The organism is Butyrivibrio sp. FCS006 (genome assembly GCF_000424525.1).
Classification (GTDB): Bacteria; Bacillota; Clostridia; order Lachnospirales; family Lachnospiraceae; genus Butyrivibrio.
The window spans coordinates 288,357-403,699 of sequence record NZ_AUKB01000008.1 but is presented as its reverse complement, the minus strand read 5'-3'; the positions used below and the strand labels follow the sequence as shown (position 1 = coordinate 403,699).

Annotated in this window: 75 protein-coding genes and 1 tRNA gene (2 of these 76 cut by a window edge); 2 read left to right on the top strand and 74 right to left on the bottom strand. The window is 43.6% G+C overall.

The features are described from left to right. The 51 genes from fliY to G633_RS18975 form a co-directional block, all read right to left on the bottom strand. On the bottom strand, nt 1–667 hold the 5' portion of the coding sequence (fliY, locus tag G633_RS0101730) for a flagellar motor switch phosphatase FliY (RefSeq protein ID WP_026518891.1). Its footprint begins 563 nt before the window's first position; only the first 667 of its 1,230 coding nucleotides appear in the window; its start codon is at nt 665–667; its stop codon lies beyond the left edge, outside the window. Nucleotides 668–671: 4 nt separating this feature from the next. Next, nucleotides 672–1,655: a flagellar motor switch protein FliM gene (fliM, locus tag G633_RS0101725; RefSeq protein WP_022767241.1), complete on the bottom strand. Its 984-nt coding sequence runs from the start codon at nt 1,653–1,655 to the stop codon at nt 672–674. Nucleotides 1,656–1,700: 45 nt separating this feature from the next. Beyond that, nucleotides 1,701–2,243 carry a flagellar basal body-associated FliL family protein gene (locus G633_RS0101720; RefSeq protein ID WP_022767242.1) on the bottom strand — a complete coding sequence of 181 codons (543 nt, stop codon included), beginning with the start codon at nt 2,241–2,243 and terminating at the stop codon, nt 1,701–1,703. Between the two features lie 16 nt (nt 2,244–2,259). Next, nucleotides 2,260–3,093: an OmpA/MotB family protein gene (locus G633_RS0101715; RefSeq protein ID WP_026518890.1), complete on the bottom strand. Its 834-nt coding sequence runs from the start codon at nt 3,091–3,093 to the stop codon at nt 2,260–2,262. Then, the gene (locus G633_RS0101710) at nt 3,093–3,896 is read right to left on the bottom strand and encodes a motility protein A (protein ID WP_022767244.1); all 804 of its coding nucleotides are present in this window, start codon (nt 3,894–3,896) and stop codon (nt 3,093–3,095) included. The genes G633_RS0101715 and G633_RS0101710 overlap by 1 nt, the downstream gene beginning before the upstream one ends. Nucleotides 3,897–3,929: 33 nt before the next feature. Further along, nucleotides 3,930–4,100, bottom strand: a complete 171-nt coding sequence (locus tag G633_RS17050) for a flagellar FlbD family protein (protein ID WP_242838809.1) — start codon at nt 4,098–4,100, stop codon at nt 3,930–3,932. A gap of 383 nt (nt 4,101–4,483) precedes the next feature. After that, complete coding sequence (locus G633_RS19000) at nt 4,484–7,552, bottom strand: flagellar hook-basal body complex protein (RefSeq protein WP_051199849.1); 3,069 nt, start codon at nt 7,550–7,552, stop codon at nt 4,484–4,486. Between the two features lie 141 nt (nt 7,553–7,693). Beyond that, the gene (locus G633_RS0101690) at nt 7,694–8,119 is read right to left on the bottom strand and encodes a TIGR02530 family flagellar biosynthesis protein (RefSeq protein WP_022767248.1); all 426 of its coding nucleotides are present in this window, start codon (nt 8,117–8,119) and stop codon (nt 7,694–7,696) included. Nucleotides 8,120–8,146: 27 nt separating this feature from the next. Continuing rightward, nucleotides 8,147–8,824 (bottom strand): flagellar hook capping FlgD N-terminal domain-containing protein, encoded by a 678-nt coding sequence (locus tag G633_RS20045; RefSeq protein ID WP_022767249.1) that lies wholly within the window; start codon nt 8,822–8,824, stop codon nt 8,147–8,149. 26 nt (nt 8,825–8,850) lie between these two features. Beyond that, nucleotides 8,851–10,335, bottom strand: coding sequence for a flagellar hook-length control protein FliK (locus G633_RS0101680; RefSeq protein WP_026518889.1), 1,485 nt, complete (start codon nt 10,333–10,335; stop codon nt 8,851–8,853). Between the two features lie 155 nt (nt 10,336–10,490). Continuing rightward, nucleotides 10,491–11,450, bottom strand: coding sequence for a methyl-accepting chemotaxis protein (locus tag G633_RS0101675; RefSeq protein ID WP_022767251.1), 960 nt, complete (start codon nt 11,448–11,450; stop codon nt 10,491–10,493). Nucleotides 11,451–11,467: 17 nt separating this feature from the next. After that, the gene (locus G633_RS0101670) at nt 11,468–12,526 is read right to left on the bottom strand and encodes an FIST signal transduction protein (RefSeq protein WP_022767252.1); all 1,059 of its coding nucleotides are present in this window, start codon (nt 12,524–12,526) and stop codon (nt 11,468–11,470) included. A gap of 166 nt (nt 12,527–12,692) precedes the next feature. Beyond that, nucleotides 12,693–13,646, bottom strand: a complete 954-nt coding sequence (locus tag G633_RS17030) for a hypothetical protein (protein WP_051199848.1) — start codon at nt 13,644–13,646, stop codon at nt 12,693–12,695. Beyond that, nucleotides 13,647–14,105, bottom strand: coding sequence for a flagellar export protein FliJ (locus G633_RS0101660; RefSeq protein ID WP_026512313.1), 459 nt, complete (start codon nt 14,103–14,105; stop codon nt 13,647–13,649). 11 nt (nt 14,106–14,116) lie between these two features. After that, entirely contained in the window at nt 14,117–15,436 is a 1,320-nt protein-coding gene (fliI, locus tag G633_RS0101655; RefSeq protein WP_330363316.1) for a flagellar protein export ATPase FliI, read from the bottom strand. 51 nt (nt 15,437–15,487) lie between these two features. After that, nucleotides 15,488–16,363 (bottom strand): FliH/SctL family protein, encoded by an 876-nt coding sequence (locus G633_RS0101650; protein WP_022767254.1) that lies wholly within the window; start codon nt 16,361–16,363, stop codon nt 15,488–15,490. Continuing rightward, on the bottom strand, nt 16,356–17,387 hold the full coding sequence (gene fliG, locus G633_RS0101645) for a flagellar motor switch protein FliG (protein WP_022767255.1): 1,032 nt from the start codon (nt 17,385–17,387) through the stop codon (nt 16,356–16,358). The genes G633_RS0101650 and fliG overlap by 8 nt, the downstream gene beginning before the upstream one ends. Before the next feature lie 27 nt (nt 17,388–17,414). After that, nucleotides 17,415–19,034 carry a flagellar basal-body MS-ring/collar protein FliF gene (fliF, locus tag G633_RS0101640; RefSeq protein ID WP_026518888.1) on the bottom strand — a complete coding sequence of 540 codons (1,620 nt, stop codon included), beginning with the start codon at nt 19,032–19,034 and terminating at the stop codon, nt 17,415–17,417. A 33-nt stretch (nt 19,035–19,067) separates the two neighbouring features. Continuing rightward, nucleotides 19,068–19,412, bottom strand: a complete 345-nt coding sequence (gene fliE / locus G633_RS0101635; RefSeq protein ID WP_022767257.1) for a flagellar hook-basal body complex protein FliE — start codon at nt 19,410–19,412, stop codon at nt 19,068–19,070. 14 nt (nt 19,413–19,426) lie between these two features. Then, complete coding sequence (gene flgC, locus G633_RS0101630; RefSeq protein ID WP_026518887.1) at nt 19,427–19,873, bottom strand: flagellar basal body rod protein FlgC; 447 nt, start codon at nt 19,871–19,873, stop codon at nt 19,427–19,429. 15 nt (nt 19,874–19,888) lie between these two features. Beyond that, nucleotides 19,889–20,284, bottom strand: a complete 396-nt coding sequence (gene flgB / locus G633_RS0101625; RefSeq protein WP_022767259.1) for a flagellar basal body rod protein FlgB — start codon at nt 20,282–20,284, stop codon at nt 19,889–19,891. 206 nt (nt 20,285–20,490) lie between these two features. Then, a complete protein-coding gene (gene codY / locus G633_RS0101620; RefSeq protein ID WP_022767260.1) occupies nt 20,491–21,270 on the bottom strand; it encodes a GTP-sensing pleiotropic transcriptional regulator CodY in 780 nt (259 codons plus the stop codon). Between the two features lie 183 nt (nt 21,271–21,453). Beyond that, nucleotides 21,454–23,151, bottom strand: a complete 1,698-nt coding sequence (locus G633_RS18990) for an HAD family hydrolase (protein ID WP_051199847.1) — start codon at nt 23,149–23,151, stop codon at nt 21,454–21,456. Between the two features lie 97 nt (nt 23,152–23,248). Beyond that, the gene (gene topA, locus G633_RS0101610) at nt 23,249–25,360 is read right to left on the bottom strand and encodes a type I DNA topoisomerase (protein ID WP_051199846.1); all 2,112 of its coding nucleotides are present in this window, start codon (nt 25,358–25,360) and stop codon (nt 23,249–23,251) included. A 127-nt stretch (nt 25,361–25,487) separates the two neighbouring features. Beyond that, on the bottom strand, nt 25,488–28,247 hold the full coding sequence (locus tag G633_RS0101605) for an FAD-dependent oxidoreductase (RefSeq protein WP_051199870.1): 2,760 nt from the start codon (nt 28,245–28,247) through the stop codon (nt 25,488–25,490). Between the two features lie 142 nt (nt 28,248–28,389). Then, nucleotides 28,390–28,734 (bottom strand): hydrogenase maturation nickel metallochaperone HypA, encoded by a 345-nt coding sequence (locus tag G633_RS0101600; RefSeq protein WP_026518884.1) that lies wholly within the window; start codon nt 28,732–28,734, stop codon nt 28,390–28,392. 112 nt (nt 28,735–28,846) lie between these two features. After that, the gene (hypB, locus tag G633_RS0101595; protein ID WP_026518883.1) at nt 28,847–29,515 is read right to left on the bottom strand and encodes a hydrogenase nickel incorporation protein HypB; all 669 of its coding nucleotides are present in this window, start codon (nt 29,513–29,515) and stop codon (nt 28,847–28,849) included. Next, complete coding sequence (locus G633_RS0101590) at nt 29,515–30,636, bottom strand: DUF5692 family protein (RefSeq protein ID WP_026518882.1); 1,122 nt, start codon at nt 30,634–30,636, stop codon at nt 29,515–29,517. Before G633_RS0101590 ends, hypB begins: the two co-directional genes overlap by 1 nt. Before the next feature lie 458 nt (nt 30,637–31,094). Further along, nucleotides 31,095–32,105, bottom strand: coding sequence for a hypothetical protein (locus G633_RS0101585; protein WP_026518881.1), 1,011 nt, complete (start codon nt 32,103–32,105; stop codon nt 31,095–31,097). After that, entirely contained in the window at nt 32,092–33,486 is a 1,395-nt protein-coding gene (hemZ, locus tag G633_RS0101580) for a coproporphyrinogen dehydrogenase HemZ (RefSeq protein WP_026518880.1), read from the bottom strand. Before hemZ ends, G633_RS0101585 begins: the two co-directional genes overlap by 14 nt. 9 nt (nt 33,487–33,495) lie before the next feature. Next, the gene (locus G633_RS0101575) at nt 33,496–34,152 is read right to left on the bottom strand and encodes an MBL fold metallo-hydrolase (protein ID WP_022767269.1); all 657 of its coding nucleotides are present in this window, start codon (nt 34,150–34,152) and stop codon (nt 33,496–33,498) included. Then, nucleotides 34,152–36,434 carry a RelA/SpoT family protein gene (locus G633_RS0101570; protein ID WP_026518879.1) on the bottom strand — a complete coding sequence of 761 codons (2,283 nt, stop codon included), beginning with the start codon at nt 36,432–36,434 and terminating at the stop codon, nt 34,152–34,154. The genes G633_RS0101575 and G633_RS0101570 overlap by 1 nt, the downstream gene beginning before the upstream one ends. A gap of 5 nt (nt 36,435–36,439) precedes the next feature. After that, the gene (locus tag G633_RS0101565) at nt 36,440–36,964 is read right to left on the bottom strand and encodes an adenine phosphoribosyltransferase (RefSeq protein WP_022767271.1); all 525 of its coding nucleotides are present in this window, start codon (nt 36,962–36,964) and stop codon (nt 36,440–36,442) included. A 133-nt stretch (nt 36,965–37,097) separates the two neighbouring features. Next, nucleotides 37,098–37,170 (bottom strand) — tRNA-Thr (locus tag G633_RS0101560). A gap of 58 nt (nt 37,171–37,228) precedes the next feature. Beyond that, nucleotides 37,229–39,700 carry a 1,4-alpha-glucan branching protein GlgB gene (glgB, locus tag G633_RS0101555; RefSeq protein ID WP_022767272.1) on the bottom strand — a complete coding sequence of 824 codons (2,472 nt, stop codon included), beginning with the start codon at nt 39,698–39,700 and terminating at the stop codon, nt 37,229–37,231. 27 nt (nt 39,701–39,727) lie between these two features. After that, nucleotides 39,728–40,978 carry a DUF1015 domain-containing protein gene (locus G633_RS0101550; protein ID WP_022767273.1) on the bottom strand — a complete coding sequence of 417 codons (1,251 nt, stop codon included), beginning with the start codon at nt 40,976–40,978 and terminating at the stop codon, nt 39,728–39,730. An 80-nt stretch (nt 40,979–41,058) separates the two neighbouring features. Further along, nucleotides 41,059–42,228 carry a phosphoglycerate dehydrogenase gene (locus tag G633_RS0101545; protein ID WP_022767274.1) on the bottom strand — a complete coding sequence of 390 codons (1,170 nt, stop codon included), beginning with the start codon at nt 42,226–42,228 and terminating at the stop codon, nt 41,059–41,061. 10 nt (nt 42,229–42,238) lie between these two features. Beyond that, nucleotides 42,239–43,321: a 3-phosphoserine/phosphohydroxythreonine transaminase gene (gene serC, locus G633_RS0101540; protein ID WP_022763793.1), complete on the bottom strand. Its 1,083-nt coding sequence runs from the start codon at nt 43,319–43,321 to the stop codon at nt 42,239–42,241. 117 nt (nt 43,322–43,438) lie between these two features. Further along, nucleotides 43,439–44,851: an HD domain-containing phosphohydrolase gene (locus G633_RS17020; RefSeq protein WP_035770379.1), complete on the bottom strand. Its 1,413-nt coding sequence runs from the start codon at nt 44,849–44,851 to the stop codon at nt 43,439–43,441. Between the two features lie 12 nt (nt 44,852–44,863). Beyond that, nucleotides 44,864–45,223 carry a response regulator gene (locus G633_RS0101530; protein ID WP_022767276.1) on the bottom strand — a complete coding sequence of 120 codons (360 nt, stop codon included), beginning with the start codon at nt 45,221–45,223 and terminating at the stop codon, nt 44,864–44,866. A 27-nt stretch (nt 45,224–45,250) separates the two neighbouring features. Then, nucleotides 45,251–48,949 (bottom strand): response regulator, encoded by a 3,699-nt coding sequence (locus G633_RS18985; protein ID WP_051199845.1) that lies wholly within the window; start codon nt 48,947–48,949, stop codon nt 45,251–45,253. Nucleotides 48,950–48,965: 16 nt separating this feature from the next. Next, nucleotides 48,966–52,103: an ATP-binding protein gene (locus G633_RS18980; protein WP_196804210.1), complete on the bottom strand. Its 3,138-nt coding sequence runs from the start codon at nt 52,101–52,103 to the stop codon at nt 48,966–48,968. Between the two features lie 162 nt (nt 52,104–52,265). Beyond that, nucleotides 52,266–52,709, bottom strand: a complete 444-nt coding sequence (locus tag G633_RS0101515; RefSeq protein WP_026518877.1) for an SMI1/KNR4 family protein — start codon at nt 52,707–52,709, stop codon at nt 52,266–52,268. 84 nt (nt 52,710–52,793) lie between these two features. Then, nucleotides 52,794–54,314 (bottom strand): L,D-transpeptidase, encoded by a 1,521-nt coding sequence (locus tag G633_RS0101510; RefSeq protein WP_022767279.1) that lies wholly within the window; start codon nt 54,312–54,314, stop codon nt 52,794–52,796. A 17-nt stretch (nt 54,315–54,331) separates the two neighbouring features. Beyond that, nucleotides 54,332–56,011: a biosynthetic-type acetolactate synthase large subunit gene (ilvB, locus tag G633_RS0101505; protein WP_022767280.1), complete on the bottom strand. Its 1,680-nt coding sequence runs from the start codon at nt 56,009–56,011 to the stop codon at nt 54,332–54,334. 42 nt (nt 56,012–56,053) lie between these two features. Next, nucleotides 56,054–57,724, bottom strand: a complete 1,671-nt coding sequence (gene ilvD, locus G633_RS0101500; protein WP_026512316.1) for a dihydroxy-acid dehydratase — start codon at nt 57,722–57,724, stop codon at nt 56,054–56,056. Between the two features lie 20 nt (nt 57,725–57,744). Then, entirely contained in the window at nt 57,745–59,445 is a 1,701-nt protein-coding gene (locus G633_RS0101495; RefSeq protein ID WP_081647035.1) for a glycosyltransferase family 39 protein, read from the bottom strand. Then, nucleotides 59,423–60,526: a 3-isopropylmalate dehydrogenase gene (gene leuB, locus G633_RS0101490; RefSeq protein ID WP_022767283.1), complete on the bottom strand. Its 1,104-nt coding sequence runs from the start codon at nt 60,524–60,526 to the stop codon at nt 59,423–59,425. Before leuB ends, G633_RS0101495 begins: the two co-directional genes overlap by 23 nt. A 73-nt stretch (nt 60,527–60,599) precedes the next feature. Then, nucleotides 60,600–60,953, bottom strand: coding sequence for a preprotein translocase subunit YajC (gene yajC, locus G633_RS0101485; protein WP_022767284.1), 354 nt, complete (start codon nt 60,951–60,953; stop codon nt 60,600–60,602). 74 nt (nt 60,954–61,027) lie between these two features. Beyond that, nucleotides 61,028–62,209: a tRNA guanosine(34) transglycosylase Tgt gene (tgt, locus tag G633_RS0101480; RefSeq protein ID WP_022767285.1), complete on the bottom strand. Its 1,182-nt coding sequence runs from the start codon at nt 62,207–62,209 to the stop codon at nt 61,028–61,030. A 13-nt stretch (nt 62,210–62,222) separates the two neighbouring features. Beyond that, complete coding sequence (locus tag G633_RS18975; RefSeq protein ID WP_207638097.1) at nt 62,223–63,299, bottom strand: M15 family metallopeptidase; 1,077 nt, start codon at nt 63,297–63,299, stop codon at nt 62,223–62,225. Nucleotides 63,300–63,472: 173 nt separating this feature from the next. Here G633_RS18975 and aroC point away from each other — a divergent pair, with 173 nt between their 5' ends. Beyond that, nucleotides 63,473–64,576, top strand: coding sequence for a chorismate synthase (gene aroC / locus G633_RS0101470; RefSeq protein WP_022767287.1), 1,104 nt, complete (start codon nt 63,473–63,475; stop codon nt 64,574–64,576). Between the two features lie 52 nt (nt 64,577–64,628). Here the strand turns inward: aroC and G633_RS0101465 are convergent, their stop codons facing one another. The 7 genes from G633_RS0101465 to G633_RS0101435 all read right to left on the bottom strand — a co-directional run bounded on the left by G633_RS0101465 (nt 64,629) and on the right by G633_RS0101435 (nt 95,087). Beyond that, nucleotides 64,629–65,696: a lactonase family protein gene (locus tag G633_RS0101465; protein WP_022767288.1), complete on the bottom strand. Its 1,068-nt coding sequence runs from the start codon at nt 65,694–65,696 to the stop codon at nt 64,629–64,631. 114 nt (nt 65,697–65,810) lie between these two features. Next, nucleotides 65,811–66,497, bottom strand: coding sequence for a hypothetical protein (locus G633_RS0101460; protein WP_022767289.1), 687 nt, complete (start codon nt 66,495–66,497; stop codon nt 65,811–65,813). A 113-nt stretch (nt 66,498–66,610) separates the two neighbouring features. After that, nucleotides 66,611–67,678: a S66 family peptidase gene (locus G633_RS0101455; RefSeq protein ID WP_022767290.1), complete on the bottom strand. Its 1,068-nt coding sequence runs from the start codon at nt 67,676–67,678 to the stop codon at nt 66,611–66,613. A gap of 12 nt (nt 67,679–67,690) precedes the next feature. Continuing rightward, on the bottom strand, nt 67,691–68,773 hold the full coding sequence (locus G633_RS18970; protein ID WP_022767291.1) for a class II aldolase/adducin family protein: 1,083 nt from the start codon (nt 68,771–68,773) through the stop codon (nt 67,691–67,693). A 2-nt stretch (nt 68,774–68,775) separates the two neighbouring features. Further along, complete coding sequence (locus G633_RS0101445) at nt 68,776–70,020, bottom strand: glutamate-5-semialdehyde dehydrogenase (RefSeq protein WP_022767292.1); 1,245 nt, start codon at nt 70,018–70,020, stop codon at nt 68,776–68,778. A 538-nt stretch (nt 70,021–70,558) separates the two neighbouring features. Then, nucleotides 70,559–73,255 carry a type I pullulanase gene (gene pulA / locus G633_RS0101440; protein ID WP_242838808.1) on the bottom strand — a complete coding sequence of 899 codons (2,697 nt, stop codon included), beginning with the start codon at nt 73,253–73,255 and terminating at the stop codon, nt 70,559–70,561. 190 nt (nt 73,256–73,445) lie between these two features. Next, nucleotides 73,446–95,087 (bottom strand): MBG domain-containing protein, encoded by a 21,642-nt coding sequence (locus G633_RS0101435; RefSeq protein WP_026518875.1) that lies wholly within the window; start codon nt 95,085–95,087, stop codon nt 73,446–73,448. A 387-nt stretch (nt 95,088–95,474) separates the two neighbouring features. Between G633_RS0101435 and G633_RS0101430 the strand changes: the two genes are divergently transcribed. Next, nucleotides 95,475–96,461, top strand: a complete 987-nt coding sequence (locus G633_RS0101430) for a sigma factor-like helix-turn-helix DNA-binding protein (RefSeq protein WP_026518874.1) — start codon at nt 95,475–95,477, stop codon at nt 96,459–96,461. Nucleotides 96,462–96,504: 43 nt separating this feature from the next. Here G633_RS0101430 and G633_RS0101425 read toward each other — a convergent pair whose 3' ends face one another. The 16 genes from G633_RS0101425 to folD form a co-directional block, all read right to left on the bottom strand. Continuing rightward, complete coding sequence (locus G633_RS0101425) at nt 96,505–97,302, bottom strand: response regulator (RefSeq protein ID WP_026518873.1); 798 nt, start codon at nt 97,300–97,302, stop codon at nt 96,505–96,507. A gap of 2 nt (nt 97,303–97,304) precedes the next feature. Next, nucleotides 97,305–98,597, bottom strand: a complete 1,293-nt coding sequence (locus G633_RS18965) for a sensor histidine kinase (protein WP_051199844.1) — start codon at nt 98,595–98,597, stop codon at nt 97,305–97,307. Between the two features lie 2 nt (nt 98,598–98,599). Next, nucleotides 98,600–101,674, bottom strand: a complete 3,075-nt coding sequence (locus tag G633_RS0101415; protein WP_026518872.1) for a glycoside hydrolase family 2 TIM barrel-domain containing protein — start codon at nt 101,672–101,674, stop codon at nt 98,600–98,602. 8 nt (nt 101,675–101,682) lie between these two features. Beyond that, nucleotides 101,683–102,258, bottom strand: coding sequence for a 5-formyltetrahydrofolate cyclo-ligase (locus tag G633_RS16990; protein WP_026512319.1), 576 nt, complete (start codon nt 102,256–102,258; stop codon nt 101,683–101,685). A gap of 13 nt (nt 102,259–102,271) precedes the next feature. After that, the gene (locus tag G633_RS0101405; protein ID WP_026518871.1) at nt 102,272–103,954 is read right to left on the bottom strand and encodes an FAD-dependent protein; all 1,683 of its coding nucleotides are present in this window, start codon (nt 103,952–103,954) and stop codon (nt 102,272–102,274) included. A 261-nt stretch (nt 103,955–104,215) separates the two neighbouring features. Next, entirely contained in the window at nt 104,216–105,439 is a 1,224-nt protein-coding gene (locus G633_RS0101400) for an aminoacetone oxidase family FAD-binding enzyme (RefSeq protein ID WP_026518870.1), read from the bottom strand. A gap of 2 nt (nt 105,440–105,441) precedes the next feature. After that, nucleotides 105,442–107,082 carry a polysaccharide biosynthesis C-terminal domain-containing protein gene (locus G633_RS0101395; protein WP_026518869.1) on the bottom strand — a complete coding sequence of 547 codons (1,641 nt, stop codon included), beginning with the start codon at nt 107,080–107,082 and terminating at the stop codon, nt 105,442–105,444. Between the two features lie 22 nt (nt 107,083–107,104). Next, nucleotides 107,105–107,608, bottom strand: coding sequence for an rRNA maturation RNase YbeY (ybeY, locus tag G633_RS0101390; protein ID WP_022767300.1), 504 nt, complete (start codon nt 107,606–107,608; stop codon nt 107,105–107,107). After that, on the bottom strand, nt 107,592–108,803 hold the full coding sequence (locus G633_RS0101385; RefSeq protein WP_026518868.1) for a hypothetical protein: 1,212 nt from the start codon (nt 108,801–108,803) through the stop codon (nt 107,592–107,594). Before G633_RS0101385 ends, ybeY begins: the two co-directional genes overlap by 17 nt. After that, the gene (locus tag G633_RS0101380; RefSeq protein ID WP_022767302.1) at nt 108,793–109,839 is read right to left on the bottom strand and encodes a PhoH family protein; all 1,047 of its coding nucleotides are present in this window, start codon (nt 109,837–109,839) and stop codon (nt 108,793–108,795) included. Before G633_RS0101380 ends, G633_RS0101385 begins: the two co-directional genes overlap by 11 nt. A 17-nt stretch (nt 109,840–109,856) precedes the next feature. Continuing rightward, nucleotides 109,857–110,336 carry a 23S rRNA (pseudouridine(1915)-N(3))-methyltransferase RlmH gene (rlmH, locus tag G633_RS0101375; protein ID WP_026518867.1) on the bottom strand — a complete coding sequence of 160 codons (480 nt, stop codon included), beginning with the start codon at nt 110,334–110,336 and terminating at the stop codon, nt 109,857–109,859. A 12-nt stretch (nt 110,337–110,348) separates the two neighbouring features. Continuing rightward, entirely contained in the window at nt 110,349–111,392 is a 1,044-nt protein-coding gene (locus G633_RS0101370; protein ID WP_026518866.1) for a hypothetical protein, read from the bottom strand. A gap of 156 nt (nt 111,393–111,548) precedes the next feature. Then, the gene (gene gltA, locus G633_RS0101365; RefSeq protein WP_026518865.1) at nt 111,549–112,931 is read right to left on the bottom strand and encodes an NADPH-dependent glutamate synthase; all 1,383 of its coding nucleotides are present in this window, start codon (nt 112,929–112,931) and stop codon (nt 111,549–111,551) included. 22 nt (nt 112,932–112,953) lie between these two features. Beyond that, a complete protein-coding gene (locus G633_RS0101360) occupies nt 112,954–113,829 on the bottom strand; it encodes a sulfide/dihydroorotate dehydrogenase-like FAD/NAD-binding protein (protein ID WP_026518864.1) in 876 nt (291 codons plus the stop codon). A 13-nt stretch (nt 113,830–113,842) separates the two neighbouring features. Continuing rightward, nucleotides 113,843–115,288, bottom strand: a complete 1,446-nt coding sequence (locus tag G633_RS0101355) for a chitobiase/beta-hexosaminidase C-terminal domain-containing protein (protein WP_026518863.1) — start codon at nt 115,286–115,288, stop codon at nt 113,843–113,845. Nucleotides 115,289–115,299: 11 nt separating this feature from the next. Then, nucleotides 115,300–115,343, bottom strand: the 3' end of a protein-coding gene (gene folD, locus G633_RS0101350; RefSeq protein ID WP_035770374.1) for a bifunctional methylenetetrahydrofolate dehydrogenase/methenyltetrahydrofolate cyclohydrolase FolD. Its footprint extends 817 nt past the window's final position; the window shows 44 of its 861 coding nt (coding positions 818–861); its start codon lies off the right edge, out of view; it ends in the stop codon at nt 115,300–115,302.

Below are 115,343 nucleotides of genomic sequence, written 5' to 3'. Positions count from 1 at the left end.
CTCCGACCTGCATCTTGAAGGAAATCTTAACGAAAGTTCCTGTCAGGAATTCAGCGATATCTGAAGGATCGTCATTGATCATCTCCAAAAGCGTTGCCTGTGGCGGGCTGATATCAACCTTCTGATTGATCATTGTAGAAAGAGATGTGGCAGCAGCACCCATCATCTGGTTCATAGCCTCTGAAATAGCTGAAAGCTGCAGTTCACCGATCTCTCCCTCTGTATTGGTACCATCACCACCCATCATGAGGTCGGTGATTACCATAACGTCATGTTCTTTCAGAATAAGGATATTGGTGCCATCAAGACCTACTGTGTATCTGATCTGAATGAATACACAAGGCCTCTCATAATTACTGATAACATTTTCCCAATTGGCAAGTTCAACCTGAGGCGTTGTGATATTAACCTTCTGGTTTACAAGGGAATACAGCGTTGTAGCTGAAGATCCCATGCTGATATTGGCCACCTCACCAATGGCATCCTTCTCAGCATCATTCAGAAGTGATTCATCAATTCCACCTCCTGAAGGCGCTGCAGCTATATCTGCCGCTGCCTCCATCCCCGAATCAACAGGAGCATCTGCAGGTGCAGCATCGCCCCCGCCGGATGTATCCATACCGGCCAGCAAAGCATTAATTTCGTCCTGAGATAACATTCCATCCATGCTCCTACTCTTCCTCCTCTCTTACAACCGACGTAATACGTACGGCATATTTGTCTTTTGCAGTTCCGGGCAACGCCGTGAATTTATAGATGTTACCCACATATACCTGCATATCTGTATTAACTCTGTTATCAAGCCTTATAATGTCCCCGGCCTGTAAGTGTACAAAATCGTTTACCGATACATTGCACTTTCCAAGAACCGCTTTTACAGGTACATCCACATGTCTGACCATTGTCTCAAGATGATCCTGATAATCCTCTTCCGCATTCTTTTGCATAGTAGAGAACCAGAACTTGGTATTTAGCTTGTCCATGACGCTCTCTAATGTGAAATATGGAAGACAGACATTCATCAGACCCTCTGTATCACCGATCTTGATATTCAGTGTTACAATGGCGATCATATCTGTTGGTGATATTACCTGTGCAAACTGAGGATTGGTCTCAATTCTCTCCATTACCGGATTAATAGCCACAACGTTCTGCCAGGGTTCAACCATGAGCTGCATGCAGATGGTTACCAGCTTCTCTATAAGTGGCATCTCAATGTCAGTAAATGGCCTCGGTTTATCAAGGCCGTTTCCTTCACCCCCAAGCATTCTGTCTATGAAGGAAAAGCCTATATTGGCCTGAAGCTCCAGAATAATGGTTCCCTGTAATGGCAAGAAGCTGATCACTCCCAGAATAACCGGGTTACTAAGAGCGTTCGAAAACTCCGAATATGTAACCGTCTCTGAGTTGGCAACCGATACTGTAACGTTCTTGCGAAGATACAGGGGCAAGGTAGTGGATAACAGACGCCCATAGTGCTCGTAGATCATCTCCAGAGTACGAAGATGTTCCTTCGAGAACTTGGCCGGACGTTTGAAGTCATAATCTTTGACTTTCTTTTCGTCCGAGGCCTGCATCTGGTCCACATCAAGCTCACCGGTACTGAGTGCTGACAACAGGCTATCTATTTCGCTTTGTGACAGTACTTCACTCAATGTTTAGTCTCCTTAACAAAATCTCTTTTCATAAATACGTTTGGATCAAGAATAAAGAACGCTTGAGAAGCTTATATCATAGATGAAATTTGAATTAAACATAGCCTGTACGTTCTCAAGAATGCTCTCTCTTGCAACTGCATCCATTCCGCCCTGAAGTTCTTCCATTGTGTAACTTGCAAGTGTATTGGTTATCTCTGACTTAACAACTTCCTTTACATTTGCAAGATTCTCTTCTGTACCAAGGGTTGCATAATCAGCACTGGCCTTGTTCATTGAGAATACAACCTCAACTACCATATAATGTGCCTTGCCGTCTTCGCCGGGCTTTAAGGCAATTGTAAGTTTCTCATCTCCGGTAAATCCCCAGGTTGCCATATCCGTTACAGCAACAACTCCGGAAGCAGATCCGGAAAATCCGCCGCTGTTACCGCCGTTTGCCTCAAGCTCAAGGGCAGCAGCTATGTCAGATATGAGCTTGGCAGTCTGCGAATTGGTGGTCATGACACTTAGCATCATAAAGCCTGTCATACCGAGATTAACTACTAGAAGTGCAAGGATAATGATTGATAACAAATTCTTTTTCATGAGTGTCTCTCCTTGTTTAATATGAGCCGCTTAAAGGATTGTATATCTTTATCTCAACTCTTCTGTTTCGAGCTCTTCCTTCGTCGGTTGTATTATCAGCTATCGGGTCATACTGACCTCTTCCTGTGTGTACGATCTTGGACGGGTCAAGTGTGGTGTGCTCTGTAAGGTAATAGAAAACCGACAGCGCTCTTCCGGAACTTAATTCATCATTGTTGGCGTATTTACCACCGCCGGACATGGGAACATTATCCGTATGGCCTTCAATATCGATGGTTCCGCCCGCGTAGGACTCAAGTATCTGTCCCACCTTATCGATTACCGGAATCGCATCCTCTTTTATCTCAGTCTTACCTGAGTCAAACAAAATGGAACCCTGAATGGTCAGCTCTACATACTGACTGGTGTAGTTCAGCGATACCATATTGTCTATCTCGCCTTCTTCAAGTGCCTTTTCAATCTTCTCTGCAAGTTCGGCTGACGCTTCGAGCTGCTCTTCTTCCGCAGCTTCCATCAGTTCGTCCTGATCCATATCACCGACAGCCTTCTCATTTTCATCCGAGTCCTCACCCGACTGGGCAAGACCCATGGAAGTAACATAGGCTGAGAGCTGTGAGAGCTGTGATACACCATCTCCTATAAGAGCTCCCTCTCCTATGGCCATTTCACCACCCGAAAATACACTGAATGCCTGGCTGAAGGATGCTGCAACTTCCTCGAACTTCGCCGCGTCCATATTAGCCATGGAGAAAAGCAAAACGAAGAAGCAAAGCAGAAGGTTCATCAGGTCTCCGAAGGTACCCTGCCACGCCGGCAAGCCGGGTTTTATTTCTTCTTGTTTTTTTGCCATTATTCTCCGCCTCCATCGCCGGAACCGTTCTCGGCTTCATAAGCAGATCTGTCAGCAGGTGACAGGAAGGATTTAAGCTTCTCTTCTGTAACACGCGGGTTTTCACCGGCCTGAATAGAGAGAAGTCCTTCAATAACAATACTCTTAACCATATATTCGGCATTACTTCTCGCCTTAAGCTTGTTCTCTGCAGGATAGCAGAACCAGTTGGCAAGAACCGATCCGTAGAATGTTGTAATGAGGGCAACCGCCATGGATGGTCCGATAGATGAAGGATCAGACATGTTCTGAAGCATAAGAACCAGTCCAAGGAGGGTTCCGATCATACCCCAGGAAGGGCCCATACCTGCAACATCACCGAAGAAGGAATAGTTCTCTTTGTGACGCTCAGCCATGGCATCGATCTCAGCCTCTAAGATGCTCTTTACAAGTTCAGGCTCAGTACCGTCTACGATAAGCATTACGCCTTTTTTCATAAAGGCATCCTCAAGATTTCCGGCTGCTTCCTCAAGAGCAAGAAGGCCTTCTTTTCTCGCAGTGTTAGACAGGTCGATAATGCTCTTTATAACAGACTTGGTATCATCTTTGGGCATTTTGAAAATAAGCGTGTATGATTTAAGTCCGCTGATAAAGCTGGGCAGACTTCTCGAACCAAGAACCGCCATGAACGCACCACCGAAGGTGATCATAGCTGAAGGAGCATCCAGGAAGTACTGAACACCCGAGATTCCGGCCGAGAACACGATACTCAGGATCATGAACAGGAAACATAGTCCTACACCAAGCAACGAAGCAATATCCACAACATTTCCTCCTTTGAGAATTTATTGTACGTATTAAGAATTGATTAGCTTGTATATTTCGTCTATATCTTCTTTAACCAGAACTTTCCTTCCGGACTGCAAAACAAGGACTGTGTCGGGGTTTCCCTCAACAGTCTCTATCATGTTTGGATTTATTAAGATTTTTCTTGTGTCCAGTTTGGTAAGTTCTATAATCCTAGTCATAATTTCACGTTTTAGAATAATTTCACTCAAAAATGAAATTAATTTTCCATCTGCATTAATTTTACCACTCCACGAGCGCAAAATCAGCTGTTTTTGTTCACAATTTGGACATATTTGATACTAAATTTCAATGTTGGGACTGAATAATGAAATATTATTCTAAGACATCCTTATCCCCCACCAACTCATCCTTGACATACCACAACATATATTAAGGCATAGTACTACATATTGTGGTATCAAAATCATTGTACCACTTTTCCATGTATAATACAGTATTAATTAAATAAAATTTTTCTTTACTAAATAAAAACAATCCCCTTGGAATGGACGTTTCCAAGGGGATCAGGATTTGATGGATTTAATGGACCGGCCTGTTAGTATTATCTCTTAAGGTTTGTAAGCTCCTCAAGAAGTGTATCGGATACTGTGATGATACGGCTGTTTGCCTGGAATCCACGCTGTGTTGTGATCATCTCTGTGAACTCTCTTGAAAGGTCTACGTTTGACATTTCCAGAACACCGGTATTCATGTAGCCACCGTCAGTTGTGATATCCTGGATTGTTGCCTCACCCGAGTTAAGTGTTGATGAGTAGAGGTTATCACCTTCCTTGGCAAGACCTGATGCATTAGCAAACTCTGCTGATGCGATCTGTCCAAGAAGCTTTGTCTGACCGTTTGAATATGTTGCAAAGATCTGACCGTCTGTACTTACGTTTACACCGTTCATCTCACCAACCATACGACCTGTGTTAAGAGAAGACTTATCTCCCTTTACAGCCTTGATTGTTGATGATCCGCTGGTGTTGTAGTTTGTAACTGTTGAGAAGTCAATTGTAAGTCTTCCTCTCTCAGACTCTTCATCAGCTGTTGTAGGCTGGAATCCGAAAGGCTCAAGACCTTCAACGTTCTGGTCAAATACAAGGTTTACAAGACCGTTTGAATTGCCGTTAGCTGTTGTGAGCGATCCGTTTGCAGGGTTGAACTTCAGCTGGATTGACTGAGTTCCTGTTGTAAGTGTGATGCTGCCGTCATTGTTGAGGCTGTATGTAGCATCTGATCCAAATGCCTCTGCAACTTCATCTGTAATTCCATATACTGAGTTAAGAAGTCCTCTGTATGGTCCAGAAGATGACTGAAGAAGATCCTTAACCGATACACTGTCTGTGCTGCTGTTTGGAAGGTTATCCCATGCTACTGTATCGTTTGTTGTAACATACTTAAGTGTTCCGTCAGCGTCAAGGCTTGCTGCGTAATCTGAGTTGGCAGGTGGAGTAAATGTTGTTGTCTGATAAATACTTGCTGTACCGTTTCCTGCAATGTTTACAAGAAGGTTTGTAGCATACTCTGATCTGTCAAGCCCGAATACATCCTGGAAGAGCTCATCGCTGAAGTCATTAACAGTTGCCTCATCACCTTTAAGTACATATGCTGAGAAATCTGTTGTATTAGTGTAAACACCACCAAGCTCCTGAGCTGTGTATGAAGGGAATGTATTCTCATCAGCATAGAAGGTCTTTGAGAATGGGCTGCCGTCGTATAATTTGTTTGCTGTATCAGGAATATATGTAGGATTTGTCTTGTAGAAAAGAACTCCTGCTGTTCCTGAGAGTGACTCAATCTTGAAGTTTGTGTACTTGTTAGCATCAGCGTTCATGTAATCAGCAAGCTCTGATATCTTTGCTGACTGAAGTGCTGCATCGTATGCTGCCTTCTCAGTATCGTTCAGACTTCCATCGCTATTAGTATCGTAGTCAGTTGTAGAACCGTCAATTGTTATTGTAGTAGCTGTAGTCGCGATCTTAGTCTCAATCCTTCCTGTGCCTGTGCCAACCAGCATATCATGAAGAGCTACCTTCTGAGCATTATCGAGCATTGTGTATGTATATACTTCATCTTCATTGAAAGCTGTAACATCTGCGATCTGAGTAGATGTAGTAACCTGAGTAGTTCCTGTATCATCTGTCTTTGAGCCGTAAACCTTGAGGTTGCCATCTGTATATGTGTAGAAAAGAGTATCTGCATAGCTGTCTACTGCTGCTTCAAGTCCTTCGAAGTCCTCGTAGAACTTTGAAAGATATCCAACAGATGTTGCAGTCTCTGTTGCCTTTGTAACTGCAGGATCTCTGTAAATCTGGAATGAGTCATTGTTGGCTCCGTCTGCAGTGAATTTATACTGGAACTTAGATGTAAGGTAGCTGTCAAGCTCAGTAGGATTTACTCCAAAAACATTTGTAAGTGTTGTCTTGATAGCTGTTCCGATCTTGTCCATAGTACCTTCATTAGCATTAGGTACTACATAAGCCTTACCTGAATTGTCTTTATTTACGTAGTATGAGCTTGCATTTGTTGATGAATATGTGTATCCGTCAGGCTTACCTGATGCAAGTTCCTCATCGTATGTAATTGTAAGTACACCGTTCTCTGTGATTGTGTACTCGGATGTCTTTGAATATCCTTGTGTTCCACCTGCGATTGTTGCATCATCTATTCCGTAAACAGTCTTAAGAATTCCTGCGTATGATGCCTTGCTGCTCTCCATAAGGTCAGAAAGTGTACCTGTTGTAGGAACGCCTTCGTAAGCAGTTGCGCCTGCAAGAAGCTTAACTGTTGATGTTGTTGCGCCAACCTCAACTTCGTAAGCTTCATTTACGCCGTAGTCAAAGTTCTCTGTCTTGCCGAATGAAACACCCTTAAGAAGATCTGATCCGATGCTGTTTCCGTCAGAATCGATGATATCTGTGAGCTGAAGTGAGAAGATATTGTTGTTCTCAGCATCCTCAAGGTCTGTATCCTTAAGTGTGAACTTTCCTGTGTAGAGATATCCTCTGTTATCATAGAACTCAAGTGTGATGGTCTTTCCATCATCAGATGTTACGTTAGTATCTCTGTTATCGATATTTCCGGAGTAAAGACCTGCTGTTGTTGATGCAGGTGAATATGTGGTGTTGTCAGCGCTCATGATCTGAAGGCTTGAAAGTCCACCGTTTCTGTTGATTGTAATCGCTCCGGTCTCTTTATCTTCCTGAGCCACCCATCCCTGTACCAGGTATCCGTTTGACTGCATAGCAAGGTTTCCTGCGCCGTCAACGTAGAAAGAACCGTCTCTTGTGTAGAGGTTCTCTTTTCCGTTGTTAACAACGAAGAAGCTCTTACCTGTGATCATGATATCAAAAGGATTGTTTGTTGTCTGAGTTGCACCCTGAGACTCGATTGCGGTTGCAATAGCACCACTCTTGGCACCAAGACCGATCTGACGAGCATTAACACCACCCTTGGTTGCTGTTGCACCGGATGCTGTCTGGGTTGTCTGATACATAAGATCCGAGAATGTGATTGACTGTGACTTGAAAGAAGTTGTATTTACGTTAGCAATGTTGTTACCAAGAACGTCCATCTTGGTCTGATGTGTGCGAAGTCCTGCTACACCAGAATAAAGTGATCTCATCATAAGGCATTGTCCTCCATCAAATTAAAATAGCGATTTCGGACGAAGCTTTAGTTTTGCGGATAAACCCGGCAGTCTGTCCGGATTTAAAAGATTTCCTGGCAGGTCGGGTACGTCCACCCCTTATGACCTGCTTCGGTCCAATCATGCAATAACTGCTCCGTCGATGTTAGTGAATACGTTGTTCTTGTTTTCTGTCTGATCCATTGCTGTCACTACGGTGCTGCTGGGTACATTTACGATAAATGCCAGCTGATCAACCAGGATAAGTGAATCCTTGATGCCCTTCTCCATGGCTTCTTCTCTTCCATGCGAAAGTCTCTGCATCTGGTCCTGTGTAAGCTCGATGTTTCTCATGTTTAGTCTGTTCATGGCATGCTTCGAAAACTTAACAGCTCCTTCACTGTTAATATTATCGGCACCTTCTTTAATTTTATTTAGAACAGATGCAAAAGAATTTTCTCCTGTAGGCAAAGAATTATTTTCTTTGCCTACTTTAGGAGTTTTAGGATTCAAAAACTGATCCTGGACCTGTCCTATGGACATATACTGACGATCATCCATTATCATTTTTCTTTCCTCCAATAGTTTTTAGTATCAAGCCTTTTCGGTAAAGGTTCTGTGTGTATCTCCTCTGATGTCATCGATACGGTTTACATACTGAAGAAGTGCTGTAACGTAGTTCTTGTCCATCATGTTCTTAGCCCTCTCGTCCATGTTCTCAGTGTAGTACTGATACATAGTGTCGATCGTAAGACCGTGATCTTCTTCTGTAACCATTTCAAGGCTTGAAGGAAGCTTATCGATAGCCTTCTGGAAATCTTTAACAGCTTCCACAGCTGATGTGTAGTTGGGATCAAGAACCTGTGATACATCATCGATACTGTAGTTTGTTCCGTTGATGTTAAGGTATGCTTTATTTCCGCTGTAAGTAACAAAATCCACAGTACCTTCAACTTCGGTTGTCTTTCCGGTATCAGGATTGGTCTGGCTGACAACAACCGTCTTACCAACCATCTCGGATGCTCTTGAAAGCGACATAGCATTTGCCATGTTAGAGAGCTGCTCAACCTGTGTGAAGGTTGCGTACTGATTGATGTACTCGGTGTTTGAAGTAGGCTCTAAGGGATCCTGATACTTCATCTGAGCAACCAGGATCTGCATGAAAGCATCCTTGTCATAACCGGTAGGTGTTGTCTTGTTTGTGGTTTCGTTCTTTGCGTTAACCACTTCACCGTTCTTTATAATTGCATCTACTGAACTTATATCTGCCATAATGACCTCTTTTTCTTTGCCTTTAGTTATGCACTAAAGTCAACCATATTGCCATTTGCCGCCATCATCTGAAGCGCTATCTTTTCAGCATCGCTCTGAGCTTCAACTTCTTCGTCAGCTTCAAGTTCTGAGAGATTTATTCTTCTTAAGGATTTAACCTTTTTCTCAGCCTCTGCTTCACCGGAATGTCTATCATTTCCCTGCTCGAGGTTTTGTTCGAATCCATGGCTTGCAATTGTTACTTCGATTGATGTAATCTTTATGCCCTGCTCATCGAATTTCTGCTGAAGCTGAACCATCTGTGCTTCAACAGCCTCTTTTACAATCTGGTTCTGAGCTGTAAACTTAGCAACGATTCCGTCTTTACCACTGGTTAAAAGAATATTTACATTGCCAAGGCTTGCCGGATGGAGCGAAAGTTCCATGGAAGTCTCTTCATTTTTTGCTGAAATAGTTATCTTTTCAGTGATCTGTCTGATAATGTTCTCCATCTGCTCTCTGTCTGCGTAAGAAACCATATTTGAACCTTCTACGCCTGCAGCAGCATCTGCGATATTATTCATTACCTGATTGAAAAGATTTGATGACTCTGCGCCGTTTTGAAGAGAATTCTTATTTCCACCTTCTTTGGAACTGTTTGTGGTGATCTCTACCTTTTTCTCTTCAGCTATCGGCTGGTCTGTGAACGCCTCCGACTGTGGTGCATCAGTCTTTGTGTCCTTAACTGCGTTTGCGTTTGGATCAAAAGCAGGTACTGCCTGATCTACTTCGCTTTCGGTTACTTCAAGTCCCTCCTCAAGCATTTGCCTGAAGTTATCTTTTGCATTTGAAATGCCGGCCTGAAGTTCTTCCTCTGACAGATCGAACTCATTCATAAGTCCGTCCTTCATACTTTCTGCACCCTCCATGAGGTCCTGCAATGAAGTATATATGTCAGTGTCTGTTATTAGATCTATTGTCTCCTCCTGTCCGCTAAGCTGTGTGATCATCTGAGCTATGTTTGCGGGATTCAAAAGATCTACTGCCATGAGGCCAAGTACCTGCATCGCATTGACTACATCATCTTCTGTGATGCCAAGCTCATCTGCGAGCTGAGTCATAAGTTCTTTTCCTGCCTCATTTAAGGATTCCTGCAGCTTTGTGTCAGCTTCCGTGCCCTGTGTTTCGTTTGTCACTACTGTATCCTGGCTTTCTACCGTGCTCTTAACTTCCTGTGTCTGAGTGTTATCTGTCTGTACCTTGTCGGTTGAAACAGAAGAGGTATCAGCTGTTGTTGTCAGATCAGCACTTTTTGTCTGCTTTGAGTTATCAAGTGACTGATTAACCTGCTTGGAGACATCTGCGGTCTTGTTCTGGATCAGGCTTCCTGATACTTTGTTAAGTACCATGTCGAAACTAGCGCCTGCCGCTGTTTTTGTGTCTTTACCGGTGACATTTGAAACGTTTGTGGCTGCAGTGCCCTGTACAAAGTAAGCTGCCATAGCGCCTACTGCGTTATTTGCACTGCTCATCTAAACCCTCCTTCCATATTTTTTCTTTCGGGCATACATACTCTGCCCATAATCTTTCGTTAAATATATCGGAACATGTGTAAATAACTTTAGTATTATTGAAAAATTTCTTTTAATAAAAAAGGGCGCCTATTAAAGCGCCCTCCATGGTCTGTTTATTTATCTTTAACTATCGGTGGTATCTGTGAGACAAGATTTTCAATGTGCTCAAATACGCTGCTCTTTGTCGTTCCCAGTGCATTTACTCTGTCAAGCTGTTCAACCAGGGCATCATACTTGTTATTGATCTCAGTGAAGCTGTTTCCGATTCTTCCAAGCTCATCGGAGGCTGTATCTGCAGTATCTGCAATCTCCTTCTGAACAGCATTTGCTCCATTCGCACTTTCAATAATGTCCTTGAAGGTATCCTTAGTCTCGTCAACTTCCTTAAGACTTCTGTCCATGGCATTTATTGAATTCTCCATGCTGACTGAAAGCTTTTCACTCTCCTGTCCGGCAGCATCAATTGAGGCATTAACCTGGCTGATCATAACCTTGATCTCATCCGCAAGTTCCCTTACCTCTGTTGCAACAACCGCAAAGCCTTTTCCGGCAGCTCCTGCTCTTGCAGCTTCAATCGAAGCATTAAGAGCAAGAAGATTTGTCTGTGTTGCGATACCAATGATCTTCTTCATATAATCAGAAATCTGATCAACCGCGCTCTTAAAGTTCTCGAATCCCTGAGCCATCTCATCAAAGCTTTCTCTTACTTCATTTGAACTGCTCTTTAATTCTTCAACCTTGTTCTGAGCGGTCTCAACACTGTTTAAGATATTGACCTTAACATCTTCAAATTTGGATGCGCTGTTATTAACAGCATCGAACATCTCATTGAAGGCATCCATCTGTTCGCGCAGCTGGGCGTTACTCTCAATGACAGACTCTACTGCCTCACCCATATCATGGATCTCCGTCAGGGAATTAAGCTCGTTTTGAACAAGCTCCTTCTGGAAGCTCTCAATGGAGTTTGCAATGTAGATCAGGGATTTTAATCTGTCACTGTCATCTCTTGCTGTCTCTTTGGCCTGGCTTGCTGCCACATCTTCGTTCTTTTTCTTGAAAATATCTGTAAGCATACTATCGTCTCTCCTTATTATTCAAATACAACACATGTCATTGTCTGATTAACAAATTGCGAATTGTAATGCTCACCAAATCCAATGAGCCCACAGGAAGTACCAAGAGTAGCAATCTTACCAAGATATTGGTTAAGCTCTCCTCTTTCCTTCAAAACCAGATATCTGAAGATACAGTTGACTGAGTATATTCCCGAAATCCTGTTAAAGTCATTTTTGATCTTGCTTATAGTTGTCTCGGCAACCTCCATCGGATCTCTCATCTCAAGAAGTGTTAAGATATCCGAGTCATTTATCTGTCTGTAACAGATAAGTCCGGATCCTGCTACATCCTTGATGGATACGATGCATACATCATTACCTATCATCTTTCCAAGAGGATTTTTGAAGGTCTGATTAATAATTTCCTTATCCGTTGAAGTATGCGTAAGCTCCATATAAACCTGTTTAGCGGAGCGTCCGTTAAGTTCACCGAGATAGTATTTTGCTCTATCCGTCTTAGAAGCAATAAGCTGAGTCTTATCCTTTGGTACGTAGATGTTCTCTTTATAAGTCTTAACCTTACCGCCTTCATTTCTGACAACAGCGTAAGTCATTCCATCAGTATAGATCTTTCCGTTACAGGAAACCTTACCTGCATCGCCGGTTGCTCCCATAACGTGAAGTCCGTATCTGTCGATAAGTCCTCTTATTGTAGTAAGAACCGCCGCATCATTTCCTGTACAGAAATCAATGATTGCAGTGTTATCACTTCCGGGTCTGACCTTCTTTATATCAGCCTCAAGTCTTGCAATATCTCTTGCCGGCATAGTGGAGACTTTTTCCAATATACCTGTAGAAACAGTGACTCCTTCCGAAAATGCCATGACAGAAACACCGTTTTCAAGGATAGTCGAATCATATCCCATACCGACACAGCCAATACTTGGAACACCTGGGAAAAGAGCTTCCACATCAGCTACAGCTTTCTCAAACCCATCAGCGCTGCTGGTGAAAACAATAAGCTGTGGCGAACGAAGTCCGTTCACAGCTTCCTTAACATTACCTGATGCATTCTTACCGTAAAACATTTTCATTAGGCTTATCTCCTTTTTATAAAATTTGACCCTAATTACAGTATAACGACTAAAAACCAATATTTTGTAAACGTAATTCTGAAATTTTTCTAAACCATATTCCGTGTATAATTATGCAAAAAAGAGTCCGCTGTTTTCCTACAGCAGACTCTAAAACGTCTTATAATTATCCAGTAACTTTTGTTGATTTTTGCTCAAGTGCATTGGGTTCAAGAAGCTGTGTGAGCTTGGCTGCATTTGCCTCTTCCATGGCAGCAAGTATATCGCCTCTGTTCTCAACAGACATCTGAGCCAGTATCTTTGCGACAAGCTGGATCTGATTCTCCGTTACCATCTCGTCAAAGATCTTCGCAGCGCTCTTTGCCTTCATGCCGGAATAGGTTGTGGCAAAAGCCTTTATTGCCGCGTCATCAACGCCGCCCTGAACAACCTTCTTGTATATCTCGGCAGCAGACTCAGGATCTATCTCCTCATAATACTGCTTATAGGTTTCGGCATCCGGAGCATTCTCTCCATAAACTACTTCATTGTAGAACTTCTCTCGCTCTTCATAGAACTCTTTTTGCTGAAGTTCAAATGGTTCAAGTCTTGTTACTTCAGCCTTGAGTTTCTCGTTCTCGGCTGAGAGCGCACTGTTTTGCTCCATCTCGGACTGAAGCGCCTGCTCAAGTCTCTTTATATAAGCCTGGGCATCCTCAATAGTTGTAATCGACCCGGTCTGGGCAGCATCACCTGTAACTTCAACGGCTGTCTGTGTATCTGCAGTGCTAGAAGTACTCTTCTCATAGGAGCCTTCCGGAAGAATCCAGTTTACATACGGAACATCCTTGAGTATTGGGGCAAGCACATCTGATCCAAAGCCTCCGACATCAAGCTTGACCAAAAGAACCATGATTGCAAGCCAGATAAGGATAATCAGAAAAGTAATGACCAAAGTAGCCAGTCCTCCGGCATTGTCGCCGTTTATTTCGGCAGCTCTGTCGGCAAATTCTCTCTCCTGTTCCCTCTGGGCTTTTGCCTGTTCCTTCAGCTTCTTCTTATATTCTTTTTTATCAGCTTTTAGCTTGGCCTTGGCCGCTTTAGGGTCTTCCGGCGCGCGCAATAAATTATTATCAGCCATTTATTCCTCTTCCTTTTGTCGTTGTCCGTAAGTAAAGCTGGTTCGCTGATCGTTTTCTTTTGCTTCTTCCTGCTTCTGCTCCTCAAGATACTCTGCAAATGCCCGATCTCTTAAGGTTTCCTGCATCTTTCTCTCCTGGATGTTTCTTGTGAGTTTGACTCTCACCTTTTCAACCCTGTCCTCGTACTGCTTGATGACTCCTGCCTGGTGTTTTATCATTACATCCATTTGAGCAGTTGCATACTGGTTGTCCAAAATTTCCTGAAGCTTTAAGCTGTCTGCATTCCTTAGCTCTTCAGCTTCTTTTATGTAATTCTCTTTTCTCGTAACATATTCCTCAAGTATATCAATCTGCTTATTTAGTTCAGCCTGAGCCATGGCAAATTCCATCTTGGTCTGGTTTTCAGTCTGCTGCTTGATATTGAGGACGCTCTGCATTTTGTAGACAAATCTTGCCATAGCGTAGCCTTTTAATCTCTGAATATACTAAGTAACTGCTCTCTGATATCTTCAAAAGAGAATTTCTCATCCGTTTCCTGAGTGAGGAATGCATTTACCTGTTCTATCTTAGATACTGCGTAGTCAATGTTCTTGTTGGCTCCGCTTCTGTATGCACCGATATTGATAAGGTCTTCAGCATCGTTGTAGGTGGCAAGAACAGTTTTAAGCTTACCTGCAGCCTTTTTGTGCTCCGGATCAGCTATGGCTGACATACATCTTGAGATGCTCGCCAAAACATCGATTGCCGGGTAATGATTCTTTTGCGCCAGCTTTCTGTTTAGCACGATATGTCCATCCAGAATACCACGGGCTGTGTCGGTAATAGGCTCATTCATGTCATCACCGTCTACAAGAACGGTATAAAGACCTGTTATAGAACCCTTTCTTGACCTTCCTGCCCTTTCAAGGAGCTTGGGCATCTCAGCATATACTGACGGCGGGTATCCTCTTGAAACAGGAGGCTCTCCGCTGGCAAGACCGATTTCTCTCTGAGCCATGGAAAAACGGGTAAGTGAATCCATCATAAGAAGCACGTCTTTACCTTTGTCTCTGAAATACTCTGCAATTGACGTTGCAGTCTTAGCGGCCTTTAATCTCTCAAGAGCCGGCTTGTCAGAGGTTGCGCAGACAACAATGGACCTCTTCATACCTTCTTCGCCCATGTCTCTTTCTATGAACTCGCGAACCTCTCTTCCACGCTCTCCGATAAGAGCTATGACGTTGATATCCGCCTGAGTATTTCTTGCAAACATGCCAAGAAGTGTGGATTTACCAACACCGGAACCTGCGAATATACCGATACGCTGTCCCTTACCTACGGTAAGAAGTCCGTCAACAGCCTTAACGCCCAGTGGAAGGACTTCTGATATCGGGTCTCTGGTCATTGGATCCGGTGGCTGGTTTTCAACAGAATAGGCAACTCCGCCCTCAAGCTGTACGCCCTGGCCATAGTTGGTTCCATCGATCCTGCCAAGACCGTCAAGAGTTTGTCCAAGAAGTCCCTCACCAACGTTAACTCTAAGAGGCGAATCCGTATTTTCTACAATACTGCCATTTCCGATTCCGCTGGTATTCTCATAGGGCATCAGCTGGACATGTCCGTCCTTAAAGCCGACAACCTCAGCCATTGATGGCTTGACCACATGATCTGTCATTGCATCATCATTCTTTTTCTTGGGATAGATAAGACATATATCTCCAAGCTTGGCATCAGGTCCCGCCGATTCTATGGTAAGTCCAATGACATTGACCACTTTCCCTCTTGTTCGGTAAAATGGTGCATTTTGCATTTTTTTGTATTTTGACAAATCAACCGAACTTACAAGCATAATCTTCCGCCTTTATCTTCGCTTTCTGTCAAAAGAAAGGAGCTTGAGCTTTCTTGTTATCTCTGATAGCTCAACACCGAGACTGCAGTCGAATACTCCGCTGTCTGATTCGATCATGCACTCATTCTCCTTAAGTAGCGGATCCTCAATTATCTCCATAGATGTATTGGGAGATGTTATGCAGGCATCCAGCTCCTCTTTCTGTTCCATGATATCGTCATAATCATCAGACGAAATATGGACGATCAGGTCGTTTCCGGGCTCAATCCTCGAAAGTGTAGTTTTTAAAAGATGAAGGATGATTCCCTTATCTTCTCTAAGTTCAATGTTAAATACATGCTCATAAATCTGGGTAAGAATATCAACCATTTCAGGCTCGAGCTCATCAACTATCTGCTGATATTGCTTCTCCAAATCTTCTTTTTGCTGCTCATAGTCAGCCTGAAGAGCCTGTGCTGCTGCTACGCCTTCCTGATAGCCTGCGTCATATCCTTCCTGATGCCCCTGCTGCTGGGCCGTCTGCATGATCTCCTGAGCCTGGGCATGGGCATTATTAACTATCATATCTGCCTGTTCCTGGGCCTGTTGGAGTTTAAGGTCAATCTCAGCCTGCATCGCTTCCATATCAAATTGAGGATCAGGAACTGATTCTAACATGCTCTGATCCTCTGTAAGTTGCGATAGCTGTTCCATATCTATGCCGGGGATAAAATCATCTCCCTCAGCAGTATCATAGGAGGGCTCTTCCTGAAGCATCTGAGCCCTTTGCCTCTTCATTTCCTGTTCCTGAAAAGCTTCTATTTTACGATTTGCAAGCTCGTTACTGTCGATGATCCTCGCTTCAGATTGATCATAGCTGACGTAGCCTGCTTTAAAAAGATTAGACAACTAACTCATCACCTCCACCTCTGGAGATTACGATCTCGCCTGAATCCTCAAGCTTCCTGATAACGTTAACGATCTTCTGCTGAGCTTCCTCAACATCCTTCATACGCACAGGTCCCATGAAATCCATATCTTCCTTGATCATAGCAGCAAGACGCTTTGAGAGGTTGTTGAAGATTGCGTTCTGAACCTGCTCTGTAGCACTCTTGCAGGCAAGAGCGAGGTCAGAGTTCTCAACCTCACGCAGCACTCTCTGAATAGATCTGTCGTCCAGAAGAAGCACGTCTTCGAATACGAACATCTTCTTTCTGATCTCGTCTGCCAGCTCCGGCTCTTCGATTTCCAGAGTCTCCATAATATGCTTCTCTGTTGTACGATCGACAGTGTTGAGGATCTCTACTACAGCATCTACACCACCGATGATCGTGTAATCCTGGTTTACAAGTGATGACAGCTTTGATTCCAATACCTTCTCTACCTCTTTGATCGTATCCGGACTTGTTCTGTCCATAGCAGCTATACGTTTTGCAACATCAGCCTGTCTGTCAGGTGCCAGTGCCGAAAGGATCATAGCGCTCTGTGCAGGCGACATATATGACAGGATAAGAGCAATTGTCTGAGGATGCTCATCCTGAATGAATGTAAGTATCTGCGAAGGCTCGGTCTTTCTGATAAATTCGAAAGGCTTAACCTGAAGAGATGCAGTGAGCTTACTGATAACGTCAAGAGCCTTGTCTTCACCAAGAGCTTTCTCAAGAAGCTCTTTTGCATAGGAGATACCACCTTCGGCGATATACTGCTGTGCAAGACATACTCCGTAGAATTCCTCTAAAACTGCCTCTTTTATCTGAGAGGTGACACTTCTCGTGTTGGCAATCTCAAGAGTAAGCTCCTCAATTTCTTCTTCCTTGAGATGCTTAAATATGGCGGATGATTTTTCCGGTCCGAGTGCAATCAGTAAAATCGCCGCTTTTTGTGTCCCCGTAAAGTCCGCGGTTAAGGGATTGCCGCCTTCCATGTCCATCATAGTTTCATTACTCCCCTGTAAAAATAATTAAATGAAGTCTTCGTTGAGCCAGTTCCTAAGAAGCGTAGCTGCTGCTTCAGGATTCTCATCCACAAACTTCTCAATAAGTCTCTTGGTCTCAGATCCCTGATCCATCTCGATATCGGTAAGTACCTCTTCTGGCTGTGACTCCAGAAGCTGTTCAACAGAAAGCTCTTCCGGCTGCTCCGGAACTTCTTCTGTCTTCTTGCTGGTCCACATGCTTCTGATGATGATAAATGCCAGAAGTGCGAGGATAACCAGAATAAGTACGATCTGAAGAATATCAGTTACAGTGACAGCGCTTCCTGTCCTGTCAAAGAATACATATTCAGTGTAGGCAGCCATGGCAACATTCTCTGCCTTGATACCTGTGGCCTTTGATACCACGTTGATCATATCTTCAGGAACTTCCATGACGGTTGGCTCAGTATTGCCGGCCTTAAACTCGCTCCAGGTCATGTTCTCATGATCTGCAGCCTTGTAATCCTCTTCCTTCATGATGGAATAGTTAATTGCCGTTACAGAAATTGATGATTCATCATATTTGATGCGACCCGGTGCATCCGTCTCGGTCGTAATCTGCTCATTTGGAAGATAATCCCTAGACTCCTCTGTAATTGATGAAGTGGAGTTGGTGTTGTCCTGTGTTACGTATGTTGTCTCATCCTCTGCATTGGTGTCAGTTCCGGGTATTCCGCTGATTCCGCTGACATTCTCTGCATTGTAGGTATCTTCGTGGCTAAGAACACCCTGAGTCTGATCCTCAGCTGGTGTATATGTGTGTGTCGTTGTCTCTTTGTTGCTGAAATCCATTACCAGATTGCTGGCAACCTCAATGTTGTCATAGAGCTTGGTTCCAAGGAGGACCTTTTTAACTTCGCCCTTTACGAGCTGCTCGGCCTTAGCCTTGGCAGTCAGCTGTGTTGATGCAAGGCCTGCAGTTGTTGTATCCTCTCCTCCGGAAAAGAGCATGTTGCCTCCGGTCTCAAGAATGACAATATTATCGGTATTCTCGTTTCCTACAGCTGATGCAACGGCTCTGGCAAGATATGCTGCGTTCTCTTCATCAAACTTGCCATCTTCCTTGAGAGTAAGAAGAATCCAGGCATGAGCCTGTTCCTTGTTTCCTATAAGTGTTCCGTCATCATCGGGAATGTTCAGCTGAACATTGGCAGCTTCTATAGCGTCAAACTTAGCAATAAAGTCCTGTTCAAGTCTTGATTCAAGATAAAGGACATACTTCTTTTGCTTATCTGATTCTGTTGTTGAAAAGCTTCCGTTGGTAACATTATCGATGCTGTAGGCATAGGACTGAATGTCGTTTGCTCCCAGCAAAAGATTGGCTGATGCCTGATCCTTTTTAAGTACCTTAAACTCAAGACCGTCATCTGATATCTTGTAGTTTATGGAATTAGAATCAAGAAGGTCTCTGATTTCAGAAGCCTCCTTTGTAGATTGGGCATTAGCCAATAGAATATATTGCGGCTGGTTAAGTACGGACACCAAAATAATGATGGTCAATAGTACAACCGTGCTGGCCCCTATGATCAAGGTCTTTTGCCTGGCTGTAAATTGGTTCCACCAGTCGAGAATTCTCTGCCAAATAGCTCTTAGTCTCTCAGGCATTTATTCTCCCTCCCCTCTATAAAACAAAAAAGCTTAGATCTGCATCTGCGTTAACTCCCTATACGCAGACATTGCACGGTCTCTGATTGCCACTGTGTACTGAAGTGCCATCTGAGCCTTCTGCAGTGCAATTGAAAGATCGTGTGTGTTCTCGGTCTGACCCAGAGCCCACTTTATCTCTTCATTCTCTGCGTCAGAGAGATATGCATTGGTAGTAGAAATATTATCTACTGCCGCCGAAAAAATACTCTTAAAGGATTCATCATTCCCTGTCTGTGAATCCCCAAGTACGTTATATACTTTGCTGTTTGTCTTCTCAGCATGTCTTATAACATCTGAGGTGACATTGCGAAGTTGAGAAATATCAAGAGATGCCATTTACTTCCCTCCCATTAGCTGTTGCCCAGGTTAAGTCCCTGAGATGCTATGTTCTTGCTGGCATTGAATGCTGTTACATTGGCCTCATAGGATCTGCTGGCATCTATGAGGTTGGTCATCTCTGTTACTGTGTTGACGTTTGGATATGTAACATAGCCATTCTCATCAGCGTCCGGATGTGACGGGTCATAGACGATGTTCATCTGTGTCCAGCTGTCATTCTCAACGCTCACTACCTTAACGCCTCTTCCCGAGTAGTGATCGAGTCTCTCGTTAAGGATCCTTGAAAACGGAGTCTGTGTGCCCTTTTCAGCAAACCTTACAACCTTCCTGACATAAGGAGTTCCATCTGCAGTCCTTGTGGTGTTGGCGTTTGCGATATTCTCAGAGATGATATCCATTCGAAATCTCTGAGCCGTCATGCCTGATGAATTGATATTGAAGGAATCAAATATGTTCATGCTGCGCCCTCCTTATCATGAAGACTTGGTAACAGTGCTGATAGTCTGGAACTCATGCTTAAGTCCCTCCATCAGTCCCTGATACTTGAGCTGATTGGCTGCCAAAAGAACGTTTTCTGTATCAACGTCCACGTTATTTCTGTCCGTTCTGTAGGAGAAGCCGGAGTAATCATTGACAACTCTTGCCTCAAGGTGCTTGTCCTTTATGTCGGCAACTTTTTTGTCCATGGTTTTATATCTGGAGTGCCCCAAAGCCCTCTCCAGCTCGCTCTCAAAGTTAAGGTCCTGCCTCTTGTAGCCGGGAGTATCGATATTTGCTATGTTGTTAGCAATTATCTCGTTCCTGGTCCAGGATGCATCGGCCGCTTTATCCATGACATTAATGTAATCAAAGACATTACTGTTTATCAAAAGCCACTCCTCCTTTTTACTCTATTTAATAATAAAATTTTTTTGTGTAAAATACAAGTAAAATATACTTTATATTGTATATCGCAAGTTATTTATCTACAAAATGTATGAAATAAACAAAAAGGATTTATCGTTTCTGATAAATCCTTTCATCATAATTTCCATCCATGTCGCTGATACTGTTTTACACAATATTCATCGGCAAATTATATTTCCTGCTTTAGCTTTTTGATCTCACCAAAGACCACATCGTTGGTAACCTTGATGTATGTGCCCTTCATTCCTGAGCTCCTGGATTCGATAACCCCTGCGCTCTCGAATTTTCTGAGGGCATTTACAATTACGCTTCTTGTTATCCCAACTCTGTCAGCTATCTTGCTGGCCACCAGCACTCCTTCCATTCCGTCAAGCTCATCGAATATATGAATGATGGCCTGCATCTCAGAGAAGGAAAGGGTTCCTATTGCCGATTTAACAACTGCTAGCTTCCTGCTTTCTTCTGCATTCTCCTCGTTTACTGCCCTGAGCATTTCAAGCCCGACAACCGTGGTTCCGTATTCGCAAAGAATAATATCATCTATGTCGTATGGCTTGTCGGTCTTGTATATGAAAAGAGTTCCCAGCCTCTCTCCGGCTATTTCAATAGGTGTGATTATCGCCTGGAATTTGGAAAAGTCTATGCCTTCAAAACCAAGAGTCTCAAGATTGACATTCTCCTTGGTTGAAAGTATTGTAAGTAGTCTCTCGTTAAGCATCGGGTCAATAAAAGAACCAACGTTGTCAACCAAAAGATCGCTTAGAGATTCAACATTTTCACTCTCACCAATACCAAGAACCTTGCCCTTTTTACTGATGACAAACATGTTGGATGCTAAAATATCACACAACACTCTGCAGATGTCATTAAATACAACCTTCCCTGAATTACTGTTGTGCAAAAGCTTGCCAATCTTACGTGTCTTGTCCAGTAGCTGCACACTACTCATCAGTTTTCTCCTTTACCAGGTATTTTCCCCACCTTTCATAGTGACTGTTTCCATATACGTAATACCGTAAATAATCTCACTACGCTATTTGTATCATAGCATAAAAAAATAGGCGCTTCAAATAATAAAGCGCCTACAATTATGAAAAAACGTTAAAGTTTTCAGAAAATAAATATATATGAATTAGTTCGGAATTACGTAATCATAATAGAAGTCAAGTCCGTTTGCGGGATTCTTAGTAACATCCTCTCCATATATGGTTGTCCAGTCATTCTTCATTGATACGGGAATCCAGCCATGTTCATTACATAGGTCATACATCTTCTGTGCCTTTGCCTCATTTCCGTATTCTCTGTCAAGATCATCGCAGCAAAGCATGAATGCAAGGCTCTTATAAGGATTATTATTTACTACATAATCACACATACTGGAGTCTCCGGTGCTGTTACCAAAAGCCAGAACCGGCTGTTCTCCGATTTCCTGTGCAATCACGGACACCTTGTTCATCTTAAGATCCTTAACAACAAATTGTCCTCCGGTGATGATCTTATCATCCTTCTGAAGCTGATATTCAAGACCGTCTTCACTGCCCTGGCCACTGGCAACTATTGTTTCATCAGAACCGATCACCTGGCTCATGGGAATGTTCAGATTATCCTTTACAATTCCCCTTGAGATTATCCTGTCTGTTCCACTGACAACATATACGGTAAATCCGTTATCCTGCAAATAGTCTACAACTTCAACCATTGGCTGGTAGAACGAATCACTCCTTGTCATACCGTCATAACCGGGAGCAGCTTCTTCTCTGAACTTTAATACGTAATTTAAAAATTCATCAACTGTCATTCCTGCAAATGCAGATGCAACCGCCTGTCCGTGTATCTGCATCATATCCTCAGGAAACTCTCCTGTCTGTATTCCCTTAAGAATTGTATAAGCAGCCTCTTTCTCAGCTTCACTTGCTTTATCCTTGTAATCAGGATCCTGCAAAACTCTGTATATCAAAAGACAATGGTCAAAATAGTAAGGATTTGTCTCTGCAATAAGAGTTCCGTCCATATCAAATACAGCTATTCTCTTATCTACAGGAATATAATTCGCACTATCCTTGTTAGTAATATCATCAATATAAGAGGTGAGCTGAGCTTTTAATGGTGCTTCATCTGTCCACAAAGAGAGCACTTCTCCACTGTCTGCTCCGACTTCTGCACCCATTGTCCATGTGCTTGAAAGAGAAACTACCGTAAGAATTATCGAGAGAATTAATCCTACTATAGGAGCCCACACCGGAATTGCTTTGTCACCACTTTCCTCTACTCCGAGCTGCAAGTTCTTTACCTTTGTGAAAAGAGCTATCGAACCTGCGACGAGTACACCTGTAAGAGGGATGAATCTGTTGATCCTTCCGTACATAACGCCCGGATATCCAAGAAGAAATACCAGATAAAGAGCTAGCTCCAAAACCACAATCGAGATTGACATTATCTCAGATTCTTTCTTGCCCAGTCTCTCTGAAAGAATCATAAGACAGCAGGCAATCGTAACCAGTATCAGTCTTGTAATACCTGCAATTACCGGTGCAATGCCTGTTGTTATAATAAGAACCGCTCTTACTACTTCCAGTAGCGCATAGCAATAAATAATTACAGATAAAAACTTTCTGTTATCTTCTTTAAACTTCACTGTGCCAAAGATGATAATGAGAGCACTTACTATGATCTGTCCTGCGTAAACTATGGTTCTCCTAAGTTCATGAGAACGGAATCCTGCATAGCAGGAAAGAATGATCGCTGCAGCAACAAGAACAGTCTGGATTATCATTCCCACCTTAAGCTTTTCCAAAATACCACTTTTTTCATCTTTCACGTTACTACCCATGATGTCTGTTTACCTCCAAATTTAATATAAAAACAATTATAAACCCAAAAAAAGACCCGGAACTTCAAAAGTCCGAGTCTTAATAGTTTTTTAATGTTTAGTTATTTTCTTTATTATCTTTGTCCTCTACCCATCCGCATTCAGGATTGCCACAGGCAAGCTTGTTGTTCTTGGCGTACATTACGCCTCCGCACTTAGGGCACTTCTTGGCAGCAGGTCTTTGCCATGACATGAAGTCACAGGTTGGATTGTCGATACAACCGTAGAAGATTCTTCCCTTCTTGGTTCTCTTAAGGACAATGTCTTTTCCGCACTTAGGGCAAGAAACGCCAATCTTCTCAAAGTAGGGCTTGGTGTTCTTGCACTCAGGAAATCCCGGACATGCAAGGAATTTGCCGTGAGGGCCGTACTTGATAACAAGATTTCTTCCGCAAACCTCGCAGATCTCATCTGTAACTTCATCCTGAACCTGAACCTTCTCGAGAGCTTCCTCGGCAGCCTTAACCGCCTTATCAAGGTCGGGATAGAAATTCTCGATTACTGTCTTCCACTTAACATCGCCTTCCGCGATCCCATCAAGGAGAGCTTCCATGTTGGATGTGAAGTTTACATCCACGATCTGAGGGAAAGCATCGATCATCATCTTGTTGACAGCCTGTCCAAGCTCTGTGATGAAAAGAGATTTATTCTCCTTGGTGATGTAGTGCCTTGCCATGATGGTTGAGATGGTAGGCGCATAAGTACTTGGTCTTCCTATTCCAAGAGCCTCAAGGTCATGAACCAGTGAAGCCTCGGTGTAGTGAGGAGCCGGCTGAGTAAAGTGCTGAGCTGACTCAAATGTATCAAGCTTAAGCTTGGTATTGGTATCAAGGTTCTTCATGAGAACATTCTTCTCAATCTGATCCTCGTCGTCTGTGTAAACATTAAGGAACCCGTCAAATACTGTCTTGGAGGCAGCTACTGTAAATCTGTGCTCTCCTGCATCGATCTTGACAGATGTGGTCTCATACTTGGCAGCAGCCATCCTGCTGGCCATAAATCTTCTCCAGATAAGCTGGTAAAGTCTGAACTGATCCCTTGAAAGGAAGTCCTTGACCATTACAGGAGTGTGATCAATATATGTGGGACGGATAGCTTCGTGAGCATCCTGGATCTTGCCCTCGTTCTTCTTGACTCCTGCACCGTCTGCCAGGTACTTATCTCCGAAGTTCTTAACAATGTAATCATTTGCAGCAGCTACTGCTTCATCGGATACACGGGTTGAATCGGTACGAAGGTAAGTGATAAGACCTACTGTGCCCTCTTTTCCAAGCTCGATTCCTTCATAGAGCTGCTGAGCAACTCTCATGGTCTTCTGTGTTGAGAAGTTGAGAGCCTTGGAAGCTTCCTGCTGAAGTGTTGATGTGGTAAAAGGAAGCGGAGCCTTCTTGGTTCTCTCACCCTTCTTAACATCACTTACTACGAATTTCTTACCTTCTATAGCCTTGCAGATCTCATCAAGCTCTTTCTTGGAGGGGATCTCCTTTTTCTCATTGCCTACACCATAGTAGTGAGCAATAAGTGGCTTCTTCTCACCTTCTGCCATGAGTTTGGCATCCAGTGTCCAGTATTCTGTAGGAATAAATGAATCAATCTCTTCTTCTCTGTCTGCAATGATCCTGAGTGCTACAGACTGAACACGTCCTGCTGAAAGTCCGCGCTTTATCTTAGACCAGAGAATCGGAGAAATCTCATAACCAACCATTCTGTCAAGAACACGTCTTGCCTGCTGTGCATCAACAAGATTCATATCGATATCTCTTGGATGCTTCATAGCTTCCTTGACTGCGTTCTTGGTGATCTCGTTAAATGTAACTCTCTGCACCTTGGCATCTGCCTCATCCAGTTTAAGCGCCGAGCAGAGATGCCAGCTTATAGCTTCACCCTCACGGTCCGGGTCGGTCGCGAGATAAACTTTGTCAGCTTTCTTGACCTGACGCCTCAGTTCAGCAAGAACATCTCCCTTTCCTCTGATAGTAATATACTTGGGTTCATAGTCATGCTCGATATCAATTCCCATGGTACTTCTTGGAAGGTCACGAACATGTCCGTTACTGGCTGCTACTTCATAGCCGCTGCCCAAAAACTTCTTGATAGCCTTAACCTTAGTGGGTGACTCAACAATAAGAAGTGAATTCTTTTTAGTGGTAGTAGTTTTCTTAGTCGCCATTAGCTGTAATAATGCCCCTTTTTATAATTTAGCCCGAAAGCTTGCTTTCTTATTAATAAACATTTTTAAAGATTAAGTCAAGTGCCCGTTTTCGAAACACTTGACTTAATCTTAAATGAAATATCGATTATTTATTATTTTCGGGGAGCCATGCTGTCTCTTTTGGTGTCTTTTTAATGAATGGTCTTGCGACAGCCTGCTTGAGTCCGTTAGGAAGAATGTACTTGAGCTTATCCTCAGCCTTCCTCATTGTAGAAGCTCCCGGGTTATCCCTTGTGAGCTTGATGGCATCAAATTCACATCTTGTTGTGCAAAGTCCGCAGCCTACGCACTTGTTAGGATCAACGATTGATGCTCCGCAGCCAAGACAACGTGATGTTTCTTTCTTGATCTGCTCCTCTGTAAGGAGAGGCTTGGTATCACGGAATGTAAGCTTTCCGTCTGATGTCTTTCCATCGCCGGGATGCTGTCTTCCTACATGGTCATAATCCTTGATAGAGATGTCATCCTTATCCAACTCGATAAAGAAGTTAGGATCACGGCCGATTGTAAGTGAAGAATGAGGCTGTACGAATCTGTGGATTGACTCAGCGCCTTCTTTTCCGCATGCAATGGCATCAATAGCAAATCTTGGTCCGTAGAACATATCTCCGCCGACGAAGATGTCTTTTACTGTAGTCTGGAATGTTACGCTGTCAGCAACAGGAGCCGGTCCTCTAAACTCTACGTTCTCATCCTTAAGAAGGTCGCCCCATACGGTTGCCTGGCCTACTGCAAGGATAACATTGGAGCATGCGATCTCCATGGTCTGGCTCTCATCATACTTAGGATCAAATCTTCCCTCAGCGTTCTTAACCTGAGTACATTTCTTGAATACGATACCCTTAACCTTGCCGTTCTCTGTAAGGATCTCCTTAGGCCCCCAGCCGCCCTGAAGGATGATGCCTTCAGACTCTGCAACCTCGATCTCCTCAGGAAGAGCAGGCATGATATCTCTTGTCTCAAGAGAAACCTGAGTAACCTTTGATGATCCGCAGCGGATAGCTGTACGGCTTACATCGATAGCAACGTTACCACCACCGATAACAACTGTATCTCCGTCAAGCTTATAGTTCTCATCATCGATAACATCATGAAGGATATCTACACCCTTGATTACGCCTTCAGCGTCTTCGCCGGGAACATTTACTCCGCGTCCACCCTGACAGCCGATAGCGATATAGAAAGCCTTGTAGCCCTCGTCTCTTAGCTGCTTAAGAGTGATGTCCTTGCCAACCTCAACTCCGAGACGGATATCTACACCAAGATCTCTTAAAACATCAACCTCAGCCTCGATAACGTCCTTCTCCATTACGAAGGAAGGAATACCGTAGGTAACCATTCCGCCGGGCTTCTTGTTCTTGTCGAAAAGAGTTGGCTTATAGCCCTTAAGTGCAAGGTAGTATGCACAGGAAATACCTGCAGGACCTGCACCTATGATAGCAACCTTCTCATCAAAGCCTCCGCCGATTCTTGGAATTACCTTCTCGGGAACAAAGCGTGTCTCGGACTTAAGGTCACGCATTGCAACGAATTTCTTGATCTCATCAATTGCAAGAGCCTCGTCTATGGTTCCTCTTGTGCAGGCATCCTCACAACGTCTGTTGCATACATGTCCGCAGACAGCAGGAAGCGGATTGTACTTCTTGATAAGAGCAAGAGCCTCATCATATCTGCCCTGTGAAGCCATCTTGATATATCCCTGAACAGGAAGATGTGCAGGACATGCTGTCTTACAAGGTGCTGTACCAGTCTTGTGAGTATTGATACGGTTAATGTCACGATAGTCCTCGGTCCACATATCTGTAGACCACTTCTTCTCTGTAGGAAGAGGCATCTTAGGATAGATAACTTCGCTTCCGTCCTTCTTGCAAAGCTTCTGTCCAAGAGTAGCTGCACCTGCAGGACATACCTCTACGCAGCGTCCGCATGCAACACAGTTATTCTTGTCAACGTGAGCCACATAAGCAGAACGTGACATATTAGGTGTATTAAATAGCTGTGATGTACGAAGCGCATAGCATACGTTTACATTACAGTTACAAATAGCAAAGATCTTCTCAGCTCCGTCAATGTTCGTGATCTGATGAACAAATCCATTGTCCTCAGCCTGTTTAAAGATCTTAAGTGCCTCTTCCTTGGTGATATAACGGCCGTCCTTCTGAGTCTCTACAACATAATCGGCCATATCACCTACTGCGATACACCATCCTTCAGGATCGTCAGCACAGCCCTGATCAAAGGTCTTTCTTGATCTTCTGCAGGAACATGGTGATGCAGCATATTTTCCCTCATAGTAGTCGAGCCAGTATGAGATCTTCTCAAGTCCGATTGCCTCACCCTGCATCTCGATAGCCTTCTCAACAGGGATTACATGCATTCCGACACCTGCTCCGCCCTGAGGTACCATATGTGTAAGTCCCTCAAGAGGAATACGAGTCATTCTCTCAAAGAAAGGGCCTCCCTCAGGATGAGCTGCCAAAACCTTACCGTTCATGTTGGAGAACTCTGCAGATCCGGGAACGAACATAGGAAGCACATACTGTTTCTCATGCTTGGGATTCTCATAGTTCCACTCGATGATTCCGTTGTAGGACATCTCATCAAGGTGCTTCTGGAGCTCCTCTTTAGAATACTCAGGACAAAGAGCTGCGATCTGCTCAAAAGTCTTGGGCTTACGCTTCTCCATCTTAAGTGCGATCTCGCACTGTTCATCTGTAATAAGGTGATAAACGCCCCAGTATTCAGGGCTTTCTTTTGTTATTTTCTTAATGCCAAGCTTGATTTCTTTTCTGTCGGTGATGTGTGTAACGAGCTTTGCCAGTGGCTCTCTGAAAGGTGCATCCATATCGACAGTCTCAGGAATGATTCCTGCTCTTGGGTCTATTTTATTTCTATTGGGATCCAGTGAATAAGGAAGCATCAGATCCTGCATATCAAATTGATTTTTGTCCATCTCTTACCCTCATCTTTCTTAAATGAAAAATAGTTTACGTTGCAGCTATCTCTTTTATCATGAATTCGTTACCCTTAAGGAGATAGGTGTGTTCGCTACCACATTTGGGACATATCTTGCCATATGTAACCGTCTCGTATTCATTCTTACAATCTTCACAGAAAGTGACTGCAGGCAGAGTCTCTATGATAAGCTCTGAGTCCTTCATGAGTTCTGTCCTGTTTGATGCCCACTTCCAAGCGTCTGTAAGAAGTGATGGAACAACACCGGATACCTCTCCCAGCTGCAGAGTTACCGAATGAATTTTCTCAAGTTTGTTTTCTTTTCCTACTTCTGTAAGATCGTCTATTATGCGAAAAACAACTCCTAATTCATGCATGTCTTTTGACCAACCTTTACTGATTTTTCAGAAAAAAATGCCGAGCGATAACGCATAAACTTCCCCTTGTTTATCGCCCGGCATCTCCATAATCTCTTTTGCCAATAATTATTTACTTAATGCTCTCATCAATGTTCTCTGAAAGCCACTTAGCCCACTCATCGATACCTTCGCCGGTCTTGGCGCAGATAGGGATAACCTTCGCCTTGGGATTGCGCATGTGGATGTACTCCTTGCACTTCTCAAGATCAAAGTCAAAGTATGGCATTACGTCTATCTTGTTGATAAGAACAACATCGCAGATAGAGAACATAAGCGGATACTTCAGGGGCTTGTCATGTCCCTCAGGTACTGAGAGTATCATGGCATTCTTGGTGCTGCCGGTATCAAACTCAGCAGGACAAACAAGATTTCCGACATTCTCAAGGATTGCGAAATCCACATCCTCAAGGCCGAGTTCACGAAGCCCCTGTCTTGTCATATCAGCATCAAGATGGCACATTCCGCCTGTATGAAGCTGTATGGACTTAACTCCGGTCTGCGCGATGGTCTTGGCATCAACGTCTGAATCAATGTCCGCTTCCATTACACCAATTCTGTATTTATCCTTGAGGGCCTCAATTGTTCTGGTAAGGGTTGTTGTCTTACCGGACCCCGGAGATGACATAAGGTTTAAAAGAAATGTCTTAGACTCCTTAAGTTCTCCCCTTAGCTTCTCAGCATCCTTGTCATTGCTTTCAAAGACGCTTCTCTTAACTTCTATGACTCTTATATTATCCATTAGCCTTCAGCACGCTCCATTGCAAGATCGAAGTCCTTAGTTCCAACGAATACGTTGTTTGAATAAGGATTCTTGCCCATCTTGATAGATCTTCTGATGATCTCTGTCATGCAGATAACGTTGATCGCGATTGCAAGGATTGCTACAACTCCCTGAGCTGTAGGATTAGCTGTGATTCCCAGTGAAGCAATCGCCTCATTGGCAGCTACTGTCTTGCCCTGTCCTGCATTAAAGAGTGCAATAGCCTTGTCGTAAAGCATTGCAGTATTTACACCTGCCTCTGTTGCTCCGCCGTAAACTGAAGGAAGAGCTGCCTGGAATCTGCCAACAAGCTGGAATGTAGGAACAACCTGTGCCCACATGCACCAGATTGCAAGTGTGTTTGCACGGTTCTGGATCCATGCTCCCTTGTTCCAGAATGCGTTAGCAAATGTAGGAGCAAGAAGAAGTGCAACACCACAGTACCATGAGTGTGTAGGAAGGTTGAGGTATGTGTACTCGAAGTTCCATACATCGTATGCAAGGATGAACCAGATTGTCATATCAGGCCAAAGCATATCTGCATGGTTCTTGTCCTTTGATGTGTAAAGGTGAATACATCCTGTCATACAGAAGATGTTGATAAGACCTGCGATAGCATTAACAACGTTCCACCATCCACCGTAGATGAATACACCCTCGTTAGATGCCCACCAAGCACCTGAAAGGTTGCCGGCGATCTTGTAAGATGCAATAGCTGACTCCATATCAGATACGTTAGCGATCATGATGTTGGCAGCAACGATGAACCAAGGGAACCACTTAAACCATTTCTCCTTGCCGATGCCCCATTTGTACTTGATCATCATGAAGCCTACGCAGCCGATGTCAGCAGCATAAAGCTTGAAGTAATGGAACCATCCGTCCATGTATGCAACTGTTGGGTTGGCCTTTCCGCCAAACATACCAACGTGTGCAAGAATAAAGTAAAGTGTTAAAATAGTTGGAATGATAACAAATACTAACATTCCGCCGGCCTTTGTTCTACGACCGATTTCGTTCATGAGAATAAGACCCACAAACACCAGTACCCAGCCTATGAGCTGCATAGAAGCAGCATCGCTATAGAGTTGGAATAACATAATAAAATCCTCCTTTGATATCGCATTATATTTTTGTGCGCAATATCACTACTTTATTTCATTATAGCATATTGCACAATACTGCACAACATTAATTATGAATATTTTGTACAATGTGGGGCACTGCATAAAAAGGAATCGGTTTCCTTTTTCGTTTATTATTTTACTTATTTCCAAAGGAGATATCGAAGTCGTCACCTGACTTCATAGGAATATCAAAATCATCGTTAAATTTCTCTGTACTCGTTTCAGTTTCCACAGGTTCTGATACTTTTCCTCGATAGCCTGCATTATTTTTCTGCCTTTCAGTATAGATTCGCACAGTCTTCTACAATTTTATGATAGTCAATAGGCTACTTTAATTCTATTAAAAAAATGTTAAATTCTTACCCATTTATCAATTATTTTTCACATAAAAAGACCCGGAAAAGAATTAAAATTTCTTTTCCGGGTCTTGCTTACTCTTTTAAGCTCAGCACTCTGAGATATTCCAAAGTGTGATATGCGATTGCTATATTGTGATCGGGATAGGCCTTCATCAGCTCAGCATAGTTTTCTATAACAGCTTCAATACCGTCCTTGTAATAAGTGATGGTATTGTTGGTCTGGGACAGAAGCCCCGGTTGAAGCTCATAGACATTGACCATGCGCTTTGAGTAGTACCTCGCAAGCGCTGCTTCTCTCTCAATATTCTCAATCTCCATACCCTTTAGATAGTTAAGGACATATACCTGATCTGACTCCTTAAGGAGTTTTCTCATAGCCCTGTCATGCCCCATGTTATCATAGGAATACGGGATACATACGCAAATATCGAGATGATCTTCATCAGCCGCACATTCCTGCTTTATGCTGATGATGTTGTTTGTATATTCTTCCAGAAGCTGATCCGGTATATTGTGCCACTTATCAAGAACATAGGGCTCAACATCATAGACAATACCCTTGATCCTCGCATCCGGCTCAACTGAGCTGTTAAGGTTTCTTACTCTCTCAAGCGCCCTTCTCATTCCGGGATATTCAGTCTCATAAGACCACTCGGGCTCTCCGTCCAGGATATAGACATCAATATCGACATCGTTCATAGTTTTTAAGAAGTCAGTCATCTCCTGATCGGTGTATTCAGGCCTTAAATACTGATAAACTTCTGTAATGTGGTTGTCCTGCATACACTGCACATCTTTTATGTTCGGAAGATGGTCCCAGGAAAAAACGCCTGCCCCAAGGCTAAAGAGCTTCTCTATATCTATCTCTTCTACCTGTTCTTCCCCCAAAGGCTCCTCAGCCTCTGTAGTCTCCACCACAGCTGCTTCCTCTGCTTCAGGAACAAAGCCATCGTTAATGGACACTGTCTGATACTGGTCGCTGTCGTAAAGAGTGATCCCTTCTGATGAAGAGCAGCCTGCCATCACAAATGCCAGTAACGACATACATATTATGCAGTTTATAATCCCCTTAACTCTTTTCAAAAAGTTCCCTCTTCCTCTGGATCATTTCATCAATATTGTCCATGTATAGCTTAACATCCTTGACGTTGTCACACCTCTCTATTCGTCCGCCTTCGCCGAACACTCTCTTTGTGACAGTTCCAGCTCCAAGAGCAACGATAGACTGTACTTCCTCATTTATCAGGATGTTATAGATGCCGGCTTTCCCCTCTTTGGCATAACCGGTATTTTCAAAATTGCCGCTGATATTCTTCTGTCTGTAAAGATAATAGGGCTTAAGAGAAAGCGCTTCCGCTCCTCTTCTTGCTATCTCCATCATCTCTTCAGTATTCTTCATGGAATAATCCACGCCCTTTTCCCTCATGACTTCAGCAAGTCTCGATCCCCTCTTGATCGCAAGGGAATGCACTGTAAGGTCATCGGGTGCAAGCTTTATTATCTCATCTATAGTATGCTGAACATCTCTGTCAGTCTCCCCCGGGAGTCCTAAGATGATATCCATGTTGATATTATCAAACCCTTCTTCTCTTGCCATGTTAAAAGAGTCTATGAGCTGAGCTACAGTGTGCTGCCTTCCGATGAGCTTAAGCGTCTCATCACTCATAGTCTGGGGATTAACAGAAATTCTGGTAACTCCCATTTCCTTCATGGCAATGAGCTTATCTCTGGTTATTGAATCAGGTCTTCCCGATTCCACCGTGAACTCTTTTACATGGGACAGATCAAGTTTATCCTGAAGATACCCTATAAGTCTTCTTATCTGATCCGGCAAAAGAGTTGTCGGTGTACCACCACCGATATAGATGGTATCAAGAGTCTTTCCTTTGAAAGCCTCTGCCACGTAATCAATCTCTTTTTCCAGGCAGGAAATGTAATCATCTACAATTCCCTTAAATGCTCCGATCGGATATGAAGTAAAGGAACAGTAAAGACAGGTTGTAGGGCAAAAAGGAATTCCTATATACAGACTATAACCGTTCTCATAGTCTATGCCTTCTAGTATCCTCTTTTCCCTTCTTGCGATATCAATGGCAAGATCAGTCTTTTCCTCACTTACAAGATATGTTTCCATCATGTAGGAGCGGATCTCGTCATCGCCAAGCCCCTCATCTATAAGATTCATGGCTATCCTTGTGGGTCTTATTCCTGTAAGATCTCCCCAGGGAAGGAGCTTGCCGGTCTTTTGTGAGAGGTCCTTGTAGATACTTCTCTTTAGGTCATTTTTATCTCTGTTTACATCAATAAAGGATATCTCATCATCAGGTGAAATATCCATTTCCTTATCGTGAACACATCCCCTCTGCCCTACAATGACCCTTACATCCTGCTCAGGATAAAAGGCCTTGTAAAGCGAGTGTATATCATATTGAAATTTATCTTCTTTAATGTAAATTACTTGCATCCTTGCATCTCAAACAATAAATGGATTGTAGAGCTTCTCATGCCCTATGGTTGTTACTCCGCCGTGTCCGGGATAAACTATTGTATCTTCCGGAAGTATGAAGAGTCTCTCCTTGACGCTTCGTATGAGCTCTGATGTAGAACTTGTCGGAAAATCGGTTCTTCCGACAGACTCCTCAAACAGAGTATCACCTGCGATAAGGATATTATCCTCTTCAAAATAATAACAGCATCCACCGGAGGTGTGTCCCGGAGTTGCAATAAGTTTGCACTTAAGTCCTGCAGCCTCTATCTCTGCGTTATCTTCGTACAAAATATCCGGAGTTACAGAAAATCTAAGACCGTAGTCATTGGACAGATTGAGGTACATATCTTTGCACATAGCCTGCTCTTTGGTATAGCAGCCGATCTTTGCACCGGTGAGCTTTCTTAGCTCCTCTGCGCCACCGATATGATCAAAGTGTCCATGTGTTAAAAGAATCAGATCAACAACAAGGTCGTTCTCTTTCAGGGCTTCGAAAATCTTGGCACCCTTATCGGCAGGATCAAAGAAGATGCAATGCCTCTTGCCATTGTCATCCGTCCTGTTCTCATCAAAGACAAAGTAACAGTTTGTTCCCACCATTCCGAGGGTAAACATTCCAACTGAGGTTTTCTTATCTGCCATCAGCCTGTTGTCCTTTCGATATCAATTACGCTGTCGATCTGTCTGATCTTATCAACAATCTCGCGAAGCTGGTCTCTGGATGAAACCTGGAAGGATGTCTCCATGGTTGCCAGGCCCTGCTTACTGGTTCTGGTGTTCATAGAAATAATATCAATGTCCTTCTCTGTAAGGGCTCTTGATACATCCGCAAGAAGACCGCTTCTGTTGTTGGCAAATATCTTGATTGTTGCTGCATATTTGCCGCCACCCTCTGCGCTTTCTGCCTGCCACTTGGCTTCTATGAGCCTTGTTCTGTCTTCTTCCTGCATCTTGATAACATTGACGCAGTCTCTTCTGTGGATGGATACGCCTCTTCCTCTTGTGACAAATCCGCAGATATCATCACCAGGAACAGGGTTACAGCACTTGGAGAATCTGACTGCCACATCGTGAACACCCTTTACGATGATGGCGTTATCGGTTCCTGATACCTGAGGTGTTACATTTGACTCAGCAACAGCTGCAAGCACTTCTTCATCGGTAATGTTGCGCTTGTGCTCGGATTCTGAGAGCTCAAGTATCTTATTTATGATCTGGCCTTCCTTAAGCCCGCCGTGACCTACTGCAGCAAGCACAGCATCCCACTCGTGGAAGCCATATTTTCTTGTGACCATTGCCTGAAATTCAGGCTTGGCAATACTAAAGTAATCAAGGCCCTTACTCTTACAGTACTCAATAAGGAGTTCCTTACCTTTACTGATGTTCTCTTCCTTGAGCTCGTGCCTGAACCACTGATTGATCTTGTTCTTGGTGGATGTGGACTTGGCAATTGAGAGCCAGTCACGGCTTGGTCCCTTGGAATTCTGGCTGGTTACAACCTCGATTCTGTCACCATTCTGAATCTTGTAGTCAATGGGAACAAGCTTGCCGTTAACCTTGGCACCGATCATCTTGTTACCTACTGCACTGTGAATACTGTAGGCAAAATCAATAGGCGTGGATCCGGCAGGAAGGTTCTTAACTTCACCTGTTGGTGTGAAGCAGTATACATCCTCTGAGAACAGATTGAGGTCGCTCTTTAGAAGGCTCATGAACTCCTGGTTGTCAGAGAGATCCTGTTGCCATTCAAGGATCTGGCGAAGCCAGATGAGCTTCTCTTCCTCACCGTTTTCTGCCTTCTTGCCATCGGAAGCCTCTTTGTACTTCCAGTGGGCAGCGATACCGTATTCAGCAGCCCTGTGCATGTCACGGGTTCTGATCTGTATCTCAAAAGGCTGTCCTGTCGGCCCAATAAGAGTCGTATGAAGCGACTGGTACATATTGGGCTTGGGCATTGCTATGTAATCTTTAAATCTGCCGGGAATAGGCTTGTACATCTCATGGATGACACCCAGGGCAGCATAACAGTCTTTTACCGTATCAACGATAATTCTGATGGCGAAGAGATCGTATATCTGGTCCAAAGTCTTGTTCTGGTTGCGCATCTTCTTGTAGATACTGAAGAAATGCTTAACACGTCCGTTGACATCGCCCTTGATTCCGGCTTCGGAAATGCTCTGACGTACCTTCTCACAGATATCCTCTACGTATTTCTCTCGCTCACTCTTTCTTACAGCAACCTTCTCTGCAAGGTCTCTGTAAACGTCAGGCTTAAGGTATTTCAGGGACAGATCGTCCAGTTCTACCTTGATCCTGCTGATACCAAGTCTTCCGGCGATAGGTGAATAGATGTCCAGGGTTTCCTGGGCAATCCTCTGCTGCTTCTCCGGAGGCATATGCGCAAGTGTACGCATGTTGTGTAGACGGTCAGCAAGCTTGATCAGAATGACTCTGATATCCTTAGCCATAGCCAGGAACATCTTACGCAGGTTCTGAGCCTGCATATCTGCCTGCTCGGGAGTCTTGCTTCCGGTATCTGATGTAAGCTGCAGAGCAGTCAGTTTGGTAACACCGTCAACAAGAAGGGCTACGTCACTTCCAAAGCTCTCTTCTATCTCTTCCTTGGTGCAAATTGTGTCTTCAACGACATCATGAAGAAGCCCTGCTGCTATGGTCTCTTTATCCATCTCCAAATCAGCAAGGATGATACCTACGCAAAGCGGGTGAATAATGTATGGTTCACCTGACTTGCGCAGCTGTCCCTCATGAGCTTGTCGAGCCTGGTTATAGGCCTTCTCGATAAGAGTGATATCATCGGATGGGTGATATCTGCGAACTCTACGTATCAGTTCCTCGTAGAGTTTATCGGGGGTCTGAAACTCAGGCGTCGCTTCGATTTTTCCGTCGTCGAACTTTTGCGCCATTAAGCTTACTTCCCTTCGTAGCTAAGTGCTGCATCTAATCTGTATTTAGAAAGTCTCTCGCGACCTTTAAGTCCCTTGAGCTCCATAAGTACCAAAATACCTGCTACTTCTCCGCCAAGCATCTCAACGAGCTTGATCATAGCTTCAATTGTTCCGCCTGTAGCCATAAGGTCGTCTACAAGAAGAACCTTCTGTCCGGGCTTGATTGCATCCTTGTGAAGCTCAAGTGTAGCTGAGCCGTACTCAAGGTCATAAGTTACCTCAACAGTCTCGCAAGGAAGCTTACCTTTCTTACGAACAGGAACAAGAGCCTTACCTCTGTTGTAAGCGATAGGTGCACTGAAGATGAATCCTCTTGACTCAGCTCCGAGTACAACATCAAAGTCGAGGTCACTTACAAGGTCCTGCATCTTGTCGATTGCAAGCTTGAATCCATCTGCATCCTGAAGAACAGATGTGATATCCCTGAACATGATGCCTTTCTCCGGGAAATCCGGTATTGTACGTACATAATCTTGAAGTTCTTTCATTTTATAACCCTCTCTGCACTATATTTAAATTTGCTGTGCGTTTTATCAATAATACGACATTTTATTATAACACAATTATGCGCAATTAGCATATATTCCAATAAAAAAGATGGCGAAGTTCGCCATCTTAAAGAGCTGGAAAAGGGACTTGAACCCTCGACCTACTGATTACGAATCAGTTGCGCTACCGACTGCGCTATTCCAGCATGGTTCACCAAAGGGCACATCACTCATTATAATGTGCCCTTTGGTAGTTTTCAAGAATTAATCTTTCTTATTTCTTTTGGTAGCAGTCTTCTTGGCAGGCGCTTTCCTAGCTGTAGCCTTCTTAGCCGGAGCCTTGGTGCTTACACTCTTAATGGCTTCCTCGGAGACGATGGAGAAGATTCTCTCTTCCTCGATCTTCTCATATTTCTCCTCGATAGCCTTCTCCTGCTCAAGGAGCTCTTTCTCATATTTGATCTTGAGTTCCTGAAGGAGTCTTTCTTCTTCCTCGCTCTGCTTCTGCTTAAGAGCTGCGATCCTCTCCTCCTTCTCCTTCTCCTTCTTTATCTCTTCCTCTTCCTTGATAGCACGGATCTTCTTCTCCTGCTCTGTGTAAGGAGTGTATGAGAAGATTGAAAGGGATGCGGGAGCCAGGGATAAGGAAATTGAATAAAGACGTCCGTCGATCTCTTTTCTTCTTGCTTCCTTGCGTCCGGTATTAAGGATTCCTGTTCCACCGTAGCTTACATCATCTGAGTTGAATACCTCGGTGTATCTTCCGTCGGCAGGAACTCCGATCTCAAAGCTCCTCTCAATGCCGGCCATATTGGCTACAACTACCTGCATCTCATTGTCATTCTCTGTCTTTCTGACAAAAGCAAGCATGCACTCGTCGGCTGCCAGAACGTTTATCCATTCAAAGCCGCCATCGTTGTCATCAAGTGTATGGAAGGCCGGCTTATTGAAATAGAGATCATTGAGCTTCTTGACCATATTCTCAACAAATACAGCCTGATCAACAGTCAGCGCATCCGGCTCCATGTAAACGTGCTTTCTTCCGGGATGAACCATCATAAAGCTAAGAGCAAGTCTGAGATTAGCCATTTTCTGAGCAGAATCTCCGGGCATCAGGTAATAGAGTCCCTCAAGGCCCTTCTCCATATCCTCATGAGTAAATGCAAGGATAAATCTCTCTGTGTAGCTGTAGATAAGACTGAAGGTCAGCTCATCGTGATGACCTGCCCTGAAGAGCGGGTCATTTTGCATGTATGAAAGGAAGTCTCTCGACCATCCGTTATTCCACTTATAGTCAAAGCCAAGTCCGCCGTTTTCTACCGAATCTGTAACATGTGGCCAGCAAGCTGTCTCTTTTGTTATAAGAACTGTTCCCGGATTGTCCTTATGGATCACTGTTGTGAGCTGCTTAAGGAACTCCAGTGCCTCAAGGTTCTCATTGCCGCCATAGATGTTAGGAAGCCACTCACCCGGCTTTCTGTCATAGTCAAGGTAAAGAATCCTTGAAATATCGGAAGTCCTGATACCATCTATGTGGAAGTTCTCAATCCAGTAAAGGGCATTTGAAATAAGGAAGTTAGTAACCTCCTTGCGTCCGTAGTCGAATATCATATCGCCGGACCTTGGGTGAACACCGATCCTCGGATCTGCATACTCATAAAGAGTTCTTCCGTCGAAATCACTAAGTCCGCAGGAAGCCTTGGGGAAGAATGTGGGAACCCAGTCAAGGAGTACCCTTATCCCGGCCTCGTGGCAGGCATCAACAAACTTCATAAAGTCGCAGGTATCGCCGTATGTATCGTCCAAAGAAAAGAAATTCAAAATATGATAGAAATGTCCCGGAACATGCTTCATGATCGGCATGAGCTCAATGGCGTTAAAGCCATGGTTTTTAACAAATTCAAGGACATCTGCAGTGATCTCTTCCATGGTGCTCTTGCCCTCGTGTCTTCCAGCGAAGGACTCAAGGCAGATCTCAGCGATTGAAAGAGGACTCTCAGAGACATTAAACTTCGTTCTCTCCTTCATCCACTTATCATCTGTCCACTTTATCGATTTAAGAGGTGTGATAACGGATATGATTCCGTTCTCTCCTCTTGATTTTATTGCATAAGGGTCAGGGCGCTTTAAGATAAGGCCGCTCCTTGTCTTGATCTCAAACTGGTAGCCGTCATTCTCCAAAGCTCCGGGAACAAATATCTCAAATACGCCGATGGGGTCAAGTCTATGCATCTGGCATACTCTTCCGTCCCAGTTGTTGAAGTCACCGATAACACTGACTCTGGCAGCTGTGGGAGCCCAAACAGCGAAGTTTGTACCGCTTATGCCGTTTCTGGTCATGGGATGTGCACCAAGCTTCTCATAGATGTGGTAATGAATTCCGCTTCCAAGCTTGATGAAATCCTCTCTGTCCATAAGAGGCCCGAATGCATAGGGATCAAACAACTTGGTCTCATTTCCTTCTGCATCCGTAATTATGAAGTAGTATTTGAGCTTATCAACATAGGGAACTAATATGGCATAGAATCCTGCCTCATCAGCAAGCTCCATCTCATAGCTCTTTTTGTTGTTCTCAACATATACCTTTATTGACTGAGCGTCCGGGTAAAAAGCCTGGATAAGATAGCTGTTACCTACCTTGTGAGCACCTAAAATTCTGTGTGGGTTGTCACCATCGGAGTAAATAATCTCTTCTATCTCGGGCCAATTCATCATTTTGTAAAGTTTATTATTCACGATACTGCCTCCCTTATGGATTTGTAATTAAATCATACCATTAATTTCATGTATAAATAACCCACTTAAGAGTTTTGGTTCAAACCAGGTTGACTTAGGTGGCATAAGCTTTCCTGCATCCGCAACATCAAAAAGTTCCGAGATTGATGTTGGGTACATGGAAAATGCCAGGCACATGTCATCGTTAGCTCTTCTTTCAAGCTCGGAAAGCCCTCTTATGCCTCCGACAAAGTCAATTCTCTTGTCAGTCCTTGGATCACCGATACCAAGAACAGGTGAGAGAAGCTCATTCTGAAGAACGGATACATCAAGCCCCTCTACCGCGTCATCCTTCATAATATCCTTATGAGCCTTTAATCTATACCACTTCTTATCAAGATACATTCCAAATTCGCCCTTGCAGGAAGGATGAACAGCTTCTGTCTCCTCTGTGACATCAAACTTCTCAGAAACTGCATCCATGAACTGTGAAGTGCTAAGGCCGTTCAGGTCCTTAACCACTCTGTTGTAGTCCATTATCATGAGCTGAGAATCAGGGAAAAGAACTGACAGGAAGTAGTCAGACTCCTGCTTTCCTTTAAGTTTTCCCGCATTTTCCTCTCTCATCTTAAGTCCGACCTTCACAGCTGATGCGCATCTGTGGTGTCCGTCGGCAATATATATCTCATTTATAGAGGTAAATATCCTGCAGATCATGTTGTTTTCTTCTTCGTCAGTCATAACCCATACTCTGTGAGTCACGCCGTCATCTGAAGTAAAATCGTAAACAGGCTCATCAACCTCTTTTACCTTGTCGATGATCTGGCTTATGATCTGATTTTCTCTGTAGCACAAAAAGATGGGACCGGTCTGAGCCTTACAGGTATAAACATGGTTGATCCTGTCCTGTTCCTTCTCTTCTCTGGTGTTCTCGTGCTTTTTGATCACGTTGTTCATGTAATCATCTATAGAAGCAACAGCAACGATTCCGGTCTGACTTCTTCCGTTCATTGTGAGCTCATAGATGTAGTAGCACTTCTCCTCATCCTGGACAAAATCACCTTTTTCTATCCTTGCCCATAGCTCATCTGATGCCTTCTTATATACTTCGGGCGCATACATATTGTGCCCCACTTCAAAAAAGGTCTCAGGCCTGTCAATAGAAAGGAAGGAGTCGGGATTTTTCTCAACTATTGCTCTTGCTTCTGCGCTGTTATAAACATCATAGGGAAGAGCTGCAATCTTTGACACCTTATCGGTATTTGGTCTGTATGCCTTAAAAGGCTTAATGTCTGCCATGTTCTAACCTCCAACAAAATTTAAGGAGAGATCCTGAACCTTCAAAATCTCTCCTGTTATCATACCACTTTAATATAGATTTAGACGTCTTTTCTTACTACTCTTACTCTTATTACGCCGTCAACCTTTGAAAGCTTCTTAACGATCTCATCTGTAACTGTATCCTCAAGGTCGATGAGAGTATAAGCATAATCACCCTTTGACTTGTTGGTCATATCTGAGATGTTCATGCCTGCAGTTCCAAGAACAGTTGTGAACTGGCTGATCATGTTAGCTACATTCTTATGGAAGATAGCTACACGAGGCTTGCTGCAGATTCCCATATCACAGCTTGGGAAGTTAACTGAGTTATTGATGTTACCGTTCTCAAGATAGTCTTTGAGCTCGAGAACAGCCTTAACAGCACAGTTATCTTCAGATTCCTCAGTTGATGCTCCAAGGTGAGGGATAACAATACATCCGTCATGACCTGCGATTACAGGGTTCGGGAAGTCTGTTACGTACTTTCTGATCTTGCCGGCATTGATTCCTGAAAGAACATCTGCCTCGTTGCAGAGAATATCTCTTGCAAGGTTGATGAGGATTACGCCCTTCTTCATCTTGGCAATGGCATCCTTGTTGATCATTCCCTTTGTTGAATCAAGAGCAGGAACATGGATTGTGATGATATCGCACTTTGAATAGATGTCGTCTACGTTTGTAACGTGCTTAACATCTGATGAAAGTCTCCATGCAGCGTCGATTGAAAGATATGGATCATATCCGTAAACTTCCATACCAAGCTGTCTTGCAGCGTTAGCTACGCGGACACCGATAGCACCAAGACCGATGATACCGAGCTTTTTGCCAAAGATCTCGGTTCCTGCGAATTTCTTTTTTGACTTCTCTGTGAGCTTGGCGATCTCAGGATCTCCGGCATTTGCCTTAACCCACTCTGTTCCGCCGATGATGTCACGGCTTGCGATGAGCATAGCAGCAAGAACCATCTCTTTTACACCGTTAGCGTTAGCTCCGGGTGTGTTGAATACAACGATACCCTGCTCAGCACACTTGTCGCATGGAATGTTGTTGACACCGGCACCTGCTCTTGCGATTGCAAGAAGGTTCTTGGAAAACTCCATCTCAAGCATGTTGGCACTTCTTACGAGAATACCGTCTGCATCATCTACGTTGTCTACTGCGTTGTAATTCTCATTGAAATTATTAAGACCGATCTTCGCGATTGGATTTAAGCACTTATATTTGAACATCTCTTCCTCCTTATGCGTTCTCTTTCTCAAACTTGTCCATGAACTCTACGAGCTTCTTAACACCCTCGATAGGCATTGCATTGTAGATACTTGCTCTCATACCGCCTACTGTTCTGTGGCCCTTAAGGCTTACGAATCCGGCCTTTGTTGCCTCAGCGATGAACTTGGCGTTGAGTTCGTCTGAATCTGTAACGAAAGGAACATTCATAAGTGAACGGTCTTCCTTTCTTACTGTTCCCTTGAACATCTTGCTCTGATCAAGATAATCATAAAGAACTGCAGCCTTCTCTTCGTTTCTCTTCTTCATCTCTGCAAGACCGCCCTGCTCTTTAAGCCACTTGAATACAAGACCGCACATGTAGATGCTCCAGCAGTTAGGAGTGTTGTATAAAGAGCCGTTGTCAGCCTGAGTCTTCCACTTGAGCATTGTAGGTGTGTATGAAGGAACATCATCTGTGATGAGGTCTTCTCTGATGATGCTGATAACAAGACCAGCAGGTCCTACGTTCTTCTGAACACCACCGTAGATAACACCGTACTTGGATACATCTACAGGCTCTGATAAGAAGCATGATGAAACGTCAGATACGAGGATCTTGCCCTTTGTATTTGGAAGAGTCTTGAACTTGGTTCCATAGATTGTGTTATTCTCGCAGATATATACGTAGTCAAGGTCGTCTGCGATATCAAGATCAGAACAATCAGGAATATATGAGAAGGTCTTGTCTGCGCTTGATGCAAGCTCTACAGCCTCGCCATACTTCTGAGCTTCCTGGTAAGCTTTCTTAGCCCACTGTCCTGTGATGATATAGCCGGCCTTCTTGTTCTTCATAAGGTTAAGAGGAACAGCTGCGAACTGCTGGCTTGCTCCGCCCTGTAAAAAGAGAACCTTGTAATTGTCAGGAATGTTCATAAGATCTCTTATGTCCTGCTCGGCAGTCTGAATAACGTTGTCAAAGGTCTTGGATCTGTGGCTCATCTCGTTGATAGACATTCCACATCCGTTGTAATCAAGCATTTCTGCTGCAGCCTGTTTCAAAACTTCTTCCGGAAGTACTGCCGGACCAGCTGAAAAATTATAAACTCGTGACAATTTAAATCTCCTCCTAATCAAAAAAATCTTTTTGCGTTTGCAACTATAAATTTCATTGTAAACGCAAAAAGATTTTTGTCAATATCGTCATTCCATAATATGTGTTATTTAATTATTTCAGAGATGATTTTTTAACTCTCTGTACATCTCCAAGAGCATCGGAGTCTCTTTTTCTATAATATCAATTTCGCCGTTTTTGCCTGCACTTTCAAGGTTTTTGGCAAGATCTGAAATCTCGATCGCGCCGATTGTTCTTGCAGAACTTTTCAGAGAATGAACCAAAGTTGTGTAGGTATCATAGGCTTCGTTTTTCCATGCATTTTCAATTTTTTCCGACTTGGAATCAATGGAATCTTTAAAAACAGAAAGTACCTCGAAGTAATCTTCAATTCCTCCGCAAAGATAAATTCCAAGATCTGTATTTAGCTGCTCTAGCCCCAAAAGTTTTTCAGGAAGAACATACTGATTATCCATGTGAAGTATTGCTTCTTCAGAAGAAGTTTCACGAAGGACAGCCTCTTTTTGAGTCCCTTCTCTCATCTCATACTGCGTATCTTCGTCGATCATTTCAAGCATTATATCAGCAAATATGGGGTCGAACTGAGCTCCTTTTCCCTTTTCAATTTCGCCTCTGACCCTTTCCTGTGGCATGGGTTCACGATAGCTTCTGTTACTGGTCATGGCATCATATGCATCGGCAACTGCAATGATCCTTGCTTCTTCTGGAATCTCGTTGCCTCTTAGTCCGTCAGGATATCCTCTGCCATCCACTCTCTCATGGTGCCATCTTGCTCCAAAGGCAAGCTGTGGCATTTCCTTGATCCTCTTAAGGATATTATTTCCTGTTACCGGATGCTTTTTGATCTCAGCAAACTCTTCATCCGTAAGACGGGATGTCTTATTGATGATCCAGTCCGGGACTCCGATCTTCCCAACATCGTGCAAGAGCCCCATCATATAGATCTCATCCTGCTGATTTTCATCATATCCGTATCTCTTGGCGATCTCTTTTGAATATGCAGCAACTCTGCCGGAATGGCCGTTGGTATAGGCGTCCTTTGCATCAATTGCCTCAGCAAGAGTCTGAACCACATGGAGCGTAAGTCTTATATTTTCCTGGGTCTTTTTCTCAACTTCCCTTGCCAGCTGATTTTTAAGACGTTCAAATTCGATGGTCTTAGTTACGCGCATGGAAAGGATATCCGGAACTACAGGCTTTCTTATAAAATCTACAGCTCCGAGATGAAGGCCATCTGCCTCAGTCTTAAGATCCTCATCGCCCGTCAGAAAGATTACAGGAATTTCACCCTCAGGCTTTTCCTTAAATGCCTTTAAGGTCTCAAAGCCGTCCATCTCATCCATATAGACATCCAACAGGATCAGGTCCGGTAGCGGAACCATTCCCTCTACATAGTTAAGAAGCTCTTTTCCGGATGAGAGTTTTGTAACCTTCATGTCTTTCTTTGTAAGAATGGAAGAAATATGCTCAAGGCTCTCCACATCATCATCTACAACAACTACCCAAAACATAAAAGAATCCTCCTACCCAAGAATCGCCTCAACAGCCTTCATAAGCGAAGGCCTGCCTTCTGACTTAGATACAATTCCGTCAGGCTTAACATCACCGCTACCCTCGCAGTCGCTGTCATCCATACCGGTTCTGTAGACTACGGGGATATCCTTTATATCAGGATTTGAGCGGATTGCTGCAAGTACCGCCGGTCCATCCATTTCGGGCATCGCATAATCAAGGAGCACAAGATCCGGCTTATCTGAAGCCATCATAGAAAGAGCTTCCTTGCCAGAGGCAGCCTTCATTACCTCGTAACCACCCTTTTCAAGCCACCTTCCGGTCATAGCCAGCATATCTTCATCATCATCAATAAGTAAAATACGACTCATATCTTCCCTCCATTTGTGATGTATTTTTTACAAAAGACTCTTAAGCACTGAGAACAGTTCATCCGGCTCTATGGGTTTTGCAAGGTGCGCATTCATACCTGCATCAAACGACCGGCGAATGTCCTCAGCCAGTGCATTGGCAGTAAGTGCAATGATAGGAATTCCGGCTGCATCAGGCCTTGAAAGTCCTCTGATTGCCTTAGTAGCATCAAGTCCGTTCATCTTCGGCATCCTGATATCCATAAGGATTGCATCATAGGTCCCGGGTGCGCTTCTTTCAAAGAGCTTTAGTGCCTCTTCTCCGTCATGGGCGACATCCACCTCGATGTCGTTTAACCTAAGGAGCTGTTCCATGATCCTTACATTTAGTTCATGGTCCTCCGCAAGCATGACCTTCTTTCCTGTCAGAGCCGATGCTTTGCTGGATTTCTTTTGATCCTTCTTATGTTCCGACAGTATCTTGGAGAGCTCTTCTTTGATATTCCCTGCAAACATTGGCTTTGCCAAAAAGCCGTTTACACCTGCACTAAAGGCATCCTCCATAACCTCATACCAGTTGTAGGTTGTGAGGATTATCGCAACTTCATCCTTGCTGTAAATCTCCCTCATGCGTCTTGTAAGCTCAATACCATCCATGCCCGGCATCTTCCAGTCCACCAGCATCAGGTTAAACGCAGGCTTAAGCCCCGGAATATTCTTGCTCATAGCAAGTGCCTCTTTGCCACTTTGCACATACTCAGACTCAATTCCCACTCTGTGGAGTATCATCTTCGCATGCTCGCAGGCTGTAACGTCATCATCTACGATAAGAGCACGTACGCTTGTAGGATCAAAAGAGTCTTTGACGGTTTCGCTATCACTGCTTATTCCAAGCGGAATTACAACCGTAAACGTTGACCCTTTTCCTTTTTCGGAAACAGCACTTATAGTGCCACCCATCATCTCGACAATATTCCTCGTTATGGCTAGTCCAAGCCCCGTTCTTCCGGAAACTCCTTCACCTTCTACAGCAAAAGGCTCAAACAGATGAGGCATGAATTCTTTATCAATGCCCGATCCCGTGTCGGTAACTTCCATGCAGATCAGCGCTTTTCCATCGCCGCGCTTTTCTTCTTTTACGTCAAAAGAGATTTTTCCGCCGGCCGGAGTGAAATTGATGGCGTTTTCAATAATGTTGAAAAGCACCTGCTTTATCTTTAAGTCATCTCCGATATACTGCTCATCAATAGGTCCGTTTACGCTGCAGTCAAAGGAAATTTTCTTATCGTCACACTTTGATTCCGTGATGGTATTTATCTGCTCAAGAAGATTCCCGAAGGAAAACTCTTCATTTTTGAGCTTCATATTGCCGGACTCTATAAGGCTCATCTCTAAGATATCGTTGATCAGCGAGATGGTATGCCTTACACTGACGCCAATTTGTGAGATAATATCCCTGGTCTCATCATCGAGATCCTTCTTTTGCAGCGCAATATTGTATAGTCCCACAATATCATTAAGAGGCGTCCTTATCTCATGACTGACATTGGACAAAAACATAGTCTTGGCAAGATTGGCCTTCTCAGCTTCCTTGAGAGCTCTTGCAAGAAAGAGCTGTCTTTCTTCTTCAACTACTTTAAGAGCGACTCTGCTGCTCTCATCCTTTACCTCGTAGTCCTTTAAAACCTTGCCGAGTATATCCTTCAGCGCCCTGTAATCACGAAGCAGCTCCGGGATATTTTTCTCCACCAAAGCCACATCTCCCGCTTTGGCTCCAAGCTCTATTTCCTTGGCCTTGTCGGAAAGCTTGCAGGCTCCGATGGCTGCTGATGTACTCTTAAGCGAATGAACATTGAGCGCAAGAGCATCAAGATCTTTATTCTTAAGATTATCCTCTATCTGCTCTGCCTTAGTGTCGATGGACATGGAGTAGGTCTCGATGGCAAAGATATAATCCTCAACATCTCCGCAGTATTCAACGCCTTTTTCAGGATCAAGCTCTTTATACTCAAAGATAATCTTCGGAAGCTTAGAAAGTTCATCATCCTCAGGCTCTTCTTCCTTGCCGTCGTATAAAATGACAGAATCCTGAGGCAGATATTTGATCATCATGCGTTCCATTTCATCGATGTTAACAGGCTTTGAGAGATAGTCCGTAAATCCGGCACTCATCATCTTCTCTTTATCCCCGGCAACAGCGCTGGCTGTAAGAGAGATTATAGGCGTACTTTCATATTTCTCAGGGTATTTCTCCCTAAGGGCCTCCAGGGTCTCAATACCATTCATCTGAGGCATTCGATAGTCAAGAAATACCAGGTCGTAATGCTCTTTTCCAAACTTCTCTATACATTCTGCTCCACTGGTAGCAACATCAATATGGATCTTGGTGCGCTTAAGGAGCCCTGCAATAACCTGAAGATTCATGGGCGTATCGTCAACAACCAGGATTCCCAGTCCCGGTGCAGTAAACAGTGTATGTTTGCTCTTTACCGCTCCTGTATCCTGGCCATGAGGCTCTAAGTTAAATTCTCCTATCTCCGTCCAGTCCGATACTTTCTGAGTCAGGGTAAAAGAGAATTTGGAGCCCTTCTCATACTTACTCTCCACCTGAAGTTCACTGCCCATAAGGGAGAGGAGCTGTCTGGTAATCGCAAGTCCAAGGCCGGTTCCTTCAATGGTTCTTGTCTTTTTTAGATCCAGGCGGTCAAAGGGTTCAAAGAGCCTTTCCATGTCTTCTGGTCTGATACCTATTCCGGTATCCACTACTGCCACCTCAAATTTAACCGCATCATCAAGCTTCTCAAGAAGCTTTATCTCAAAATCAACACCGCCCTTTTCCGTGTATTTGACTGCGTTTGTAAGGATATTGGTTATTATCTGTTTGATTCTTATCTCATCGCCAAAAAGATGCACGGGGAGCTTAGGATCAACCAAAAAGTTAAGCTCAAGTCCCTTTGCCTCTGCCCTGAACTGCACAAGATTATATAGATCCACCAACAGTGATGAGAGGGAATACTCTTCATTTTCAAGGCTGAGTTTTCCGTTCTCGATCTTTGAAAAGTCCAGAATGTCACTGATGATTCCAAGAAGACTTACTCCTGCCTTACGGATATTCTCTGAGTAATCCAGTATTGTAGAATTCTCTGTCTCTCTCTGGATCATCTCATTCATTCCAAGAATAGCAGTTATGGGCGTTCTGATCTCATGGCTCATGTTGGATAGGAATGCACTCTTGGAATTATTTGCTGCTTCTGCCTGTTCAAGTGCAGTTGCAAGAGACTCAGCCCTCTCTTTTTCTCTCTCAGCTATCTTGTACTCGGTAATATCCTCTATGAATACATAATAAACAGCACCATGCCCGGGCAGGGATGCGTAATGCCCATAGTCATCAACCCATCTGATGGTCCCGTCTTTTTGTATGATTCTGTAAACAACATAGTCAATACTTCTTCTGTTTGACGGCTGTGAAATCTGTTCATCTATGGAACTTTGAATTTTTTCAAAGTCATCCGGATGTACCATGCCACGAAAGCTGTTTCCGGTAAACTCCCTGAATTCATCCACAGTTTCGCACCCGTAGATCTCGCAGGTTGACTGATTGACGTACAAGAGCTCCATGCTCTCATCCGCACGATATATAAAGAAACCTCCCGGCATCTGCTCAGCGATCCATTCTACCGCAGTCATTCCTTCCTTGGACTGTATTGTTGTCATGATTTCGTCACTGATAACTCTGTTTTTCTGCATAGCGCTTTCCTCATCTTCATCGCATGCTGCCAATTGCACTGTCTATCTTATTTCCCAAATCTTCGTATTTTGTAAGGAACTCAGAAACCTTATCGTTTCTTTCCTCTTCACTTAGGCCCTCGGCCTTCTTCTCTATTTCTTCCGCAAGGGCCGACAGCTCTTTTGCCCCAATAGCACGTGAAGTGCTCTTAATAGAGTGAGCAGTCATAGTCAGATTTTTTAAGTCTCCGCTCTCGATAAAGCCCCTTATCTTGGAAGCCTTATCAGTCACTGAAGCAGCGTAGACCTTAAGAGCTTCCATATACTCTTCTTCATCTCCGCAGTAATCTATGCCACTCTCGATATCAAGTTCGCATATAGCCTTTACCTGCGTCGGGATCTCATCTGAAGTAGCCTCTTCATTGCAGGGATTTGCCCTTGTTTTATTTATCTTGGATTCCGGCAGATACTTAAGGAGCATATTCTCCATCTCAAACAGAGTCACCGGCTTAGTCAGATAATCAGTAAATCCGCTTGCGATCATCTGCTCTCTGCCTCCTGCAAGAACATTGGCCGTAAGACAGATGATAGGAGTCTTCTTTGCCTTTTCCGGGTATTTATCTTTTAGTATTTCCAGCGTCTGAGTTCCGCTAAGGATAGGCATTCGCTGATCAAGAAATACGCAGTCATAGTCTTTGTCCGCAAAGAGCTTAATGCACTCATCTCCGCTTATCGCCGTTTCAATATTCATTTCATTCCCCTTTAGAAGTCCGCATATTACCTGCAGATTCATAGGGGTATCGTCAACAATGAGGATCTTAGCCTCCGGAGCAGTAAAGGTCGCTGCCCTCTTCTTTTTATGTTCACTCTTATCATCAAGATACAGTGGCTTGTATGGACCTATAGGTGTCTTATCTGATATCTCCTGCTCGATGGTAAAGGAAAACTTAGAGCCCTTTCCATACTCACTCTCAACCTTTATTTCGCTCCCCATAAGTGCCAGAAAGCTCCGCGAAATAGCAAGTCCAAGCCCTGAACCTTCAATGTTTTTCGTTCTCTCAAGGTCAAGTCTGTCAAATGCGGAAAAGAGCTTGTCCATCTCCTCTTCTTTAATTCCAATGCCGGTATCAGTGACTGAAACTTCCATGGTAAAAGACTTCTCGGTCTGCTCAAGGACTTTTGCAGAAAACTTCACTTCGCCCTCTTTGGTATACTTAACGGCATTGGTCAGAAGATTTGCACAGATCTGACGAAGCTTCTGCACATCGCCGATAGCTTCACAAACAAGCCTTTCATCAATATCCATGATAAGGTTTAGATTCTTTTCCTCAGCGCGATTTAAAACTATCATGTGAAGGCTGCTGAAAAACTCAAGCAGCGAATATTTCTGCTTGTGCAGTTCCATACGACCTGCTTCTATCTTGGAAAAATCAAGAATTTCATTGATTATGCCAAGGAGGCTCTCCCCGGCTTTTTCTATATTCTCAGCATAGTGGAGCACATTTCCATCATTTGACTCCATCTGTATCATTTCATTCATGCCGAGAATTGCAGTTATAGGAGTCCTTATTTCATGAGACATGTTGGAGACAAAATCTGTCTTCATGCGATTCGCCTGCTGTGCATGCATAAGAGTCCTTACGATAAGCGCGATCACCAAAAGTGCGATGATAAGAAGCATCGTAAGGAATATCCACATATTGTCTCTTAATCTGTCGGTGAGTGTATATGTGTAAAGCTGTTTTGAATATTTATTTGCTATATCACTGGGATAATCCGCGCCTATTACTTTTACGCCGTGATTAAGGAGCTTTAAAAGGCCTTCATTTCCAATCTTTACACCAAAGCACCTGTCATCCAAATGGCTTAAGGTTCTGGATGATAGTCCTTTGTACTTGCTGTTTTTAAGTATTTCGTTCGCGCGAAGACCGTTAAGCGTTGTAACGCCCGCTTCTCCCTTAAGTACTGCCTGCAGGCATGCATCAAATCCATGGTAAAGTATGATCTCAGAATCCGGGTAGTAAGTTCGGACATAGTAATACTGCATTCGATTGTTTTCATTTACAGCGATTTTAGAAAGACTCTCTTCATGGAATTCATCTTTGTATACCAGCTCCATGGTCGAGTACACAACTGAAGTCGACTGATAAATGCCGTTTACTTCCGAGTAGTAAAGTCCTCCGCCCACAGGGAATCCTGCATCAATTTCTTCATCACGAAGAGCAGCAACCATCTCATCATAGCTCTCGTACCCAACGTAGGACACTTCAATATCCCTGATATCAAGGTCTTCAAGCATCTTTGGGATTATGTCTTTTATAATGCCGTTTACATTTCCGTCTTTATCTGTGGCGCTATAAGGCAGATAGTCATTTAGATACCCTATTTCCAGAGTCTTGTTTTCAGAAAGCCACTGTCTCTCAGCATTAGAAAATGTGTGACTTGAAACGCTTGAAGAATAATATTTGCTCTGCAGATTTGCCACATAATTGGGTTCTTCCATGGCAAGCATATTCTGGGCTTCTTCCAGTTCCGAAAGAATATCCGGACGACTCTTCGTTACGCACAGATAATAGTCCGATGTGCCAAAGGTACATATAACCTCCGCATGTTCACGGCCATAGGCTCCATCACCCTCAGCAGCCATAACATCAACAGCCTTGGTATCAAAGGCTGTAAAAAGAGATTCATAATCATCAAAAGTAACTATCTCTGCATTAATTGAGTTTTCATTAAGGTAGTTTTCAAGGATATCAACGATGGCACTTTGAAGTACGCCGATTTTCTTCCCTGAAACAGAATTTGGAGAGAATGTGACTGATTCGTCATCATCATGTTTGACAAGGGTATAAACCTCGTTCCCCATAGGAGCTGAAGGATACCCAATAATACTAAGCCTGTCATCTCGCTTTGCAAGACCGGCAAGAAGATCTATGTCACCGGACAGCAGCATATCATACAGATCTCCAAAGCTGCCATAGACATACTCATAGTTCCAACCGGTATATTCCGAGAGCTTTCTGTAATACTCATACGCATAGCCGGTCTTAACTGCATCCGGAGAAGCGCCTTCTTCGAAGACCTCATTCTCGTAATAACCGATCTTTACGGTCTCTGCAGTCTCACTATCAGCATAGACAGGAATACTGACTGTTAGTGTAAAAAAGCACAACATTAACAAAGAAAAAAGCATTGAGACTACTCTTTTCTTCGTAGAAAATAGCCATTTAGTATAAAACTTATGGTGTCTTACGCTTATTCTCATACTATTAATATATCACTATAAGCACACCTTCATCCACTTTTTCCCGAATTTTTAATAACTACCACCCGTAAATTATTTGCTTTCAATAAATTCAGTAAAGGAATTAGCAATTTTGTATGTTACTGGAGAAAAATCTCCGGATTCTTCATGACTCCATACACATACTGATGGACACAATTTGTTTTCTCTATAATCAAGGCATACATAATCGCCTGAAAACAGTTCAGCAATTGGCAATAATTCTACCCCCACTAAATCTTCGTTATCAGTCAGGCGCTCGCCTATTTGAGATTCCACTACACTAATATCATACCATCCGTCAGCATTATCTCTAACGTTTTCTAAAATGCACAAAAACCTGGTTATGGCATAGGTTCTACCATTACATGTAAAAGACTTATCCGTAGGAATTCCACTGTTAAAGCTCATGATAAAATCTTTATAGTCCAATGGAAGACTCACTTTCCACTGCTTTTCTCTTTTTGAAATTAACTCTTCAGTTGGTAATGGATTCATATGTTATCCCCCATTAGCTCACTACATTCAATGTATGCCTTTATAAAGTAGATCCGGCAGCGAATGCTGCCGGATCAAAGTTCATCAATAGTACAATATTACCGGAGTTCCTATATCTACAACATCCCAGAGGACTTCTACAGAATCATAAGGACAGTTTATGCAGCCGTGGGATCCGTCGGATTTATAGATTTCTTCCCCGAACTTGCTGCGCCAGTTTGCATCATGAATGCCAACTCCTTTGTTTACTCCAAGCCAGTAATTAACGTATGAGACATAGTCTACGCCGCGCAGATAAGTATGGTATCTCTTGTTATAGACAGGATAGATTCCGGTTGGAGTACCTCTCGAACGATTAACATTACCTGTAACAACAGGCATATCCATGTTGAGCTCGCCGTCCACGTAGTAGTACAGCATCTGTTTACCCATATCGACTTCGATATAGGTCTTACCTAGCTTCTCATTTGCATCGTAGACAACTGCATTCTCGGAGAGCGCAAGGCTCTTTTCCTGTGGCATACCAAGTGTCCCGGCCATCATCTGGTCTCTGAGATATTCAAACTCAGATTTTATATCAAAGATTGAACCATCACCCTTAGAGCTTGAATTTACAATGATTGTGTTGCTGACGCCCTTTCTGTACTCATCCATCATCCAGGATGTGTCGTGGGAGTCTGCAATGTTCTTAAGGAAGGCATAAATCTTACTCTCGGACACGATCGGATTATATTCCGCATCAGTAACGATGCCTTCAACAATCTTGATATCTTCCTTTTCCGGAAGCTCTTTTTCCTCACCTGCAATAATAAAATGGCCAAGACCGGGATTATTCTTACTTGTCTTTTCCTCGAGCGCAGCATCGTAATCCCTTTGAGTCAAGATAAAGCTGCTTGCCTTACCCTTATCAAGAGATACCTTAACTCCCTCAAGGTCATAGGTAATATTGCAGTTCTGAAGGCCATCAAGCTTAGTAAAGACCTCCACCTTATCACGGTCAGAACTTCTTACATCGAGTTCTTTATAGCAGTCCTCACACTCTGCAAGGTCCAGAACGCTCTGCCTTTTAAGCATTGACTCATAAACCTTATCAACGATTTTTTCTTTCTCAGGCAGAGAAATAAAAGCATTCTCGAGAATATAGCCATCGGCTGTCTTCTCAATTGAGCACTTAAGGTCAGAGGGGTCGATAAATATCTCCCAGTCGGAAACCAGCTCTGCCACCTTATCTTTACTAAGTGCTACGTCAGGCTCATACTCACAGGTAAGGTTCTTAAACACATAAATCCCCCATTTAAGAGGATCCATGTTCTCAAATACCTCTGTGAGTGCGCCTCTGTAGTCCATGGTAAGATCAGTGTCACCTGCACTCACAAAGAGTCTGGCACCTGATTTATCCATGATGGCAATCCCATCGTAAGGTGAGCTCTCAAGGAGCTCTGCATTGACCTCACTTACTGATTTTCCGGTACAGTAAATACCATTTATCCAGGTAAAGCATGGGAAACCTCCCATGTAATACAGCCCAAGCGCAAAATACAGCGCTGCTAGGAGCACGATAATTGCTGTCACTCCTATAAAGGCTCTCTTAAATACCTTTTTCATAATCTCCTCAGTTTAGATCACTTCTTGTTTTTCAGGTCTTTCTCATCAAAGACTTCACTGATTGAAGCTCCCGGAGGCACCATAGGGAATACTTTGTCGTCCTCTTCTATGATGCAATCGAGAAGAACGGGTTTACCCATCTTAAGAGCTTTCTTAAGAGCAGGAGCGACTTCGCTCTTCTTGGTGATCCTGATAGCTTCGCAGCCAAGTCCCTCAGCAACCTTACAGTAATCAACCTTATCCTCAAATATGGTCTGTGAGTAATGCTGCTGATAGAAAAGAGTCTGCCACTGTCTTACCATTCCAAGAACATGGTTGTTGATAACAACCTCGATGATTGGAAGGTTGTATCTTGAAGCAGTAGCCATCTCATTCATGTTCATTCTAAAGCATCCGTCACCTGCGATGTTGATGCAGACTTTATCAGGGTTACCGACCTTGGCGCCGATACATGCGCCAAGTCCGTAGCCCATGGTTCCAAGACCGCCTGATGTAAGGAAGGTCCTTGGTTTTCTGTATTTGTAATACTGAGCAGCCCACATCTGGTGCTGTCCAACATCAGTTGTAATAATTGCATCGCCCTTTGTTAACTTATCAATCTCTTCGATGATATATGGGCAGGTGAGCTTGTCTGTATCATAGCCAAGAGGGAATTTCTTCTTGTAATCTGCTATCTTCCCCAGCCACTCGCTGTGATCAAGCTGCTCAAGCTTCTCATTAATTGCTGTAAGAACCCTCTTAAGGTCTCCTACGATAGCGAAATCAACTCTTACATTCTTGTTGATCTCGGCAGCATCCACATCGATCTGCAGAATCTTGGCTTTAGAAGCAAAGGTCTTGGCATTTCCTGTAACACGGTCTGAGAATCGCGCTCCCAGTGTGATAAGAAGGTCACATTCACTGACTCCAAGGTTTGAAGCCTTTGTTCCGTGCATACCGATCATACCTGTATAGAGCTTATCTGTTCCGTCAAAAGCGCCTTTTCCCATAAGGGTATCACATACAGGTGCATCAACCTTTTTAGCAAATTCAGCAAGTTCTTTTGATGCATTGGAGATGATAGCTCCGCCGCCTACATAGATGAAGGGACGCTTTGAAGCCTTTATCATCTTAACTGCCTGATTGATGTCATCGGTGTGGTACTTCTTGACAGGCTCTTCTTCAGAAATTGTAACAGGTCTGAAGTCACAGGTCTTAGCTGTAACATCCTTGGTAATATCAACAATTACAGGTCCGGGACGACCACTTCTTGCAATCTTAAAGGCCTTTCTGATGGTATCAGCAAGGTTCTTAACATCCTTGACGATATAGCCGTGCTTGGTGATAGGCATTGTGATTCCGGCTATATCTACCTCCTGGAAAGTGTCTTTTCCCAAAAGAGGGAGATTTACGTTGCAGGTAATAGCCACCATTGGAACAGAATCCATATAGGCTGTTGCAATTCCGGTTACCAGGTTCGTTGAGCCCGGTCCACTGGTTGCAAAGCACACACCAACCTTGCCTGTAGATCTTGCATAGCCGTCAGCTGCGTGAGCCGCGCCCTGCTCATGGCTGGTTAAGATGTGAAGGAAGTTATCACTCTGCTTGTAGAGTTCATCGTAAATGTTAAGGATTGTTCCTCCCGGGTATCCAAAGATTGTGTCTACCCCCTGTTCCTTAAGACACTCAAGAACAATCTGTGATCCTGTAAGTTGCATTTCAATACTCCTTTGGCTTCTATATTATTCGCCCGAAATTATTCAGGCTCTTGGAATTTCAAGTACAGCTCCTCTGTTTCCGCTGGTTACAAGCTCTCTGTATCTTGCAAGATATCCTGTTGTAACCTTAGGCTCTCTTGGCTGCCATTTCTCTCTTCTCTTTGCAAGCTCTTCATCTGATACCTTTACATTAAGAGCGTTGTTAGGGATGTCGATGGAAATGATGTCGCCCTCTTCGATGAGTGCGATAGGTCCGCCAACAGCTGCCTCAGGTGAAACGTGTCCAATGGAAGCACCACGGCTTGCGCCTGAGAATCTTCCGTCTGTTATAAGAGCAACGGATGAGCCAAGGCCACGGCCTGCGATAGCTGATGTAGGATTGAGCATCTCTCTCATTCCCGGGCCACCCTTAGGTCCTTCGTATCTGATAACAACAACGTCTCCGGCAACGATCTTGCCGCCAAGGATTGCCTCGATAGCATCCTCCTCACAGTCAAATACTCTTGCAGGTCCTTCATGAACCATCATCTCAGGAACAACAGCGCTCTTCTTAACGATACCTGTATCGGGAGCGATGTTACCCTTAAGGACAGCGATTCCGCCTGACTGCATGTAAGGATTCTCGATAGGTCTTATAACCTCAGGGTTCTTGTTGTATACGCCCTCAAGGTTCTCTTTAATTGTCTTACCAGTTGCTGTGATAAGGTCAGTATTTATCAGGTTCTTCTTAACAAGCTCTGACATAACGGCAAGTACTCCGCCGGCTTCGTTGAGGTCCTCCATATAGGTAGGGCCTGCAGGTGCCAGATGGCAGAGGTTTGGAGTCTTAGCAGATACTTCGTTTGCGATCTCCATGTTGATGTCAACTCCTGCTTCATGAGCGATTGCAGGAAGATGAAGCATTGTATTGGTTGAGCATCCAAGTGCCATATCCATTGCCATGGCGTTCATGAAAGCCTCTTTTGTCATGATATCTCTTGGACGGATATTCTTCTCAACAAGATTCATTACTGCGTATCCTGCCTTCTTGGCAAGTCTGATACGAGCTGAATATACAGCAGGGATGGTTCCGTTTCCGGGAAGTCCCATTCCGATTGCCTCTGTCAGGCAGTTCATGGAGTTGGCTGTGTACATACCTGAGCATGATCCACATGTAGGACAAGCCTTCTCTTCGAGCTCACAGAGCTCTTCATTACTCATCTTGCCGGCTGAAACTGATCCAACAGCCTCAAACATTGATGAAAGTGAAGTCTTGTGACCCTGGAACCTTCCGGCCATCATAGGTCCGCCGGATACAAATACTGTAGGGATATTTACTCTTGCAGCAGCCATTAACAGTCCGGGAACGTTCTTGTCACAGTTAGGGATACATACCATTCCATCAAAGGCATGAGCCTTGGCAAGACACTCTGTGCTATCTGCGATAAGGTCTCTTGTAACCAGTGAGTACTTCATTCCGATGTGTCCCATGGCGATACCGTCACAAACTGCTATAGCAGGAACTACTACAGGCATTCCGCCAGCCTCTGCAACAGCAAGCTTAACAGCCTCTGTGATCTTATCCAGATTCATATGTCCGGGAACAATCTCATTGTAGGAGCTCACAATACCGATAAGGGGTTTGTTTCTCTCCTCCTCTGTAAAACCAAGTGCATTGAACAGACTTCTGTGTGGTGCCTGCTGAAGTCCTTTCATAACTCTGTCGCTATTCATTGCCATAATCCTTTCTCCTCCTACTTGATATATAGAATAAAGTTCTCATTCTCGTAAATATTACGCATTGTATCTATGTAGTCCCAGTCGATAGTCTCATAGGTCTGATAGAATTTCCAGAAATCAGGTCCGCTGTAACCGGGCTCTAAAAGTTTTTTATCTATAATAACACAATCTGCGCCATCTACATCAGTCTTTTGACAATCTATGTCCCAGCCGAACTTAAGAAGATACTGCTGGTCGCAGTCCAAAACCGCTATATTATGACGCCTTGTGACATCTGCAATGTAGAGCGTGTTGAAGACGTCATTTTCTCTTGTTCCAAGCTGGCAGCTGTAATCATAGCTCGTTACTCTGAATACAAACAGAACTATGCAGAAAATAAGAGGCAGATATATGCCCTTACCGTTGTACCAATTCTCGCCCTTAAGAGTAGTCTCACTCTCCTTGTGGGCAATGTTCTCTGTCGCTGCGCCGGCCTTTTTCCTGAGCATGTTGTTGTATATTCTGATGAACACGTTGATAAGGCGCTCAAAGCATGCACAAAAGCATATGGTCAGGATAAATCCTCCGTAGCTAAAGACCCTTAGATAAGGGAGCTTCTTCTGAAGGATCAGCATCAGCATGGTCACGATAATATTGGATATTATCATGAGGTTTATGATGGTTCTGCTGTATGCAAAGTGTCTGATGCACTCATATCCCGCAACTATGATACTGGCCAGTACAATAACAGGAATGATGTACATAAATCCGGGTATCATGTAGTTATATAAGCGAAGTACCCAGCCTACACACTCTGCCCTGAAATCCTCTGCTGAAAGGCTCTGGATATAAGGCTGCTCCAGCATATATTCCATACCCTTAAGGAGTGAACTTACAGGTGCTCTTACAAGGACTGTTGCGTGGCTAAGTCCGAAATACTCTGAGCCTTCTGTCTTAACCAGAAGGTTTGAGCCAATTGCAAGCCATATCAGTGCATATAAAGCAATGGTGATAAATGCTGCTATCAGGCCGTATACAAAGAACTTCATAAACTTTCTGTAGTAGACATTATCCTTAAGGCTGTCATGAAGCTGTCTGCTCTTGTAGGCATTTACCAAAAGATATACCGAGATTGCAACACTCACCGGAATAACCCAGTAAACACTGCTGGGCACCGTGTAGAGTCCCATGACAAAGGCAAAAGCAATGCATACGTAGTAACTTGGCTTGGTGTCCTCGAGGCTGCAGATAAATCCTGCTATATAGACTGAAAGCAAAAAGCATGTTGTTGCCAGGGTATATCCTCTTCCCTGAACGCTGTACTCAACAACCACCTGCATGGCTGAGTACAACAGAAGTGCTCCGAATGCCAGGCCATGGGAATAATATCTTTTACAAATCCTGTAGACCAATATCAGGTTAGATATTGCACAGATAAAAGACACTCCGCGAAGTGCAATAAACGGATTCCCAAGATAGTATAAAAATGCCGACAAAACAGAGTACCCAACGTGGTTATTGGGAAGTGGCCAGTGGATCGCCGAGTAGATGACTCCTCTGCTTATAAACGTATAGTAGGTATAAAGCTCGTCGTACTGAGGCGTTATTGCGAACATTCGCCACAGATAATATGACGACATTGCTATTATGAAAAGAGTCGTCGCCATGGCCTCGGGCTCATGTGGCAGCAGATTATATATTCTTTTTTCGGTTTTATAGGTTAACGATTCGTTCAACTATGGCGTCTCCCATCGCTTTGCAGCCGACCTGAGTAAAGCCTTCACCTTTTGATGTCTGCATAAGATCAACGGTTCTGTAGCCATCCTCAAGTACTTTTCTTACTGCGTTTTCAATAGAATCTGCTTCTTTATCAAGATTAAATGAATATCTGAGCATCATCGCAGCTGAAAGAATAGTTGCGATGGGGTTTGCAATGTCTTTTCCCGCGATATCGGGTGCACTTCCGTGGCTTGGCTCATAGAGTCCAAAGCTTGTGTCGTTAAGGGAAGCACTTGGAAGCATTCCGATGGAGCCTGTGATCATGCTGGCTTCATCTGAGAGGATATCGCCGAACATGTTCTCTGTAAGAACAACGTCGAACTGAGAAGGGTCTCTTACCAGCTGCATTGCACAGTTATCAACCAGCATGTGCTCTAAGGTTACATCAGGATAGTCCTTTGCAACCTCCTCTACGACCTTTCTCCAAAGTCTTGAGGAATCAAGAACATTGGCCTTATCTACGCTGATAACACTCTTTCTTCTCTTGCGGGCAACTTCGAAAGCCTTTATGGCGATACGTCTTATCTCACTCTCCTTGTAAACAAGGGTATCTGTAGCTACCATCTCTCCGTCAACTTCCTTGGTGAATCTCTCACCGAAGTAAAGACCGCCGGTAAGCTCTCTCATGATAAGCATATCAAAGCCCTTTGCAGCTGCTTCCTCCTTGAGAGGGCAAGCTTCTGAGAGCTGAGGATAGAGGTACGCAGGACGAAGATTGGCAAAGAGATTAAGCGCCTTTCTGATACTAAGAAGCCCTGCCTCAGGTCTCTTTGAGGGTTCAAGTTTATACCATGGTGATGTTGAGGTATTACCTCCGATAGATCCCATAAGAACCGCATCTGCACTCTTTGCAGCATCGATGGTCTCCTGGGTAAGAGGAACGCCGTAAGCGTCAATAGAACATCCCCCCATCAAAACATCTTTATACTCCATCTCGTGGCCATAAACTTCTGCCACCTTATCAAGTACCTTTTTTGCCTGAGCAACGATCTCAGGACCGATTCCGTCACCCGGAATGCATGTGATGTTAAGCTTCATACTCTCCTCCTCCAATTAGAAATTAAGCCCGATTGGGACAGTCCCAACCAGGCTTTAAAAGACATGAAAAATATTACTTCTTTTTCGAATCAGAAGTATCATTAGCTGAAACAACCGCGTCTTCCGGCTTTTCAACCTCAACAATTGCTTCCTTAACCATAGGGATACGACAGTTCTTGTTGTTACCGAACTCAACGATTACCATGTCATCATTGATGTCGATGACTGTTCCGATGAATCCGCCTGTTGTTCTAACGCTGTCCCCAATAGCCAGAGATGAAAGGATCTGTGCTCTCTGCTTCTTTTCCTTGTTCTGCGGACGCATGAACAGGAAATAGAAAACTGCGATTACTGCGGCATAAACCAGAACCATTGAAATGATACTCTGTGTATTAGCTGTTGCTTCACTTGTTAAAAGTAAACCCATAACTTCCTCCATACCTTAAAAAAATAATATACACCCATCAATAATACTAAAAAGAGTAGCCAAGTTCAAGCTTTTTAACCCTTTCTCCAGTTTTTAGCAATATTGTAAGCATCTTTTACCGAATTGCCGTCAAACTCCTGCATTCCTTCAAGTTTGGCTCTCTTGTATTCTGCGAACTTGCCTGCATCCAGGGCATCTCTTATCTCTTCCATCATGTGATTATAGAAATAGAGATTATGCAGTACGCAGAGTCTCATGCCAAGCATCTCACCAGCCTTAAGAAGGTGTCTGATGTAAGCCTTTGAATATCTTCTGCAAGCCGGACACTGGCAGCCTTCCTCAATCGGAGAATCATCCATCTCATACCTTGCATTCATGATATTGATGTGACCTCTGTTTGTATAAAGGTGTCCGTGACGGCCATTTCTGCTTGGATATACGCAGTCAAAGAAATCTACGCCTCTCTCTACCGCCTCTAAAATGTTAGCCGGTGTTCCAACGCCCATCAGGTAAGTAGGCTTATCATCAGGGAGGAAAGGAACCACAGTTTCAAGCACATGGTACATCTCCTCGTGACTCTCACCTACAGCAAGACCACCTACAGCATAACCGTCCAGATCAAGATCTCTAATGACCTTGGCATGCTCTATCCTGATATCATCAAAGATTGCTCCCTGATTGATTCCAAAGAGCATCTGATGTGGATTGACTGTGTATGGAAGGCTGTTGAGTCTGTCCATCTCAGCCTTACATCTCTTAAGCCATCTCGTGGTCCTGTCCACCGACATCTGCACATATTCATGCTCTGCCTTGGCAGATGGACACTCATCAAAGGCCATGGCAATGGTTGAGCCAAGGTGTGACTGTATCCTCATGCTCTCCTCAGGGCCCATGAACAGCTTGTGGCCATCAATGTGCGAGTGGAAATAGACGCCTTCTTCCTTTATTCTTCTTGTCTTTGCAAGAGAAAAGACCTGAAATCCGCCCGAATCTGTCAGAATAGGCTTGTTGCAGCTCATAAACTTGTGCAATCCACCCATTCGATAGACGAGGTCGTCCCCCGGTCTTAAATGCAAATGGTAAGTATTGGAGAGGACTACCTGAGTTCCGATTCCCTCAAGGTCCTCTGTGGAAACGCCGCCCTTTATTGCTGCAACTGTGGCAACATTCATAAATACGGGAGTCTGGATCACACCGTGAACAGTAGTAAACTCAGCTCTCTTGGCACTTCCTTCTTTCTTTAAAATCTTGTACATAAATTCCTCTTACTTATTCAACATATAAATTCCAGAACTCTTCAAGGCATAGGCCGTTATCTGTGATCACACCGGCTGCATCGACACCTACGTATCTGAAGTGCCATGGCTCATATTCTATACTTGTGATCTCCTCTTTTCCTGAAGGGTATCTTAAGATAAATCCGTATTTTGCACTGTTATCCGCAAGCCACTTGCCGGCAGCCGTCTCTCCGAAACCCTCATCCAGTGATGAATAGCCGTCAGTGATGATATCAATAGCAAGACCAATCTGGTGCTCAGATGATCCGGGAACGGTTACTGCCTGGGATGCAAGGTTATAAGCATCCATGTAGCTCATTCCGCCGCCCATATATCTGTCGACCTTGTTGCCAAAGAGCATTGTCTGTCTGCCTAAGTCTCTGTAGGGTGAGCATACGATAAGATTGACGCCATCAGCCCTTGCAGCCTTGAGCATATCAAAAAGAGGTGAGATTACTCTCTCATCGCACTGCATGCTTCCACTGATAGTTCCAAGGTTGAACTCATAGTTGTCAGGGATCGGATGCTGCTTGTTAACAAGAATGAGCTTCCAGTCATCGCTGCTAAATGTAACTTTTTCCGCACCCTGGGACAAAAGAGTTCTTGACTCCTCTGCATCTGTTTCAACGGGAATATCTGCATCGAGGATCTCAGATACAGAAACCATGTTATCAATCTCAGCCGCATCAGGGTTAACCACTTCGCTGGCCTCCTGAAGTACTTCCAGATCCACATCCTGTGCTGTTACAAGCTCAGCATCTGACTCTGCAACTTCCTCCTGTGAAAGAACTTCCGGAGCCTGTTCTATATTCTCATCTATCTCAGTATTGGCAGCAAAGCTGATGTTTAAAGACATAGCCGGATAAGAAAAGCTACTGCTTGAAACAAAGAAAAGAATGATACACGCAAGACATGTAAACCTCTTGGCATTTCTGTAGAAATAGAACAAAAAGTTGTAAAGCGTTATGGCAATCATGGCATAGGCAAGTCCCAAAAAGGAAAAAGCCTTATGCTTTCTATTAAATTTCTCAACCCTGGAGATTACCTTATTTCTATAGGTAAGCTTCATTTGTAAGTTACTGGCATTCATCTCGGAAACCCCACTATTCCGGATATTTATTGCAAATTACAGAAAACTACCATACAATTATATAACTAATTAACACAAAATTCACTAATTTTGGCCTAAAAATTCCTTTATACTCATTTTAACGAAATAAAATTACTACTAAGGAGAGCTTTATGTCAGGATCAATTACAGGCAAGAACATCAGAGTTTCAACCTGGGGCGAGTCCCATGGAAAGGCCCTGGGGTGCGTTATTGACGGTTTCCCTGCAGGCCTTGATATCAATGAGGAGGACATCCAGAAGTTCCTTGACAGGCGCAAGCCCGGAACTTCCACCGCAACCACTTCCCGCAAGGAAGATGACCTTGTGGAGATCTTATCCGGTATATTCGAAGGCAAGACCACAGGAACACCGATATCTCTTTTGGTAAAAAACACTTCTCAGCGCTCAGCGGATTACAGCGAGATTGCTTCCTACTACCGCCCGGGGCATGCTGATTACGGCTATGATCAAAAGTATGGCTTCAGGGACTACCGCGGAGGCGGACGTTCTTCCGGAAGAGAGACCATCGGAAGAGTCGCAGCCGGTTCCATCTGCAGTAAACTCCTTAATATAATGGGGGTTAAGGTCTGCGCTTATACCAAATCCATCGGCGATGTAGCGATCGACTATGATAAGTTTGATGAAAACACAAGGCTTATCACTCCCACAGCCATGCCCGATGCTGATGCTGATAAAAAAGCCATGGCTCTTATTGAGAAGGCCCGTGAGGAGAAGGATTCCCTCGGCGGAGTTGTTGAGTGCAGGATCACAGGTGTTCCGGCAGGTGTAGGAGAACCGGTATTTGACAAGCTTGACGCTCTCCTGTCTCAGGCCATCATGAGCATCGGCGCTGTTAAGGCCGTTGAAATCGGTGATGGTATAAACGCTTCCAAGATAAAGGGCTCTGAGAACAACGATGCTTTTGAAAACAACGGTTCCCATATCACTAAAAAGACCAATCACAGCGGCGGAATCCTCGGCGGAATGTCTGACGGCAGCGAGATTGTGATAAGAGCTTACTTTAAGCCGACTCCCAGCATCGCATCCACTCAGGAGACAATCAACAACAGCGGCGAGAATATCACCATAAACATCAAGGGTCGCCACGATCCCGTGGTTGTTCCAAGGGCTGTCGTAGTAGTTGAGAGCATGTGCGCTCTGACAATCCTTGATCTTATGATCTCCAACATAACATCGACAGTTGATCCGATCATCAGCTTTTACAAAAACAAATAAGATACAGATAAAAATGAGGGTAGTCTTAACTAAATCGACTACCCTCATGTTTTTATTTCTTATTAAGCTTGTGGAACACAATACAGTTAGGTCTTGATACAGGAAGCTCAGGTCCGTTCATGACCATAGTTCCCTTGTCCATATCAACTGTAAAGAATGTAAGTGAATCCGACTCATGGTTAAGTGATATCAGATGCTTGTTGTCAGGGAAAAGAGCTGCATCCTTAGGATACTCTCCCGCAACAGGAAGCTGTATCTTCTTGGTGAGAAGTCCGGTCTCCTTATCTACCTTGAATACGATAGCATTGTTCTCTCCTGCTGTGGAGCTTACAAGGTAGTTATAATCTTCTGAGAATGAAAGTGCACTGCAGGCTACACCGATGGAATCTGACTCATCTGAGTTTGATACCTCCTGAATCTTGTTGAATTCAGGCATTCCGTTCTCTTCATGATACTCATATACATCTATTGCACACTTCTGCTCAAGGCACACGTAAAGGAACTTACCGTCCTTGGAGAACTGCATATGTCTTGGCGATGACTCCTGATCGCAGTGGATGACGTCAACCTCTTTGATCTTGCCGGTCTCATAGTTAAGTGAATAGATATTTACTCTGTCCATTCCAAGGTCAGCTGCAAGTACATACTTGTTGTCCTTGGAAACCTTGATGCACTGAACATGAGGAACGTGGTTACGTCCTGCTGCTGTTCCAAGGCCTTTGTGATATCTCTCATCGGTGATCTCACCGATACTTCCGTCCTTATTAAGTCTCAGGATTGTTACCTTACCGTCATGATAGCCTGCTGTAACAAGGAAGTTGTCTTTCTGATCCTCATTGAGATAACATCCACGCATTCCGTTGATGGAAGCTTCATTGATGAACTCAAGACTTCCGTCATCAAGTATATGGTATGCCTCAACTCCGTCATCTGTTATTGAATAAAGTGTATTGCCGGAGTGTGATATTCCGATATAAGAAGAGTTGGTGATCTCAACCTTCTGCTTCTCATACAATCTTCCCTTTTCAAGATCTACATCATAAATTCTGATTCCGTATTTAGTGCCAAGGCCTGATGTATAGCTCGACACATAGGCTACATACTTATCTTTTGCTGCCACCGTGGTGCCTCCTAAAAAGCATATTTGAAAAGCTCTATTTATCACATTCTATCACAACATTTGCAAATAAAAAAGGTCGCTCCGCAAAGAGCGACCCTGTTTTATCGTGTTTTCTCAAGGCCAGTTTACATATTTTCCGTCGATACAAACTCCTGCATATCCGTTTGCAAGCATAACAGCCTTATCTGACTCGGAAATTACAGGTGTAGCGTTCTTATCGCCGGTTGTTACACTAAAGTAAGAAGCTCCGTTACTTACAACGCCGTTCTGGGCAAAACTTGCCATAACGCCCTTGCCTTTAGTGAGTGAGAATGATGCCATAGCAACACCTTTCTCGTTATAGAGCATGGAAATCTTGCCGTTCTGTACAAGGCTTCCTGTTTTACCTTTTGCTAATGTAACAGGCAGCGTTGTATTTACAGGTTTTATATCTTGGACATATACCTCTACACAGTCATGTGCATCGGTTGATGCAAGTCTCTCATCATTGCCATAAAAGTGGAAAAAGACATTTTTACCCTGTTCATCTTCTCCAATATGGAAGGTTACATACTCAGTCCCTGATCTAAATGAGCATTCGCAATAAGTCGCATCACTTGTTGCGCCTTCAACAAAATAGGTATAATCAAATTCACTAAAAAACCACATGGTATGTGAAGATCCTGCAGGAATTGACATTGTTGTCTCACCAAAGTCCATCCACAGCTGCTCGCTATAAGCATAAGCCTTGTTTACCGGAAGCATTGCGATTAGCAGCGTCCCAAGTAACACTCCTGTCAAACACTTCATGATTTTATTCATAAAAACTACCTCCGTTCATGTTTTTACATAGATTTCTGCAATAATCACCTTTATTATAATTACATATTATCGATATTGCACATAAAATATTTCTAAACAACATGAATACGGCATTACATATCAGAATATTCGATATGGATATTATCAGAATTTACGCTTATTTTTGCTCTTGCACCCATAACAACGGGAAGCATGGGATCGATGTGACCGATCTCCGCATCCATTATAATGTCTTTTCCAAGAGACCCAAGTATGTCCGTTACTGCGTTGTACTGATCAACGCCCATCATGTTCTGCTTCCAGGATGTTTCCGGTCTGCCAAATACAAATCCGGATGCAGAGTCAAACCATCCGGCTTCTCTTAGATTCCAAAGACTTCTTCTGATAGACATAGGTGTTAGATCGCAGGCTTCAAGAACCCAGATGATATTATCGTTCTCTTTTACAAAATCCTTCATGTGGTCAAACTTTGTTCCGCATAAGTTTACGAGAATATCAAGGCATCCACCGAGGAGTATACCTTTCATTTCAACCTGTTCTTCTGAACGCTTCAGTTCACCATTTTTATTTTTGTAGATGATAAGCTCTCTGTCGTCGTTAAATGCATATGGTGCACGCAGATACTCATCAGTATATACATCCGGTCCCGGGCCTTCCAGCTCAGGATTTACAAAACGCTTATATCCGTCAAAAGAGCTCTTGGTTCCCTCAAGGAGTGCGAAGGAATCATATTCTGTTTCTTCCCATTTCTTGGCGTAGCCATTTATGCAAGGTCCATAGATTCCCTGGACTCCGGTTATTGTTACAAGTGGGAAAATAAAGTTAGTGTTATCGGAATAGCCGATGAACCACTTTGGCTTATAGACCTTAAGCTCATCAAAGTCCATATTGCTGATGGTCTCGCACATGAGCTCTCCGCCACCTGCGGAAATAATGGCATTTATGTCTTCTCTCTTGTAGAAGTCCATAAGCTCTTTTCCCGTAATCTTGGGATCTGTGCTGATGCCAAGTCCGTCATTCTTAAAGACAGTCTCTCCGGCGATGACTTTGTAGCCGCGGCTTTCGATGTTCTCTTTTGACAGAGGATACATGAGACTGTAGGGCTCGATTGACGGCCCAAAGGAAGGCGCAGTAACACCTATAGTATCTCCGGGCTTTATATATTCAGGTCTTTTTATCATACCTGCTTCTCCTTATTTCTCGATATCTGCAAGCTTTGAGTAAGACTTGCGATAATGTCTGTTCATCTTGATGCACTCAAAGAGTGACAGGTAATGTCCCTCTCCATTGCGCATTACGGCAATGTATGCGATGCAGCCCTTATCAAGGACCATTGCTACTGCCTCTGCGTCATCCTCGGTTGAACCCATGCAGTATGCACCGTCATTGGGGGCAAATACTACGTTGACATTTTTCTTGATATTGTGGTAGATCTCGCCCTCATTGCTTGGGATCTTAACTCCAACGCCGATGAGCTGAGCGAAGTCATCCAGAAGAGGCTTCATATGATTGGCGCGTCTTGAAACCATGAGCGCTGCCTCTGACTTGTTGTGCTTTATGAATTTAACGTCAGGGCGCTTTCCGTAGATCTGCTCGTGGATACGTTTTACTCTCTCAGGTGTATCGGGCTGATCATAGACTATTGTATCGCCCTCTCTGCGGGAGTTATAACCGTACTCCACACCGTGAGTCATATCCATCTTGCAGACATCAATAAGGAAATCGTTGCAGGCGGACTCCATCATTTCTGCCTGAAAGACAGCCTCGTTGGAGTTTGAACCAAGGCAGAGTGTTCCGTGGTTAGCCATGATGATTCCGTTTGCATCCGAATACTTCTTAAGTGTTCTTGATACGTTCTCTGCAAGCTTGTCTGTGCCCGGCATCGCATAAGGCGCTACGGGAATTGTCACATCCTCATCATCAAAATATGAGAACACTTTCTTGATTCCAAGTGTTCCTGCGCAGGTAGCAAATACCTGGTGTGTGTGAACAATAAAGCCGCAGTCCTTGCGGATCCTGTAAGCTGCAGCGTGAACCTTAAGCTCGCTCGAAGGCTTGTAATCTCCCTCGTAAGAAAAATCATTTATATTGACCTGTACAATCATCTCCGGAGTAAGGTCCTCGTACTTGATTCCACTGGGTGTGATGAGCATGTGGTCATCATCCACTCTGCTGCTGATATTTCCCCAGGTCCTTACGAGGAGTCCGATTTCGTGAAGATCTCTGGATATTCTTATTATGTGCTTTTTAGCATCCAAAAGTTCATTCTGATTCATGGTTATCCTCTGATCTGCCCCTCTCCGGTTATCTCATATTTGTAGGAAGTAAGTTCCTTAAGCCCCATAGGTCCTCTAGCGTGGAGCTTCTGAGTGCTGATGCCGATCTCTGCACCAAGTCCGAACTCAAATCCATCTGTAAATCTTGTTGAGACATTGACGTATACACAGGCAGCATCAACTCTGTCAAGGAACCTCTGAGCTGTCTCCTTGTTCTCTGTTACAATACACTCTGAATGGCCTGTGTTGTATCTGTTGATGTGGGCAATTGCTTCGTCCACGTTCTTTACTGTCTTAACTGAGATTATGTAGTCAAGATACTCTTTTCCAAAGTCCTCTTCTGTGGCATCTATTGAGCCTTCGATGAGGGGCTTGCTATCAGCATCTGCTCTTACCTCTACGTTGTGCTCTTTCATTGCCTTGGAGAACAGAGGAAGGAACTTGTCCTTTATATCCTCATGAACAACCAGTGATTCTGCTGCATTGCAGACTCCGATTCTCTGGGTCTTGGCATTTATAATGATTGGGATTGCCTTCTCAAGGTCAGCATCCATATCCACGTAGATGTGGCAGTTTCCTGTACCCGTCTCGATTACAGGGATGTTGGAATTCTCTGTGACTGCTCTGATAAGGCCTGCGCTTCCTCTTGGGATAAGCACATCCACATACTGCTTCATGGTCATGAACTCTTTAGTCACAGCCCTGTTGGTATCTTCGATAAGCTGGATAGCCTCCGGTGTTACTCCACTATCTTCCAGTGCCTTCTTGATGGCCTTGGTGATTGCAATATTGCTGTTGATGCAGTCGCTTCCGCCCTTTAAGATCACTGCATTTCCTGACTTAAAGGTCAGCGCAAAGGCATCAGGAGTTACGTTTGGTCTTGACTCATAGATTATTCCCACTACTCCCATGGGAACTCTTACTTTCTTAATCTTCATTCCGTTAGGACGGGTAAACTCCTCCATAACTTCCCCGATAGGATCAGGAAGATCAGCTACCTGCCTAAGTCCCTCTGCAATAGCTTCAATTCTTTTATCATTTAATGTAAGTCTGTCGATCATACCCGGATGCATTCCGTTTTCTTTTGCATGCGCAAGGTCAATCTCATTGGCTGCAATTATGCTGTCCGCGTCGGCAACAATTTGCTCAGCAACCGCTCTAAGAGCCTTATTCTTAATTTCAGTGGAAAGATTCTGGACTTCATACTTGGCCTCAAAGGCCTTCTGACAAATAGATGTAAGCGTCATAGGTTCCCCTCCCCGATACTTCTCTTTTTGAAAAAATTCTTCTAAATTATCCCATAAACCTCCCAAAAAGTCTACGCCATTAGAAATGAGTCAGCGGGGACGTTTCAGTTTGACTCAAAATGACATCACATAGTGCCATATTTTGTACGTTGATTGGAAACGTGATTTCGACCACCCCACAACTCTTCTCTATATTAAAAATAGTTGGAATTCGCAAATTGGATTTTCAATTCTGATGACATGAGTGCATCACAAGACATCCGTAGGCCATGTGCTGTGATGTAGGAAAAACGTTAGACATCAAATATTTAGAAATTTTCCAAAACATAAGTTTTGTAATTTCCAACTATTTTCCCATAGGAAAATTTTTGTGATGCATTTCAAAAACAAGCTCCAACCAACTTTACTCTATTGGTGGATTTGTGATGCACTTTCAGCCATGTCAGTCTTCAAGCATGTAAAAAGGAGTCAATGAGAACCGTCCCCATTGACTCACCCATTGAATCAAAAAATGAGCCCCTGACTCCGTCCCTAGGGATCATTTTTTCTTCTTATTCTTGAGGAACAGTGCGATGGCGATGGCTGCTACTCCGGCAATTGCTGCAATGATCGGAACAACTGCCTTATTCTTCGCGCCAGCCTTATCGACACCGGCCTTACCTGCGTCGCCTTTAACAAGCACAACAGACGATATAGGCTCTACCGTGACACTTCCCGATACAGTCTCTATAACCTCAGTACCGGCCTGTGCACCCTTAACATACACATTCCAGTTTCCTTCAGGAAGAGCCACAACAGTCTCAGTCTCATTTGGGTTAAACGCAAGGAATATCTGCTCTGCGCTCTCACCCTCCAGAGCCTTATCTGAGTTGTCCATCACAAATGCCAGTACATTCTTATCAAGTCCCTCGACAGCCTTAACTCTAGCTGACACATCTTCCGCTGAAGAGAGCCTCAGTAGCGCATGCTCTTTTCTAAATGCTATCAGTCCCTTATAGAATTCCAGGTTCTTTTGATACCCCGGATCATCAAGGTTCTCCCACTTAATGCAGTTCACCTCATCCCCTGAGCTATAGCTGTTTGAGTCAAAAGAGCCATCCTCTTTAACCTTGGTTCTCAGAATCTCCTCACCTGCCTGCATAAAAGGTACACCCTCTGCGGTCAGATAAAAGCTGGCTGCAAGGTTGCTCATCTTTATCCAGGACTCCTCATCTAAATCCGTTCTTGATCCTGCAATCCTGTCATAGAGAGTGTTGTTGTCATGGCAGGATGCATACTGAATGATCTGTGACGGATTCTTGGACCAGGTCTCGCTTGCAAGGAAAGATGCTGTCATTGCTCTCTCTGCATTTCTTGCTCCTGATGCCCATCCTACCTCCGAGGTACTGAACACGCTTCCCTTTAAGCCATCACGTATATTGTCGTTGAAATAAGCAAAGCCCGGTGTCTTCTCAGAAGACTGCTGAGTTGCCATTACAACATTCTCCTTGGTCACATCCGTATTCATGCTCCAGCCTTCGCCATAGAATATGACATCAGGATGTGTCTCGTGAACCTTCTCCACAATTTCGTTTATTGTATCCACATCGATAAGTCCCACAAGGTCAAATCTAAATCCATCAATGTGATACTCATCAGCCCAGTAACATACTGAGTCAACAATGTATTTTCTTACCATGCTTCTCTCTGAAGCAGTGTCATTTCCGCAGCCTGAGCCGTTTGAATATGTTCCGTCTGCATTTATTCTTGAGAAATATCCCGGTACAAGACGGTTTACGCAGAAGTCTTTTCCACTGTAAACATGATTGTAAACAACGTCCATAACAACAGAAAGCCCATTGTCATGAAGAGCCTTAACCATCTCCTTAGCCTCTTTTACCCTGACATTTCCATCGTGGGCATCGGTCGAATATGACCCCTCCGGAACATTGTAATTAACAGGATCATATCCCCAGTTAAAGCGCTCGCTGCTCTCATCATTCTCATCAACAGAACCAAAATCATAGAAAGGCAGAAGGTGAACGTGAGTCACTCCAAGGCTTTTGATGTAATCAATACCCGTAGCATTTCCGCCTTCAGTCTTTGTTCCCGTCTCAGTAAATGCAGTATACTTGCCTGCATTTGCCATGTTGCCATTCTCATCCACGGAAAAATCGCGAATGTGCAGTTCGTAGATCACAGCATCGGTCATACTCTCTGATGCGTGTGGATTCTTGTCATCCGCCCAGCCTTCCGGATCGGTTGAATCAAGATCAATTACCATAGCTCTTTTGCCATTTACACCTGTAGTTCTGGCATAAGGATCGCAGGCTTCCACATTCAGTCCGTCAAGAACCGCAGTATATGTATAATAAGTACCAGCAAGGTTCTCAGAAACTTCTGCCACCCATGTACCCTTATCGCCTGCCGTCATCTCGACGGATTCTACAAGGTCTTTTTTCCAGGGATCGCCGGACTCATATAAATTCACTGATACGCTCTCAGCAGTCGGTGCCCATACGCGGAACACGGTCTTATCTGCCGAAACTGTTGCGCCGAGGTCATCTCCCTCATAAGTGTACTGATCTTCAAATTCCTTCGTAGAATATACAATAGGCATGTTTACAGGAAACTCCTGACCATCAAAGCCAAGCCTGTAATTTCTGTTAGGATCAAGCACATCCCCTATCGTCAGATCATAGAAATACTGCGTATCTGAAGCCTTCTCAGAAAGCTCAGCCTTTGTCACTTCTACATCTCCAAGTCGTCCGCTGACATAGAAAGTATCAAGCAAAGACTCATCAATCTCGCCCGTAAGTTCAATCTTTATTGTCTTATCGCCGTCATAAACAGCGCTTTTAAGCTTAGTTCCGGTCATTACATCCTCCCCGTATTCTTTTTCGCAGCCTTCAACTCCCGATTCCACATAAGCGTGAACCGTGCCCGAGACAACCTCAGAAAGATCAATGAACTGATCCATATCAACATCCTTGTCCCAGTCCTGCGTTCTTACGATATAGCCAACCTTGGTCTTGCCTGCAGGAACGCTATATGTTGCAACCATCTCTCCGTCCTCATCTTCGAACGGAATTCCCTCGCCTTCTCCGCCGTCAGGCCACATCCATACATCCCAGCCATCGTACTGTTCATCATCTCTGTGATAGTGAAGTTTGAGTGTAACTCCCTCATCTGCTCTTACTGTGATTGACAAGCTCAGCTCTGATAACAGGGTAAAAGACATTACTACTGCCGCCAATAGAGCTAACACCCGCCTAAATACAACATTTTTCACTTCAAAATTCCTCCCCGATTTATTTGGAAAACGTTTTCCTATATATTCTACTCCACGCCAGCCCCTACGGTCAACAAGAAATACCCCCGACCCGTATCTCTACAAGCCGAGGGTATTTCTTTGGAAATGTATTATGAAGTTTTACCACCCTGAATTAATTGGTTTCCTGATTACTATTGCCATTTGCATTATCAGCAACATATCGTGTCTGAAGAATAATCAGAATACCTGCAATAAGTATCAGTGCAAACCATAAGCTGTAGTGTCCGAAGAAGCGTATGCTTCCCATATGCTCCGTAAGGATCAGGAGTATCAGAGATGCAACTGATGTTACAATCACATATGGCTTACCCCACTTCTTTCTCTTAAGGAATGCCAGAATTCCAAATGCAATAACAGCCAGCGTTGCCAGGAAGTCAAACAGTATAAATCGTCTTATCTCAACTGATAAAGGCTTTCCATCTGCGGCAATTACATAACCATATGGATCAAGCATATCCTTAAGTTTTCCTTCTGTATCACAGATCAGCTTGTAATTCTTATCCGGATCAGCATTAAATGCAAGAGAACCATCAGTAATACTCTCATTTGGAATAAGGATAATGTTACCATCCTCATCAACGGTGAGCAGATAATAATCTCCTGATGGATAATTCTCTCCACCCTCAAGATCAATGGATATTATTGCATATCCTGAACCATCTCCATCTGTTGCAGTTTCTTTAATGTTTACATAACCCAGATCCTTAAGTCCCGGTGCTACCTCTTTTAACTGATCAATAGCATCTTCAAGAGCATTCTTTATAGATGAAGGTAATTCCTTATCCGGATCCTTAGATACACTTGCATCAACAATAGGTAACTCTTCTTTCTGATCCTTGGATACCTCTTCACCTGTGTCGCTATTTACAGGCTTTGTCTCCTCGGTTGGAGGAACTTCACTCTGGTCAGATTCTGTATCTTTTGAAGTTTTACCTTTATTTGTTGTTCCCGGTTTAACCTCTTCAGCAGGAGTTGCCGGTGTAGGTTTCTTTTCAGGTGTAACTACTGCAGCTTCGGCTGTATCTGATTCTGAGTTATCAGAGCCTGAACCGTTATATGAGCCTGATCCATTATCAGAGCTGTTATTATCTGGTGTTACAGGAAGCGTATCCTTATATGCTATCGCATATGTTGAGAATCTGTCTGTACAGAAGGTCAGTGTATTGTCACCGTTTTCCTGAGGTGTGACAACAGTAGTTTCTCCACCATGTACGATAATGATGTAATAGCTTCTGGTTCCGCCTGCCGGTACAGCTCCAAAGGATGATGGGATATCTACTGTAATCTCAATCTCATCATTTGCTTCAGTCAGACGCTGATTGCTCTTAACAGTTCCATCTACAGTTACCTTCTTAAAGAGTCCGATATCAAGATACATGTAGTCATCTGCTTCAACTGCACTTGTTACTTTGGCTTTGTCACTCGATGATACTGAACTGTCAATATTTGAAACAGTCAGATAAACACATACTTCGTAACTCTTTCCTGTAGCAACTGCAGTCTCCAGATACTGCTTTTCTGTAGTACTGAGCATTTCAACTGCCATTTCTTCAGTCAGGTTCTTTACAGTCATTTCAGGTACATTGTCTGCAACACGAACCTCTGTAATGATATCACCGTGACCATCAACACTCTTGACTCCAGTGCTGTTTGATATCTCCTTAGTCTTATTTCCTGAAGGATCTTCTTTCTCAGTCACTGTACGGATAACAGTTTTTCCGTCGTCATCAACATAGGATGTCTTTGTTTCAGTGGTTTTTTCTCCGTTTGGCTTTTCCGTTACAGTTACAGTCTTGTCAGTTGTGTTATCGTCCGTCACTTTTCCGGAAGCATCCTTGGTAACCTCACGAGAAGTCTCAGTCGTTGTTGTAACTGTATTTCCGTTTTCGTCTACTTTCTGTCTTGTATCCGAAGAAGTTGTAGTCTCTACGGTTCCTGTAGCATTACCCATTGCATCCTTAGCTGTCTCGGTTGATTTTACAGTAGTCGTCTCATAAGGATTTCCTTCAGAATCAGTACCGGTCGTTGTCTTTGTTGTTGTCTCAGTTTCAGTGTAACCGGTAATATTTCCTTTTCCATCCTTAATAGTTTCCTGAGTATTCTCGTTAGTGGTTGTGATGGTCTTACCGTTTATAAAGGTCTGTGATGTGGTTTCGGTCTGAGTTGTCTGCTCTTTTTCCTCAGTCACCTTGCCATTCTTATCCCGTGTAACTTCCTTGCCGGTTGTATTTGAAGTTTCAGTTACAGAACCGTTTGGATTATGTGTTGTAGTACCCGGTGTTGTCACATTCTCTTTTTCAGTTGTTGTTCCATCAGCATTATGCGTTACAGTGCCATCCACATACTGAGTTGTTGTGTTTCCGTCCGGATCTGTAGTCTTTTCCTCGTAAGCATATGTCTTATTTCCGGACTCGTCTGTGGTGGTTGTGCCTTTTGTCTCTACAACAGTAATTTCACCGGTATCGGGATTGGTTATTGTCTCCTTTCTATTCTCATCTGTCTTTGTTGTTCCGTCATCTTCTTTAGTTGTTGTCTCTGTAGATTCCGCATGAACCGTCGTTCCATCCGGTTTCCTTATATCTTCTTCCTTCTTAGTTGTTGACGTACTTCCATCAGCTGAGGTTGTCGTCGTCTCTTCTGCAGTTATCTGTGTCTTTTCACCGTTTTTATCCGTTATGGTCTCGGTAGTACTATTTGTATCAACAATGGTACCATCCGGATTGGTAGTAGTAGTTCCGCCTATGATCTTCTCGGACGTATCACCATTTGGATAAGTAGTGGTTTCCTCAGTATTATAGGTAGTTGTCTTACCATCTGCAGAAGTATTACTTGTAGTATCGGAAGTTGTCGTTGTCACATTTCCATCATGGTCTTTTGTGACTTCTGTTTTAGTCTCATGTGTTGTAACAGATCCATCACCATTCTTAATACTCTCTCCTTCTGTTTCGGTCTTTGTTACCGATCCGTCAGGATTTGTCACTGTTGTGCCTGTCTCATACTCAGTCTTTTGAGCCTCGTCAGTTCCTGATGTGGTCTTTGTCTCAGTTACAGTCTTATTTCCATTAGGATCTGTGACTGTTTCCTTGGTTGTCTCTGTAACCTTCTCAGTTGTATTACCGGAAGCATCCGTAACAGTTTCGGTTTCCGTTGTGGTTTCTGTCGTTGTAACTGTTCCGCTTGGTGTCTTTACCGTCTCTGTCTTTTCTTCCGTCTTTGATTCGGTAGACTCTCCCGTCACAGGATCGGTCACTTTAGTTACCGTTTCCTTAGTATCTGTAACAGTCTTTGTACCTGAGTTGTCCACTGATGTGACAGTCGTATTTTCTTCCTTTTCCTCTACTTTATTGCCATCTTCGTCAGTGTAAGTCTTGGTATCAGTATCTGTCTGTGTGGTTACGGTATTGCCATCAGGGTCTTTGGTTGTTACGACCTTCGTCTCTTCTGTTTCAGTGACAGGATTTCCATTTTCATCCTTAGATGTATTGGTGGTCGTATCAGTCTGAGTTGTTACATCATTACCCTGCGCATCCTTGCCTTTTGTGGTCTCATGCTCTGTAACAGTTTCATCACCGGTTTCCTTATCGGTATACGTCTGTATCTCGCTATCCGAGGAAGAACCATCTGCATTTTCCGTATGGATGTTCTCTGTTACCAAGGTTCCTATTTCGTTACCTTCTGCATCCTTTATTGTTGAGGTCGCATTCTCTTTCGTAGTCTCTGAGATCACATTTCCGTATGGGTCAGTCTTTACTGTAGTGCTCTCAGTTCCTTCGGTATGAATGTTCTCCTTGATATTACCTGATGCATCCTTAACAGTAGCATCCTCAGTGACAGTTGTTGTTGATGTTTCTGTCTTGTTACCAGAAGCATCTGTACTGGAAGTGGTATTGGTTGTCTCCTCGGTATGAGCTTCAGTGATATCGGTTACTTTACCTGAGCCATCCTTAGTCGTAGTTTTTGAATCAGTAATCGTATTCTCAGTAGTTGTATCACCGGTCGTTACTGTAGTTGTGGTAGAGTCACTAACAGTTGTCTCTGTCTGTGTAACCTTACCTGAAGGATCCTTTGTAGTCTCAGTTACAGTCTCTTTAGTCTCTTTTACCGGATTACCCTGTTCGTCCTTTGAGATTGTTGAATTACCGGTCACCTCAGTAGTAACAGAAGATCCATCAGGCTCTGTAACTGTCTCAGTACCTTTTTCTTCCACTGTCTTAGTGCCATCGCTGTTTTCTGTTGTCTTTGAAGTATTCTCGGTCTTAGTAACAGAACCGTCATCATTATTGGTAACGGTATTGGTCTTTTCCTCAACCACATCGTGACCGTCTTCATCTTTATAAGTTACTGTTTCTGAACTGGAACTGTTACCTTCGTTGTCAGAAGACTTTTCAATAACAGTAGTCTTCTCTATTTCAGGATTTGTATCATCCTCGCCTTTTGCAGTTTTTTCTGTCTCTGTTGATTTACTTGCAACATTTCCGTCAGAATCAGTAACAGTTTCCGTTACTACTGTTGTCTCTTTGATTAAAGGTTTTCCTTGGTCATCAACTACAGGATTACCCTCTTCATCAACAACAGGATGCTTAATATTTTCTGTTACAGTATCCTTTGTACCTACAACATTTCCTTCAGAATCAGTAACCGGCTCTGATTTTTGTGTTGTTTCATCTGAAGATATAAGGTCTCCATCAGGATCTCTTACAACTGTTGAATCAGTCTCAGTTACAGTAATGTTTCCTGTATCCGGGTCAACTTCAGTCTTTTCTGACTCTACAGTCTTAGTGACATTACCATCTGAATCCGTAGTAGTTGTCTCAGTCTCTTTCAGAGTTTCAGAGATATCGCCGTCTGAATCTGTCTTTACTTCAGATGTCTCTTTGACTGTATTACCATCATTGTCTGTTGTTGTTACAACAGTGGTCTGCTCTGTAGATCCGTTAGGATTTTCCTTAATGGTTTCCTCAATATCCTCATCATATTCTGTGGTGTTTCCAGAAGCATCCGTAGTCGTAACATCTGAATGAGATGTTGTCTCAGTTGTACTGCTGGTCACATTACCGGATGCATCCTTCTGTTCAGTGACTTTTGTGGTTTCATCAGTCTCTTTTTCAGTAGTAGAGATAACATTACCTGATGCGTCCTTAACTTCTGTCTTTTCAGTCACATTACTTTCTGTAGTAACTGTAACTGAGCCATCAACCGGATCAGTCGTTGTTGCCGAATCTGACTTTGTCGTTGTTGTTACAGTCTCAGATCCTGTCGCATGACCTTCTGCATCATAAGATGTTGTCGTCTCTTTTTCAGTAGTTTCAGAGTGTGACGTACCGTCTGGCTTAGTTACAGTTGTATCCTCTACTGTTATTGTTTTCTCTTCTTTAGTACCATCCGGATTTGTAACTGTAGTTGTAATGCCTGTATTAGTTGTTGTCTTCTCTGATCCATCTGTTTCTTTAGTTGTATGACTATCTGCTGTTACTTCCGTTTGAGTTACGGTTCCGTCAGCTCCTATATCAATAGAACCATCTGTAACTTCTATCTTCGATGTTCCATCCGGGTTAGTTGTTGTCTTGGTTATTGTATAGTCTGAGTTACCGTGTTCATCAGTTTCTCTTTCTGTTTCTGTAACTACCTTTGTTTCTTTTCCGTTCTCATCTGTAGTGATTTCCGTAACTGTTTCATCTGTTTTGGACGATGTTATATTATCGTTTTCATCCTTATTAGTTACAGTCGTACTCTCAGTATTCGTTACAACGGTGTTGCCGTCATCATCAGTATGAGTTTCAGTACTCTTCTCCTCGGTGGTTACAGTCTTATTACCATTGTCATCAGTTACGGTTGTTTCAGTAATGGTTGACTCTGAGATTTTGTTGCCATCTTCATCTGTAGTCTCAGTATCAGTACCTTTTACTTCGACTTCACTTCCATCCGCATAAGTAATTGTCTCATCGGAATCAGTGGTCTTAACAGTAATCGGATTACCATCTTCATCAGTAGTTTCAACCTCTTTCGTGGTCTCAGTCTTTTCTGATCCTGAAACAAAATCTCCGTTTTCGTCAGTCACTACTGATTCTGTGGTTGTTGTGGTTGTACCATCATCATTTAAAACAGTATCTGATGTTGAAGTTGTTGTCTCAACCAGCTTGCCTGTTGAATCTTTTGTAACCGTTACTGTCTCGGAATGTGTACCGTCTGCTGAAGTATTGGTTGTAGTGGTAGTTGTTGTACCGTCACTGTTAACAACAGTTGTTGTCTCGGTATCGAACATTTCGAGGCTGCCCGGCATATACGTTATCTCGTAATTATCAGACTCATATCCGTACGGCGTGATCTCATAGAATCCTGCAGGATCGCCAATACCGTAATTTGAAGTATATGCAAGTTCTCCGCCTAATACAGATTCATCTTCACCTGCTTTAAAGCCTGAGTAGGTTACGCCGCTGCCTGTAGGAACAAATCCCACTTTACCTCTTGATGCTTTAGCTGTTACAGTAAGCGGAGCCTTACGTATCTCAATAACCTCCGATCCTGAGATCAAGGTCTTTTCAACACTATCTTCCTGCGTTGCAATCACATAATAGTAGATATTCTCTGATCCGGCATTCTTGATAACAGGAGAAGTATCTGATGCATTTCCGCTTTCTACTGCGTTTTCTACTTCTTCCACCGTATCATAAGCATTTGTGCTGTAATAAATTTTTGTCGTAATGCCTTCGCCTGCTGTCACATCAGCCTGCAAGCCGTGGAACTGACCATCGTATAATCCTGTTCCTCCGCCTGTCATCTGAGTGCTTACGGAAATATCCAGAGATGTTACATAGTAGTTTCCGCTCTTGATGGAAATATCATAATATTCATTATCAGTTATCGACGTTGTATCATCTGCAATATTGTAGGTATTTGATACTCCGCCAGCATTGATAGTAACCTTATTAACTTTGGTCGTATATGTACCGGCCACATCTTTATCGGCATCTGTTATTACTTCTGCCGTAACTGTATCACCGGATGCCAATGAACCTGTATAAGTTGCTTCAGTGCTCTTAAGCGTCTCACCAACTTTCGAATATGCATCATTTGCATAAACACTCAGCTGGCCCTTATAGATTATGAAAGGTACTGCTTCGCTGATAAGACCATCCCAGTTATTTCCGCCCTCGACAACTGCCTTCACATAATAGGTTCCCGGCTTTGTAGGACGAACGTTGGTATATTCACCGGCTTCTGAGGTGTTATACAAATACTCAACCGTGCCACATTTCGCATCGGCATATGGCTGAGCGCCTTCTTCGCCATAATTGTAGTTAGGCATGGTAAGGCCTGTCAGCCAGGTATTGGTAACAGCGTTAATTTCCCAATCCAGAGATCTTGTGGGCTCTGATGCACCAATTGTATAATTTGCAGAATCATCTCCAATAAGTGAATCTACCTTTGCAGTATACTTGCCGACCTCTGTCGCAGAATTGCGATATATGCCTGCTGCAGGATCTTCATAGCTTACTGACAGAGTATCTCCGTTCTCAAGTCCCAGAACAGTTGCTGCTACTTCATGAGCATCTCCATCGTACAAAAATGCCTTACGTGACCAGCCAAAGGTTACTTCCTTTGGATTAACCGTAAGATTTCCGGAATTATATACAAAGCTGTAATTTCGCTCAGTTGCGCTTTCCGGGTAAGTTACCAAAGGAGTTATTGATCCTGGATATATTACTGCATTTTCATACTGTGCATAGTCGTAATTATAAGAAACAATGAGTTCCAGACTATCCGCTGTATCAACACCAACGAATCCGTCATATGTAACACCACTGTTATCCGGTTCATCACCGTATGCAATAGTCTTATCGTTTGCAGTAACTGTAACCTGCTTAGGCTCTATAACAACGTTCTTAGTGCCAAACACAGGATCTGCGTCAGCCGCTACCACTGCATAATATACAGGATGAGTTCCTGCTGCAGAGAATGTAGGTGAAGAAGCATCTCCGTTAATGTAGTTAGTAGTATTCAGAACGTTCTCTGAATAGTAAATCTTTGTTCCGTTTCCGGATGCTGTTACAGTAATTCCATGAGCTTCGCCGTCGTAAGTTCCACTATATCCTTCTGCATTTATCGTGATCTCCTCTTGAGCCTTAGAAATATAGTAGGTTCCAGCATGGAAAGTAAAGTTATAATTCGGTGCATTGTCACCTGTTGCTGTAAGTGTTATAGCATATTCTCCGGCAGGTGTTGTCTTGGTAATCTCAGTTGCCGTCGATGCAGCGATTGTAACCTTACCATTATCCAGATCACTCTTAAGCGGCTCTTCCTGTAATCCGGAAGACTGATATGTAAGCACCTTAGGATCATCACCAAAGGAAGCAGCTATATCGTCTGCAATGACGGTTACGGATTTCTTTTGGATCTTAAATGGCACATCTTTAGTAAGGCCATCGTAATTATCCGTACCCTGAACCTCAGCCTTCATCACATAATTTCCGGCATTAGTTGGCTGTCCGCCGGGTTCAGTCGCACCATCTGCTTCACCTGTCTTAGTAGTTCCATCACTATGGTAATAAGTGTATGTTATCTCACCACATGCTGCCTCACCTACAGGAGTAGACGGCATATCGCCATAAGTCCACTGAGTGTTAGGCACAAGAGTCGGTTGTGTGGTAAAAGACTGTCCGGCATCTGCCTGAGCCTTTGTGATGCTCCAGTTATGTGTAGCTCCGGATGTAACAGTATAATTGGTATAGTTTACACCACCATAAGTAACAGCTGTAGCTGTATAATCGCCGACAGCAATACCTGAATTTGCGCTATAAGCCACAACGTTAACCACATCTGAACCGTACAGCGCTGAAGAATCCGCTACAGCAGTCACTATGTGCTTATTTCCATCGTATACGAAACTGTTTGCTGACCAGGTCAGAGTTACCGATCGTGGAGCAACGGTAAACGTAGCTGTATTGTAAATCAGATTTACATCCTCCTTGGGTGAAAGAGCTGATATTACAACTGTATAACTTCCCTTTGGATCGCCAGTTGAATAATCCGTTGTATAGTTTGGCGTGCCAGTAAAGTAAGTTGAATAATCTGTAGGATCCACATCTGCATAGGATACAGAATCTGTACCGTTTATTACTGCTTTCTTAACTGTATATGTAAAGTAATTATCAGGAATAGCATTTCCATATACTATTTCAGTACCTGATACCACAGGTGTCAGATATAGTATTGTCTTACTCTGAACCTCTGAAGCAGGTGCAATAGTAAACTCAATCAAATCAGAAGTTAAAGCACCGTAATTACTTCCCGCTCCAATAGTTGCAAGCATATAATAGGTACCGGCCTTTGTAGGCTGTCCGCCGGCAGTTACTGCGCCGCCTTCGTTATCACCGGTTCCTGTCATTGTTGTTCCTGCAGCATCAGTGTAATAGGTAAATACAGTGTTTCCATAAGTTGCACTTCCCTGTGGAACAGATGCAGTAAGTCCTACTGTCCAACCGGATATTGAAGGTGCAATCTCCCACGTATTTGTGGCAGCTGTTATGTTCCAGTATGCTGACAGATTTTCACCACCTGTAAGTGTATAGTTGCCTGCTTTGGATCCACTAACAGCAGTTGCAGTAGCAGTATAGTTTCCTGCTGCTGTTGCCTTGTTTGCAATCATTCCATTCAATGCATATGAAGATACATAAACATTATCGCCGTTAACGATATTGGAAATTGCAGCAGTTACTTCTCGTTCAACTCCGTTATACTCAAATGAAAGAGTTTCCGGCCAGCTAAGGTCAACCGCACGAGGATTAACTGTAAGTTTTCCGTCAACATAAGCAGCACTATAATTGGCTGATACATTTACACCGGAATCTAAATGTATCTTGTACTCTCCTACAGGATTGTACTGTACATAGTCCGTAGTAAATACTGGTGAGCTGATAGTTGCAGCATCAACCTGGCTATCACCGCTTACCATACCGGTAATAACTATATCGTTTGCAGAAAGCTGTGCCAATGCGTTCTCCGGAGTGTCTCCATATGCCATCTGCTGATCTGCACTAACAGAAATTGTCAGGTTTGCAGGGGTAATCTCAACCACATAGTTTCCGGCTTCAGCGTCAAAATTATCAAATACCGCGCAATAGTATACAGTATAAGTTCCCGCATCTTTGAACTTTGGTACTTCTGTTGTTCCGGCATTGTAAGATGTTCCGTCCAGAGTCTGAGTAGTACTGTAATAAACAGTTGCATTCGGATGGAGGAACAGGCCTGTCTTTGCAGAGACTGTACCTGAATGGTATGCTCCATCATAAACGACCTTAGTTCCCTCTGCTACAACAGTAAGCGTAGCTTTAGTTACTGTGTAATTGCCTCTGAAAACATACAGATCATAATTGGAATTTTCATTCCATGTCATGGTTATGGCATCCTCATAAGTGCCAATATCATAGCCTTTACGAACAGATGTCACAGGTTCAAGATTCATAGCATCTGCATACGCCTGTTTCTGCTCATCAGATAAACTCAGAGGTGTGCCGTTTTCATTTACAAAATCATAAGTTAATGTGGCCAGTGTCTGATTATAACCACTGGATTTGTTATCCATTTTTACATATACAGTCTTAGGAACAATTGCAAACTCCAGTGTAGCTGTTCCGGTGTAATTACCGGTTCCGCTTATCTGAGCTTCTGCTGTTCCGGCATTTGTATTATGTAAATAAGAAACTGTATATGTCACATCGTCATTAGCCGAATTTAATGTGATCTGTGGCTCTTTTGCAGTGCCGTCATATGTAAGAGACGACTGTGCCAAAGTAAACATATCTGCTGTTACAGCTTTTGAAACAACTGTCAAAGTTCCGGGATTATATGTAATAGCGTAATTGGACGCAGTCAGTCCCTGTGGAATTATTTGATATGTTCCAACACTGCTTCCGGCCTGATAAGCGTTGTTCGAAGCATCCTTATATGTAAATGCAAGCTCGCCTCCAAGAACACTCTCGGTCTCATCATTTACAAATCCGGTATATGTAACATCAACTGCAGGCGCACTTTCCCCATAGGTAATGGACGCGTCATCAGCTCTGACAGTAAGAGCTGCCGGAGTTACTTTAACCTTTGCAGATCCGCTCACAGAGGTATATCCCGGTGCATCAATGTAATAATAGATTGTCTGGCCTTCAACAGCTGTTACATTCTTAATTTCAGGCTTTGTTGTGCTGCCACTGCCATAATTTGCTGAGTTAAGCGCAGTTGTTGTTGAATAGTAGATCGTGTATGCATCCGCATCAAGGTCAGCTCCGCCTTCTTTCTTAACTACAGGCTCAGCTATTGAATGTCCGCTTCCGTCATAAGTAGCTACAACGTCTGTCGGAGCAGTTACAGCAAGGGTTCCCTTCGTAACTGTATATTTACCATTGACGAAGGTCACTTTTATATTAGAATTTTCGTTTCCGACTGTACCCGTTATAGCATCCTGATAAATTCCAACAGGCGAACTATCTGTCACACCACTTACAGAAGCAGTAATTCCAAGTGCTGTAATTTCTTCAGGTGTAACTGTTCCCTTGATCACTGCAGAATCATAGGCATTTGCGCCAGCAGGAACAGCGGGTGTTGTTCCGTAGGCACCATTGGAATCTTTCATGGTAACGATAACTTCTGCCGGCATGATATCGAAGGTATCTACCTCAGTGCCTTCCGTATTAAGTGCGGTATAATCATTAGTTCCAGCTACGTAAGCATATACTTCATATGTTCCGGCTTCTGTAGGAACGACTTGAGTCTTCTTGTTAAAGATGTTCCAGATGGAATCTTCATGCTTCTTGTACTTAAATGTCACTTCACCATACAGAGCACTTCTGATTGGATCAGGCGCAATATCTCCATAATACCAGCCATGCATAGCAGGTTCTGTGCTTTCAATCCAGGCATTGGTTGCCTGTTTAATCCTCCAGCTACCAGAATTTGCTGCAGGCAGTTTGTAGTTTGATGCCTTAGCACCGGAGAGAGTCAGAGCTTTAGCTGTATAATCTCCGGCATGAATCTGACCATTACCCTCATAACTTCCTACAGTGATAACATCACCATTTACGGTTCCGGTCACAGTTGCCGTATGACTCTGAGGATTTCCGTTATAAGTGTAGGTCTCAGTAGACCAATCAAGTCCTACTTCTTTCGGTACAACTGTAAGAATGCCGGTGCAGCATTTGAACTCATAATTCTGTGATGTAACTGCATCACCATTCAGATTTATTACATAGTTTCCTGCCGGATCAAACTGATTATAATCAGTAGAGTACGTGAATTCTCCGGTATAATTTACATTGCTTAAGCCAATAAGTCTTGCAACTTTGTTGATAAATTCGTCATTTTCTATGGAGAATCTAAGTTTCATACTATCAGGCTTAGGAGCACCATATGTAAATGTACCATCATAATATGGTGTTACATATACAGTGGTCTTCTCTCCAGCAGTAGCTGTGATAGTAAATTCAACAACTGAAGACAATCCAATATAATCACTTGTCTCATCTACTACAGCAATCAGGAGATAATTACCGGCTGTCGCAGTCTTGATATTCTCGAAGCTGATAATATCACCTTGCGTAATCAGACTCTCAACCTTAGCCATTGTCAACGGACTCGAAATACCAGCGATAGCAGTTTCTACACTACTCTTTGTTGTCGTACCAGACACTTTCGCATATAGATAATTTGCAGTTCCGTATTTTGCAGCACTACCCGGGGTGTTACCATCTGTCCATCCATTCGCATTCCATCCGTGGATATAAGGATTTACAGTCCATGTGTTTTTAGATGAAGCTGCAGGGTCAGTTGCTTTGACAATGCTATATCCGCATATTTTATTCTCTGTAGTGTCAGATATGCTGTAATTACTTGCAGCATCTCCGCCCAGCGATGCAACGGTAGCAGAATACGATCCTACAGATACTGCGGAAGCTGTGCTTCCATCAGTGTATGTTGCAACATATACATCATCTCCGCTGAATACATCACTAGCAGCAGGAACTGCCATAACGCCATGTGCTGTTCCATCATAAACAAATTCCTGTCCTGTTGTGATTACATTTCCACTCAGATCTTTCCAGGTAAAAGAGCTAATGGATTTTGGTACGATTTCAAGCTCACCGGCATAATAACTTATCTCATAATTCTTAAATAAGCTGTCACTTCCGGCACCTGAAACAGACGGTGTGATCACATAAGTTCCCACCGCTTTTCCAGGTGTGTAGTTAGAGGATGAATAAGTTATAGTTCCATCCCAACTGTTTACTTTTGTACTATCATCATCATCAAAACCTACAACCGTCACATTAGAAAGTACGGTCTCGTTCAGTGATGAAAGCGCACTTCCATATGCCATGGTATGCTTCTTGGCAGTCATGGTCAGATTTTTAGGATATATGGTAACAGTAGCTGATCCACTGATACCGTCTGAATAGTTCTGAGATGTTGCGTAGTAATATACTGTATGTGGATTACTTGCCGCTCCGGATACTGTAGTAGCACAGGCATCTGTAAATGTCGGTGCTGTAGTTGAACCGTCGGTTAAGTAATTATCCGCTGTAAGCGCTGTTGTAACACTGTAATATACAGTTACAGCATTTGTCATATGATCAGTAGCAGTTACTGAAATACCATGACTATCACCATCATATACTCCACTGTAAGGATTTGCTGCCACTGTAATATGACCTGTTGCAGAAGCTTTTGTAACCTCATAATCAGCCGGCTCTACAGTAATTGCATAATTGCTGTTTTCTTTGTAAGAAACTGTAACAGCACCTGTATAGGTACCTGCTGCATATCCCTTTTTAACTGAGGTCGCTGCAGAAATATCGAGTAAATCCACATCCTCATCGGTCATGATGTATCCAACTTTTGTATAGGAGAGTTCTGCAATATCTTCACCATATACACTTGTTGCAACATTTGCCTTTAGTGTAAGAGGTGCAGGAGTAATCTCATAATTCAGAACCTTCTCTCCCTTATAATTAGAACCTGTAGATGGAGTAAAAGTAGCTGTCGCTGTACCGACATTTACATTATTCTCGCAGATAAGGCATACATCATAAGCTGTGATAATGTTTTTAACAGCATTTCCTTCTTCCGGAATGCTCTGATTATCTGTAATCGTATATTCCGGAATCTGCTCATCGCCGTTATAAACCATATCGTTAAGTGTAAATACCACATCCTCTGAATTAATGTCCTTAGGAGTAATATTCACAAGGATTGGAGATACCTCAACAAGCTTATAGTCCGGAGCTGTATTTCCGGCCAATGCTATGGTTCCTACATCTACCTTCCTGCCTTCTCCTGCATCCGGATATTTAACCATACCGGTACTTCCGGCTGCCAGGTAGACGTCATCTCCTTCAACCTTTCCAATCAGCTGTACAGCATCAGTTGTAAGGTCAACTATTCTGCTTCCGTTATATTCACGGTCAATCGCCTCAAGTCCATATACCTCGATTGTAAGAGGCTCAATTACATAACTCTCAGAAACTGATCCGTCATAGTCACCGATACCAGTTGCCGTAACTGTAACGGTACCTGCATCAATAGCATTATTCTTACTTCCTGTATTGTCCTTTCTTCCAGTTGCAGTAGTATTGTTGGAATAAGAAAGAACGTAATCTTCTCCTTCATTCAGAGTAATTATTCCCGGTTCATTTGATCCGGCTGCCGGCTCTGTTCCTCTTCTGACTGTTGCATCGGGAATCTGAATCTTTCCATTATAGATATAGGCATAATTCGAGAGGGAAATCTGAACATTTTCAGACGCCTCTGAAAGCGATGTCCTATTCCACTGGGCAATAGCCGTCAAAGCACTTCCTATAGTCAGAGTACTTCCTGCAGGATATACAGTAGATCCTATCTTCCATCCGCCAAAGGTCTGTCCACCATTCAAAAGAGATGACTGCCCAAGAATAGTTACAGTATCCCCCTGATAGTAAACAGTAGAATCCTCAGGAACATCTCCTGTTTCAGAATCGGAATTACCAGCGCGTTTTGTATAAGTGATCGTATAGTAGTTATAAGAAGAGGTTGAACCTCTCTCTACATTTCCGCGGCTGACATTGTCAATGACAAGCTCTGCAGAGCCATTCTCACTGCTAATGTAAGTATAGGTTCCTGTTGCAGAACGGATCATCTCAGCGCCGCCGAGCTTGATAGATCCCATATCTGCAGGTGTTCCATTTACATAGGTCTTTACCGTAGTAGTATATCTGTTTATTACAGGATTTAAGGTATGATTTGACCTAAAATCAGTTGTAATCTCATTTCCTGAGCTATCCTTTGCCAGCTCATCATTTACATAGAGAGTATAGGTACCTTCATGCTCCAGGCGTATTGCTGTGCATGAATTACCATTGCGCTCAAGGTATATACGGTTGCCTTCAGCATCCTGTAAATAAGAGTTAACAATATCATCAGCTGTAAGACCGTTAAGAGTTAAGTTAACAGTATTCTTAAAATAGTTAACTGTGGCTACACTGCCATAGGACGCAGTTATGCCTGTTTCTTCTCCATTGATAAGTATCGGATATTCACCTTTGTTCGAGGCTGTCTTCCTTATACTTGAGGTAAAGGTTACCGTACTATTTTTAAGATTATCAGGAGTTACTGCAGGTCCACCGGTAAGAGCAAGCGAAGCAATGTCATAATCATTCCTTACGACTTTCACTCTGGCTGTCTCATAGTCAAACGTAGTTGAACTCTTATTATTAGAAACTGCATTAAGCCTCTCACTCTGCCCATTAACAGTAGCACTGGTTATGTTCGATTTATCAATTGTATAGGTATATACACCACCGCTTCCTGCTATAGAAACGCCGTTAATAGTGATATTGCCAACATTTTTATTAACTCCGTCAACCCTGGTAGTTATTGTATAGGTTGTATAAACAGTCTGAGCAGCAGGAATCGTAATTGTAGCTGATTTGTCATCAGCGCTTAAGCCGGATTTGGGAATAACACTGGCACTGATAACGATACTACCTGCTGTTCTTGCAGGAATAGTAAGTCTCTCTCCTTGCTTTAAATATGTTGTATTTGCTGTTGTTGTATCAATTGATGCATAGCCGGTTGTACCTGCAACATTTGTTGCGCAGGTCGTGACTTTCCAATACTGGAAATAGTAACCGCTTGCAGGTGTAAATCCGGGCATCAGAATTGACTGTGCCTGAGTTGAATAACTTGTATAGGTAACGGTCTTTGTTGTAGATGTACCGTCAATCTTACCCATCTTCTGATCAGATGAAGTATTTTTACCAATCTGGAAAGTTACATTGGATGTAGATGTATATGATGCAGAACCCGGGGTTGTTGAACTTCCGTTTCCACCGCCGGAATTACTGGTTGTTCCACCTGCACCTCCCGACTGGTCATAGTTTTCATTACTGGTCGAGCAGCCGTTTCCACCTGGATCCCTTGTTCCGCCGCCATTATATCCATTGTAAAGTTCTGAACGACCGAGGCCACCTTGTCCTCCACCGCCGCCACAACCGCAGTGTGCACATCCGTTACCACCGCAGTATGCTTTCGAACTTGCATAATCTACACAGCCGCCACCGCCGCCGCAGCCACCGCCGCCTCCGGTGCCACCTTTTCCAATTTCGGCGCCGACTCCACCGCCAGCACCACCGCCACCGCCGCCGCCTCCGCCGGCAACGTGATATTGCTTATCACTAAATTTAGTGCTGCTGGCACCTCTGCTTCCTGCAGAACCTCCATAACCTCTTGAACCTCCATTACCACCCCAAAGTGATGTAGTAATACCTGAAGAGATATTGATAGTACCACATGAATTAGCTGAATTTCCTGAAGAGCCAGCTGAACCTCCACGAACAGAACTATTTCTATTGCCATCTCCATTACCACTTATCCAGCCACTACCGCTTCCACCGGCTCCGCCAGCTCCGCCGTTTCCGCCGGGTGTGCCTATGGCGGCACCACCACCGCCGCCGCCTTGTCCACCGGCTCCGCCGCTGCCACTTCCATAACCATTTGAACCAACAGATCCCGCCGATCCGGAATGTCCCCATTCAGCATCACCACCAGCACCACCTGTTGCGTTCAGTGTTCCGCTACCAACAACATTCAATGTAGCGCCGCTTGGCACACGGATTCCTGCACCACCGCCATTGCCAGTTGATCCGGCGGCACCTTTTACAGTCAGCGTAACTCCTTGCGGAATCATAATCGTAACATTCCCGGAAATCGTAAGTCCGGATTGGCCACTGCCTGTTGCAGTATAATTTCTATCCCCATCGACCACATATGTTCCTGCTCCAAGGCTATAACCACCATTCGCATTTCCACTTACAGCAGAACTAAGCTTAGTATAACCACCGGTATCTGTGGTAATATTTGGAAGTGATGATGATCCCACATTACCGTTTTTATCCATTACAGTTACTGTCATAGTATGTGCTGTATCTGTCTCCGGATGCACAACAATATAAGCCCTGACAAATTCCTGCGCAGCAGCCATAGATACAGGTGAATTAAAGGTCAGCTTACCATCAGTCTGCGAGAATTGGAAATTTACTGATTCACCATTTATAGAAACATTACCGGAACTTCCTTTTGTACAGGTTGTAGTTCCGTTTGATGAGTAGAAAAGAACCCACTTAATAGATGCTCCTGATTCAAATCCTGAAATGGAAATATTGGACATGCGATAGTACTGCCCACTTCCACTCTGATTACCATTTGCATCTGTTCTTACATAGCCGTTTATCTTGACTGTTGGCTTCATAAAATGCGCATACAAATTGTAATTCTTTGTGATCGCTGTTGTCGTGAAGCCAAATTTTGTATAAGATGTCTCATTGCTGTTCCATGTAGCGGTACTCCAACCGTCAAACGAATACTGGGCAAGATATGGATCAGCAACCGCTGAAGCATAAGCACCATCAATAACATACTGTGTTGCATGTACCGAGGTAGCCATATTCTCATTGTAGGTATAATAGATAACTTTTCGTACCGTCAGTTCAAGCCTTTGGTTAGAACTGCTAATGGTCTGCTTCAAACCTCCGCTTACAATTCCGTCTATATTAAGCGTGTAGGGCATTTCACCAGAGCTTGTCCTTATAAGAGTATGAGGATGACTATAGGTGTAGGTTGTTCCGCTTCCGGTTCTTGTAAAGCTATTATATCCTTCTGAACCATTGGTAATGCTCATCAGGAAATCTTCTGAAACGCCCTTTAATACGATCACAGCTGTATAAAAATCAACGCTGGCTGTATGACCTTGGCTTGTTGCAGAAATTGTCTTTCCTGTATTTACACCGTCTACATAGATTTTTAAAACGCTCTCATTCATCGGAGCAATTCTAGTATAGATTACGCTGTTTCCACTGGTTTTGGAAGCTGTTGGAACCGCTCTGACATTGCCATTATCATCCCTAAGTTGAATATTAGCATCGGTCCACTGCGTGGAATCTGTAATCTGCACAGTAAGCGTGTAGAATTGATAATCCGCACTGCGATTGGTGGTCGAGAATACTGTTCCCATATCAGTTCCACCAACATATACATTAAAGTTTCCTTTATTTACCGGAACAGACAATGAAAATGTTCCGTTTGATCCCTGCATTGTATATACAGTCCTGCCATTTTGACGCAGCGTAACTTCACCCGGACTGTCACTTAGTGAATCATCCAGATAAGTTTTTACTTTAAAGAGATTATACTGAATTTCTTTGCTGACACTTACAGCGGAGCTCTTAGCGCTGACTGTTATTGTTTCACCCGAGTCAACTCCGCCAACATAGATATTATATGTTCCATTAACAACCTGTGTATTCTTATAAGTTCCGCCACTTCCCGTAAGAGTATATGCAGAACTACTATTTTTGTATAATTCAACCTTCTGTGAAGACCAGGCACTTCCATCCCGCTTCAGAGTAACAGTCACTGTACTCTGAATAGCTACCCAGTGTCCATATAACTTAATATCATCAGTAGGTATATAGGATGCGCCACCGTTTCCTACCTTTGTTCCTCCGGAAGAACTTGTATACCAGCCACTGAATGAATACCCATCTTTTGACAGTGCAGGAAGAGTTACACTATTTCCTCTATCTACAGTAACTGCGGAAGGATTTGCCACTCCTGACAAATTAGAGTAATAGGTAATCTTTGAAGAATTTGTTCGTGCGTAATACCAGTAGCCATCCTTTTTGGCGTAAACAATGCTTAACTTATTAGTACTTCCGTTAGGATAATATAACTTAGTGTCGTTATGAAGGACACAAGATCCGGTACCCCAGAATTTACCCTTTGTCATATAGAGCACGCCACCATAAACATCAATTCCATTGGCGTATACCGCACTCTCTGTTGTATCATTCTGGTATACTGTCATGTATGGACCGGTCTCAGTATTCTTATCACCTATGGTTAGTTTTCCGATGATTGTGACACCGTTTCCTGCCGCGTCATCGTCCCAACTGTATCCAGCTCCGCCTTTTTGGCTGGTCTTTTTTCCACTACTGGAACCAATACAAGTCAGATTACCTGTTCCTTTAACTGTAAGGTCACCTTCACAATATATACCGTCTGCTGAAGCAGCCTCCAGTGTTACATTGACTCCATCATTTACTACAATTGTGGTGCCACTTGGAAGACCTGCAGCTACCATTTTATATTTAGTATTTCCTGTTGCTTTGTATGAAAAATTACCTGTAAATGTTAAGGTTTTACTTCCCGGATTCCATTTCCAGTTTGAACCGCTCTGTTCTCCGCCGCTCAGATTTAAAAATGTTCCGCCAACCTGGTAATTAGAAGCAGCGTCTGTAACAATGATTTCATAAGGAATCTCTCCAACTGTAACTATCAGTCTTTCCTCAGTATCAAATGCCGTAACAGCCTTTGCAATCCATACTCCTTCATTGTTTTTTTCCACAACAAAGAGAGTGTCATTACTTCCTTCGGCACTCATAATATCTGAATCAGTGACAGCTTCACCATCAGCTGTTCTGATCTCGACTGTTTCCAGTATTTTTGTAAGAGGTATCTGGCCATCACCCTCAAGTACATATTGTAAAGTACCGTAGGTAAACTCAACCTGATAATATGAGAATCCATCTGTTGTAGCCTGTATGGCCTCAGTTGCATCATTGGAATTAAGTTCTTCTATTGTTTCATTGGCCTTATTTTCAACTTCATCACTAATCTCTGTTGACTCTGCTGAAGAAGCAAGCTCTTTTGCCTGAGATGCAATATCATCAGTAGAAACTGTAGTAGAGCTGAGCTTTTCAGCTGATGCTGCACCATCGGAGATGTGATAGATATCAGCTTCAAGATTTGCATTGGACACTTCTGTTGTAGCAAAAGACACTTTCACTTTGCCCTTGGTTGTATCCGGCTGTATCTCTTTTCCCTCATTGTCTAATATCTTAATATCAAATGTGTATGATGCAGCTACGTTTCGATCCTCATCACGCTGCTGTTCAACTGCATTATCAATCTTTCTCTGAATATATGCAGATTCAACCTTTGATGCCTCAAGGGTTGCGTCATCGGGAAATACTCCTTCATCTGCAAGAATTGTAATAACAACATCATCTACTGTCACAGAGCGTACGAAAGCCGCCTGCTCTTTTTCAACAATTGTTACTTTGATTTCCGGCAAAACAAGGCCTTCAGGCATTTCATATTCTTCTTTTATCTCATCGGGAAGAACCGGGATATAGACAAAAACATCCCCGGGCTTTTTAGAAGAGAACTCTTTTGCACTGCTCTTTTCTTCGTCGAGTTCCCATGTGATTCCTTCAATATTTAAAACTTCTGTCTGTATAGTAATATCTTCTGATGTACTTCTTGTGTTATCGGTATCATTATCTTCTTCATTATTTACATCATCAGAATTGTCTAAATCATTCTCTGCAGCAAAAACTGTTCTGGGAATAAATGCATCCAGAACATTTGAAAAATCTATATTAAGAAACGCACCATCACCAATAGCTTCTGGAGAACCACCTTCTCCGGAGCCACTTCCTTCATCACTACTATTGTTGGTTTCGCCACCTTCGGCAGGCGAACCTGTATCTGAGCCGGAATCTCCGCCTTCATTTCCGGAATTACCGCCTTCATTATTATTGGGGTTAGCCGGCTGACCACCTGTATTTGGATCTATAGGATCGCCGCCCTGTCCGGTATTGTCACCGCCGTTTTCATCACTGCTCGTCCCATCACCGGGCTCAGTACCGTCACCGGTCTCATTACCATCCTCCGGCTCTGTGCCATCGCCTTCACCATTTTCAGGATCAGTATTTCCCGTACCATTGCCTTCAGGCTCTTTATCCTTATCACTTGCAGGCTTAACAATGGTCTTGGTTACTGTCTTAATTTTTTTCTCAACAGTTACTTCAAGACTCTCAGGGAACTTGAGCTCTTCAAAACTCTTCCCCTGTATGAGTTTCTTGTATATCGTCTCTTCATCGAGCTCTGTGAATTTGACAATAGTCTTAGACATCACTATTTCTTCCGTAGTGGTCTCGGAAGTAGTATTTGTCTCATCAGACGTATTCGTCGCAGGCTCTTCACTTGGTGTCGTGATCACAGGAGGTGTCTCAGTAGGCTCCTGTGTCGGCTGATCAGGTTGCAGATCAAGATCTTCAGTACTTGCAGCATATGCTGTTATGCCGCCATAGTCTATGCTGGTAAATATCAGCGCAAACGATAGCACATATGCCAGTCCTCTCGTTGTAATGTGGTGGTGGTTTGTTTTCTTCATAATGGCATCTCCATAATTGAAAATTAATTTTGGACATAGACGTCCTAACATAAATTAATTATCAACCTTTGAGCATTACATAAACATTACAAAACGAGCCTATTTTCTGATAATTCACTGAACAATCTAAACAAAATCTTAAAAATTCCTATATTTTCTAATTTTGAGCCCTGGGGACGGAGTCAGGGGCTCATTTTTGCACTTTCCATCAATCTCCTTGATGTAATTTATCTACAAAAAATCTTAAGAAATTTCGATGGTAAATCTTAAGAATTTGATGCTACCATTTTCTTTGTGCCCGTTCCGGGGCAGCTTGTCACATTCTGTGACAAGATTCAGCAATTCGCTGAGAGATTCTCAACAAATAAGAATACGAAAGGAATAACTATGGAACAAGAAAACAAAACAAATGCCGGAAGCACTCCATTTGATGATGTTTTCAGGACTCTTGTTGTAGAACACAGCAAGTTACTGATAAACCTGATCAATGAAATGTTTCCCGGAACTAACTACACAGGAAAGGAAAAGACTATTCCACTTAATGAAACTTATTTCATTAACAAAGAATCCGGTGAGCAAGACAAAAGGATTCTTGATTCTGCATTGGCTATCATTTCATCAGATGGTACAGAGAAAATCTTCCATCTTGAATGCCAAAGCACATCAGATGGGAGTATGATTCTAAGAGTTTTTGAGTATGATACTCAACTAGCACTTAAGACTTCAAGCATTGTTGATTCAAACATTTTAGAAGTCACTATGCCTACTACCGGTATACTCTTTCTAAGGAGCACTTCATCCACATCAGATAAAATGACAATCAAAGTCAACTCACCAGATGAGAAATCCGTCAGCTACGAAATACCTATTATGAAACTTCGCAACTATGACTGCGATATCATTCTTGAGAAGGAACTATACTTCTTAATTCCCTTCTACCTGTTCAATTTTGAAGCTGATTTTGATAAAATTGAGGCAGGTGACATGACTGTAATAGAATCGTTCAGAAAGAGATTCTCTGAACTGTATGAAAGATTAAAAGAACGACTTGAAAACGGTCGCATTGATGTCATGACTCATCATTCCATCATCATGCTGACAAAGAAAGTGATAGCTGCACTTGCCAAGAGCAAGTCCACTGTAAAAGAGGAGGCAGATAAGATTATGGGCGGACAAGTATTGGATTACGAGACAAAAGTTATATTTAGAGAAGGCCTTCAGCAAGGAATAGAGCAAGGTTTTGAAAATGGTTTTGAAAGTGGAAAAATCATTGCTCGTTTCGAGGATGGCATGTCTATCGAGGAGATTGCCGAAAAGACAAAAGTTTCAGCAGAAACTGTAAAGAGTATTCTCTCCAAAGAGAGATTGCTCTAAGTCACTAATAGCCACAAAACGCGGCCGTCATCGGCCGCGTTTCTTATTCCTGATCAAATTGTATAGAACCGTTCCTCATCTCTGCCCAGCTATAGTCTGACATGTACTTGCCTTTATACTCATTAAGGGCATCCATATCCCCCTCAAGCATGCGATAGTAATCACAGTCTATAAGGTCTTTTCTAATGGCAATCTCACGGTGCTCCCTGATAAGGACCTGCTCCATTCCTATCTCTTTGAGAGTGTTTTTCAGATCATTTATTATTACTCTGATCCTGTTCTGCTCTGCTTTGTTGTCACTTCCGCCTTCCTGCCACAGGGCAAGAGCAATTTCGCCGGTGTTACAGGCTGCGCCTTCTCTGTTTATAAGGTACGCAAAAAGCTCTTTTGCCTGCTTTCTTGAGAAGATAACAGGCTCGCCTTTCCAGTAAACATCGAAATGTCCAAAGCATCTGACTTCAAGCTTATCCTGATCTGCCACAGTGGCTTTCGGAATATAATCCAGTTCTCTCTGAATGTCCTGTACTGTAAGTGGCTTGAGAAGATATCCATGGGCCTTTATCTTGAAGGCTTCGATTGCATATTCACTGTAACCTGTTACAAATATGATCTTGGTTGAAGGTGAAAGCTCTTTTGTCTTGATAGCAAACTCAAGTCCCGTTATTCCCGGCATCTCAATGTCTGAAAAAACAACATCAGGCCTTTGCCCCTCTTTTATAGCATCAAGTGCTTCTTTAGCTCTGTTAAATGCCACCACTTCAGCATCCGAAACAGCTTTTTCTATTTCCTTCCTGGAAGCCTCCAAAACTAATTCTTCGTCGTCTATAGCGAAAATCAGCATTACTACTCTCCTAATGGTAATTTAATAATTGCTTTTGTTCCTTTGCCAATCTCGGAATCGATTATAAGCTCTCCGCCGGCGATATTCTCAACACGCTCCCTGACGTTCACAATTCCAATGTGTGCTCTGTTTTTAGTATCTTTGACATCTTCCGGTACAAAGCCCGGGCCATCGTCCTTAACAATAACTTCTACCGTATTTCCTATCTTTTGGGTTTTTATTGTAACTGTTCCCTGTCCGTTCTCACTCTTCCTGATACCATAAGTCACAGCATTTTCAACAATAGGCTGAAGTGCAAGTGTTGGAATCTTGAAATTCGTAAACTCGAGGTCATATTTAACACAGAGGTCTTCTCCAAATCGAAGTTTCTGAAGTTCAAGGTATCCCTTTACATGCTCAAGTTCCCTTGAAAAATCTATCGGTTTTTCTGCAGTCAGAGAGTCCATGTTGTGACGCAGATATACTATGAAAGTCTCGATAGCCTCTGATGCTTTCTCAGGGTCTTTAACACACAATTGTTTGATGGTTGTCAGTGAATTGAACAAAAAGTGAGGTTGAATCTGCGCCTGAAGAATGTCGAGTTTAAGCTTGGCATTTTCAGCTTCTTTCATATAATAGAGCTCTGTTTGGTCATTTATCATATAGCTTAGCATAAATATCGCAGCTATAACTGAACTAAGTGCTATAAAGTGAATACCAAACACCCTGGACTGAATGAACATGGCAAACATCGGAGCAACGTTAAAAATGATAAAAGCATGTTTCTCCTTGGGCGTAAGCTTGTCTCTCAGATCCCAGACTGCAAAAAGGTTTACACTGGCTATCAGTACCGTTGGAATAAGAAGTACCGGATAAAGTGGCCCTCTTTCATAGGCGTTATCATGATTGACAAAGTAAACTCTTCCGTCAAAGAGATTGTAGATCAAAATTAGCGTATAGACTGCCCATAGCCCTACGGAAAGCATGAGTATCCAATGTTTCCACCAATCGTTTATACCACTCTTGTACAGAGTAAAAGCCGTTATCAGCACTGTAAGGGTTGCCGCCAAAACAGCCTGCAAGAAGAACATGATACGACTCAGCATTACCCAGCCATCGCCTTGATAGCCATAGGTAATGCCTCTTGCCAGAAGGCTTAAAATATATAGATTCAGTACCAAAAACAGCCAGGTCAAAAAGCCTCTGGTTTTGCCTTCAATATTTCTGTTTATGCGCACCTGTAACAGTCCCACTATTGCTATAGCAAGACCCACCACAACCAATATTAGGTTTACAACCCTGATCTCATAAGTCATTTTCAGATTCCTCTAAAGAAGAACTCGAAACTATATTTTCCTTCCTTTGGCAGCAGGTATTCCGGATGAGGTCTTGATCCCCAGCTGTCATCTCCTGCGATACCCATCTGTCCCATTGCTGCTCTTACATAGGTGTAATGTACCTGTGGAAGTTCAAACGGATGAGATGCATTCTCCAACTCATGCGGCGAATATGGAAGTGCACTGAAGTAGAAAGGCTTGCCGAAGAACATCATTCCTCTTCCCCTCTTATCAGTTACCTTGGCGTATCTCACATCGCACTTATTACCACACTCCTGAGGAACCAGGTACTTGGCGAAATTGTCCTTAACTTCGTTCCTGTAGATGCCAAGCTTACCTCCTCTCTTTCTGTCAGCGTAGGTCTCATCAGGTCCAAGACCGTACCAGGTAAGCCGGTCATAGTCTGCATTTAACTTGAACATCATGCCAAACTCCGGCGCATCACCAAGCTCTTTTACCAGATCCATATCCATCGCACATCTTATGGTTCCGTCCCCGAATACTTCGTAGGTTACAAAGCACTCAGACCTTGGTGTTGTAGGCAGGAAGTACTTGTACTTAATGCTGATTGAGTTTGGTCCCGGAACAACGTCAGGCATCTTCATGTCCGCCATTGAATAGCCCTTAAGTGTAGAGTAAAGACTTGCAATCTTCCACTGAGCATATTCATTGGTCATGGTATAGCCGTTGTCATTGTCAACCGGTGCTCTCCAGAAGTTGGGAGCCGGAGCCTTCTCGATCATTTCCTTGCCGCAGTACACATAGGAAACCAGCGCAGCTGACGGATATGTGAAAAGAGCTGAGAACTCATCACCATATATTCCAAGGTTGCTATTACCCAGAACCACCTTAAGTGGCTTATCGCATTTATACGTACTAAAGAACTCTCCAATAGTGGTCTGACCGAAGGCAACCTCGTGTCCTTTCTTAGCCCATACCTTGTCTTCCTTAAGCGCAAAAGACACTGTCAGAGTAAATTCAACATTGCTTCCATTAAGTGATTCTGCCTTCCTATACGCAGCCATTGCATCCAAAATCTGCCCCGGAACTGCAAAGCTCTTTGAAGAAAGTGGCTCAACACTTATATCTATACTGCATGCACAGATCTCTTTTCCATTGGCAGATAGAATAATGCCTGCATCAAAAGTATTTGTATTAACAAAAAGGTTCTTATTTATTACCTTGAACTCTTCTCCGCTCTTATCGAATTCAACGGAAATGTTCTGATAGTTGAACTTAACTTCCTGCATTTTGGGCGAAGGAGTCCTGTCGCCGTAAGCAATTCCATTTCCGGAGAAGTTACCGTCAGTTGGTCTGTCGTAAAAGTCTCCGCCGTATGCCTCAAACTCTTTTCCGTATCTGTCCTTCTTCGTAATGGACTGGTCAATATAATCCCAGATAAAGCCGCCCTGATATCTTGGCTCAGTATCTGTCAGATCAGTGTAATAGTGCATTCCTCCGCAGGAATTACCCATTGCATGAGTATACTCACAGCAGATAAATGGTTTATCCTTGTTCTTATCAAGGAATGCCTTGATGTCCGCAGCGTGAGGATACATCTGGCTCTCCATGTCAGAAGTATCGTTGTAGGTTCTGTCGTGGAAGATGCCCTCGTAGTGCACAAGCCTTGTGTCATCGAGCTTTTTGAAAAGAGCTGACATCTCTTTTATAACTTTTCCGCCATGGGACTCGTTTCCACAAGACCAGATGAGGATTGAAGGATGATTCTTATCCCTCTGATAGCAGGAATTAACCCTGTCCAAAAGAAGGTCTTCCCAGATTTCATGATTACCTGGAACCACGTACTCTTTTGGCTGCGCACCTCTCTCAAAAGGCTCCCAGGTTCCGTGAGTCTCCATGTTGTTCTCTGCAATAAGGTAAAGTCCATATATATCACATAACTCATAAAGAGCTGAATCATCGGGATAATGGCTGGTCCTTATGGCGTTGATATTGTTCCTCTTCATGGTTGTAAGGTCTGTAATAAGATCATCCCTATTTGGAACACGGCCGTTCTTGTTGCTGAACTCATGCCTGTTGACACCCTTAAAGACGATACGCTTACCGTTAAGCATCATCAGACCATCTTTCATCTCAAAACGTCTGAAGCCAACGAACTGCCTGATAACTTCAGTCTCCTTGCCCTCAGCATCATTAACGGTTATGAGAAGCTCGTAGAGATTTGGCTCTTCTGCACTCCAAAGTACGGGATTATCTACATGAAACTTGCTTGTGCTCTCACTTGAATCTGAAAGAGGTAAAGTCTCTTCAATTACTTTTTCGCCATTTCTGCTAAGCAGAAGTTCAATGGTTCCAGCCCCTTTAGTAAGTGCCTTAAATTCAAGATCTGCGCTCTTTAAGTCATCAGCAACATAAGGCTTGATAGAAAGGTCCAGGATATGAGCCTTCGGAACACTATAGAGGTATACTGATCTGTAGATTCCCGAGAATCTGAAGAAGTCCTGATCCTCACACCAGCTTCCGGCTGTCCACTTAAATACTCTGACGCAAAGCTTGTTCTGTCCCTCTACAAGGTAATCTGTCAGGTCGAATTCAGCCGGATCAAAGGTGTTCTCAGAATATCCTACAAACTTACCATTAAGCCAAAGCGCAAATCCGCTCTCAACGCCCTGGAAAGAAATGCATACCCTATCCTGCGCAAAGCCTTCAGGCAGAGTAAATAACTTAACGTAATCCGCAACCGGATTAAATTCCTGTGGGATCTCAGGAGGAGTCAGTCTCTCTCTTCCATCCCACGGATACTGTACATTTACATACTGAGGCTTATCATAGCCTTCCATCTGGATGTGGGCAGGAACTCTGATCCTGTCCCAACCTGTCGTGTCAAAATCCTCAGCCCAAAAGCCTTCAGGCGCACCCTTTATATTCTTCGCATAATTAAAGTGCCACACCCCATCAAGGCTCATTCTAAAACTGCTCTCCCCCGTCAAAAGCTCCTCTTCAGATCTATAGGCCACATGGTCAGAGTGAGCCGGGAGCCTGTTTATGGCAAATACCTTAGGGTCTTTTACTACTTCGTAATCAAAAGCGTTCATTTCATTCCTCACCTTATAGTTTCATTTTCATTTATCAGCATCATAGGCTTAACGTCATTGATGTCCGTATCGATAACCTCATCTGCAATCTGGCACGCAAAACATAGCGCCACGGTTTTGTAGTAAGGGTACTTCTTTAAGTATCTGTCATAAAATCCCGCCCCATAACCGATTCTGTTTAGCTCTCTGTCAAACACAGCCCCGGGCACTATGACAAGTGTCTTTTCAGGATCAAGCTCTTTTGCCACATCAGAAGAATCATTGATCTCGGGCTCTCTGATACCGAAAGCTCCCTCACTCATCTCCTCCAGGGAATCTATCCTGACAAATTCCATCTCTGACTTTTCTACGTCAGTAACTTTTGGGCAAAAGACATTTTTCCCCATTGAAAGTGCATCCAGGATTATCTCATCTGTGATAACCTCTCCTTTTCTTGATGCATAAGCCAGGATATTCTCAGCATTCTGGTACTCGGGAAGTTCTACAATCCTCTCAAGTATCTGTCTGCTCTTTTCCTGCTTGATCTCTGTAGGAATGGTCTGTCTTTTTGCTATGTATTTGGTTCTAAGTTCTCTCTTATCCATATCGTCCCTGTCTTTATTTAAGTAGTTTAGCTGCAACCCACTCAGCACTTCTGATGCCATCCATGGCTGCTGACATTATGCCACCGGCATATCCTGCTCCCTCTCCGCAGGGGAAAAGGCCCGCTATGCTCGTGGACTCTCCGGTATCTCCTCTGTTTATGCGAACCGGTGATGAAGTTCTGCTCTCAACTCCAAGCACCAGCGCATGAGAGTCGTTGTAGCCCTTTATCATTCTACCAAAGTTCTCCATGCCCTCCACGAAAGCTTTGTTCAGCTCATCCGGAAGTATCTTGTGAACCTCAGCAAACTCGTATTCTCCCTTGGTTTGGGGAGAAAAACTCTCAGCATCAATGTAGTCTTTATCAGGCCTCTTCTCAGCACTGCCACAGGCCTTCTTAAAGTCCATGTAGTACTCGGCAGGAATCTTGCCCCCTGCCAGATTATAGGCTTTCTCTTCAAGTCCTCTTTGGAACTCTACTCCTGAAAGAGTATCATCCCCTCCAAAGTCACTGGGATCGACAGTAATAATAATTGCAGAATTCGCATTCCTGCCGTCTCTTCCACTGTAGCTCATTCCGTTTACTGCAAGTCTCCCCTTCTCTGAGGAAGCATTAACAACATATCCTCCGGGACACATACAGAAGGAATAGACGCCCCTTCCGCTTTCAGTTGTCGTAACAAGCTTATAGGGAGCTGCTCCGAGTCCTTTGACTTCAGTAGCTCCGTACTGACTAAGGTTTATAAGGCTCTGCGGATGCTCAACTCGGAAACCTACAGCAAAGGGCTTGGGCTGCATCTCAACCTGCCTGTCCTTAAGCATATAGAAGGTGTCTCTTGCGCTGTGACCGATTGCCAGAACAGCTGCATCGCACTGAAATTCCTGCTCTGCACCATCCGGTCCTTCTGCTTTCACGCCCTTTAACACGCCCTTATCATCTATGATCAGCTCAGTCACCTTGGTCTCAAAATAAACCTCACCACCAAGGCTCTTTATGTCTTCTCTGATATTCTTAACAACACTCTTTAATATATCCGTTCCAATATGAGGCTTAGCTTCATACTTGATCCGCTCAGGAGCTCCGTGATTTACAAAGATATCAAGAGCCTCCGCTCCACGGCACTCTTTGTCCTTGACCATGGTGTTGAGCTTACCGTCAGAGAAGGTTCCTGCCCCTCCCTCGCCAAACTGAACATTGGTCTTCTCATCCAGTTCGCCGCCGGCCCAGAACTTATCTACAATCCCGCTCCTCTTATCAACATCCGCTCCACGCTCAAGTATCACAGGCTTAAATCCCTGCCTGGCCAGCTCATATCCGCAAAATAACCCCGCCGGCCCACAGCCTATAACAACAATACGCTTCTCCGCTAACTCTTTTCCCTTAGCCTCTTCTCCACCTACATGACTCCAAAAATCATAGGCCTTCTCCGAAATCACCGATACATTCTTATCCCTACATGCCTTAACTATTTTCTCCTCAGGCTTTCCATTCACCTTAAAATCAATAGTATAAATATGGTATAACTCCGGCTTCTTCCTGGCATCCAAGGAATGCTTAACTATACTCAAAGATTCAATATTGCTCTCTTGAATCTTTAGTATTTTACAAGCCTTTTGCTTAAGAAAACTAACCATAGCCTTCGTGCCATAGTCCATATTCTCATCATGTTTTAATTTTATCTGACCAATTCTAATCATATATCAACTTTCTGTTACCATTCAGAATTTTACTGATTACCGGTTGTCAATAGCCAGGGCAACTGTCCGAATCTGTGGGTTTAAGCGGCAAAATGATCCAATTTTGCGAGTTTAAACCACGAAGACGAGACCAACCAATCTTAAGTGCCTATGCACGCAGAGATTGGTGCCCTGGGCTCGCCGAAGTGCTTGGTTTAATCGAGTAAAATTGGATCATTTTGCCGCTTAAACCCGCAGATTCGGACAGTTGCCCGTCCCATTTCACAATGATGCAGCACAACCTGCAATGCATCCACTGGTCCAGGCGAATTGGAGGTTGTATCCGCCGCAGCGTCCGTCGACGTCGAGGAGTTCACCGACGCAGTAGATGCCGGGGGCGGTTTTGCAGGAGAAATCGCTTCCGATGTCGCCAAGGCTTATGCCACCGGTTGTTACCTGGGATGCCTGATAGCCGTAGCTGGAGTCAATTGCAATCTTCACATTTCTGTAGGTATCCAATATGCACTCTGCCATGCTGACAGAGATATTCTTCATTTTCATCTTTCTGCCAAGTTTCATCCTGCCAAGGACCATGTCTGTGATCCCACTGTTGGCAAAGCCCTGCAGAAACTCTTCAAGGGTTCTTTCATCTTTAAGGCGGAGCATATCTGCCTTAAGAGCATTAAAGTCGCTCTCGTCGTAGTCCGGGAAGAAATCAAGAACAGCATAAACGGGCTTTTTCTCTTCAACAAATCTTATGACTTCTCTTGAGGCCTGCATAACAGGTATTCCGGAGATACCATCACTGCTAAGCTGCACTTCACCGTGTTCGCTTGCAAGTACCTCGCCTCCCAAAATAAAAGAAACTTCTGCAGTAGCTCTTACTCCGGCAGAAGGCATAATCTCACCCTCCGCCACCTTAAAGCCCACCAGTGCCGGATGAGTGTCTTTTACAGTCATTCCTATATTCTTGCAGATGTAGTAGCCATCCCCTGTGGACATGGTACCCTTTGCGCCTGAGAGCGCGCCCATGGACAGGATAACGGCGTCTGCTTCGTACTCTGCCTTGTTAGTATTAAGAAGCACTTTGCCACCCTCAAGGCACTTGACACCCTTTACCTGTTCGCCAAGGTTAACGGTTATTCCAAGCCTGTTTATCTCATTTAAAAGAGCATTAACCACGCTCATGGCCTGTCCGGAAACCGGGTAAATATAGCCTTCTTCGCTCTTTACAACAACTCCCATAGACTTAAAGAAGGATATGACATCCTCTACACCGTAGGTGGACAGCCACTCCTTCATTCTTGCTCTGGCTGATGGATTAAAGCACTCTTCTCTCATGTCAAGATTGGTCAGATTACATCTGCCGTTTCCTGTCATTGAGAGCTTTTTCCCCAGCACAGAATTCTTTTCTATTATGGTTACACTTGCACCATTTCTTGCTGCGTAGATAGCTGCACACATTCCGGCAGCTCCTCCGCCTGCAACAATTATTGATTTACCCAAGATCAGCCCTCTTCATATCGATCGCGCCTTATAGCGGTAGAAATGCCGTAGAAAAGATTACCAAAAGGTACCCTTTTAAGCTCGTGAGCAAGCAGTCCTCCTGTCACAACCATGACAAGCATATATACCAGCCAGAATATTAAAGCGCAAACAATCAGCGTCAGTATATCGCCGATGACATTGATAAGCAGTTTATTCAAAAGAAATACCACAAGCCCCGCAGCTGCTGCAGAAGCCAAAGGAAGCACAAAGCTCATCATCCACTCGTGACGATGATGCAATACCCTGGAGATCATGAGGTAGCAGAAAGCATCGTAGATTCCTACAGCAAGGATTCCCGACAGCAGAACTCCCATAACTCCCATGTTGAGTGGCCATACAAACAGTACCAGAAGAATTATGTGGAAAGCCCAGCCGATTCCAAGATTGACCAGAGCTGCCACTGACTTGCCCATATGGTTTAAAAGCCATGACGACATGATTGCATGGCTTGCGCACATGATCATAAGTCCACCGAGGCTCAGAAGTGAATTAGCCAGGGCATTGCTCTTTCCAAAAAGAGCTATCAGTATGGTCTCAGCTGTTGCAAACACAAACACCGAAACCGGTATAAAGAACATATTTGAGAACCTGATAAGGCGTCTGTATCTGTCTCTTGCGCCTTCAAACTCATCTCTTTCAATCCTTGCCATAACCCTGTTCATGGACTTGATATATGGCAATGTGCAGATAAGTGTGAAAAGAGCTATTGTGCAAATAACGTATCCTGCATAAATGCCAAAGCTTGCCATGTAATCAATATCTTTGTGCACCTTTCTGGTAAAGATGCAATAAAAGCACAGATCAACCAAAACTGCCAGTGCAGGTGTTGCATAAAGAGGCATTAAAGGCCTGATGCCTGCCAGTACGTCATTCTTGTTGTCGAGGTATCTTGGTGCTCCGTTCTTAACAAACTCCTGTATCTCGCCCTTTCGAAGGTGATAACTTATCACTGTCTGAATAAGTCCAACAAGGCTTCCTAAAAGTATTCCTGCCATAAGTCCTGTCGAGCCGTAAACTGCAGAAAATTCATTTGCATGAAGAAGCTTGTTCACCTTAAGTCCGTAGTTGTACAGGATTCCAACAGCAATGGTTCCTGAAACAATTGATACAAGTGCAATTAAAAGGTCTGATAAAACAATCGGCTTGGTGTAACCGATTCCCTGCAGATACCCTCTAAGGACTCCCTGGATTCCCAAGAAGATGACTGAAACTCCTGCCAGTATAAGCTGGATAAAACCTCTGTCTGTCCCAAGTACAACGCTGCAAAGGATGTAGCTAAGCGCTATCAAAAGACCTCCCATCACCAGCGAACTGATACTGAATATCCTCATGGATCTCTGCATATTGGTCTCAGCGTTGTGGAACTGTGATCTTCTGGCACGTAGCCTTACCATGATATAGACAGCCTTCTGGACTGCCAGTACAAAGCTGCAGTAAAGCACACAATAAATAAAAAACGGTCCGACGGCGAAAAACGCTCCTTTTTCACCACATATTCTTACAGCCATAATAAAGTAAACCATCATTACCAGAGCAGCCAGATAAACAGCTGCGGTCAGGATGTGCGGCTTTATTCTCTTCTCTTCTGAGTAGGTCTTCATATTTTATTCCCCATTAAAGGAGTCAGTCTCTGGTAATACCAAGCTTTCCCAGAACGTCCTCCTGCTTTTTTTCCATAACCTTTGCCTCTTCCTCTTCCATGTGATCATATCCGCACAGATGAAGCATGCTGTGGGCAACAAGAAAGGCAAACTCCCTCTTAACACTGTGGCCAAAGTCCTCGGCCTGAGAACGAACTCTGTCCTCATTGATAACAATATCCCCAAACATGATCTTACCGGTATCCGGATCAAGAAGATCCACAAGCTGCTCCCCTAACAGCACTGAGAAATCCCCTGCATTCTCATAGCTCACATTTGGGAAAGACAGTACATCAGTAGGTGAATCTATTCCCCTGAACTCCTTGTTAAGCTCATGTATTCCTTCGCTGTCCGTAATGGTAAGGCCTACTTCGATATCAGCAGCGCAGCCCTCCATATCAAGCACAGTATCTGCAACGCTCTTTGCCAGCTCTTCTATATCAAAGCCAAAGTCGGCATCTACTTCATTCTCAACGTAAAAAGTCATAGTATAATTTCTCTTTCTTAAGAAGTGCTCGCATCTTGTCAAAGTCCCTGAAGGTTACATCGTAGTCCTTTAAATCTCCGTCACTATACTTCTTATCCAAGATGCCATCTATCAGTTTGTCATAATCTATTTTAGCATCTTTGTTCTTTTTTATCAGATACATTATTGATGCTATTACCGTTTCACTCAGCTGGACTGCCAAAGCCTCTTTTGACTTGATGGCACCCTTTTCAGGCTCTATATACTCATGAAGAAACTCAATCGCCTCTAGTGGGAAATTATTCTCTTCGTAGTAGTGGCTTACATCTGCCCATTTAAGGCCATCTCCAAGGAGTCCTATCCTGTGATAGTATGCACAGGCCTTTACAGCTCTTGCATTAAAGCCAAGACCAAGGGCTATTCTCTCAGCGAGGTAACCTGTATGGATAGCTCTGAAGTACTCATCCTTGTCTTTTTCCTTGAGTGCCACAAGCAGCGGATATTCAACATCGTTGATCTCCATGTACATGTCATTGGATTTCCTGATTACGTAAACGCCGAACATGTTAAGGAATATCAAAAGGATTATGAGATTCAACATCAGGTTCAGTATAGGCAGTATCAGGATATTGATGGAGAAAGTCCTGTTCTGGAACAGCACATTAAAGGCCATCAAAAGAACCGCCTGCATCAAGAGTGAAATGAATACCGGAAGTGCAACCTGTGTTTCCTCGCCAAGGTCTTTAAACAGAGCGAGTGCAACAGCTCCGGCGAGTACATACATAAGCAGCTCTTCAACGCCTCCTGTCTCTTCAAGCATAACTGAAAGCGTAACAAAGAACACGCCTGACATCATGCCTATTTCTGTGTTTGAAAACAGCGCCATCACCACGATAAGTGACATATATGGCCAGAATTCACTGGGAACCAGGGAAAAGAGACATGATAAAACCACCATGAGCATATAGACGATAAAATACCTGTTCCTCTTATAAAAGTTGTCATAGGAGAAACCATCCTTGCCCTTACCTGCTGCATCCATCAGCATAAAGATAATGGTTCCCGCTCCAACGAGTGAAACTATGGTATTCCTGAGTATAGCCTCATGGCTCTTTCCCAATATAAATGACATGCCAAAGACAAATGCTCCCGTAAAAAGGAACATTATGGCATAAAGAATCTTTATCCTGTTAAGTGACCCCTTCTCACTTTCCATTTAGTGAACTTCTCTCCAACTTCTGAACTCTTTTCCTGGTCTGCTTGTTAGCAGTCTTTTTCTCATAGTCCTCGTAGGCCTTAACAATCTTCTGAACAAGCGGATGTCTTACTACATCGGCACTTGTCAGGTTACAGAATGCGATATCATCAATCCCCTTAAGAACTGCGCTTGCTATATCAAGTCCTGACTTTGTTCCCGGAGCAAGGTCCTTCTGGGAAGCATCACCTGTGATGATTACTTTAGAGCCAAAGCCAATTCTGGTCAGGAACATCTTCATCTGAGCAGGAGTTGTGTTCTGTGCCTCATCCAGAATGATAAAGGCATTGTCCAGAGTTCTTCCTCTCATATATGCAAGAGGAGCAACCTCAATAAGTCCCTTCTCCATGTTCTTGATAAAGTTCTCTGTACCCATGATCTGATACAGCGCATCGTAAAGAGGCCTTAAGTACGGGTCTACCTTACTCTGAAGGTCTCCGGGCAAAAAGCCCAGCTTCTCTCCTGCCTCGATTGCAGGTCTTGTAAGGATGATACGGCTTACTTCATCCCTCTGGAATGCAGTGATAGCCATTGCCATTGCAAGGTAGGTTTTACCTGTTCCTGCCGGTCCCAAACCAAATACAATCATCTTATTTCTGATGGCATCTATATATCTCTTTTGACCAAGGGTCTTGGGCTTGATCGGCTTACCGGAAACAGTATGGCAGATAACATCCATATCAATACCGGCAAGGACATTGTCTTTTTCCTTGACCTCTTTCTCCATTGTATCATCATTCTTAAGGGAAATGGCATATTCTACGCTCTGTTCCTCAACAAGTGACCCTCTTCTTGAAAGAGTTACCAGCTCCCTTATGATCTGTGAAGCTCTGTTTGCCCCTTCCTTGTCCCCAATTATGTGAAGCTGACCGTTTCTGTCGATGATCTCAACTGAAAGGCTCTTCTCAATTTTCCTGATGTAGCTGTCATTCCCACCAAAGATATTTCTCTCATCCTCAGCTGTAAGTGACAGTGTCAGTTCTGTGATCTCACTCATACATATCCCCAAATCTGTTATTTATGATAGGGCTCATTGTTAATGATCCTGTAGCCCCTGTAAATCTGCTCCAGCAGTATAACCCTCATCATCTGGTGAGGGAAAGTCATGTCGGAAAAGCTGATTGCCTGATCAGACCTCTTAAGTACGCTCTCGTGAAGTCCCAAGGATCCGCCTATTACAAACTGAATGTGGCTGACTCCCGAAAGAGCCTTTTTATCGAGAAAATCCGCAAAGGCTTCCGAGGTAAAGCGCTTACCTGCAATCTCCAGCGTACACACAAAGGCGTGATCATCGATATTTTTCAGGATTCTCTCCGCCTCTTTTTTCTTGATCTGGTCACAGATGGCAGATGGTGCATCATCCGGAGTCTTCTCGTCCTGCACTTCACAGATGTCCAGCTTGCAGTAGCGTGAAAGCCTCTTGGAATACTCGTTAATGGCGTCATTCCAGTATTTCTCTTTAATTTTGCCGACAACAATAAGAGTTATCTTTATCACGAATACTCCTTATTTTCTTATGCTTCCGCCGGTTATGATGCCGGATACGCCGTTATCCTTAGTTCCCTCTTTTGTCATGTAGACGTGGTTCTCTGTGTTCTCTCGAAGGCTCAGCACCGGAATCTTGCCCTTAGTATCAATCGAAGCATGTAAAACCTGTTCCCAGGTACCATTATTGCATTTTCCGTCCCACTCAGAAGTATCGCCGTTTTTATCAACGGTTATTATGTACATATCACCATTATAGTAGCCATCCTTGAAACCGCCAATGGCATTCTGTAGATAGATATCGGCACTATTCATATATTCAGATACATAGTCGTAGTGCTCCTGGCCCTGTCCGTTTGGAAGGTCGCCGGCCCACTCTCCTGTGTACATATGCTCTTTTACCACATACTGACTGTAATTTGGATAGAAAGAGATCCAGGTTCCGTTTCCGCTACGAACGCCCTCAGACCATTCTCCGAAATAGTACTGATCATTGGCATATACTGCAAGGCCGGTTCCGTTTGGAACACCATCACCTGTCGTATCTCCGTAGTAAAAGAAATTTTGACTTCCTGAAAGACTATATGACATAGCTTCAAATCTCTCAAGGTGAGCAAGGTCTCTTACTGCCTCTGTATTTCCATCTGCCCAGTAGGTATACATTTCCTTCAGCTGAGCATTTAAATCGTATTTTATGCCCTTATAAACATCTTTTAAAACTGCTGTGTTAGTTGCGTAGAAGCTGTTTCCTGAAACTGAATTCTTAGCAGTGTCTTTGTATTCGGAAGTTGCTGCAACTGATGTTGCTGCAGTAGAGCCATCTGTAGAGCCATCTGCTGCACTTTCGGCAGAGCCTTCAGTTGATGCTGCATTTCCTGTAAGTGCATCTGTACTTACAGCTGTCGATGCCTGATTACTGCCGGCATAATCTGTGATATTCTCATTCATCCTCTCTTCATCGTTTCCTTTTTTCCCTGAAAGGGCAAGGAATAAAACCAGGATGAGAAGTATTACCGATGCGACTCCTGCTGTGATCGCAACCTTTATTTTTTCCTCTTTGTTCATGATATAATCTCCGTTTCACTAACTTTGTTATTATACCATGGTATCAGGTAATTCTTAAGATTTACCGTCGAAAATTCTTAAGATTTCTTAAGAATTAGACTTTATTTCAATAAAAAACTGCCACAGAATAATCTGTGGCAGTCTGCATTCACTAAATTACTTTGAAAGATACTCGTCGATACCCTTTGCAGCAGCTTTTCCTGCACCCATGGCAAGGATAACTGTAGCAGCTCCTGTAACAGCATCTCCGCCGGCAAATACGCCCTTCTTTGATGTCTGTCCGTTTGCTTCCTCGGCAACGATACACTTTCTTCTGTTAACTTCAAGTCCCTCGGTTGTTGAAGAGATAAGAGGGTTAGGTGATGTACCAAGTGACATGATAACTGCATCACACTCAATCTCAAACTCTGATCCGGGGATCTCAACAGGGCTTCTTCTTCCTGACTCGTCAGGCTCGCCGAGCTCCATGCGGATACATGTGATGCTCTTTACCCAGCCGTTCTCGTCAGCGTGGATCTCAACAGGATTTGTGAGAAGATCAAAGATGATACCCTCTTCCTTAGCGTGATGTACTTCTTCCTTACGTGCAGGAAGCTCTTCCTCACCACGTCTGTAAACTACGTGAACCTCTGCTCCGAGACGAAGAGCTGTTCTTGCTGCGTCCATAGCAACGTTTCCGCCGCCGACAACTACGCACTTCTTAGCCTTCATGATAGGAGTTGTTGAGTTCTCATCAAAAGCCTTCATGAGGTTACTTCTTGTGAGGTACTCATTAGCTGAGAATACACCCATAGCCTGCTCGCCGGGGATGTTCATGAATCTTGGAAGTCCTGCACCTGATCCGATGAATACAGCTTCAAAGCCTTCCTTCTCCATGAGTTCATCAATAGTAACGCTCTTTCCGATAACAACGTCTGTCTCAAGCTTAACACCAAGTGACTTAACGTTCTCGATCTCTTTCTTAACTACCGCATCCTTAGGAAGACGGAACTCAGGAATACCGTAAACAAGTACTCCGCCGGCCTCATGAAGAGCCTCAAAAATAGTTACGTCATATCCCATCTTTGCAAGATCGCCTGCGCAGGTAAGACCTGAAGGGCCTGAACCGATAACAGCAACCTTCTTGCCCTTCTTCTCCTTAGCGCCTTCAAGCATGATGCCCATCTCACGTGCTGTATCTGCAACATATCTCTCAAGCTTACCGATTGAAACAGGATCGCCCTTGATGCCTCTTACGCACTTGCCTTCGCACTGGCTCTCCTGAGGGCATACACGTCCGCATACTGCAGGAAGTGCACTGGACTTACTGATAACCTGATAAGCCTCCTCAACGTTTCCTTCCTTAACCTTCTGGATGAAGCCGGGAATGTCGATAGATACAGGACATCCTGCTACACACTTAGGGTTAGGGCAGTTAAGGCATCTTGTTGCCTCGCTCTCTGCTTCTTCTTTATTGTATCCAAGGCATACTTCCTTGAAGTTCTTTGCTCTCTCTTTTGCTTCCTGCTCACGAACAGGAACTCTTACAAAACCATCCATTTATTTGCCTCCTTATTCATGATCATTCGCAGTTGCCGCATCCGCCGTGGTGAGTGTCGCCCTCCTGAGCCTTGAGCATGAGTCTGCCCTCCTCAGTCTTATAGAGCTTCATTCTGTTCATGGCCTGATCAAAGTCAACCTTGTGACCGTCAAACTCAGGTCCGTCTACACAAGCGAACTTTACTTCTCCGCCAACAGTAAGTCTGCAGGCGCCGCACATACCTGTTCCGTCAACCATGATTGGATTCATGCTTACGATTGTAGGAATTCCCAGCTCTTTTGTGAGCTTGCAAACGAATTTCATCATGATCATTGGTCCGATAGCTACGCAGTGATCATACTTATGACCTTCATTCCAGAGATCCTGAAGAGCTACAGTTACCATACCGCTTCTTCCGTAGGATCCGTCATCTGTTGTGATATGAAGGTTACATACTTCCTTGAATCTGTCCTCAAGGATTACCAGGTCTTTGTTCTTGGCACCAATGATTACGTCGCACTCAACGCCGTGCTCCTTGAGCCACTTAGCCTGTGGATAAACAGGTGCTGTTCCAACACCCCCGGCAATGAAAACAATCTTTTTCTTCTTGAGTTCTTCGATGTCTTCCTCAACAAGGTCAGATGGCTTTCCAAGTGGTCCTACAACATCAGCAAGCTCATCCCCAGCTTTAAGCTTGGAAAGTTTGTAGGTCTCTGCACCGATAGCCTGAACAACGATTTCGACAGTCCCCTTCTCTCTGTCGTAGTCACAGATTGTAAGCGGGATTCTCTCTCCATCCTCGTTAACGCGGATGATCAGAAACTGTCCCGGCAAACAAGAGCCTGCAACACGGGGAGCTTCAACAATCATCTGGAAAATGTTTGTTGTAAGCTCACGGGCTTCCAAAATTTTGAACATAAAAATTCTCCTCCTATCTGTTAGATATTGTTATCAGTGTATACTTGCCACTGGAATCGTAACCTAGCCTGTTTACGGTTCCGTCGTGAGTATTAACGGCGTACATAAGTCCCGTTGGTGCACTGGTTCCGTCATTGAGTACATGATTCTCAACAACTACGTAGTACTCACCTGCACCTTCAATCTCGATGACCGAGTTGTAAATATACTCATTATGACCTTCTATTCCTCTGACTTTGCCGGTATTATCCAGAAGAATATCAAGTCTGACCAGCGTGTTTACAAGACTGTTGACTGCCTGTTCCGGTGCTACCAGTCTCGAATAAACAAGGTGATAGTCCCTCTCAACAATCTCGCTGAAATTTCCGTCATTGTCATAGGCAATGAACTTGTAATGGCTTGTGCCCACAGGCATTGTAATGGGCGATATATACTGCTTGGACTCTGTTGTCGGGTCAGATCCGTCGGTTGTATAGAATATCGAATACTCAGACTTTGTAACGGCAACAATCATAGTGTTCTGATTGTACTCACCACTTGGCTCCATGATCTCCGGAGGAGGTACAGCGCCTGCCTCAATGACGTATTCACATTCAACAACTTCAGAGCTTATACCATATTCATTGACTGTTACAGCTTTGATGTCATAGACTCCCTCATTCTCCAGAACGATCTCATTCTCATAGAGAATGCTCTCACTGGTGGGATCACCGTCATTAACGGTATAATATATGGCTCTGCCGGTTCCGTCAACCATTCTTATAGAAACATTTACGATGTCATAGGTTCCTGCTTCCGGAGTCATGACCGGCGGGCTGGGAACATATTTCTTTTTTAGTTCGGAAACGACCTCTGAGTCATCCTGAGAAAAGAGCTCTGCAACCTTGCTGTAATCTCCCACCTGGTTATAGATGGACATAATACTCTCGTAAGCAGATTTTACCTTGTCCTCAGAAAAGAGCCCCGAATCAACTATAAGCATCAAAGACTCTACAGCACCGTCGTAGTCGCCTTCTTCCAGGTAGTAATCCGACATTCTGAAGATGATATCGGAGTTGTCCGGATGCTGCTTATTACCCTCTTTTAGCTGCCTTATAGCTCCGGCTGTATCACCGGATGACCTGGTGGACTCTGCAAGACTTAAGTAGTACAGCGAAGTCTTGTTGTGATAAGCAAGGAAAAGAGAAGTGAAAACAATTATCAGTACGAGAGCTATAACAGCTCCTGCAATAAGCTTCCATCTCTTCGCAATAGCCCTAAGAAAAGCCTTTCTCTTTTGCCTTTTTTCTTCCTTGGCCTTCTCATCTTTATTTAGTTCATCCGCCACTCCCGAGAGAGTGGCGTTTATTTCATTTTCAACTTCCGGTTCAAAATCCGGGACGAAGTTTATCTCTGTACCGCAGTTATCGCAGTACATATGTCCATCCGGAATTTCAAACCCGCAATTGGGACACTTCATTAGCACTCCGTTTAATTGGCATTATGCAAAAGAGCTGCCTCATAGCAATTATTCA

Bases quoted from the DNA above. Each gene is read 5' to 3' on its own strand.
- G633_RS0101720 (WP_022767242.1), bottom strand. From the start codon at position 2,243: ATGAAAAAGAATTTGTTATCAATCATTATCCTTGCACTTCTAGTAGTT.
- G633_RS0101715 (WP_026518890.1), bottom strand. From the start codon at position 3,093: ATGGCAAAAAAACAAGAAGAAATAAAACCCGGCTTGCCGGCGTGGCAG.
- G633_RS17050 (WP_242838809.1), bottom strand. From the start codon at position 4,100: ATGACTAGGATTATAGAACTTACCAAACTGGACACAAGAAAAATCTTA.
- G633_RS19000 (WP_051199849.1), bottom strand. From the start codon at position 7,552: ATGATGAGATCACTTTATTCTGGTGTAGCAGGACTTCGCACACATCAG.
- G633_RS0101690 (WP_022767248.1), bottom strand. From the start codon at position 8,119: ATGATAATGGATGATCGTCAGTATATGTCCATAGGACAGGTCCAGGAT.
- G633_RS20045 (WP_022767249.1), bottom strand. From the start codon at position 8,824: ATGGCAGATATAAGTTCAGTAGATGCAATTATAAAGAACGGTGAAGTG.
- G633_RS0101680 (WP_026518889.1), bottom strand. From the start codon at position 10,335: ATGAGCAGTGCAAATAACGCAGTAGGCGCTATGGCAGCTTACTTTGTA.
- G633_RS0101675 (WP_022767251.1), bottom strand. From the start codon at position 11,450: ATGCTTACAGATATTTTCAAGAAAAAGAACGAAGATGTGGCAGCAAGC.
- G633_RS0101670 (WP_022767252.1), bottom strand. From the start codon at position 12,526: ATGAAAATGTTTTACGGTAAGAATGCATCAGGTAATGTTAAGGAAGCT.
- G633_RS17030 (WP_051199848.1), bottom strand. From the start codon at position 13,646: ATGGCTGATAATAATTTATTGCGCGCGCCGGAAGACCCTAAAGCGGCC.
- G633_RS0101660 (WP_026512313.1), bottom strand. From the start codon at position 14,105: ATGGCAAGATTTGTCTACAAAATGCAGAGCGTCCTCAATATCAAGCAG.
- fliI (WP_330363316.1), bottom strand. From the start codon at position 15,436: ATGCAAAATGCACCATTTTACCGAACAAGAGGGAAAGTGGTCAATGTC.
- fliG (WP_022767255.1), bottom strand. From the start codon at position 17,387: ATGATGGACATGGAAGGCGGCAATCCCTTAACCGCGGACTTTACGGGG.
- fliF (WP_026518888.1), bottom strand. From the start codon at position 19,034: ATGCCTGAGAGACTAAGAGCTATTTGGCAGAGAATTCTCGACTGGTGG.
- fliE (WP_022767257.1), bottom strand. From the start codon at position 19,412: ATGGCATCTCTTGATATTTCTCAACTTCGCAATGTCACCTCAGATGTT.
- flgC (WP_026518887.1), bottom strand. From the start codon at position 19,873: ATGAACATATTTGATTCCTTCAATATCAATTCATCAGGCATGACGGCT.
- codY (WP_022767260.1), bottom strand. From the start codon at position 21,270: ATGAGTAGTGTGCAGCTACTGGACAAGACACGTAAGATTGGCAAGCTT.
- G633_RS18990 (WP_051199847.1), bottom strand. From the start codon at position 23,151: ATGGGTAGTAACGTGAAAGATGAAAAAAGTGGTATTTTGGAAAAGCTT.
- topA (WP_051199846.1), bottom strand. From the start codon at position 25,360: ATGGCGACTAAGAAAACTACTACCACTAAAAAGAATTCACTTCTTATT.
- G633_RS0101605 (WP_051199870.1), bottom strand. From the start codon at position 28,247: ATGGATGCACCTTTCAGAGAGCCACTGGCAAAGCTCGTTACACACATC.
- G633_RS0101600 (WP_026518884.1), bottom strand. From the start codon at position 28,734: ATGCATGAATTAGGAGTTGTTTTTCGCATAATAGACGATCTTACAGAA.
- hypB (WP_026518883.1), bottom strand. From the start codon at position 29,515: ATGGATAATATAAGAGTCATAGAAGTTAAGAGAAGCGTCTTTGAAAGC.
- G633_RS0101590 (WP_026518882.1), bottom strand. From the start codon at position 30,636: ATGTTATTCCAACTCTATAGCGATGCTGCTTCTATGCAGCTCATAGGC.
- hemZ (WP_026518880.1), bottom strand. From the start codon at position 33,486: ATGCAAGTAATTTACATTAAAGAAGATAAATTTCAATATGATATACAC.
- G633_RS0101575 (WP_022767269.1), bottom strand. From the start codon at position 34,152: ATGGCAGATAAGAAAACCTCAGTTGGAATGTTTACCCTCGGAATGGTG.
- G633_RS0101570 (WP_026518879.1), bottom strand. From the start codon at position 36,434: ATGGCGCAAAAGTTCGACGACGGAAAAATCGAAGCGACGCCTGAGTTT.
- G633_RS0101565 (WP_022767271.1), bottom strand. From the start codon at position 36,964: ATGAAAGAACTTCAAGATTATGTACGTACAATACCGGATTTCCCGGAG.
- G633_RS0101550 (WP_022767273.1), bottom strand. From the start codon at position 40,978: ATGGCAGACATTAAGCCTTTTAAGGCATACAGACCAAATACCGATAAG.
- G633_RS0101545 (WP_022767274.1), bottom strand. From the start codon at position 42,228: ATGTTCAAATATAAGTGCTTAAATCCAATCGCGAAGATCGGTCTTAAT.
- G633_RS17020 (WP_035770379.1), bottom strand. From the start codon at position 44,851: ATGTTTTGGGTAGTTGTTGTAGATGATGATGTGGAGAGCCTTGAGCAT.
- G633_RS0101530 (WP_022767276.1), bottom strand. From the start codon at position 45,223: ATGAGTCGTATTTTACTTATTGATGATGATGAAGATATGCTGGCTATG.
- G633_RS18985 (WP_051199845.1), bottom strand. From the start codon at position 48,949: ATGCAGAAAAACAGAGTTATCAGTGACGAAATCATGACAACAATACAG.
- G633_RS18980 (WP_196804210.1), bottom strand. From the start codon at position 52,103: ATGTTGTGCTTTTTTACACTAACAGTCAGTATTCCTGTCTATGCTGAT.
- G633_RS0101515 (WP_026518877.1), bottom strand. From the start codon at position 52,709: ATGAATCCATTACCAACTGAAGAGTTAATTTCAAAAAGAGAAAAGCAG.
- G633_RS0101510 (WP_022767279.1), bottom strand. From the start codon at position 54,314: ATGAAAAAGGTATTTAAGAGAGCCTTTATAGGAGTGACAGCAATTATC.
- ilvB (WP_022767280.1), bottom strand. From the start codon at position 56,011: ATGCAACTTACAGGATCACAGATTGTTCTTGAGTGTCTTAAGGAACAG.
- ilvD (WP_026512316.1), bottom strand. From the start codon at position 57,724: ATGAATAGCGACAGAGTTATGAAAGGACTTCAGCAGGCACCACACAGA.
- leuB (WP_022767283.1), bottom strand. From the start codon at position 60,526: ATGAAGCTTAACATCACATGCATTCCGGGTGACGGAATCGGTCCTGAG.
- yajC (WP_022767284.1), bottom strand. From the start codon at position 60,953: ATGGGTTTACTTTTAACAAGTGAAGCAACAGCTAATACACAGAGTATC.
- tgt (WP_022767285.1), bottom strand. From the start codon at position 62,209: ATGTACAAGATTTTAAAGAAAGAAGGAAGTGCCAAGAGAGCTGAGTTT.
- G633_RS18975 (WP_207638097.1), bottom strand. From the start codon at position 63,299: ATGAAGCTTACCTATAGAAATAAGGTAATCTCCAGGGTTGAGAAATTT.
- aroC (WP_022767287.1), top strand. From the start codon at position 63,473: ATGTCAGGATCAATTACAGGCAAGAACATCAGAGTTTCAACCTGGGGC.
- G633_RS0101460 (WP_022767289.1), bottom strand. From the start codon at position 66,497: ATGAATAAAATCATGAAGTGTTTGACAGGAGTGTTACTTGGGACGCTG.
- G633_RS0101455 (WP_022767290.1), bottom strand. From the start codon at position 67,678: ATGATAAAAAGACCTGAATATATAAAGCCCGGAGATACTATAGGTGTT.
- G633_RS18970 (WP_022767291.1), bottom strand. From the start codon at position 68,773: ATGAATCAGAATGAACTTTTGGATGCTAAAAAGCACATAATAAGAATA.
- G633_RS0101445 (WP_022767292.1), bottom strand. From the start codon at position 70,020: ATGACGCTTACATCTATTTGTCAGAAGGCCTTTGAGGCCAAGTATGAA.
- G633_RS0101435 (WP_026518875.1), bottom strand. From the start codon at position 95,087: ATGAAGAAAACAAACCACCACCACATTACAACGAGAGGACTGGCATAT.
- G633_RS0101430 (WP_026518874.1), top strand. From the start codon at position 95,475: ATGGAACAAGAAAACAAAACAAATGCCGGAAGCACTCCATTTGATGAT.
- G633_RS0101425 (WP_026518873.1), bottom strand. From the start codon at position 97,302: ATGCTGATTTTCGCTATAGACGACGAAGAATTAGTTTTGGAGGCTTCC.
- G633_RS18965 (WP_051199844.1), bottom strand. From the start codon at position 98,597: ATGACTTATGAGATCAGGGTTGTAAACCTAATATTGGTTGTGGTGGGT.
- G633_RS0101415 (WP_026518872.1), bottom strand. From the start codon at position 101,674: ATGAACGCTTTTGATTACGAAGTAGTAAAAGACCCTAAGGTATTTGCC.
- G633_RS16990 (WP_026512319.1), bottom strand. From the start codon at position 102,258: ATGGATAAGAGAGAACTTAGAACCAAATACATAGCAAAAAGACAGACC.
- G633_RS0101405 (WP_026518871.1), bottom strand. From the start codon at position 103,954: ATGATTAGAATTGGTCAGATAAAATTAAAACATGATGAGAATATGGAC.
- G633_RS0101395 (WP_026518869.1), bottom strand. From the start codon at position 107,082: ATGAAGACCTACTCAGAAGAGAAGAGAATAAAGCCGCACATCCTGACC.
- ybeY (WP_022767300.1), bottom strand. From the start codon at position 107,608: ATGACTTTTTACGTTGAGAATGAAGTAGATGCCGACTTTGGCTTTGAT.
- G633_RS0101385 (WP_026518868.1), bottom strand. From the start codon at position 108,803: ATGGAAAGTGAGAAGGGGTCACTTAACAGGATAAAGATTCTTTATGCC.
- G633_RS0101380 (WP_022767302.1), bottom strand. From the start codon at position 109,839: ATGAGTGAGATCACAGAACTGACACTGTCACTTACAGCTGAGGATGAG.
- G633_RS0101370 (WP_026518866.1), bottom strand. From the start codon at position 111,392: ATGAACAAAGAGGAAAAAATAAAGGTTGCGATCACAGCAGGAGTCGCA.
- gltA (WP_026518865.1), bottom strand. From the start codon at position 112,931: ATGGATGGTTTTGTAAGAGTTCCTGTTCGTGAGCAGGAAGCAAAAGAG.
- G633_RS0101360 (WP_026518864.1), bottom strand. From the start codon at position 113,829: ATGTTCAAAATTTTGGAAGCCCGTGAGCTTACAACAAACATTTTCCAG.
- G633_RS0101355 (WP_026518863.1), bottom strand. From the start codon at position 115,288: ATGAAGTGTCCCAATTGCGGGTTTGAAATTCCGGATGGACATATGTAC.